At 40.3% G+C, this 115,343-nt stretch carries 119 protein-coding genes, 1 other RNA gene, 3 pseudogenes, 1 riboswitch and 1 other annotated feature (1 of these 125 running past the window's edge); of the genes and pseudogenes, 21 read left to right on the forward strand and 102 right to left on the reverse strand.

Annotated features, from left to right (window positions below):
- Positions 1-249: 249 nt before the first annotated feature.
- A complete protein-coding gene (locus HCJ55_RS00005) occupies positions 250-855 on the reverse strand; it encodes an HD domain-containing protein (RefSeq protein ID WP_185516553.1) in 606 nt (201 codons plus the stop codon).
- Positions 856-920: 65 nt separating this feature from the next.
- On the opposite strand from HCJ55_RS00005, the gene HCJ55_RS00010 reads away from it, so the two are divergent.
- Both HCJ55_RS00010 and HCJ55_RS00015 read left to right on the forward strand, forming a co-directional pair.
- Positions 921-1,694, forward strand: coding sequence for an ABC transporter ATP-binding protein (locus HCJ55_RS00010; protein ID WP_185516555.1), 774 nt, complete (start codon positions 921-923; stop codon positions 1,692-1,694).
- Between the two features lie 49 nt (positions 1,695-1,743).
- The gene (locus HCJ55_RS00015) at positions 1,744-2,106 is read left to right on the forward strand and encodes a hypothetical protein (RefSeq protein ID WP_008948125.1); all 363 of its coding nucleotides are present in this window, start codon (positions 1,744-1,746) and stop codon (positions 2,104-2,106) included.
- A gap of 19 nt (positions 2,107-2,125) precedes the next feature.
- On the opposite strand, the gene pepT is transcribed toward HCJ55_RS00015, so the two are convergent.
- Both pepT and HCJ55_RS00025 read right to left on the reverse strand, forming a co-directional pair.
- Positions 2,126-3,358 (reverse strand): peptidase T, encoded by a 1,233-nt coding sequence (gene pepT / locus HCJ55_RS00020; RefSeq protein WP_185516557.1) that lies wholly within the window; start codon positions 3,356-3,358, stop codon positions 2,126-2,128.
- A gap of 57 nt (positions 3,359-3,415) precedes the next feature.
- Complete coding sequence (locus tag HCJ55_RS00025) at positions 3,416-3,946, reverse strand: DUF1697 domain-containing protein (protein ID WP_185516559.1); 531 nt, start codon at positions 3,944-3,946, stop codon at positions 3,416-3,418.
- A gap of 83 nt (positions 3,947-4,029) precedes the next feature.
- On the opposite strand from HCJ55_RS00025, the gene HCJ55_RS00030 reads away from it, so the two are divergent.
- Positions 4,030-4,785: an exodeoxyribonuclease III gene (locus tag HCJ55_RS00030; RefSeq protein WP_185502090.1), complete on the forward strand. Its 756-nt coding sequence runs from the start codon at positions 4,030-4,032 to the stop codon at positions 4,783-4,785.
- A 41-nt stretch (positions 4,786-4,826) separates the two neighbouring features.
- Here the strand turns inward: HCJ55_RS00030 and rplT are convergent, their stop codons facing one another.
- From rplT to HCJ55_RS00050, 4 genes are all read right to left on the reverse strand, one after another.
- Positions 4,827-5,186 (reverse strand): 50S ribosomal protein L20, encoded by a 360-nt coding sequence (gene rplT, locus HCJ55_RS00035; RefSeq protein WP_003720097.1) that lies wholly within the window; start codon positions 5,184-5,186, stop codon positions 4,827-4,829.
- A gap of 39 nt (positions 5,187-5,225) precedes the next feature.
- Positions 5,226-5,426, reverse strand: coding sequence for a 50S ribosomal protein L35 (gene rpmI, locus HCJ55_RS00040; RefSeq protein ID WP_003720098.1), 201 nt, complete (start codon positions 5,424-5,426; stop codon positions 5,226-5,228).
- A 21-nt stretch (positions 5,427-5,447) separates the two neighbouring features.
- Positions 5,448-5,963, reverse strand: coding sequence for a translation initiation factor IF-3 (gene infC, locus HCJ55_RS00045; RefSeq protein WP_010958948.1), 516 nt, complete (start codon positions 5,961-5,963; stop codon positions 5,448-5,450).
- An 82-nt stretch (positions 5,964-6,045) separates the two neighbouring features.
- Positions 6,046-6,184 (reverse strand) — a sequence feature (ribosomal protein L20 leader region).
- A gap of 64 nt (positions 6,185-6,248) precedes the next feature.
- A complete protein-coding gene (locus HCJ55_RS00050; protein WP_185516561.1) occupies positions 6,249-6,779 on the reverse strand; it encodes an NAD(P)H-dependent oxidoreductase in 531 nt (176 codons plus the stop codon).
- 149 nt (positions 6,780-6,928) lie between these two features.
- Here HCJ55_RS00050 and HCJ55_RS00055 point away from each other — a divergent pair, with 149 nt between their 5' ends.
- Positions 6,929-7,297: a winged helix-turn-helix transcriptional regulator gene (locus HCJ55_RS00055; protein ID WP_008948133.1), complete on the forward strand. Its 369-nt coding sequence runs from the start codon at positions 6,929-6,931 to the stop codon at positions 7,295-7,297.
- A gap of 28 nt (positions 7,298-7,325) precedes the next feature.
- Here HCJ55_RS00055 and HCJ55_RS00060 read toward each other — a convergent pair.
- Positions 7,326-7,908 (reverse strand): annotated as a pseudogene (locus HCJ55_RS00060) (VanZ family protein).
- A gap of 591 nt (positions 7,909-8,499) precedes the next feature.
- On the reverse strand, positions 8,500-8,844 hold the full coding sequence (gene rplS, locus HCJ55_RS00065) for a 50S ribosomal protein L19 (protein WP_003728425.1): 345 nt from the start codon (positions 8,842-8,844) through the stop codon (positions 8,500-8,502).
- A 207-nt stretch (positions 8,845-9,051) separates the two neighbouring features.
- On the opposite strand from rplS, the gene HCJ55_RS00070 reads away from it, so the two are divergent.
- Genes HCJ55_RS00070 through HCJ55_RS00080 form a run of 3 tightly spaced genes read left to right on the forward strand, consistent with a single transcriptional unit; the run spans position 9,052 to position 10,810 of the window.
- Positions 9,052-9,486 carry a MerR family transcriptional regulator gene (locus HCJ55_RS00070; RefSeq protein WP_185502088.1) on the forward strand — a complete coding sequence of 145 codons (435 nt, stop codon included), beginning with the start codon at positions 9,052-9,054 and terminating at the stop codon, positions 9,484-9,486.
- A complete protein-coding gene (locus HCJ55_RS00075) occupies positions 9,486-10,073 on the forward strand; it encodes an NAD(P)H-dependent oxidoreductase (protein ID WP_185516563.1) in 588 nt (195 codons plus the stop codon). The genes HCJ55_RS00070 and HCJ55_RS00075 overlap by 1 nt, the downstream gene beginning before the upstream one ends.
- A 20-nt stretch (positions 10,074-10,093) precedes the next feature.
- Positions 10,094-10,810 (forward strand): MBL fold metallo-hydrolase, encoded by a 717-nt coding sequence (locus HCJ55_RS00080; RefSeq protein WP_185516565.1) that lies wholly within the window; start codon positions 10,094-10,096, stop codon positions 10,808-10,810.
- Between the two features lie 30 nt (positions 10,811-10,840).
- Here the strand turns inward: HCJ55_RS00080 and HCJ55_RS00085 are convergent, their stop codons facing one another.
- The 26 genes and pseudogenes from HCJ55_RS00085 to HCJ55_RS00205 form a co-directional block, all read right to left on the reverse strand.
- The gene (locus HCJ55_RS00085) at positions 10,841-11,230 is read right to left on the reverse strand and encodes a hypothetical protein (RefSeq protein ID WP_008948137.1); all 390 of its coding nucleotides are present in this window, start codon (positions 11,228-11,230) and stop codon (positions 10,841-10,843) included.
- 19 nt (positions 11,231-11,249) lie between these two features.
- Complete coding sequence (gene trmD / locus HCJ55_RS00090) at positions 11,250-11,987, reverse strand: tRNA (guanosine(37)-N1)-methyltransferase TrmD (protein ID WP_185503902.1); 738 nt, start codon at positions 11,985-11,987, stop codon at positions 11,250-11,252.
- The gene (gene rimM / locus HCJ55_RS00095) at positions 11,987-12,505 is read right to left on the reverse strand and encodes a ribosome maturation factor RimM (protein ID WP_008948138.1); all 519 of its coding nucleotides are present in this window, start codon (positions 12,503-12,505) and stop codon (positions 11,987-11,989) included. The genes trmD and rimM overlap by 1 nt, the downstream gene beginning before the upstream one ends.
- A gap of 9 nt (positions 12,506-12,514) precedes the next feature.
- The gene (locus HCJ55_RS00100; RefSeq protein ID WP_008948139.1) at positions 12,515-12,901 is read right to left on the reverse strand and encodes a YlqD family protein; all 387 of its coding nucleotides are present in this window, start codon (positions 12,899-12,901) and stop codon (positions 12,515-12,517) included.
- A gap of 27 nt (positions 12,902-12,928) precedes the next feature.
- Positions 12,929-13,663, reverse strand: a complete 735-nt coding sequence (locus HCJ55_RS00105) for a gamma-glutamyl-gamma-aminobutyrate hydrolase family protein (RefSeq protein WP_008948140.1) — start codon at positions 13,661-13,663, stop codon at positions 12,929-12,931.
- Between the two features lie 109 nt (positions 13,664-13,772).
- On the reverse strand, positions 13,773-14,003 hold the full coding sequence (locus HCJ55_RS00110; RefSeq protein ID WP_003728421.1) for a KH domain-containing protein: 231 nt from the start codon (positions 14,001-14,003) through the stop codon (positions 13,773-13,775).
- A gap of 16 nt (positions 14,004-14,019) precedes the next feature.
- Positions 14,020-14,292: a 30S ribosomal protein S16 gene (rpsP, locus tag HCJ55_RS00115; RefSeq protein WP_003720111.1), complete on the reverse strand. Its 273-nt coding sequence runs from the start codon at positions 14,290-14,292 to the stop codon at positions 14,020-14,022.
- A 102-nt stretch (positions 14,293-14,394) separates the two neighbouring features.
- The gene (locus HCJ55_RS00120; protein WP_185516567.1) at positions 14,395-16,053 is read right to left on the reverse strand and encodes a glycoside hydrolase family protein; all 1,659 of its coding nucleotides are present in this window, start codon (positions 16,051-16,053) and stop codon (positions 14,395-14,397) included.
- A 73-nt stretch (positions 16,054-16,126) separates the two neighbouring features.
- Positions 16,127-16,303, reverse strand: coding sequence for an LPXTG cell wall anchor domain-containing protein (locus HCJ55_RS14000; protein ID WP_376700416.1), 177 nt, complete (start codon positions 16,301-16,303; stop codon positions 16,127-16,129).
- 159 nt (positions 16,304-16,462) lie between these two features.
- Positions 16,463-17,653, reverse strand: a pseudogene (locus tag HCJ55_RS00125) (Lmo1799 family Asp-Ala repeat surface protein); the annotation flags it as partial.
- Between the two features lie 479 nt (positions 17,654-18,132).
- A complete protein-coding gene (gene lipA, locus HCJ55_RS00130) occupies positions 18,133-19,032 on the reverse strand; it encodes a tyrosine/lipid phosphatase LipA (protein ID WP_185516569.1) in 900 nt (299 codons plus the stop codon).
- A gap of 142 nt (positions 19,033-19,174) precedes the next feature.
- On the reverse strand, positions 19,175-20,527 hold the full coding sequence (gene ffh / locus HCJ55_RS00135) for a signal recognition particle protein (RefSeq protein WP_008948145.1): 1,353 nt from the start codon (positions 20,525-20,527) through the stop codon (positions 19,175-19,177).
- 12 nt (positions 20,528-20,539) lie between these two features.
- Positions 20,540-20,872 carry a putative DNA-binding protein gene (locus HCJ55_RS00140; RefSeq protein WP_008948146.1) on the reverse strand — a complete coding sequence of 111 codons (333 nt, stop codon included), beginning with the start codon at positions 20,870-20,872 and terminating at the stop codon, positions 20,540-20,542.
- A gap of 112 nt (positions 20,873-20,984) precedes the next feature.
- Positions 20,985-21,971 (reverse strand): signal recognition particle-docking protein FtsY, encoded by a 987-nt coding sequence (gene ftsY, locus HCJ55_RS00145; protein WP_185516571.1) that lies wholly within the window; start codon positions 21,969-21,971, stop codon positions 20,985-20,987.
- Positions 21,972-21,985: 14 nt separating this feature from the next.
- Positions 21,986-25,546 (reverse strand): chromosome segregation protein SMC, encoded by a 3,561-nt coding sequence (gene smc, locus HCJ55_RS00150; RefSeq protein WP_185516573.1) that lies wholly within the window; start codon positions 25,544-25,546, stop codon positions 21,986-21,988.
- Positions 25,547-25,568: 22 nt separating this feature from the next.
- A complete protein-coding gene (gene rnc / locus HCJ55_RS00155) occupies positions 25,569-26,258 on the reverse strand; it encodes a ribonuclease III (protein WP_008948149.1) in 690 nt (229 codons plus the stop codon).
- Between the two features lie 198 nt (positions 26,259-26,456).
- Positions 26,457-26,690, reverse strand: a complete 234-nt coding sequence (locus tag HCJ55_RS00160; RefSeq protein WP_003723866.1) for an acyl carrier protein — start codon at positions 26,688-26,690, stop codon at positions 26,457-26,459.
- Between the two features lie 106 nt (positions 26,691-26,796).
- On the reverse strand, positions 26,797-27,540 hold the full coding sequence (gene fabG, locus HCJ55_RS00165) for a 3-oxoacyl-[acyl-carrier-protein] reductase (RefSeq protein ID WP_008948151.1): 744 nt from the start codon (positions 27,538-27,540) through the stop codon (positions 26,797-26,799).
- Between the two features lie 3 nt (positions 27,541-27,543).
- Entirely contained in the window at positions 27,544-28,485 is a 942-nt protein-coding gene (gene fabD / locus HCJ55_RS00170; protein WP_008948152.1) for an ACP S-malonyltransferase, read from the reverse strand.
- Positions 28,478-29,491 carry a phosphate acyltransferase PlsX gene (gene plsX, locus HCJ55_RS00175; protein WP_008948153.1) on the reverse strand — a complete coding sequence of 338 codons (1,014 nt, stop codon included), beginning with the start codon at positions 29,489-29,491 and terminating at the stop codon, positions 28,478-28,480. The genes fabD and plsX overlap by 8 nt, the downstream gene beginning before the upstream one ends.
- Positions 29,492-29,511: 20 nt before the next feature.
- Complete coding sequence (gene fapR / locus HCJ55_RS00180; protein ID WP_185516575.1) at positions 29,512-30,081, reverse strand: transcription factor FapR; 570 nt, start codon at positions 30,079-30,081, stop codon at positions 29,512-29,514.
- A 179-nt stretch (positions 30,082-30,260) separates the two neighbouring features.
- Positions 30,261-32,309 (reverse strand): ATP-dependent DNA helicase RecG, encoded by a 2,049-nt coding sequence (gene recG, locus HCJ55_RS00185; protein ID WP_185516577.1) that lies wholly within the window; start codon positions 32,307-32,309, stop codon positions 30,261-30,263.
- Positions 32,302-33,192 (reverse strand): L-serine ammonia-lyase, iron-sulfur-dependent, subunit alpha, encoded by an 891-nt coding sequence (sdaAA, locus tag HCJ55_RS00190; protein ID WP_070759300.1) that lies wholly within the window; start codon positions 33,190-33,192, stop codon positions 32,302-32,304. The genes recG and sdaAA overlap by 8 nt, the downstream gene beginning before the upstream one ends.
- Before the next feature lie 147 nt (positions 33,193-33,339).
- Entirely contained in the window at positions 33,340-34,002 is a 663-nt protein-coding gene (gene sdaAB, locus HCJ55_RS00195; protein WP_008948156.1) for an L-serine ammonia-lyase, iron-sulfur-dependent subunit beta, read from the reverse strand.
- Positions 34,003-34,040: 38 nt separating this feature from the next.
- Positions 34,041-35,699: a fatty acid kinase ATP-binding subunit FakA gene (locus HCJ55_RS00200; RefSeq protein WP_185516579.1), complete on the reverse strand. Its 1,659-nt coding sequence runs from the start codon at positions 35,697-35,699 to the stop codon at positions 34,041-34,043.
- Positions 35,700-35,713: 14 nt separating this feature from the next.
- Entirely contained in the window at positions 35,714-36,079 is a 366-nt protein-coding gene (locus tag HCJ55_RS00205; protein ID WP_008948158.1) for an Asp23/Gls24 family envelope stress response protein, read from the reverse strand.
- Positions 36,080-36,375: 296 nt separating this feature from the next.
- On the opposite strand from HCJ55_RS00205, the gene rpmB reads away from it, so the two are divergent.
- Positions 36,376-36,564 carry a 50S ribosomal protein L28 gene (rpmB, locus tag HCJ55_RS00210; RefSeq protein WP_003720131.1) on the forward strand — a complete coding sequence of 63 codons (189 nt, stop codon included), beginning with the start codon at positions 36,376-36,378 and terminating at the stop codon, positions 36,562-36,564.
- A gap of 96 nt (positions 36,565-36,660) precedes the next feature.
- Here the strand turns inward: rpmB and HCJ55_RS00215 are convergent, their stop codons facing one another.
- From HCJ55_RS00215 to HCJ55_RS00270, 12 genes are all read right to left on the reverse strand, one after another.
- Positions 36,661-37,305, reverse strand: coding sequence for a thiamine diphosphokinase (locus HCJ55_RS00215; RefSeq protein WP_008948159.1), 645 nt, complete (start codon positions 37,303-37,305; stop codon positions 36,661-36,663).
- Between the two features lie 65 nt (positions 37,306-37,370).
- On the reverse strand, positions 37,371-38,027 hold the full coding sequence (rpe, locus tag HCJ55_RS00220) for a ribulose-phosphate 3-epimerase (protein ID WP_008948160.1): 657 nt from the start codon (positions 38,025-38,027) through the stop codon (positions 37,371-37,373).
- A gap of 2 nt (positions 38,028-38,029) precedes the next feature.
- Positions 38,030-38,905 carry a ribosome small subunit-dependent GTPase A gene (gene rsgA, locus HCJ55_RS00225; protein ID WP_185502078.1) on the reverse strand — a complete coding sequence of 292 codons (876 nt, stop codon included), beginning with the start codon at positions 38,903-38,905 and terminating at the stop codon, positions 38,030-38,032.
- 18 nt (positions 38,906-38,923) lie between these two features.
- Positions 38,924-40,891: a Stk1 family PASTA domain-containing Ser/Thr kinase gene (pknB, locus tag HCJ55_RS00230; protein ID WP_185516580.1), complete on the reverse strand. Its 1,968-nt coding sequence runs from the start codon at positions 40,889-40,891 to the stop codon at positions 38,924-38,926.
- Entirely contained in the window at positions 40,888-41,646 is a 759-nt protein-coding gene (locus tag HCJ55_RS00235; protein WP_008948163.1) for a Stp1/IreP family PP2C-type Ser/Thr phosphatase, read from the reverse strand. Before HCJ55_RS00235 ends, pknB begins: the two co-directional genes overlap by 4 nt.
- Positions 41,647-41,668: 22 nt before the next feature.
- Positions 41,669-43,003 carry a 16S rRNA (cytosine(967)-C(5))-methyltransferase RsmB gene (gene rsmB / locus HCJ55_RS00240; RefSeq protein ID WP_185505960.1) on the reverse strand — a complete coding sequence of 445 codons (1,335 nt, stop codon included), beginning with the start codon at positions 43,001-43,003 and terminating at the stop codon, positions 41,669-41,671.
- A complete protein-coding gene (gene fmt, locus HCJ55_RS00245) occupies positions 43,004-43,942 on the reverse strand; it encodes a methionyl-tRNA formyltransferase (protein ID WP_185516582.1) in 939 nt (312 codons plus the stop codon).
- Between the two features lie 13 nt (positions 43,943-43,955).
- Positions 43,956-46,349: a primosomal protein N' gene (gene priA / locus HCJ55_RS00250; protein WP_185516584.1), complete on the reverse strand. Its 2,394-nt coding sequence runs from the start codon at positions 46,347-46,349 to the stop codon at positions 43,956-43,958.
- 4 nt (positions 46,350-46,353) lie between these two features.
- A complete protein-coding gene (gene coaBC, locus HCJ55_RS00255; RefSeq protein WP_185516586.1) occupies positions 46,354-47,553 on the reverse strand; it encodes a bifunctional phosphopantothenoylcysteine decarboxylase/phosphopantothenate--cysteine ligase CoaBC in 1,200 nt (399 codons plus the stop codon).
- Between the two features lie 152 nt (positions 47,554-47,705).
- A complete protein-coding gene (rpoZ, locus tag HCJ55_RS00260) occupies positions 47,706-47,909 on the reverse strand; it encodes a DNA-directed RNA polymerase subunit omega (RefSeq protein WP_003762944.1) in 204 nt (67 codons plus the stop codon).
- Positions 47,909-48,526 (reverse strand): guanylate kinase, encoded by a 618-nt coding sequence (gene gmk, locus HCJ55_RS00265; protein ID WP_185516912.1) that lies wholly within the window; start codon positions 48,524-48,526, stop codon positions 47,909-47,911. Before gmk ends, rpoZ begins: the two co-directional genes overlap by 1 nt.
- Before the next feature lie 18 nt (positions 48,527-48,544).
- On the reverse strand, positions 48,545-49,420 hold the full coding sequence (locus tag HCJ55_RS00270) for a YicC/YloC family endoribonuclease (protein WP_185503917.1): 876 nt from the start codon (positions 49,418-49,420) through the stop codon (positions 48,545-48,547).
- Between the two features lie 156 nt (positions 49,421-49,576).
- Here HCJ55_RS00270 and fbpA point away from each other — a divergent pair, with 156 nt between their 5' ends.
- Together fbpA and HCJ55_RS00280 are read left to right on the forward strand one after the other, a co-directional pair.
- A complete protein-coding gene (gene fbpA, locus HCJ55_RS00275) occupies positions 49,577-51,289 on the forward strand; it encodes an Rqc2 family fibronectin-binding protein FbpA (RefSeq protein WP_185516588.1) in 1,713 nt (570 codons plus the stop codon).
- Between the two features lie 87 nt (positions 51,290-51,376).
- On the forward strand, positions 51,377-51,976 hold the full coding sequence (locus tag HCJ55_RS00280) for a short chain dehydrogenase (protein ID WP_185516590.1): 600 nt from the start codon (positions 51,377-51,379) through the stop codon (positions 51,974-51,976).
- A 39-nt stretch (positions 51,977-52,015) separates the two neighbouring features.
- On the opposite strand, the gene pyrE is transcribed toward HCJ55_RS00280, so the two are convergent.
- The 10 genes and pseudogenes from pyrE to pyrR form a co-directional block, all read right to left on the reverse strand.
- The gene (gene pyrE / locus HCJ55_RS00285) at positions 52,016-52,645 is read right to left on the reverse strand and encodes an orotate phosphoribosyltransferase (protein WP_185516592.1); all 630 of its coding nucleotides are present in this window, start codon (positions 52,643-52,645) and stop codon (positions 52,016-52,018) included.
- Entirely contained in the window at positions 52,642-53,343 is a 702-nt protein-coding gene (gene pyrF / locus HCJ55_RS00290; protein ID WP_185516594.1) for an orotidine-5'-phosphate decarboxylase, read from the reverse strand. Before pyrF ends, pyrE begins: the two co-directional genes overlap by 4 nt.
- Positions 53,340-54,254, reverse strand: a complete 915-nt coding sequence (locus tag HCJ55_RS00295; protein WP_008948173.1) for a dihydroorotate dehydrogenase — start codon at positions 54,252-54,254, stop codon at positions 53,340-53,342. Before HCJ55_RS00295 ends, pyrF begins: the two co-directional genes overlap by 4 nt.
- Positions 54,251-55,018, reverse strand: a pseudogene (locus HCJ55_RS00300) (dihydroorotate dehydrogenase electron transfer subunit); the annotation flags it as partial. The gene HCJ55_RS00295 and the pseudogene HCJ55_RS00300, both read right to left, overlap by 4 nt.
- A 19-nt stretch (positions 55,019-55,037) precedes the next feature.
- Entirely contained in the window at positions 55,038-58,250 is a 3,213-nt protein-coding gene (gene carB / locus HCJ55_RS00305) for a carbamoyl-phosphate synthase large subunit (RefSeq protein WP_185516598.1), read from the reverse strand.
- Positions 58,243-59,334, reverse strand: a complete 1,092-nt coding sequence (locus tag HCJ55_RS00310) for a carbamoyl phosphate synthase small subunit (protein WP_008948176.1) — start codon at positions 59,332-59,334, stop codon at positions 58,243-58,245. Before HCJ55_RS00310 ends, carB begins: the two co-directional genes overlap by 8 nt.
- The gene (gene pyrC, locus HCJ55_RS00315) at positions 59,331-60,611 is read right to left on the reverse strand and encodes a dihydroorotase (RefSeq protein ID WP_185503924.1); all 1,281 of its coding nucleotides are present in this window, start codon (positions 60,609-60,611) and stop codon (positions 59,331-59,333) included. The genes HCJ55_RS00310 and pyrC overlap by 4 nt, the downstream gene beginning before the upstream one ends.
- Positions 60,599-61,510 carry an aspartate carbamoyltransferase catalytic subunit gene (locus HCJ55_RS00320; RefSeq protein WP_185516600.1) on the reverse strand — a complete coding sequence of 304 codons (912 nt, stop codon included), beginning with the start codon at positions 61,508-61,510 and terminating at the stop codon, positions 60,599-60,601. Before HCJ55_RS00320 ends, pyrC begins: the two co-directional genes overlap by 13 nt.
- Positions 61,511-61,594: 84 nt before the next feature.
- Positions 61,595-62,881, reverse strand: a complete 1,287-nt coding sequence (locus tag HCJ55_RS00325; RefSeq protein WP_185516602.1) for a solute carrier family 23 protein — start codon at positions 62,879-62,881, stop codon at positions 61,595-61,597.
- Between the two features lie 129 nt (positions 62,882-63,010).
- Positions 63,011-63,562, reverse strand: a complete 552-nt coding sequence (gene pyrR / locus HCJ55_RS00330; protein ID WP_008948180.1) for a bifunctional pyr operon transcriptional regulator/uracil phosphoribosyltransferase PyrR — start codon at positions 63,560-63,562, stop codon at positions 63,011-63,013.
- Positions 63,563-63,793: 231 nt separating this feature from the next.
- Between pyrR and brfA the strand changes: the two genes are divergently transcribed.
- Entirely contained in the window at positions 63,794-64,024 is a 231-nt protein-coding gene (gene brfA, locus HCJ55_RS00335; protein WP_008948181.1) for a ribosome rescue factor BrfA, read from the forward strand.
- 88 nt (positions 64,025-64,112) lie between these two features.
- Positions 64,113-64,937 carry an STAS domain-containing protein gene (locus HCJ55_RS00340; RefSeq protein WP_008948182.1) on the forward strand — a complete coding sequence of 275 codons (825 nt, stop codon included), beginning with the start codon at positions 64,113-64,115 and terminating at the stop codon, positions 64,935-64,937.
- 17 nt (positions 64,938-64,954) lie between these two features.
- Here HCJ55_RS00340 and HCJ55_RS00345 read toward each other — a convergent pair whose 3' ends face one another.
- From HCJ55_RS00345 to HCJ55_RS00355, 3 genes are all read right to left on the reverse strand, one after another.
- Positions 64,955-65,863, reverse strand: a complete 909-nt coding sequence (locus HCJ55_RS00345; protein WP_185399128.1) for an RluA family pseudouridine synthase — start codon at positions 65,861-65,863, stop codon at positions 64,955-64,957.
- Positions 65,863-66,327: a signal peptidase II gene (gene lspA, locus HCJ55_RS00350; RefSeq protein ID WP_008948184.1), complete on the reverse strand. Its 465-nt coding sequence runs from the start codon at positions 66,325-66,327 to the stop codon at positions 65,863-65,865. Before lspA ends, HCJ55_RS00345 begins: the two co-directional genes overlap by 1 nt.
- 81 nt (positions 66,328-66,408) lie before the next feature.
- On the reverse strand, positions 66,409-67,692 hold the full coding sequence (locus tag HCJ55_RS00355; RefSeq protein WP_008948185.1) for an NCS2 family permease: 1,284 nt from the start codon (positions 67,690-67,692) through the stop codon (positions 66,409-66,411).
- A 173-nt stretch (positions 67,693-67,865) separates the two neighbouring features.
- Here HCJ55_RS00355 and HCJ55_RS00360 point away from each other — a divergent pair, with 173 nt between their 5' ends.
- Entirely contained in the window at positions 67,866-69,236 is a 1,371-nt protein-coding gene (locus HCJ55_RS00360) for an MATE family efflux transporter (RefSeq protein ID WP_185516605.1), read from the forward strand.
- A gap of 14 nt (positions 69,237-69,250) precedes the next feature.
- Here the strand turns inward: HCJ55_RS00360 and HCJ55_RS00365 are convergent, their stop codons facing one another.
- The 17 genes from HCJ55_RS00365 to HCJ55_RS00445 all read right to left on the reverse strand — a co-directional run bounded on the left by HCJ55_RS00365 (position 69,251) and on the right by HCJ55_RS00445 (position 83,022).
- Positions 69,251-70,183, reverse strand: coding sequence for a metal ABC transporter substrate-binding protein (locus HCJ55_RS00365; protein WP_185516606.1), 933 nt, complete (start codon positions 70,181-70,183; stop codon positions 69,251-69,253).
- Positions 70,180-71,022: a metal ABC transporter permease gene (locus HCJ55_RS00370; protein WP_185502063.1), complete on the reverse strand. Its 843-nt coding sequence runs from the start codon at positions 71,020-71,022 to the stop codon at positions 70,180-70,182. Before HCJ55_RS00370 ends, HCJ55_RS00365 begins: the two co-directional genes overlap by 4 nt.
- A gap of 3 nt (positions 71,023-71,025) precedes the next feature.
- Complete coding sequence (locus HCJ55_RS00375) at positions 71,026-71,748, reverse strand: metal ABC transporter ATP-binding protein (protein WP_185516608.1); 723 nt, start codon at positions 71,746-71,748, stop codon at positions 71,026-71,028.
- A 159-nt stretch (positions 71,749-71,907) separates the two neighbouring features.
- On the reverse strand, positions 71,908-72,324 hold the full coding sequence (locus HCJ55_RS00380) for a MarR family winged helix-turn-helix transcriptional regulator (RefSeq protein ID WP_008948190.1): 417 nt from the start codon (positions 72,322-72,324) through the stop codon (positions 71,908-71,910).
- A gap of 38 nt (positions 72,325-72,362) precedes the next feature.
- Positions 72,363-73,853, reverse strand: coding sequence for a lmo1851 family serine protease (locus HCJ55_RS00385; RefSeq protein ID WP_185480852.1), 1,491 nt, complete (start codon positions 73,851-73,853; stop codon positions 72,363-72,365).
- A 153-nt stretch (positions 73,854-74,006) separates the two neighbouring features.
- Positions 74,007-74,213: a heavy-metal-associated domain-containing protein gene (locus HCJ55_RS00390; protein WP_008948192.1), complete on the reverse strand. Its 207-nt coding sequence runs from the start codon at positions 74,211-74,213 to the stop codon at positions 74,007-74,009.
- Between the two features lie 12 nt (positions 74,214-74,225).
- The gene (locus tag HCJ55_RS00395; protein ID WP_185516610.1) at positions 74,226-76,439 is read right to left on the reverse strand and encodes a heavy metal translocating P-type ATPase; all 2,214 of its coding nucleotides are present in this window, start codon (positions 76,437-76,439) and stop codon (positions 74,226-74,228) included.
- 14 nt (positions 76,440-76,453) lie between these two features.
- Positions 76,454-76,747 carry a copper-sensing transcriptional repressor CsoR gene (csoR, locus tag HCJ55_RS00400; RefSeq protein ID WP_003723408.1) on the reverse strand — a complete coding sequence of 98 codons (294 nt, stop codon included), beginning with the start codon at positions 76,745-76,747 and terminating at the stop codon, positions 76,454-76,456.
- A gap of 125 nt (positions 76,748-76,872) precedes the next feature.
- Complete coding sequence (locus HCJ55_RS00405; RefSeq protein WP_185516612.1) at positions 76,873-77,685, reverse strand: M15 family metallopeptidase; 813 nt, start codon at positions 77,683-77,685, stop codon at positions 76,873-76,875.
- 57 nt (positions 77,686-77,742) lie between these two features.
- Positions 77,743-78,444, reverse strand: coding sequence for a purine-nucleoside phosphorylase (gene deoD, locus HCJ55_RS00410; RefSeq protein WP_003723411.1), 702 nt, complete (start codon positions 78,442-78,444; stop codon positions 77,743-77,745).
- Between the two features lie 11 nt (positions 78,445-78,455).
- Positions 78,456-78,689: a YozE family protein gene (locus HCJ55_RS00415; protein ID WP_003720177.1), complete on the reverse strand. Its 234-nt coding sequence runs from the start codon at positions 78,687-78,689 to the stop codon at positions 78,456-78,458.
- A 62-nt stretch (positions 78,690-78,751) separates the two neighbouring features.
- The gene (locus HCJ55_RS00420) at positions 78,752-79,657 is read right to left on the reverse strand and encodes a Gfo/Idh/MocA family protein (protein ID WP_185502058.1); all 906 of its coding nucleotides are present in this window, start codon (positions 79,655-79,657) and stop codon (positions 78,752-78,754) included.
- A gap of 82 nt (positions 79,658-79,739) precedes the next feature.
- On the reverse strand, positions 79,740-80,177 hold the full coding sequence (msrB, locus tag HCJ55_RS00425; protein WP_008948196.1) for a peptide-methionine (R)-S-oxide reductase MsrB: 438 nt from the start codon (positions 80,175-80,177) through the stop codon (positions 79,740-79,742).
- A gap of 6 nt (positions 80,178-80,183) precedes the next feature.
- A complete protein-coding gene (gene msrA, locus HCJ55_RS00430; protein WP_185516614.1) occupies positions 80,184-80,717 on the reverse strand; it encodes a peptide-methionine (S)-S-oxide reductase MsrA in 534 nt (177 codons plus the stop codon).
- A gap of 35 nt (positions 80,718-80,752) precedes the next feature.
- Entirely contained in the window at positions 80,753-81,367 is a 615-nt protein-coding gene (locus HCJ55_RS00435) for a YpmS family protein (RefSeq protein WP_185502057.1), read from the reverse strand.
- A gap of 15 nt (positions 81,368-81,382) precedes the next feature.
- Positions 81,383-82,168: an SGNH/GDSL hydrolase family protein gene (locus HCJ55_RS00440; RefSeq protein WP_185516617.1), complete on the reverse strand. Its 786-nt coding sequence runs from the start codon at positions 82,166-82,168 to the stop codon at positions 81,383-81,385.
- Between the two features lie 14 nt (positions 82,169-82,182).
- Complete coding sequence (locus HCJ55_RS00445) at positions 82,183-83,022, reverse strand: fatty acid kinase binding subunit FakB (protein ID WP_185502055.1); 840 nt, start codon at positions 83,020-83,022, stop codon at positions 82,183-82,185.
- Positions 83,023-83,201: 179 nt separating this feature from the next.
- Here HCJ55_RS00445 and trhA point away from each other — a divergent pair, with 179 nt between their 5' ends.
- The 4 genes from trhA to ppdK all read left to right on the forward strand — a co-directional run bounded on the left by trhA (position 83,202) and on the right by ppdK (position 88,054).
- Positions 83,202-83,834, forward strand: coding sequence for a PAQR family membrane homeostasis protein TrhA (gene trhA, locus HCJ55_RS00450; protein ID WP_185392039.1), 633 nt, complete (start codon positions 83,202-83,204; stop codon positions 83,832-83,834).
- Positions 83,835-83,953: 119 nt separating this feature from the next.
- Positions 83,954-84,571, forward strand: coding sequence for a transcriptional regulator CcpN (gene ccpN, locus HCJ55_RS00455; protein ID WP_185516619.1), 618 nt, complete (start codon positions 83,954-83,956; stop codon positions 84,569-84,571).
- Positions 84,572-84,583: 12 nt separating this feature from the next.
- Positions 84,584-85,396 (forward strand): pyruvate, water dikinase regulatory protein, encoded by an 813-nt coding sequence (locus tag HCJ55_RS00460; RefSeq protein WP_008948205.1) that lies wholly within the window; start codon positions 84,584-84,586, stop codon positions 85,394-85,396.
- 18 nt (positions 85,397-85,414) lie between these two features.
- Complete coding sequence (ppdK, locus tag HCJ55_RS00465; protein WP_185516621.1) at positions 85,415-88,054, forward strand: pyruvate, phosphate dikinase; 2,640 nt, start codon at positions 85,415-85,417, stop codon at positions 88,052-88,054.
- Between the two features lie 42 nt (positions 88,055-88,096).
- Here the strand turns inward: ppdK and HCJ55_RS00470 are convergent, their stop codons facing one another.
- The 10 genes from HCJ55_RS00470 to mntR all read right to left on the reverse strand — a co-directional run bounded on the left by HCJ55_RS00470 (position 88,097) and on the right by mntR (position 98,559).
- Complete coding sequence (locus HCJ55_RS00470) at positions 88,097-88,474, reverse strand: VOC family protein (protein ID WP_185516623.1); 378 nt, start codon at positions 88,472-88,474, stop codon at positions 88,097-88,099.
- Between the two features lie 3 nt (positions 88,475-88,477).
- A complete protein-coding gene (locus HCJ55_RS00475) occupies positions 88,478-89,461 on the reverse strand; it encodes an aromatic acid exporter family protein (RefSeq protein WP_008948208.1) in 984 nt (327 codons plus the stop codon).
- 93 nt (positions 89,462-89,554) lie between these two features.
- Positions 89,555-90,178 carry a DedA family protein gene (locus HCJ55_RS00480; RefSeq protein ID WP_185502051.1) on the reverse strand — a complete coding sequence of 208 codons (624 nt, stop codon included), beginning with the start codon at positions 90,176-90,178 and terminating at the stop codon, positions 89,555-89,557.
- A 137-nt stretch (positions 90,179-90,315) separates the two neighbouring features.
- Entirely contained in the window at positions 90,316-91,827 is a 1,512-nt protein-coding gene (locus tag HCJ55_RS00485) for a phosphohexomutase domain-containing protein (protein WP_185516625.1), read from the reverse strand.
- Between the two features lie 68 nt (positions 91,828-91,895).
- Positions 91,896-92,771 (reverse strand): putative RNA methyltransferase, encoded by an 876-nt coding sequence (locus tag HCJ55_RS00490; RefSeq protein WP_185502049.1) that lies wholly within the window; start codon positions 92,769-92,771, stop codon positions 91,896-91,898.
- Positions 92,772-92,823: 52 nt separating this feature from the next.
- Positions 92,824-93,306 carry a dihydrofolate reductase gene (locus HCJ55_RS00495; protein WP_185502048.1) on the reverse strand — a complete coding sequence of 161 codons (483 nt, stop codon included), beginning with the start codon at positions 93,304-93,306 and terminating at the stop codon, positions 92,824-92,826.
- 15 nt (positions 93,307-93,321) lie between these two features.
- On the reverse strand, positions 93,322-94,266 hold the full coding sequence (locus HCJ55_RS00500) for a thymidylate synthase (RefSeq protein WP_008948213.1): 945 nt from the start codon (positions 94,264-94,266) through the stop codon (positions 93,322-93,324).
- 12 nt (positions 94,267-94,278) lie between these two features.
- Positions 94,279-96,171, reverse strand: coding sequence for an ABC-F family ATP-binding cassette domain-containing protein (locus tag HCJ55_RS00505; RefSeq protein ID WP_185516626.1), 1,893 nt, complete (start codon positions 96,169-96,171; stop codon positions 94,279-94,281).
- A gap of 119 nt (positions 96,172-96,290) precedes the next feature.
- Entirely contained in the window at positions 96,291-97,973 is a 1,683-nt protein-coding gene (locus HCJ55_RS00510; RefSeq protein WP_185516627.1) for a formate--tetrahydrofolate ligase, read from the reverse strand.
- A 157-nt stretch (positions 97,974-98,130) separates the two neighbouring features.
- A complete protein-coding gene (gene mntR, locus HCJ55_RS00515; protein WP_008948216.1) occupies positions 98,131-98,559 on the reverse strand; it encodes a transcriptional regulator MntR in 429 nt (142 codons plus the stop codon).
- Between the two features lie 355 nt (positions 98,560-98,914).
- On the opposite strand from mntR, the gene cspD reads away from it, so the two are divergent.
- Positions 98,915-99,115, forward strand: coding sequence for a cold-shock protein CspD (cspD, locus tag HCJ55_RS00520; protein WP_003728273.1), 201 nt, complete (start codon positions 98,915-98,917; stop codon positions 99,113-99,115).
- A 123-nt stretch (positions 99,116-99,238) separates the two neighbouring features.
- Positions 99,239-99,640 (forward strand): ribonuclease HI family protein, encoded by a 402-nt coding sequence (locus HCJ55_RS00525; RefSeq protein WP_185503943.1) that lies wholly within the window; start codon positions 99,239-99,241, stop codon positions 99,638-99,640.
- A gap of 17 nt (positions 99,641-99,657) precedes the next feature.
- On the opposite strand, the gene HCJ55_RS00530 is transcribed toward HCJ55_RS00525, so the two are convergent.
- From HCJ55_RS00530 to HCJ55_RS00580, 11 genes are all read right to left on the reverse strand, one after another.
- Complete coding sequence (locus HCJ55_RS00530; protein ID WP_185505981.1) at positions 99,658-100,530, reverse strand: 5'-3' exonuclease; 873 nt, start codon at positions 100,528-100,530, stop codon at positions 99,658-99,660.
- A 77-nt stretch (positions 100,531-100,607) separates the two neighbouring features.
- Entirely contained in the window at positions 100,608-100,877 is a 270-nt protein-coding gene (rpsN, locus tag HCJ55_RS00535) for a 30S ribosomal protein S14 (RefSeq protein WP_120012768.1), read from the reverse strand.
- Positions 100,878-100,999: 122 nt separating this feature from the next.
- Complete coding sequence (chiA, locus tag HCJ55_RS00540) at positions 101,000-102,058, reverse strand: chitinase ChiA (RefSeq protein ID WP_120012766.1); 1,059 nt, start codon at positions 102,056-102,058, stop codon at positions 101,000-101,002.
- 192 nt (positions 102,059-102,250) lie between these two features.
- A complete protein-coding gene (locus HCJ55_RS00545) occupies positions 102,251-103,558 on the reverse strand; it encodes a nucleobase:cation symporter-2 family protein (protein WP_185503947.1) in 1,308 nt (435 codons plus the stop codon).
- 6 nt (positions 103,559-103,564) lie between these two features.
- Positions 103,565-104,143, reverse strand: a complete 579-nt coding sequence (locus HCJ55_RS00550) for a xanthine phosphoribosyltransferase (protein ID WP_185505982.1) — start codon at positions 104,141-104,143, stop codon at positions 103,565-103,567.
- Positions 104,144-104,224: 81 nt separating this feature from the next.
- Positions 104,225-104,325: riboswitch (purine riboswitch) on the reverse strand.
- 45 nt (positions 104,326-104,370) lie between these two features.
- Complete coding sequence (locus tag HCJ55_RS00555) at positions 104,371-105,879, reverse strand: carboxypeptidase M32 (RefSeq protein ID WP_120012762.1); 1,509 nt, start codon at positions 105,877-105,879, stop codon at positions 104,371-104,373.
- 19 nt (positions 105,880-105,898) lie between these two features.
- Positions 105,899-107,047 carry a THUMP domain-containing class I SAM-dependent RNA methyltransferase gene (locus HCJ55_RS00560; protein ID WP_003732062.1) on the reverse strand — a complete coding sequence of 383 codons (1,149 nt, stop codon included), beginning with the start codon at positions 107,045-107,047 and terminating at the stop codon, positions 105,899-105,901.
- A gap of 161 nt (positions 107,048-107,208) precedes the next feature.
- An RNA gene (rnpB, locus tag HCJ55_RS00565) (RNase P RNA component class B) lies at positions 107,209-107,590 on the reverse strand.
- A gap of 36 nt (positions 107,591-107,626) precedes the next feature.
- Positions 107,627-107,968 carry a cell division regulator GpsB gene (gene gpsB / locus HCJ55_RS00570; protein WP_185502044.1) on the reverse strand — a complete coding sequence of 114 codons (342 nt, stop codon included), beginning with the start codon at positions 107,966-107,968 and terminating at the stop codon, positions 107,627-107,629.
- A 131-nt stretch (positions 107,969-108,099) separates the two neighbouring features.
- Positions 108,100-108,645 carry an SLOG family protein gene (locus tag HCJ55_RS00575; RefSeq protein ID WP_008948224.1) on the reverse strand — a complete coding sequence of 182 codons (546 nt, stop codon included), beginning with the start codon at positions 108,643-108,645 and terminating at the stop codon, positions 108,100-108,102.
- Entirely contained in the window at positions 108,642-109,007 is a 366-nt protein-coding gene (locus tag HCJ55_RS00580) for a YppE family protein (RefSeq protein ID WP_185505984.1), read from the reverse strand. Before HCJ55_RS00580 ends, HCJ55_RS00575 begins: the two co-directional genes overlap by 4 nt.
- Positions 109,008-109,253: 246 nt before the next feature.
- Between HCJ55_RS00580 and recU the strand changes: the two genes are divergently transcribed.
- Together recU and HCJ55_RS00590 are read left to right on the forward strand one after the other, a co-directional pair.
- Positions 109,254-109,859 (forward strand): Holliday junction resolvase RecU, encoded by a 606-nt coding sequence (gene recU, locus HCJ55_RS00585; protein WP_185392061.1) that lies wholly within the window; start codon positions 109,254-109,256, stop codon positions 109,857-109,859.
- Between the two features lie 31 nt (positions 109,860-109,890).
- Complete coding sequence (locus tag HCJ55_RS00590; protein WP_185502042.1) at positions 109,891-112,362, forward strand: penicillin-binding protein 1A; 2,472 nt, start codon at positions 109,891-109,893, stop codon at positions 112,360-112,362.
- 44 nt (positions 112,363-112,406) lie between these two features.
- Here HCJ55_RS00590 and HCJ55_RS00595 read toward each other — a convergent pair whose 3' ends face one another.
- The 4 genes from HCJ55_RS00595 to asnS form a co-directional block, all read right to left on the reverse strand.
- A complete protein-coding gene (locus HCJ55_RS00595; protein ID WP_008948228.1) occupies positions 112,407-112,895 on the reverse strand; it encodes a YpoC family protein in 489 nt (162 codons plus the stop codon).
- A complete protein-coding gene (gene nth, locus HCJ55_RS00600; RefSeq protein WP_008948229.1) occupies positions 112,888-113,547 on the reverse strand; it encodes an endonuclease III in 660 nt (219 codons plus the stop codon). The genes HCJ55_RS00595 and nth overlap by 8 nt, the downstream gene beginning before the upstream one ends.
- Positions 113,548-113,557: 10 nt before the next feature.
- Positions 113,558-114,277 (reverse strand): DnaD domain-containing protein, encoded by a 720-nt coding sequence (locus HCJ55_RS00605; RefSeq protein WP_185516629.1) that lies wholly within the window; start codon positions 114,275-114,277, stop codon positions 113,558-113,560.
- A gap of 149 nt (positions 114,278-114,426) precedes the next feature.
- Positions 114,427-115,343, reverse strand: partial view of an asparagine--tRNA ligase gene (asnS, locus tag HCJ55_RS00610; RefSeq protein ID WP_008948231.1) — the 3' portion only. Its footprint extends 376 nt past the window's final position; 917 of the gene's 1,293 nt are visible here — the last part of the coding sequence; its start codon lies beyond the right edge, outside the window — the gene reads right to left on this strand; the stop codon is at positions 114,427-114,429.

A 115,343-nucleotide genomic window follows, 5' to 3' on the forward strand; every position in this document is an offset into this window, starting at 1 on the left:
TTTGTTGAAAACAGCTTTCTGTTTTCTGCCCTGCGATTACCAGTGAGACTTTACGTCTCATTGCTTTTCGTCTTCTTCTTTGTTCAGTTTTCAAAGGTCAGTTGCTTTGTTAACGCAACTTTTAAATCTTACCATAAAGTTGAAACCGCGTCAACAACTATTTTTAAAATGTTTTTTTGATGAATTAACTTGTATCAATTCAGCTTTATCATTATATAACAGGTTTTTAGGAAATACAAGCGTTTTAGATTATATTTTTAATTCTTTTTCTAAAGCTTGTATAAAATCCTGCATAATTTCTTGCTTTTCTATGGCTAGTTCTTGCGCTGTCTTTGTTTTCAGCTGATCTTGAATGAGTAATAATTTATCGTAAAAATGTTGCAATGTGGTTTCTTCTGGGTGGTTTTGATTCGCTATTTCTCTATTATGCGCGCCTCCATAGGTGAATGTTCGCGCTATGCCGATTGCGCCAATTGCATCTAAACGATCAGCATCTTGAACTATTTTTTCTTCTATTGTTAATGCTTGGATTGGATTTGCTCCATTTTTAAATGAAACGGATTGGATAATGCGAATGACTTTATTGATTGACTCTTGTGGTACTTCTTTTTCTTTCATCCAGGCGACTATTGTTTTTGTAGCTTGTAATGGGTCTTTTGTTAGTTTGCTATCGTTATAGTCGTGAAACAGTGCGGATAGTTCGATAGCGAATAAGTCGCCACCTTCTTTTGCTTGGATTTGTTTACTTAATTGCCATACGCGTTGGATGTGCGCCCAGTCATGTCCGGTAGTTTCCTTTTCAAAATGGCACTGCATCCATTTTTCGGCGGATTCGATAATTTCTTCTTGCTTCATTGTGTTTAGCTCCTTTTTTTCATTATTTTCATGTACAATAGTAGAAAATGGAAATGGGGTATTCGATGTTTGAATTTGAACATGTTTATTTAAAACGGGATAATAAGACCATTTTGTCGGATATTAATTGGGTAGTGAACGAAAAGGAAAACTGGGCGATACTTGGGCTTAATGGTTCTGGTAAAACTACTTTGTTGCAACTTTTAAATGGGTATCTTTGGCCTAGTAGTGGGAAGCTTCAAGTACTTGGGCATGTTTTTGGTCAGACTTCTTTACCTGAGTTGCGTAAATCGATTGGCTGGGTTAGTAATGCGCTTGATCATCAGCTCAAAGATTATGAGTTAAGCGAGCAAATTGTACTTAGTGGCAAGTTTGCAAGTATTGGTATTTATACGAAAATCACTACTATGGAGATTGATCAAGCGAAAAAGTTGCTCACTGATTGTGGTGGTGCCTCGCTTATTGGGAAGCCTTATAAAATTTTATCACAGGGCGAACGTCAAATCGTCTTAATTGCCCGTGCTCTGATGGCGAGTCCTCAATTGTTGATTTTGGATGAGCCTTGTAATGGACTTGATTTATTTGCGAAAGATCATTTACTCGAACGGATTAAGAAGATTGCTGAACTTCCTGATTCGCCAACGATGCTTTTTGTTACGCATCATACGGAAGAAATTCTCCCTTGCTTCGATAATATCATTTTACTGCGCGACGGGGAAATAACTCACCATGGGAAAACAGAAAAACTTTTAAATGAGGAAGTTCTTATGGATTTTTATCAAAAGCCGGTGGAATTAATTCGGATAAAAGATGGCTCCATTGCAGTATATCCAAAGTAAGTGGTATAGTTAGAGTACGAAAATTGCGTATGTAGAGGAGCGATATATTTTGTATGAAACGATGATTGCAAAAGCTAGCGTTCGTGAGCTTCTTGGGATGGATACTAGTCTGATTTATGGTTCGTTTACTTATAAAATGGACGGCGAGCTGCTAGATTTAACCGGGCTGTGGATTTCGAATGACGATGCGCTGATTTTTTACTTAGAAAATGAAGAGGTTTACTTACTTAGAAAATTTGCTTATGAAGATATCGAGGATTTAGAACAAAAAGTGAGTTTCCTTGCGATGACGAAAAAGTTGATTTTACATCTTAAAAATAAAGAAAGCTACACTTTACTCGTAGCAAATGGCGAAGCGAAAGTGTTTGCTGCCAAAGTAAAAGAACGCATAGAAAAAGTGAGTCTAGGATAAACTAGGCTCACTTTTTTAGTTACTCTTTTTCTTCAAATAAGCGTGCTACTTCGATGATTACTTCTGTTGCTTTTACCATACTTTCTAATGCCACATATTCAAACTTACCGTGGAAGTTTTCTCCCCCACCGAAAATATTTGGTGTTGGTAGTCCTTTGTACGAAAGTTGCGCGCCATCTGTTCCGCCGCGAATTGGGCTGATTTTTGGTTCGATATCTAGGTTGCGCATTGCGGCACTCACGATATCCACAATTTCTTTTACTGGTTCGATTTTTTCGCGCATATTGTAGTATTGGTCATTAAGATTTAGTTCTACTGATCCTGCGCCATACTTTTCTTCTAGTTCTTTAGCGATTGTTGCGATATGTGTTTTTCTTTCCACGAATTTCAAATGATCGAAGTCGCGAATGATATAGTAGGATTTGGCTTGTTCTACGTCACCGTTTAAGGAAATTAAATGATAGAAACCTTCGTATCCTTCTGTATATTCTGGGGCTTCTTCTTTTGGAATGCGTGCATCGAATTCCATCGCCATTTTGGTAGCATTAACCATTTTATTTTTGGCTGTTCCTGGGTGAACACTATTACCATTAAAAGTGATTTTGGCTCCAGCAGCGTTGAAACTTTCGTATTCTAATTCGCCAAGTGGGCCACCGTCCATCGTGTAAGCATATTTTGCGCCAAATGCCTCTACGTCAAAACGTTCCGGGCCTCGGCCGATTTCTTCATCCGGTGTGAATGCAACACGAATTTTGCCGTGTTTGATTTCGGGATGGTTGATTAAATAGTTCATTGCTACCATGATTTCGGTGATGCCTGCTTTATCATCTGCGCCGAGTAGTGTTGTTCCATCAGTTGTGATTAGCGTTTTTCCTTTGTAATCAGCTAGTTCTGGAAATTGTTTTGGTGAAAGCACGACATTTAAATCTTTATTTAAGACAATGTCTTTCCCATCGTAGTTTTCGTGAACTTGTGGTTGAACGTTTTTGCCTGTTAGGTCAGTAGCTGTATCTAAATGGGCTAAAAATCCGATTACTGGGACTTCTTTCGTTGTATTAGAAGGAAGTGTTGCCATTACATAACCGAATTCGTCGACTGTTACTTCTTGCAAGCCGATTTCTTTTAGTTCTGTAACGAGAATGTTCGCCAGTTCCATTTGACCTGGAGTTGTTGGGCAAACTGTGCTTTCTTCATTTGACTGTGTATCTACTTTTACATATTTTGTAAATCGTTTTAATAGTTCTTCTTTCATTCCGATCACTCCCTTAGATTGATTCTTCTTCATTATAAACTTGATTTTTGAAAATTTCTATTCCTGGCTGTCGAGTAGTGTTTGTAATTGGAGTGTTGTTCGCCAATTTCGTGTTGTTGTTAAGGTTTTTTTATGAACTCCGAGGAAAACTGGTAATTTTAAGGTATGTATTTGATTGGAAAATACGTGAATATATAACACGCGTCCAATTGCGATGACTTTGGCTTGGTCGTTTTTTTGTCTCGGAATATCGATATTTTCATTATAGAAAGCAGCCATCCAGCGTTCTTCTTCGCCAATTGTTTCTGGTGGAAAAGGATTGTTTGCGATGATTTGGTTATAATTTTGTTCTGAAAATACGAATACATCAATAGTTAGTTCAAATGTCGCTTTGATTACTTCGGTTATCTTCGCCGCTACTTCGGTTTCTGTTTGTAAAATGGAACTTAGTACGAGGTTTCCACTTTGGATATAGGTTACTACGTTTTGGAATCCCTCTTCTTCTAAGGCCGCTTTTAAGTTTTTCATGTTCACTTTATTTTTCCCAGCGACGTTTACTGCTCTTAGTAAAGCGATGTATTTCTGCATCTATTTCCCTCCCAATCGTTTAACTACATTATAGCACGCGAATTACGTTATAATAGGACTATTAGTGATGGGAGGTTTTTTAGGTGAAATTAATTTCTTGGAATGTAAACGGGCTTCGGGCAGCCGTGAAAAAAGGCTTCTTAGAGTATTTTGAAGAAGTAGATGCAGATATTTTTTGTTTGCAAGAAACGAAATTACAAGAAGGCCAAATCGAACTGGATTTGCCGGCGTATAAAGATTACTGGAATTACGCGGTGAAAAAAGGTTATTCAGGTACTGCGATTTTTACAAAAGTGGAGCCGTTATCGGTTCAATATGGTTTAGGCATTCCAGAGCATGATACGGAAGGCCGGGTTATTACACTTGAATTTGAGGAATTCTTTATGGTGACGGTTTATACACCCAATTCACAAGCGGAGTTGAAACGCTTAGATTATCGGATGACATTTGAAGATGCGATTTTGGAATATCTGAAAAACTTGGATAAAACAAAACCGGTTGTGCTTTGTGGCGACTTGAATGTTGCGCATGCGGAAATTGATTTGAAAAATCCGAAGACCAATCGCAAAAATGCGGGATTCTCGGATGAGGAACGTGCGAAATTTTCTGCGTTTTTAGATGCTGGATTTATTGATAGTTTCCGTTATTTTTATCCGGATTTGACTGATGCTTATTCGTGGTGGTCTTACCGAATGAATGCGCGTGCTAGGAATACTGGTTGGCGGATTGATTATTTCGTTGTTTCGGAGCGTTTGAAAGATAAATTAGTGGATGCCAAAATTCATGCTGATGTGCTTGGTTCGGATCATTGTCCAGTCGAGTTAGAACTTAATTTATAACATAAAAAAAATCCCCACTCAAAAGAGTGAGGGTTTTTTAATTATTTAGCTAATGCTTTTTTCGCTGAATCAGCAAGCGTGTTGAATGATGCGATATCATTAACTGCTAAGTCTGCAAGCATTTTACGGTTAATATCAATACCAGCTAATTTTAAGCCGTGCATTAATTTGCTGTAAGAAAGATCTTGCATACGAGCTGCCGCATTGATACGTGCGATCCATAATCTACGGAAATCACGTTTCTTTTGACGACGATCTCTATAAGCATATTGGTAAGATTTCATTACCGCTTGGTTAGCTACTTTGAATAATAAATGTTTAGAGCCATAATACCCTTTGGCTAATTTAACTATCTTTTTACGACGTTTGCGTGTTACTGTTCCGCCTTTTACGCGTGGCATATTGTCTACCTCCTAGAATTTACAAAAATGTTGTTTCTCTTATTTCATTTTAGCGACCATTTGACGAATACGTTTGAAGTCGCCAGCTGATACCATTGCTGATTTACGCAGTTTACGTTTTTGTTTTTGGGATTTGTTAGCGAACATATGGCTAGTGAAGCCGTGTCTGCGTTTTAATTTTCCAGATCCTGTTCTCTTGAAACGTTTAGCGGAACCGCGGTGGGTTTTCATTTTTGGCATGAATATTTCCTCCTCAAAACTTTACTTTTCATGAAGTGGTGCTAGGACTAAGAACATCGAACGTCCGTCCATTTTTGGTCTTTGCTCAATTGTACAAAGGTCTTCGCACGCTTTTGCAAAACGGTCAAGCACCTTCTGACCGATTTCTTTGTGTGTAATGGCACGGCCTTTAAAACGGATAGAGCATTTTACTTTATCACCTTTTTCAAGGAATTTACGTGCATTACGTAGCTTCGTATCGAAGTCATGTTCGTCAATCGTTGGACTTAAACGAACTTCTTTCATTACGATGACTTTTTGGTTCTTACGGGCTTCTTTATCTTTCTTCTGTTGTTCAAAACGGAATTTACCGTAGTCCATAATACGAGCTACTGGCGGTTTCGCTGTTGGAGCAACAAGCACTAGATCAAGATTAGCCTTTTCAGCAATTTGAAGCGCATCGATTTTACTCTTCACGCCTAATTGTTCACCGTCTTGGTCGATCAATCTTACTTCGCGTGCACGAATCCCATCGTTTACCAACATGTCTTTGCTAATGGTGAGCCACCTCCACTTAAATTTGTTACAACAAGATAGAAAATAGCTGTTCAAATCTGCGGCCTGCTAACTCGTTCGTTCAGAGGCCATAAAAAAACGGGCTGCTTTTCAGCAATCCCGCACATTCAAAATCGCGTAAGTAACGCGACGAAAGTTTGAATTTTTTGCCTGAAAACGTTCGTGTTAACGAGGCGAGAAGCGGGTTGCTCCTTCTTTCTTGTTTAATAACCTTACTTACTATATCATATGGGATTTTTGGTGTCAAGGTGAATTGTAAATAAAAAGTTAGAAGGTATTCATAAACTCACGCGCATACACTTTCGCATTCTCCGCGATTTCTTCATCTGTCACTTCAAAGGAACTACCGAATATGGTGTGCGCCCCTCTGTAGTCTGCTTTTATATGGTTGATTGTTGCTCGGAATGGAGTCAGTAGCGTTTCGAGTGAATATCCGATTGGCGCGTTTTCTTGATAATTATATTGTTTATCACCAATCGAGATTGCTAGGGCTAACTTTTTACACGCCATCTTGTCCCCTTTTGAGCCATATGCCCAGCCGTGCGAAAAAACATCATCGAACCATTTTTTAAGTAGTGGTGGATAACTGTACCAATAAAATGGAAATTGGATAATTACTTTGTCGTAGTTTTGCAATTGTTGTTGTTCAAAGGCTACGTCAATATCCCAGTTCGGGTATGCTTGGTATAATTCGTGAATTTGCACATCTGCTGTATTTTTTAAAAGGGCTTCTTTCCATACTTTATTGACTCTTGAATTTTCGATATTTGGGTGGGCGATGATTACTAATGTTTTCATTCAATTACTCCTTTTTTTCTATTGTTATTATTTATCGTAATGGAGTTTTTGGAGAAAGTAAATACACACTCGAAAGTGGCTTAGTTACTTGTAAGTAAGTGTCTAGTAGTGTTATTATTTGCAAGTAATGGAATGGAGGATGGGAACAGATGAAGGTATATAATTTAGGTGTAGAAGCCACGCTAGATATTATGGGCGGGAAATGGAAGCCTTTAATTATTTGTTTTCTTGCTCAAGGAACTAAGAGAACTGGAGAACTACAACGATGTATTCCGAAAATATCGCAGAAGGTTCTGATTCAGCAATTAAGGGAGTTAGAGCAGGATGGGATTGTTGATCGTACGGTGTTTAATGAGCTCCCGCCTAAAGTGGAGTATAGTATAACGGCGTATGGGCTTACTTTAAATGCGGTGATTGATACAATGTGCCAGTGGGGTAAGGAGAATATTTTGGTTAGGCAGCGTGACGGAGAAGCTGTGGAATTGATTGAGAAAGAGTATGAGCTTGGCGCTAAATGATAAACATTTTTTTGCAAAACAAAGACGTCTAAAATATTTTAGGCGTCTTTTTATAATAATATAAGCCTACTTTCTTTAACAATGGTCGGCATAATAGAAATACGAGGAATCCAGCTACGCCTCCAGAAAAGTTCAATATTACATCGTCAATATCTACAAATTTAAATGGCGCTTGGTAGATGAGGTCTTGTATTAATTGTGCGCTTTCGATTCCCAGCAGTTGCGAATATACTTATAGCGAAAACACTTTTCCACGTCATTTTTGGGTAACATAATGGTAAAAGCATTCCAAGCGGAACAAATAAGATGAAATTGGCTACTATTTGGAACGTAGCGTAACCTCCCCCAGGCATGAACATTTCTCTTATTGAATTGAATGGTATTAGATTCATATAAGAGCCCGTTACATATATTTTTGTATCTTCTATTAATGAAGCATCTAACATAAGAGGAAAAATCGTAAATTTGATGACTCCGCAAACATATACATAAAAGCATGTTTTGAAGATAATCATTTCTAATTTTTCTCGTCTTTTCAGCCATCGTAGTAAGAAAAAGACGATATATACAAGTAAAGCGATTGTCATTACTAACCCTGAAAATCTAAGCATGCTTATTCTCCTAATTCTTAGTTGTTCATAGTTCATAGCTCTATTATGAATGTTTTTTTGCACGGTGCTCAAATACAATAAGTAATAGGACCAAGCACAGAATACTAGCCATCCACCATACACTTGAAATAATACTAAGAGCAAACAATGTACTTGCTGTTATTACTAAGATAGTAAACGTAGTAAAAAAAAGTCCTTTTTTCAACTTTTCTCCCTCCCCTATAATCTAGTTTCATCGTAACATGATAAGTTAATGTATAACCAAAATTTATCACGAATGGCTAAAAATAAATTGATTTCGATTTTTTCTTACATAAAATATTCGTTAATTGTTACTTCTGCCATAAAAAACAACACAATTTCAGTAATTATTTATTATATTATGCATCCCTATTTTTTATTGTCACAGAATATATTTATTCATTCTATTTAAAATAGCATTTATACAATTAAATCCGATTTTTTGTTTGATTTTTTAACATTTATTTAAAACAGCTTGTGTATAAGATAGTATTATTATTCAAAAACACCTGATTAAATTACCCCAAAACAAAAACCCTTGATTTCTCAAGGGTTTCAGCCGTTAAATGATTAACGAATTTCTTTAATACGAGCCGCTTTACCACGTAGGTTACGTAGGTAGTAAAGTTTCGCACGACGTACTTTACCACGACGGATAACTTCTAATTTTGCGATACGTGGAGTATGTACTGGGAAAGTACGTTCCACGCCAACACTGTTAGAAATTTTACGAACAGTGAAAGTTTCGCTGATTCCAGCTCCGCGACGTTTGATTACAACGCCTTCGAATAATTGGATACGTTCGCGAGTACCTTCGACTACTTTCGCATGTACACGTACAGTATCACCCGGACGGAAATTTGGAACATCTGGGTTTAGTTGACTTTTTGTGATTTCATCAATCAGTTTGTTCATGTTATTCTCTCCTTCCAACAAACATTCATTCATATTAATAATGAAGCGGAATATCGTTATCAGACTGGTTTCTCCAGTCACCTTATTCAGGTTACCATAAACTAGTTTCGCTGTAAAGTTTTTTTCTTACTTTTTCTTTGATAAAAAAGCTTGACCTTGGAGTATGGTTCAATGTTACCTTTAGTATATCAAATGGAGGTGTCGGATATGGAACAATGGACGGTGAAAGAAATGGCTGCCTATGTGGGGATTTCAGCGGATACATTACGATATTATGAAAAAAACAAAATAATTGTACCTAATCGCTTGGAAAACGGGTATCGTGTTTATAACGCAGAACACTTATTAGAAATAAAGTTTATTCTGGTGATGAAATACGCTCGCTTTTCCCTTTCTGAAATAAAGCTGATGATGGAATGGTTAAGGAGTGAGCCTTCTGTTGCTTGTAATACGGCGTCGAAGGAGTTACTTGCGCTTAAAGCGGCGGAAATTAAACAGACGATTGCACATTATACGAAAATCGCTGCTCTTTTAGAAGAATTGCCGCAAATTGATGAGGTTCAAGATTACAGCACTGTCCAAAAAGACGTTAATATCTTTGTTGAACATATTTTCACTGACATCAGGAAGGATGGGTTTTAATGGCTAAAATTGTGGCAATCATTGGCGATCCGCGTGAAAAAGGAACGTCTAGAGATATGTTTCAGAAATATTTAGCTTTATTTGAAGGGCATCCAACTATCGAAGTAAAGACATATGATGTGCGCGAGTTAGCGTTTGACCCTAATTTGCCTGAAGGTTATCGCACGGAGCAAACTGCTGAAATGATTGCGCTCAAACAAGACGTTCTTTCAGCTGATTTATTGTTGTTTTCTTATCCAGTTTGGTGGTTTAATGTTCCCGCTGTGCTGAAAGGTGTGATTGACCATTTGTTTTGGCGCGGTGAGAGTTATAGTTTTAAAGATAAAAAGTATTTCTTTACGGGACCTTGGCGAAAAAAACGGGCGCGGCTAATTTATACGATTGGCGGCATGGAGTTACAACATCGGCTGTTTGCTCGCCCTGCCTTGACTGCCTTGCGCTATCCGCTATGGATGAGTGGCGTTCTTTCTGTAAAAGCGACTGCGATTGATCGGCTAGACCTTACTATCCGAAAATCGGATGACTACTATACTAATAAAATTACTCGCGCGGCTAAAAAAGATGTTCGTTTCTTATTAAAAAAGTGATTTAGAAAGAAGGTTTTTTGATGAAAATTACTGCCAAACATCAATATTGGCAAATAACGACATTACCGCACCTTTTTCCGGTAAATTGTTATTTAGTTTTGGAAAATGATGGTTTAACCTTGATAGATACAGGGATTTTAGCACATGCAAGAGGAATTATTTCACTCATCCACAAATTAAATTTACCTTTAAAACGAATTTTACTAACACACGCGCATGGTGATCATATTGGTGGTTTGGCCGCGGTGAAGGCGGCTTTTCCTGAAGCACTTGTGATGATTGGAAGTAGGGAAAAGTTGCTTGTCGAAACAAAAGAGATTTATGCTTTTGAAACGCAGAAACCGTTAAAAGGTAGTTATCCGGATGCGCTGCCAGTGAAAATAGATCACATTTTAAAAGACGGTGATATGGTTGGATCTTTGTTAATTATTGATACGCCCGGTCATACGCCTGGTTCGATTTCCTTTTTTGATGAGCGGAATGGGCATTTGTTTGTTGGAGATTTATTTCAAACGCGTGGTGGAGCGGCTATTTGCGGGGAGAAACGGTTATTGTTTCCTTTTCCAGCGATGGGGTCTTGGGATCTTTCGACGAGTATTCTGTCAGCGGAAAATTTGCAGCTGTTTGATGTGACGGAATTTGCTTGTGGGCATGGACCAATTAAATCAATGGCTGATTTTGACTTAGCAAGTGTGCTGCATCGCGCAAATAAACAAGTTGAAACTCAAAAAGACTAGAAAACCAATTGCTGGCTTTCTAGTCTTTTTTTAGAATCTCGTAATTTTAATGTTGACGGCTGTTCCGTATGCTAGTTGATATACGAGACCATCGACGAATTGCTCAGTGAACGAACAATGAATTAAACCATTTCCACCGGCATCTAAAGCTTTCTTTTGTAATTCTTGGAGTAGATTTTCAAAACCTACTGTTTCTAAGTATGCTTCTGGGTCGCTTTTGATTCTTGGGCGGACACTTTTGGCGAATACAACGGTTAGGATGTCATGATTTACATTAATTGGTCCGGTAGAGACCTGAACATCTTGCCATTTTTGGCCAATTCGTTTTTGGTCGTTTTCTTCTTGCACATAGGCTTCTCGTTCTTTTTGACGTTCGGATTTTTTGGATTCTTTTTCATCTGGAGTTCCGAAAATTGCCATTTAAAATCACGTCCTTTTTTTATTTACTGTCGGACCATTCTTTGAGCCAAGTTTTTTGCTTGTCTGTTAAGGGATAGTTTTTTAGTAAATCTGGGCGGCGTTCGTAGGTTCTTTTGAGCGATTCTTTGTCGCGCCATTCTTCTATCCAAGCGTGATTACCGCTGAGTAAAATATCGGGCACTTTCATTCCGCGAAAATCGGCTGGTCGCGTGTAGTGCGGATGTTCAAGGAGACCCGTCGAAAAGGAATCTGTTACAGCGGAGTCTTTATTACCAAGTACACCCGGCAAAAGACGGATAACGCTGTCCATTACGATCATTGCACCAATTTCGCCACCAGTTAAAATGTAATCGCCAATCGAAACTTCATCGGTAACAAGGTGTTCGCGAATTCGTTCATCGTAACCTTCATAATGGCCACAAATGAAGACAAGATGCTCTTCTTCGGCAAATTCTTCTGCCATTTTTTGGTTAAAGCGTTTACCGGCTGGGTCCATTAAAATAATTCTTGGCTTTGTTTCTGGCTGTTTTTCTTTGACAGCTTGAACAGCATCGAATATCGGCTGGGCTTTAAGCAACATACCCGCGCCACCGCCGTAAGGATAGTCATCGACAATATGATGCTTTCCTTCTGCATATTCCCTGAAATCCGTCACTTCAACCGCGACACGCTCGTTTTCGATGGCTTTTTTAATAATTGAATTCCCGGTCACTCCCGAAAACATATCTGGGAAAATGGATAGAATGTCAATTTTCATTAATCTAGCAGCCCTTCCATTACTTCGATGGTAATTTTTTTGTCGTTAGTATTGATTTCTTTGACTACATCAGCAATGTAGGGAATTAGTTTTTCTTTTTTGTCTGCGCCTTTTACGACCCAGACATCGTTTGCGCCTGGTGTTAGAATTTCTGTAATTTCGCCAAGTTCTTCGCCGTCTGTCGTTACAACGGTACAACCGATGATTTCGTGGAAGTAAAATTCGTTTTCTTCTAAATCGGTTAGTTGCGCTTCTTTGATTTTAAGTACGCCTTCTTTCATACGTTCCACTTGATGAATTCCTGTGAATCCTTCAAACATAAGTAAATCAAAGTTTTTATGTTTGCGGTGCGAACGAATGATTAGTTTTTCTGGTTTCTTGCTATTTTTTTCGAATAAGTACACGGTATTCCCTACTTGGAACCGTTCTTCTGGAAAATCAGTCGTCGCGATAACACGAATCTCACCGATTAAGCCATGGGTATTAACAATTTTTCCTACATTATACATTTTCTCCATAAGTCACCTCTAGCGTATTTCTACTATGATTCCATCTTTGACCACAATAGTTTTATCAAAAATGGATTTATCCCACTTGTCTCCTACTTGCACATCGATAATTGTTTCCATTTCTCGTTCGCGAATTTCACTGCCAAGTTCGAGGACTTCTAATTGTTCCATTTGAAACTGAATTAGTTTTTTCTTTTCTCGGCGGATGTCGAGTTCGTGGGTAAAGTAATCTGCCACTCGCTCTGGTTGAAATTTGCTTTTTCGTTCCATTTTCTTTTGTTCGAAATGTAACTGATCGCATTCTTGCTCAATTTGTCGTTTTTGTTCGGTATAATACTCGATTAATTCTTGTTTACTTGCTTCGGTCAAAATTTGTTTGACGACAACTTTTTGGATGATTTCCACTGGACACCTCCACTAGCGATTATCTCCTTATTTTACCATAGTTTTTTTGGATTCATCTACTAATGCCTGGAATAATTGTTCACTTTCTGGATCTGTTTGGAACATTAATTCAGGATGCCACTGAACCCCTAAGTACCAACTTGGCAAATTGTCCCCTTCCACTGCTTCAATCATTCCATCGGCAGTGCGTGCTGTTACTTTGAAACTAGGTGCTAATTTTTTGATAAATTGGTGATGCAGCGAGTTGACTAATTTTTTATTTGGATGGTGTTTTGCGAGTTCGCTCGTTGGTTCGATATCAATTGTATGGGAGCCGAGTTGTTCATCGACACGTTGCAAATGTTGAAGTGCTTTCGTTTCGACTTGGCTAATATCTTGATACAACGAGCCACCTAGCGCCACGTTGACTAGCTGCATCCCACGGCAGATTGCGAAAATAGGTTTTCCAGCGTCTAGGGCTGCTCGAACTAAGGCGATTTCATAGCTGTCCCGCGGTGGAAAATAAGCGCCGATTTCTTGGGATGGTTCTTCTAAATAAAATTGTGGCGTAATGTCTTGTCCACCGGTTAAAAGTAAGCCATCTACAAGAGAAATTGCTTGAACGGCAACAGATGGATCATCTATTGGTAAAGCGATAGGAAATCCGCCAACTTTTTGAATTGCATCTACATATCGCTGTTGCGTATAGGTTACACGGTGTCCGTAAAATACGTCCACTCCTTTTACTAATCTGTTTCCTGTAATTCCAATAACTGGCTTCATCACAATTCCTCCATTTCTATTCTATTTTACAACATTTAGTGAGGTAATTGCTTCTCTGATGATTGTTAAAAAAAGTTATAAAAAAACTCGCCAAATTGACGAGTTTTTGTTATTCGATAATTTCAAGACGAATCTTCTTATCGTTTTTGGAGCCAACTGCGTAGACAAGAGTACGAATCGCTTTCGCAATACGACCTTGCTTACCAATCACGCGTCCCATGTCTTCTTTACTGACAGACAATTTGTAGGTTAACGATGTATCCGTTTCTTCCGGCGTGATAACAACGTCTTCCGGGTGGTCAACAAGGGGTTTCACGATTGAGAGAATGAGTTCTTCCATTCGCGCCGAGACCTCCTTATTTACCTAATTTTTGGTTATGGAATTTTTCCATGATACCTTCGCGGCTAAGAAGATTGCGAACTGTATCAGATGGTTTTGCACCATTATGCATCCATTTCAAAGTTGCTTCTTCGTCGATTTTCACTTCAACCGGATCAAGTAATGGATTATAAGTACCAATAGTTTCGATTGAACGGCCATCACGTGGGAAACGAGAATCAGCGACTACAATACGGTAGAAAGGTTTCTTTTTAGAACCAATACGTTTTAAACGAATTTTAACTGCCATAGTTTAATTACACCTCCATAAAGTCTTACACAAGTATATATATTACCAGTAAAGGATTTGTTTGTAAAGTGTTTTTTCTTTACAGAGGATATTTTTTTCTTTTTATTTTACGGTTTCGGCTTCATTGCTTAGTTTTCCTTGTTTTAGAAGGTGATAATAGCGCACATATCCGGAAATATTATGCTCTACATCATCAATTCTGACGCGGAAAGACTGGTGGCGAATGAAGAAACTGCCGTCTATTCGCGCTGGATTTTTATAGTACATCGCAAGCTCTGGATAAAAATAGCCATTTAATTGGTAAAGCGCGCGTTTGATAATTGTTTTTTCCAGCTCATCTAGCGGGTAATCTCGAAGTAATGCTCCTAGCCCTTCTCCTTCCATCCGTAGTGACATCTCTTTTGTAGCGACCGTCAGCTCTAAAAAGGTTGGAAAAGTGGTTTCGCGCTCGTAAATAAATGGCAGGTTGTCGAAAGCATTTTTCAGTCCGAATTCGTAGTATGCCTCATCTGGAATATATTTCGTAATTTCATTGGCGCAGTAACTCAACCAGTGATCATGATTTTGCCAGTAGTTATCGCGAATAAAATGGTCAAAGGATTTTGCTGCTGCGTCTAACCATTTGGAATCGTGGTCAATTTCATATAAGCGAAGCAAGCCAAATACCGCCTCGCCGTCGTAGTAAATAATCCGGAAAACATCCTTTACTTCTAAGGAAGGATATTCTAAAACATGCGTAAACTTCCCATCATCTTCTTGCAAGGAAAGAATCGCATTCGCAATTTTCCGAGATAATGGCAAATAGGTTTTAGTTCCAGTGATTTTCATGTATTTGGTTAAAGCAAGCAATGTTGCCGCTGAACCACCTAATTTAACTTCACGCAACTCTGGTTCAATAAGAAAGGCTAAATCGTCTTTTTCATAAATAAAGTTTTGTTCCAGATAAGTTAAAGCGTTCGTTGCTGCTTCTAAAATAGCTTGGTCCCCCGTTAATTCGTATGCTTCTAACATCGAATAAGTCGTACTTGCGTGGCGCAAACTATTATAGTGTTTAATTTTTTTATCAAAACAGGCAAACCAGCCGTAGTTGAATTCGCCCGTTTGATTTACTTGGCTCGCTAAATAATTCCCAGCGTTTCTAACTAGTTCAAAAACTGCATCTGGGGTTAATTGTTCCGTATTTCTGCGACCGTGTTCCAATTCGCTTGTTTCTAACTCATGAATTTTCTTACCGTCGAAAAACCATCCTACTGTATTGAAAGTAACAATAGTGGAATCCACGGTTAAGTTTAATTGAGCTTGGTTCTTACCTGTTTGAATTAAATATCTATTCATATTTTCAACGTTGATAGCCAACCCTTCATCTGCTGGTAAAAGGATAGCATTCGCATTAATTTCCTGTTCCATTAAAGCCATTTTAAAATTTTCATTTAAGGCAATGCCTCGTCTATAATAATTTTTCTTTGTTTTTAATGCTTTTTTATTCCATTCGCCTAAATTTTCCAGTTGGTAATTCACTGCAACATCAATTTTAAAGGAAATTGCTTCTTCGGTTTGATTTTTCAGTGCACTTTTTTTCATTTCATTGATTAAATTTGCTAGGCAAAGATAGCTAAAGTTTATGACTGTAGCTCGTTTATCTTTATAACCGATTGTTAGAAAACCATGCCATTTTCCGTTGTAAGTGGCGTGCTCTTCGGCTTCTGTTAATTGATCGATAATTTTATTTTCAAGTTCATCTAATACACCTCTCCAAGGCATATGTACCACTCCTTTTTATAATTTCCCTGCCGCTAAAATTTACTTAGCAGCAGGGAATAGATGTTTTGTGGCTCTATTTACGGAAAAGACGTAGTAAAAACGCACCGGCTAGTGAGAAGAGTCCAAGCCCAACCCAAGGAAGACTACTATTCGTATCTCCAGTTGATGGGAGATCGCTTGCTGAGATGGAAGTTGTTCCATCAGCACTATAGCCAGAGGAAAGCATTGTTCCTGAACCGGTCGAATTCATACTCGAAACGGTTACGCTAGTTCCCCCGTTAGAAGTCCCAGTAGTTCCGCCTCCATTGGTGGAAGGATTTGTTCCTCCGTCAGCATCGGCATCGGCATCCGCATCCGCATCAGCGTCGGCATCCGCATCCGCGTCGGCATCCGCATCGGCATCCGCATCAGCATCCGCATCCGCATCCGCATCCGCATCAGCATCAGCATCAGCATCTGAGTCTACTAAAGGTAGAACTGTTACGGATACGTCATCACTTGTTTTTACTTCATCTCCGTATTTAGCTGTTACTTGAAGATGAATTACATCTCCAGCTTTCAAATTATAATTAGGGATATTGATTGTATAGGTTCCATCTGCATGGATTAACACATTTCCAATTACAGTACCGTCTGGAAGAGTCAAGTTAATATAGAAAACTGTTCCAGCTGGAGCATCAGATTGCAATGATTTAAGAAGGGCATTGATGTTCATGTTTTTATAAATGGAAGTACCTGAAATGGTTTTAGTTCCTTCGTATATTGGATTTACAGTTGGTTTTTCAACTAGGAAATCTCTCCAGTCAATGTCTACGTCGGCGTCCGCATCGGCATCAGCATCAGCGTCGGCGTCAGCATCAGCGTCGGCATCGGCGTCGGCGTCGGCATCGGCATCCGCATCGGCGTCAGCATCCGCATCCCCAACATCCGTAGTAATAAACCCACGAGCCGCATTACTATTCAACAAATCAATATCCAAAAGTCCATCGCCAGTTCTAGCAGCGAAATCCAATTTCCCATCATTTGCACTAGGAAGTGCCGAAACACCAAGAGCTAATAAATCAATCGTCAAAGTAAAAGTAGATACACTACTAACCCCAACACCAAGTAAATGATTTACTTTGGCGCCAATCGCATTTCTGCTAGGATCAATAAAGAAATTAGTAGAATTACTACCATTAATAGTTCCTTGGTTAAATAACCCGATATTTCCAATTCCTAGATAAGCAATTTTGTAATCAATTTTTGTATTTGCTCTTATATTTGGATTACTCAAAATAGAAGAAAGTTCACTCGGTAATTCAAAATATGGATAGTACGTAGATACCGCACTTGCACTAACTAATTGATTCCCAGAAAGAGTAATCACTAATTTCCCATTCGAATACTGTGTATTCAAATTAGAGTTACCTAACAAATCAATTGTTGCTGCATCTGCTTGAATACCACTCAGGGCAAATTTGTGATTAAAAGAATCATAATTCACAGTGACAGGCGCTACCATCATTGTCGTTGTCGTAATAAGAGCTGCAATTAACTTTGCTTTTTGCGCTCGCTTTTGGTCTAATCTCCGTCTGTAATCTACACGCTGTTTTTTCATCATTTTTCCCCCTTAAAAATCAATCGTTCTTGATTTTGAAAAATAACTGAAAACAGAATAAAGGTATTTAATTATGTTTTATTAATAAGCTAACTATTAAGTATCCCCAGAACCTTTATCCAATATCAGATTCAAATCATCTCCTCAAAATGCCCTCCTTTCTTTTCGAACCTACCACCAGTTGTTATAACCCGTTAGATAACTTTACTATATAGTATATTTTTAAAAATTAAAGTAAAAAGTACTAGAACCGAAAAATACTTCAATTCAAACCCATTAGTCTAAAAGTTACACAAATATGCGTATTTATAGCTTATATTTAAACTTTAGCACTGTTCGTAACAAGGTATTAAGACCTATAATAGTTCACATTACATGAATTGTCGTTCAATTGTATACAAATCTTTTTAAAATGGTTCTTCACTTCTATTCCTATTTGTACGCAAAAAAAATAGCCCTTTTTCAAGGGCTTCATTTTTTTAATAAAGATATGCTTTTTTCAGTTGTTCTTTTTTATCATCTGTCAGTCCGAGTTTTTCTTTTAAGAAGTTATCCATCGAGCCATATTTAGTATCAATTTCATCGAAGGCAGCATTGATATAAGATTCACGCACTTCCATTACTGCAGTCATTCCGGCAATGACTTTTTTATTATCGGTTTTTGCTGCAACGGCTTCAATTGCTTTTTTATTGTCCGCGGCACGATATTTATTGGATAACATATAATCGTCAATGACGGTATTTTTGTCCACACCTAGTGCTGAGAGAACTAAAGCCGTACCAAAGCCAGCCCGGTCTTTTCCAGCTGTACAGTGCCACAGAACGGAGCCATCTTGGTTTGCTAATAGTATATCGAAAAATTCTTTATAGGCTTGGATGGATGTTTCATCGGTAATAAAACTTTTATTGGCATTGATGAGAAAGGTTTCTGGATTATCCATTTTGGCTAGGCTTGCAGTTAAATCTTGCGCGCTTGTGGATGCACCGTTATCTTTCATGACAGAATCGTGTGTGTAAGTAACGTCTGTGAGTTTTGGATCTGGTTTGGCCGTTACTTCTGAATTCGTTCGAAAATCAACTATTTGTGAAAGATCGTATGTATTTACGAGTTTCTTTTTATCGGAATCACTTAAATTAGCGAGTTCGGCACTTCGAATGAGTTTATGGGGTTTAATGGTTAGCCCATCAGTTGTTTTATAACCACCTAAGTCACGGACATTCACGGCGCCTTCTAATTTGATTTGACTACCTGGTTTTAAGGTTGTTTTTTCGGTTTTCACATTTGCTTCTGCTTTTTCATCTGACTGCGCCCCGCATCCCCCTAGTAATAATGTTGCGCTTAATACCCCTGCTCCTGTTACTTTTACCCAATTTTTCATTCTTTCTCCTCCTTTTGTAAGCTTAATTGTCATTATAGCAATGCAATTTATTGGTTGAATGAAGGGTTTGTAAAGAAATGATTTTTAGGGTGTTAAGGTATAAAAAAAGCCAAAACCTGGAATGGGTTTTGGCTTTTTTGAATTAAAATGGCATTTTGAAATTGCCGAATGGATTTTTTCCTTTTTTGCCTTTTCCTCCACCAGTCATTTGCTTCATCATTTTTTTCATTTCAGCAAATTGTTTTAGAAGGCGATTGATTTCTTGAACTGGACGTCCGCTACCACGAGCAATCCGTTTTCTTCTGCTAGCATTGATGATATCGGGATTGTCTTTTTCGTTTTTAGTCATTGATTTGATAATCGCTTCAATGTGACCAAGTTGTTTATCATCTACATTCATGTTGTCGAGGCCTTTCATTTTGTTTGCCCCGGGCATCATTTTCAGTAGCTCATCTAGTGGTCCCATTTGTTTTACTTGTTGTAGTTGGTCCAAAAAGTCATCTAGCGTCATGCTATTGTCTTTCATTTTTTGTTCCATGGCTTTCATTTTTTCTGTGTCTACATCGGTTTGTGCTTTTTCAATAAGTGAAAGCACGTCGCCCATGCCGAGAATTCTAGAAGCCATGCGGTCCGGGTGGAAGGTTTCGAGAGCTTCCATTTTTTCACCGGTTGCGATAAATTTAATTGGTTTTCCAGTGACAGAACGAATCGAAAGTGCGGCCCCACCACGTGTATCGCCATCTAGTTTCGTTAATACGACTCCAGTAATTTCTAATTGTTCGTTGAAGCTTTGCGCCACGTTGACTGCGTCTTGCCCGGTCATCGAATCGACTACAAGCAAAATTTCGGTTGGTTTGGCGATTTCTTTGACTTGTTTTAGCTCGTCCATTAACGTTTCATCGATGTGCAAACGGCCGGCTGTATCGATAATGACATAATCTAAATGTTCTTCTTTGGCTTTTTCGATTGCTTGTTTGGCAATTTCTACTGGGCTTACTTGATCACCTAGCGAAAATACCGGCATATCTAGTTGCTTGCCAAGCGTTTCTAATTGTTTTATTGCGGCTGGACGATAAATATCCGCTGCAACTAGTAAAGGTTTACGGTTATATTTTTTGCGTAATAAATTAGCAAGTTTTCCGGAAGTGGTTGTTTTACCAGCCCCTTGTAAACCTACCATCATGATAACGGTTGGCGGACGGTCTGCTGTTCCGATTTTGCTTTCTTCGCCGCCCATTAGGCTTGTTAATTCTTCTTGAACGATTTTGATGACTTGTTGGCCGGGTGTTAAGCTTTTCATAACGTCCGCGCCGACAGCACGTTCGCTTACTGTTTTAATAAATTGTTTAACGACTTTAAAGTTAACATCGGCTTCTAATAGAGCAAGGCGAACTTCACGCATCATTTCTTTTACGTCAGCTTCGTTTACTTTCCCTTTGCCGCGAATTTTGTTCATTGTTTCTTGGAGTCTTCCAGCTAGTCCTTCAAATGCCATGATTCTGGCCTCCTAATCGATATTTTTAAGCTGTTCGAGCGTATCTTTCACTTGCTCGTCCAGAAAATTCTTCTTGGTTAATTGTGCTTCTAATTGACTAAAGAGTTTTTCTCGCTGTTGATATTTTCTAAGCATCCCTAGCTTTTCTTCGTATTTTTCTAGGCTTTCTTCGGTCCTTTTAATATTATCATAAATGGCTTGTCTGCTCACTTCAAATTCTTCGGCAATTTCGCCAAGTGAGTAATCATCCAAGTAATAAAAAGAAACATAGGCTTTTTGTTTTGTTGTTAATAATTCTTGGTAAAAATCAAATAATAAATTCATCCGGTTTGTCTTCTCAAACAAGGCGTTTCACCTCTCTCCTTTTAAAGGATACGGGGAAATCGCGGGAATGTCAAGGAAGGTTAGACAAAAGAGAAAAAAGCCAGAATGACGAGTATCATTCGGCTTTCTCTGATTATTTTTCGTTATCAACCATATCAGCAAATAAGCCATACACATATTCATTTGCATCAAAGGCTTGCAGGTCGTCCATTTGTTCCCCAAGACCCACGAATTTTACTGGAATATCCAGTTCGTTGCGGATGGCAATGACAATACCACCTTTAGCAGTTCCGTCTAGTTTTGTTAAGATAATGCCTGTTACGTCAGTTGTTTCTTTAAATTGTTTCGCTTGAACGAAGGCATTTTGACCAGTTGTTGCGTCAAGTACTAGTAAAACTTCGTGCGGCGCATTTGGAATTTCGCGCGTAATGACACGTTTTACTTTTTCTAGTTCGTTCATTAGATTGACTTTATTTTGTAAACGGCCAGCTGTGTCGCAAAGTAAAATGTCTGCTTTGCGTGCTTTTGCGGCTTGAACGGCATCAAACATAACAGCGGCAGGGTCACTTCCCTCAGCTTGCTTAATGACATCCACGCCGGTGCGCTCGCCCCAGACTTCAAGTTGATCAATCGCGCCAGCTCGGAACGTATCTCCGGCTGCTAACATAACTTTTTTTCCTTCTTGTTTAAAGCGATGGGCCATTTTTCCGATGGAGGTTGTTTTACCAACCCCGTTCACGCCAACAAATAAGATAACAGTAAGTCCATCTTCTTCAATATGCAGCGCTTCATCTTCTTTTTCGTCGCCTTGGTAAATCTCGACTAATTTTTCGACAATCACTTCTTGGACATCTTTTGGATCACTGATATTTCTAAGCTGTACTTCATGGCGCAGTGTATCAACTAGCTCCATTACTGTTTCAAAGCCAACGTCTGCTCCGATAAGAATTTCTTCTAGTTCTTCAAAGAAATCTTCATCTACTTTACGATAACGAGCAACCATTTCGTTGATTTTCCCGGAAAAGTTGCCACGTGTTTTGGATAAGCCATCTTTAAATTTTCCAGAAACGGAATCAGTTTGCTGGGTAATTTTATCTTTTAATTTTTTAAAAAAGGTCATTTTGTCTACTCCTTTTATTTAATGAGTTCGGCTGTTTCTTCTAAGCGAACCGATACTAGTTTGGAGACGCCGGACTCTTGCATGGTGACGCCGTATAGCACGTCAGCTTCTTCCATAGTTCCTTTACGGTGCGTGATTACGATAAACTGGGTGCCAGACTCGAATTGCTTCAAGTAACGGCTGAATCGTGTAACGTTTGCTTCGTCTAGGGCTGCCTCTACTTCATCCAAAATACAGAATGGCACTGGACGAACGCGGATGATAGCGAATAGTAAAGCAATCGCAGTTAAGGCACGCTCCCCGCCGGAACGAAGCGATAAGTTTTGCAGTTTTTTACCTGGAGGTTGAACGACGATATCAATCCCGGTTGTTAAGAGATTTTCTGGATCAAGTAGAACCAGTTCCGCGCTTCCGCCCCCAAATAGCTCTGGGAAAACAATCGCAAATTCGGTTTTAATGGCTTCAAAACTTTCGCTGAAACGAATTTTCATTTCTTCGTCCATTTCGTCCATGACTTTAAAGAGGGTTTCTTTTGCGGCAAGTAGATCCGCTTGTTGCCCGTTTAGGAAGTCAAAACGTTCTTGAATACGGTCGAATTCTTCGATAGCGCCAATATTAACAATGCCTAGTTCGTCGATAGAACGTTTTAATAAGCGAACTTTGGAACGTGCTTGCTCGGTATCTACTTCTGGCAAGATTTTTTCTTCGGCTTGCTCTGGAGTTAGTAAATAAGCTTCTTGTAGACGATCAATTCGGTTCGTAATGTCTACTTCTAAACGACCGATGCTGATTTCGGCATTATTTTTTTGCTCTACGTAAAAACTAATTTGGTTATTTTTTTGCGTTAATTCAGCTTCCAATAGTTCTAGTTTTTCTTGTAGTTCTGCGCGAGCTTGTCTTGTTTGTGTTAGTTTTCCGCTTGTTTCCGCTTTATCCTTGCGCAATTCTTCGATGGATTTTCTGGCTGTTTCTTCGCTTGTATGAACGCTTGTTAGGTTTGTTTTTAAGGAAGCAAGTTTTAGTTCGGCTGCTTCTTTTTGTTCATAATTTTCATGCAGTGTCGTTGTTACACGTTCGACTGCTTCTGTGGCTGATTGAAGTTGCTCCCGTTTGGCGGCGATTTGCGCTTTTAAGGAAGAAAGACTTTCTAAATCAGCCGCGCGTTTGCTTTCTAATGCTTTACTTGAGCTTGTCATCGCTTTGATTTCTTCATCAGTTACTTCGATTTGTTTCGCGATTTCGATTTGCTCTTGTAGCAATGTTTCTTTTCGTTCCAGTAGTTTATTTAATTCTTCGCTACCGTCTGCTTTTTCAATATCGTATAGTTGCAATTGCTTGTTAAAGCGCTCTAAATTCTCGGTTTCTCGGTCTAGTTTTCCAAGTAATTCTTTTTCTTGTAAACGTAAATTTTCACCGATGCCGCGTGTTTCTTCGAGTTCTTCGCGTTTTTTCGCCATGCTATCTTTAGCAAGTTGAACCGCGGATTCCATTTCACGCGTGGATTCGTTTAGTTCAGCGATTTTCTCTGCTAATTGACCTAGTTCATGTTTTCTTGTCAGGATGGATGATTTGCCACCTTTTGTAGCTCCACCGGTCATGGAACCGCCGGCATTAACCACGTCCCCTTCCAGTGTTACAATGCGATACCTGAAATTAACTAACCGAGCAAGTGTATTTGCCCCTTTTAAATCCTTCGCTAAAATCGTTGTACCTAATGCATTTAAAATGACTGGCGATACTTTTTGGTCAAATGAAATAACTTCACTAGCAAGCGCGATAAAAGCAGGTTGATTGCTTAAAGCGTTTTTCGTTGCTGCTGGTAATTCGCGTGGTTGAATGGTCGAAAGTGGTAAGAAAGTTGCGCGGCCGCTTTTCGTTTTCTTCAAAAAACTGATGGCTTCACGAGCAACTCGGTCATCTTCTACAACAACATTCTGCGCACTGGCTCCAAGCGCTGTTTCCATTGCTTGTTGGTATTTCGCTGGAATTTCAACGAGTTCAACTAGCGCACCGAGAATGCCTGGAATTTCTTTTTTCGCTTTTAAGACTTCGCGAACACCTTGGAAAAATCCGGCATAATCATCCGCCAATTCTTCTAGGGTTTCTTTTCGCGATTTCATTTGTTGCACTGTTTCATAATGTTTATAAAGCGCGCGTTCTTGTGTTCCAAAAATGCCTTCTTGTTTAGCCAATGTTTGCTGCACTTCACGGTAAATTTCCATTTGTTCCGTGAGCTCGCTCTGGATTTTTGTTAAATGTGTTTTCGTTGTTTCGATTTGCGATAGCATATCTTTTCTATCATCGACATGGTGACTATTTTCTAAATCTAATTTGTCAATTCGGCTAGTAATCTGGCCAATTTGGCGTTCGATATAACCTAAGTCATTATTGATTGTCGTTTGCGTGTGGCGCAGATCAATATAATCACTTTTCCGGTTTTCGATTGCTTCTTCGGATAAATCATCGTATTTGGCAAGTGTCGCTTCTAGCTCTTTTTTCGCTTTCACGGCAATTTCGAGTGCTGTTTCTTTTTCGAGTTTCGAACTACTTAGAACTTCTTTTTGCTCTTCTAAAGCAGTAATTTTTTCGGTGATTGCTGCTAAAGTTTCCGCGTATACTTGTTCATTTTCGCTACTATGTTTTTTACGTTCTAATTGAAGATTACGTTCTCCTTCTAGTTGTTCGAGTTTTTCTGTTTCCACTAAAAGGCGTTCTTGTAAACTATCTAGCGCAATATCAGTCTCATTCAGCGCTTGTTTTTCACGTGAAATAACCGCTTCTTCGGCATGTAATTCTTCGCGCAACTTAATTAAAACAGTTTGATTTTCGCCAAATTCTTTGCGTACTTCGGCTAGTTTGGTTGTTAGAGAGCTGATTTCGCTCGCTAGTAAAGTCACTTCGTATTTTTCCAGTTCTTCTTGTTGGAATAAGTAATCCTTGGCAATAGAAGCTTGCATTTCAAGTGGCTCTAGTTGCCCTTCTAACTCATACAAAATATCTTGAACGCGGTTTAAATTTTCTTCGGTTTCAAATAATTTATTTTCTGCTTGTTTTTTACGATGCTTATATTTTAATACGCCGGCTGCTTCTTCAAAAATTGAGCGACGTTCTTCTGGCTTACTATTCAGGATTTCATCAATTTTCCCTTGCGAAATAATCGAAAAAGATTCCCGTCCAAGTCCAGAATCCATAAATAAATCGACAATATCTTTCAGTCGACAATTCTCTTTATTAATTAAAAATTCACTATCACCATTACGGTAAATCCGCCTTGTAACAGCTACTTCGCTATAATCAAGTGGTAAAAAATGGTCTTCATTTTCGAGAATAAGCGATACTTCTGCAAAATTAATTGGCTTACGCGTATCACTTCCAGCAAAAATAACGTCGCCCATTCGGCCACCACGGAGCGATTTAGCGGACTGCTCACCAAGTACCCAGCGGATTGCTTCTGTAATATTACTTTTCCCGCTGCCATTTGGTCCTACAACTGCAGTCATGCCGGGCACGAAATCTATCGCAACTTTGTCAGCAAAGGATTTAAAGCCATTCATTTCTAATCGTTTTAATAACATGTCCGGACACCTCCATTTTTGTTTATCTGTGTGTTAGTTGGTTTATTGCAAATTGTGCCGCACTTTGTTCTGCTTGTTTTTTTGTTCTGCCGCTACCTTTTCCAAGTACTTGTCCATTAACAATTACTTGGGCGTCGAATGCTTTATTATGCGCTGGTCCTGTTTCACCAAGGATATCATATTCGATCAAGACATCGCGGTCCCGTTGAACAATTTCTTGCAGTTGCGTTTTATAATCAACTGTTTGTAGATATGCCCCTGCATCAATCTTCGGAAAAATCACGCGTTCTAAAAATGTCACGACTTTATCGATGCCATTATCTAAATAAAGCGCACCGATAAACGATTCAAATACATCTGCAAGAAGCGCTGGACGAGTTCTCCCGCCTGCTTTTTCTTCTCCTTTACCAAGTCGAACATACTTGGAAAAGTGGACTGCTTCTGCAAACTCGACTAAAGAAGGCTCACAAACAATTGCTGCGCGCATTTTTGTCATGTGTCCTTCTGCCATTTCTGGATATTTATTAAAAAGATAGTCTGATACCGTTAATTCAAGTACCGCATCCCCCAAAAATTCTAGGCGTTCATTATCTTTCACATTTTCCCGGCGGTGTTCATTCACGTACGAGGAATGTGTAAATGCTTGTTTTAATAGTTCTACATCTTTAAAATCAAAGCCAACACTTTCTTGTAATTCTTCCCATTGATTCATCTCACTTGCCCCTCTCATAACTAATAAGCAAGTTCATTTTCTAAACAGCCACGAGCAAAAAGCTGCTTAGAAAATGAACCAACAAATCTTCCACGACCTTGAAAAAGAGGCTACCTGTACTACTTATCTCGCGTGCGGAAGTTACCACAGCAAAGATAAGTAACACGGGCACCCTCATTTATCCGGTCACATAAAGTTTTATGCGTTTGCCTCTATGTACTTCACTGCATCACCAACTGTGTTAATGTTTTCAGCGTCGCCATCAGAGATTTCAACTCCGAACTCGTCTTCAAGTTCCATTACTAATTCAACAACATCTAGGGAATCAGCACCTAGATCTTCTTTGAAGGAAGCTTCTAAAGTTACTTTGGATTCCTCGACACCTAAACGGTCTACGATGATTTTTGTAACTTTTTCTAATACTTCTGCCATTTTTCACTTCACCTCCCTCCAAGTATTATATAGGATTATTTCTCCTACGTAAACAAAAATATTTAAAGTAATGCGACCCAAGTTAATTCGCATTCATTAACCCATTTTACATCACCATTCCGCCATCAACGGATAGCGTTTGACCAGTAATATACTTCGATGCATCACTTGCTAAGAAAAGAACTGCATTTGCAATATCTTCGGTAGTTCCATAAGCACCAAGCGGAATTTGTGCTAACATCGCTTCTTTTGTTTTCTCGTCTAATTTGTCGGTCATTTCAGTTGTAATAAAACCTGGAGCGACAGCATTCACATTAATTCCACGTGGAGCTAATTCACGAGCAGTTGTTTTTGTAAGACCGATCACACCAGCTTTACTTGCTACATAGTTCGCTTGTCCAGCGTTACCAATTAAACCAACAACAGATGCCATATTAATAATTTTACCAGCGCGTTGTTTCATCATTGTACGTGTCACTGCTTTAGTACATAGGAAAGTTCCTTTTAGGTTGATATTAATCACATCGTCCCACTCTTCTTCTTTCATACGCATTAACAGATTATCACGAGTAACTCCCGCATTATTTACTAAAATGTCGACACGACCAAAACGCTCAATTGCTTGTTTGAAAAACGCATCCACATCTTCTGCAATGGCTACATTTGCTTTCATCGCTTCTACTTCCACGCCATGTTCGGCAACCAGTTTGGCTGTTTCTTCTGCAGCTTCTGGGCTACCATTGTAATTAAAGAAAATATTCGCGCCTTCTTTGGCTAAATGGATGGCGATGTCACGACCGATTCCGCGCGAGCCACCTGTTACTACTGCTACTTTGCCTTGTAAAGTCATTGATTATTCTCCTTTCAAAGTCGCCGCAACGCTTTTCACTGATTCCACATCACCTGCGGACAGTACAGTCACATCACGATTGATTTTTTTAATTAAACCAGCTAAAACTTTTCCAGAACCAATTTCAACAAATGTATCTACGCCGTTTTTAACTAGTTCTTCGACGATATCTTCCCATAATACTGGGGAATAGATTTGTTTGATTAGTTTATCGCTAATTTCAGCTTTGTCTGTTGTTTGCTTAGCATCAACATTGTTAACAACCGGAATGTTACCATCGGAAATGGTTACTTCTGCTAAAATATCACGGAAAGCAAGTGCGGCTGGTTCCATTAAGCTAGAGTGGAAAGGTCCGCTAACTGCAAGTGGTAATACGCGTTTTGCGCCACTAGCTTTGGCTTTTTCGCCAGCTTTTTCAACGCCAGCAGTTGTTCCTGAGATAACGATTTGTCCTGGGCAGTTAAGGTTAGCAAGTTGTACTGCATCGCCTTCTCTAGTTACTTCTTCAGTGATAGTTTTTAATGTCGCACGGTCTACGCCGAGAACGGCAGCCATTGCGCCGGCACCATTTGGTACAGCTGCTTCCATTAATTCGCCGCGTTTACGTACAAGGTAAATCGCATCACTTGCTTCTAAAAAACCACCTGCTACAAGAGCGCTATATTCACCAAGGCTATGGCCTGCCACGTAATCCGCTTTGACGCCGTATGTTTCTAATGCACGTAAAATCGCTACACTTGTGGAAACAAGCGCTGGTTGTGCATTTTCAGATTTTGTTAATAGTTCGATTGGTCCTTCTGTAATTACATCTGTGATTGAAAAACCTAATCTTTCGTCGGCATCATCATAGATTTTTTTTGCTGCAGGATATTCTGCTGCTACATCTTGCCCCATGCCAATTTTTTGTGCGCCTTGACCGGGAAATACGAATGCGATTTTAGTCATTTGCTTCTGTTCCTCCTACTTTCACTTTATCTACTTCTGCGATAATTGTTTCTACTACTTGTTTTTCAACCATTTCACGTACTTGACGGATAGTGGTGAAAATTCCATTTGCATTGGATGAACCGTGCGCTTTTACGACAGGAGCTTGAACGCCGAACAAACAAGCGCCACCGTATTCGCTGTAGTCCATTTTGGCTTTTAGTGCCATCAAATCTTTTTTCAGGAAGCTTGCTGCGACTTTATTTTTAAAGCCGTTTAGTAAACTCATTTTGAGCATACTTAGGAAAGCAGCGCCTGTTCCTTCGATGGATTTCAGCACCATATTACCAGTAAAACCGTCTGTAACAACGACATCTGCTACGTCCATTAATAAATCACGTGCTTCAATGTTGCCGATAAATTCATAAGCATCTTGATTTTTCATTAGCTCGAATGCTTTTTTCGTTAAGTCGTTACCTTTTGTTTCTTCTGTTCCGATATTTAAAAGTGCCACACGCGGACGATCGATTTTGCGTACTTTTTCCGCGTAAACTGAGCCCATTAAACCAAATTGCAATAAATGTTCTGGTTTTGCTTCTGCGTTTGCGCCTAAATCAAGCATCACGAAGCCTTTCCCAGTAACGGTTGGTAGCGTTGGAGCAAGCGCTGGACGGTCGATACCTTTAATACGGCCGATAACGAAAAGTCCAGTAGACATTAATGCTCCCGTGTTCCCCGCGGAGATACATGCATCCGCTTCTCCGTCTTTTACCGCTTGGGCAGCAAGGACCATAGAAGCTTTTTTCTTCCGTTTTACAGCGCGAACTGGTTCATCATCACTCTCAATTTTTTCATCGGTATGTATGATTTTTACGCGTGTTTTATCTGTTAAATATTCATTGATTTTCGTTTCGTCTCCAAAAAGAAGAATTTCGATATCTTTATATTGGGCAACAGCTTGCATCACACCTAAAACAATTTCTTTTGGTGCGTGATCTCCACCCATCGCATCTACAGCAATTTTCATTATACGTCAGTCCTTTATTTTCATTTTTGCGTTGCGTGATACATTTCAAACTTACCTTTAAGTACTATTTCATCTCCAACATAGCTTTTGACATCTACTATCGTAATCGCTCTGTTGTCTGTTGCCGGACGTACTTTTGCTTTTGCGATGATGCGTTCTCCTTCGTTTACAGAACGAACAAAGCGAACAGTTGCTTGTGTAGTTAAAGCTAGTTCATTTGGGATGACTGCGGTTGCTAAGGAATTAGCTTGGGCAAACAAATGGTGCCCACGAGCGATTTTATTTCGTTTAAAAACATGCTCACTTCGCACATCAAAAATCGAAATAGCGCTCTTGCTAAGTTGAATATCAATAATTTCACCAATCACTTCATCAATGGGAAGGCTTTTTACTGCATCGGCATAATTGACACTCGCAACATGTTTGATTCGCTCTCTCAGTTCGGGGATAGAAAGTGCTACTCTATCTAAACGGATAGTTTGCACACTGACCCCAAATTTCTCTGCAAGCTGCTCATCTATTATGAAAGGATTTTCTTCAATAGCTACTTGAAGTTTCATTTGACGATCCTTTTTAGAATATTTTTTCATGCACGTATCCTCATCTCTTTTTTGTGAAAGGTATTAATACCAGCTACTAAACACTAGGTAAAAAAAGGAAGTTACCTCTGTAGGATAACATTCAGAACTTCCCTGTATTTTGTTGGTACTTTAATATGTTATTAAAAATCAAGCAAAGTTGCAAGTTTTTTAAAGATTGTTACATAGGTTTAATCTAGTTTTTGTTCTGTAAAGACGCCTTCTTCTTCTAGAAGTGCTACTAATTTTTCGTAGGTTTGGTTCTCTAGCATGTTTTCTTCAAAGATCATATGAACGGCATCTTGGCGAGCAATTTCGAGTACGCGGTAATCGTGAACCATGTCCGCTACTTTAAATTCTGGAACACCACTTTGTTTTCGACCGAAGAAATCCCCCGGTCCGCGTAGTTCCAGGTCGCGCTCGCTGACAACGAAGCCATCATTGGTTTCTGACATAATCATCATACGTTCTTTACCAACCTCGGTTTTTGGGTCAGCAATCAAAATACAATACGATTGATCAGCCCCACGTCCAACCCGACCTCTTAATTGGTGCAACTGCGCTAAACCAAAACGGTCGGCATCGTAAATGACCATCATCGTAGCATTCGGCACGTTTACACCAACTTCGACTACCGTTGTTGAGACAAGGCAATCGATTTTTTTATCATTAAAGTCGCGCATGATTTGCTCTTTATCTGCGGGTAGAAGTTTACCGTGCATCAGTCCTGGGGTATATTTTGTCCCCCATTTGTTTTGTAAAATATTGAAAACGTCTATCGCATTTTGCACATCGAGTTTTTCGGATTCTTCAATCAGCGGGCAAATAATGTAAACTTGATGGCCTTTCTCGATTTCTTTTTCCATAAAGCCGATGACGCGATCAAGCATTTGATGTTTGACCCAGTAGGTTTCAATTTCTTTTCGACCAGCAGGAAGTTCATCGATAATCGATACGTCCATTTCGCCAAACGCTGTAATCGCAAGCGTTCTAGGGATTGGAGTAGCTGTCATAAACAATACATCCGGATATTCGCCCTTTTCGCGAAGAACCCGGCGCTGCGCTACGCCAAATCGGTGCTGTTCATCGGTAATAACTAAACCTAGACGATGATAAATTACTTCGTCTTGAATTAAGGCATGCGTACCAATTAAAACATCTATCGAGCCATTTTCAAGCATTGCGAGTAGCTCTCTGCGTTGCTTTCCTTTTACGCTACTAGTAAGTAAGCCAACCGTGATATCAAATGGCTGCAATAACTCTACTAGTGAATTAGCGTGTTGTTCGGCTAAAATTTCCGTTGGTACCATTAAGGCACTTTGGAAGCCACTTTTGGCGGCGGCATACATTGCAATCGAGGCTACGACTGTTTTCCCTGAACCAACATCACCTTGTAGCAAACGGTTCATATGGAAATGCGATAACATATCCCCGCAAATCTCATTAACCACGCGCTTTTGTGCTTTGGTCAGCGGGAATGGCAGCGACTCGATATAATGGCGCAAATCTTCCACATCATAATTAATCGAAATCCCGCCTGATTTTTCGCGTTCAATTTTACGGAAAAACTGCATTTTCAATTGGAACAATAGAAATTCTTCGTAGACCATTCGGCGCCTAGCTTGTTTTAATTCCTCATTATTTTTGGGGAAATGGAGAATGCGCACTGCTTCCAGACGGTCCATTAATTGATATTTCTCGAGTAAATTAGCTGGAATCACTTCTTCTATGTCACTGCTATAGGCATCAAAAGCGAGCCGAGTGTATTTTTGCATCGTTTTATTGCGTAGCGTTCCTTTTAGACGGTAAACGCCTTCTAGTTCTTCTTCATTTTCGACAGCGCCGATTTTAATTTTACTAGCTGTAACTTGGGCGCGACTCTTATCCCATTTACCTGAAATCGTCACGGTTTCGCCAACGCTAATTTTACTTTTTAAATAGGGCTGGTTGAAAAAATCGATTTTGATGACTTGACCTTCTGTTGACACACGGAAAGAAAGCTTGGATTTTTTGCGGCCGTAAAAGGCAACAGTTGCTTCTGTGAGCACTTCACCTTGGATGGTAATCCGTTCCTCATGCGCTACTTCGGATAAATCCCGCAATCGATAATCTTCATAACGATACGGAAAGTTCCAAAGTAAATCATGCACGGTTGATAAACCTAGCTCTTTTAACGTTTTAGCTGTTTCTTCACCAATTCCTTTGATTTCGGTTGTCGGGATTCGTTTAAGTTCACTCACGCTTGTCTTCTGGCGACAGTCCAAAAATCTTCCGCTGAATTGCACGTCCAGTCGGTGTAGCCGCCAATCCTCCTTCTGCCGTTTCTCGTAATGAGCTTGGCATTTGTAAGCCTACGCGGTGCATTGCTTCAATGACTTCATCACATGGGATGCGGCTCTTAATACCCGCTAACGCCATATCAGCTGAAATAATTGCTTGCGAAGAACCAAGTGCATTACGTTTGACGCATGGTACTTCTACAAGTCCCGCTACAGGATCACAAACAAGCCCAAGCATATTCTTCATCGTCATTGCCATCGCATGTGCGGATTGTTCGGGTGTTCCACCGGCTGCTGCTACAATCGCTGCTGAAGCCATCGCACTTGCTGATCCGATTTCCGCCTGACAACCACCCGCTGCCCCGCTTATAAAAGCATTATTCGCAACAACATACCCAAAGGCACCAGCTGTGAATAAAAAGTTCACCATATCCTCACGTGTCATTTCCAGACGATCTTTTAAAGAAAAAAGTACGCCAGGAACAACGCCCGCGCTTCCTGCAGTTGGTGTTGCGCAAATCACGCCCATCGAAGCATTGACTTCATTTGTCGCGATTGCTTTTGCTACTGAATCGAGCAAAACTTCGCCGGATAGGAAGTTTCCTTTTTTGATATAGTCTTGCATTAGGACGGCATCTCCGCCTGTTAAACCGGTTGTAGAAGTAACGCCAGCCTCGCCTTCGCGAATGGCTTCTTCCATAATATCTAAATTCCGTTCCATCGCAGCAGTTATTTCCTCCCGCGGTAAACCAGAAATATTCATTTCACGCTTAATCATAATTTCAGCAATAGTTAGGTTGTCGCGTTCAGCGATATCTACTAATTCTGCTACAGTTCTAAACATTATCCACACTCACTTTCTTTACTCTTTACCAACATACCTGATTTATAACTCAAAATAAAGCCAAATGCACGTTTTATTTACGCACATTTGGCTTTACACAAATCGAGCGAAAGCCACCGATTTACTAGCGATTAAGTACCAAACCTATTAAATCATGACACTTGCTACTTGATAAATCCCTGGTAATTCAGCAATTTTGCTAATTAAAGCTTGTTCAACTTGTTGATCCACTTCGATTACCATTAACGCTTCGTCGCCTTTTACTTTGCGGGATACTTTCATTTGACCGATATTAATTTTATGGTCAGCAATTACGGAAGAAACTGCAGCAATCGCGCCAAATTTGTCTTGATGTAAAATAAGGATAGCTGGAGCAGTTCCAGTGAATTCTAGTTCAAATTCGTTCAAGCGAATAATTTCTACTTTTCCGCCACCAATCGATGCGCCAATTAAGGTCATTTGTTGCATACCATGCTTGAGCACTAATTTTACGGTGTTCGGATGAGGTGGCTCTTCCACTTCTTCAATAAACTGGATGCGCATGCCCCATTCTTCGGCCAGTTGCGGTGATTCTTTCATCCGTGGATCATCTGGCTCAAAACCAAGCAATCCACCGATAAGCGCCACATCTGTTCCATGACCTTTGTATGTTTTAGCAAAAGAACCATATAAATGAATATCTACTTGGGATGGTTGTTCATTAAAAACAGCTCGCGCAATGGCACCAATACGACTAGCACCGGCAGTATGAGAACTTGATGGACCAATCATTACGGGACCAATAATATCAAACACGCTATTAAATTTCACTAAAATCATCCTTTCTTCTATTCATTTAAAACAAGCCCTTATTCTACAGCAAAAATATACGGATAAACGGGTTGGTCACCTTCGTGAATTTCTACTTCTACATCCGGGAATGCTTCAGTTACTTTATCAGCTAATTCTTCTGCTTTTGCAACATCAGAATCTTCACCAACAATGATTGTAACGATTTCACTATCGTCGTCTAGTAGTTTTTCTAACGTTTCGTAAGCTGCTTCTGCTAATGTAGCACAGCTGACTTTGATTTTACCTTCGACCATACCGATGAAGTTGTCTTTTTTAATTTCGACACCCTCTACTGTTGTATCACGCACGGCTGTTGTTACTTGACCGCTCGCAACATCTTCAATGGCCGCTCTCATCGCTTCTGCATTCGTCAAGAAGTCTTGATCTGCTTGGAATGAAAGAACAGCAGTAAGTCCTTGTGGAATCGTTTTTGTAGGAATGATTTGTACTTTATCATCACCTAAAAGTTGTGCCGCTTGTTCCGCAGCCATTTGGATATTTTTATTATTTGGAAGAACAAATACTTGTTCTGCGTTTGCCGATTCAATTGCTTTTACGATATCTTCTGTGCTTGGATTCATTGTTTGACCACCAGAAAGAACTACGGATACGCCCATGCTTTCAAATAGTTTCTTCAATCCTTCTCCAGCTGAGACTGTAACGATACCATATGGAGCTTTTTCTTTCGCTAGCGCTTTATCATCGCCAACAATTTCATTATGCTGTTCACGCATATTTTCCACTTTCATTTTAAGGAGGCTACCGTATTGTTGACCGTAATTTAGTACTTCGCCCGGATGTTCAACGTGAACGTGTACTTTAACTACTTCATCATCAGCAGCTACAAGTAAAGAATCACCCAGTTTGCTTAAATCTTGACGGAATTGTTCTTCATCAAAAGGTTTTAGGCCTGGTTTGTTTTCGTTAATTTTAACGATAATTTCGGTACAGTAACCAAAATGAATATCTTCTGTCGACATAAAGTCTTGCACATGGCGATGGTGTTCCGCATTGATCAATTCACCCATAGATGCCATATAGTCAGGTGCTTCTGCCATTTTGCCAGTTAGTACGCCATAAAATCCTTCATAAATAATGATAAGGCCTTGGCCGCCACTATCGACAACGCCAACTTCTTTTAACACTGGAAGTAAATCAGGTGTTTTTTCTAAAGCTACTTTCCCTTGTTTCAAAATGGCTTCCATCACTAATTCGATTTCTTTGTGTTCATTTGCTGCTGCAACGCCCGCTTTCGCAGCTTCACGAGCAACAGTAAGAATTGTTCCTTCAACTGGTTTCATAACTGCTTTATAAGCCGTTTCAACGCCTTTTACAAAAGCAGCGGCAAATTCTTCGGCATTTAAGGTTTCTTTGTTTTCAATGGATTTCGAAAAACCACGGAAAAGTTGGGATAAAATAACGCCGGAATTCCCGCGGGCACCCATTAGCAGGCCTTTCGCTAAGTTTGCTCCAACGGCACTAATTGTTTCTTTATCATTTTTCGCAACTTCTTCTGCTCCACTTGTCATTGATAGATTCATGTTTGTTCCCGTGTCACCATCTGGAACCGGGAAGACATTTAATGAATCTACAAAATCAGCATTTTTTGCTAAATTTTCTGCTCCAAGTGCTATCATTGCTGCAAATTTCTCTGAGTCTAACTGATATATACTCACTTACATAATCCTCCTTATGATTCCTTGATTACTCGGACACCTTGAACATAAATATTCACTGATTCCACTGTAATACCGAGTGTTTTTTCTAGTGTGTATTTTACGCGCTCTTGTACATTATGCGCTACTTCGGAGATTTTTGTTCCAAAGCTAACAATGATATACATGTCGATATGTATACCCTCGTCTTCTTGTCTTACGATAACACCTTTTGTATAATTTTCTCTTCTAAGAATATCTGTTAAACCATCACGAATTTGATGTCTACTTGCCATTCCAACGATACCAAAGTTTTCTTCGGCAGCTCCGCCAGCGATTGTTGCAATCACATCACTAGTAATATCGATTTTGCCAAGCTTTGTGTCGATTTCAATTGCCATTCTATATTCCTCCTTGTGGATTATATTCTCGTTCGATTATTTTTATTATTGATTTTATTTGATTATAAAGTCGTCCTTACCTATTTTACTATAATCACGGCCCTTTGGAAAGCATATCCTCAATTTGCTTGATTAAAGCTACTTTTATGCTGTCAAGTAAAAATTCTTTGCACTATTTTCGCTTATCCTCTTGCAAAGTATACTTGTTTATGATAAATTATTCTAGTGTATGAAAAACAAATGGATAGGTTATTTTAAATAAGTTATCCGAAGAGCTCTGTAAGGAGGGGTAAACTATGGCTAAAGAATGTGTTATTACAGGCCGCAAATCACGTTCCGGTAACAAACGTTCCCACGCAATGAACTCCAGCAAACGTACTTGGAAAGCTAACTTGCAAAAAGTACGGATTCTGGTTAACGGCAAACCTAAAAAAGTTTGGGTATCTGCTCGTGCGCTTAAATCTGGTAAAGTGGAACGCGTTTAATTGAAGGAGAAATCAAGTGCAGCGACAATTATGTCGGTGCATTTTTTCTTTGTCTAAAAATAAAAAAACACAGGCCACGTGCGCCTGCATTTCTTATTAATCATTACTTTGCGTTAATAAAATCATTCCACTTGTAAAAGAAAATTCTCCTACTTGCTCGACAAATTCATTGCTAGAAAGCGCCGAACCGACTGGATACGTAGCGTTATCAAGTGGATAGGCAAACCCTTTTAATGTAAGGCCTGTCACATCTTTCATCGTTGTAAAGGCGACGTATTTTTTGTCTGGTAATTTTTCAATCGTGTAGCTTCCTGGTGTGTACATTTTGATGTAGTTATAGCGGTCAATCAATTCTACGACTGGCACAGCTGCTAGAAAACGTGGTTTGGTTAACATCATTAGGTTCGCGAGTAAATGGTCTAAGCGTCCTCCTGTAGCTCCAAAAATACGTATTACATCTGGATGTTGTTCCATCGCCCAACTTAAGCCGATTTCCGTATCTGTTTCATCTTTTTCAGCGGGAAATTCAAGTACTTCGTCTACTTTTGTTTTTAAATCTGCTAATTCTTCTGTTGTCAGTGAGTCAAAATCACCCATCGCAATCGCTGGGACAATGCCTCTATCTAATAACCGTTTGGCTCCGCGGTCCACGCCAACCCAACTAATATCTGCATTCGTATATTGCTTTAAATCAGGAATTTCTGACGCGGGTCCACCAACCATAATATGAATTATCTTCATTTTTGTGTCCCCTTCTTTCCTAACAAATAAGGCTGGAACGGTTGATGGTCCCAGCCTAAGTCGACTTACTCTCCTACAATGGCACGTAATTTATCAATTGGTGTTTGACGGTTTTTATTGCCGTAAATGTAACTACCTGCTACAAATACATTGGCACCAGCGTCGCGACATAATTTTGCTGTGTCGTGATCCACGCCGCCATCCACTTCAATTTCGATGTCTAAACCTTTTTCGTCCACGATTTTTTTGAAAGCACTAATTTTCTCCAACACTTCTGGAATAAATTTTTGACCGCCAAAACCGGGATTTACTGTCATAAATAAAACCATATCAAGTTCATTTAAAACGTGTTGTAAAACGTCAATCGGTGTTGCTGGATTAAGTACTGCTCCTGCTTTTACACCATAAGAACGGATTAGTTGTAACGTGCGGTGAAGATGCGTGCAAGCTTCGACATGTACAGTAATATAGTCCGCGCCTGCTTTTGCAAATTCTGGAATATACGTATCCGGGTTTTCAATCATTAAATGAACATCAAGTGGTAGTTTGGTTTCCGGACGAATTGCCTTAACAACAGCAGGACCAAATGTAATATTTGGAACGAAATGTCCGTCCATAACGTCAATATGGATGTAGTCTGCGCCGCAATTTTCTACTTCTTTAATATCTCTCGCAAGATTTGCAAAGTCTGCACTTAAAATCGAAGGAGCTATTTTTCCCATTCTTAATACCTCGGCTTTCTGTTTTTTAATTCTTGTAAAATTTGGATATAGTGTTTATAACGAAATTCTGCTATTTCATTAGCTTCAACAGCTGTTTTAACTGCGCAGTTAGGCTCGTTTTCGTGCATACAACCGCGGAATTTACAACCACTACGACGGTCTTCTATTTCTGGAAAACAAAATTGTAGTGTTTCTGGTTGTAAATCATCCCATTCAATCGAACTAAAGCCAGGTGTATCGGCGACAAAACCATCACCAATTGGCATCAGTTCAACATGTCTCGTCGTATGTTTCCCACGACCAAGTGAATTCGAAATTTCTGCTGTTTTTAAAGTTAAATCGCTATTTAAACTATTTAACAAAGTAGATTTCCCAACACCTGATTGTCCAGCGATTACTGCGATTTTGCCGCTGATGTAGTCTTTAATCGCTTCTTTATCTGGCTCATCATTTGTTACGAACACATCATAACCAATATTTTCATAAATATCTTTATAGACCGCAATCTGTTCTTTTTCCGTGTCTGACGCTAAGTCCATTTTGCTAATACAAATAACGGGCTTGATGTCTTCTTTTTCAATCGCCACTAAAAAACGGTCCGCTAGATTCGTGGAAAAATCGGGTTCTACTGCTGAAAATACTAAAATTGCGATATCGATGTTTGCCACAGGAGGACGCACAAGGGCATTCTCCCGGGACATCACATCTAAAATATAACCATCCGTTTTATTTTCGATTTGAAATTCTACATCGTCGCCAACAAGCGGGGAAATATTTCGCTTTCTAAAATTCCCCCGTGCTCGACATTGGTAGACATTTCCTTCTGAAAATACATAGTAAAATCCGCTCAACGCTTTGATAATTTGTCCTTCCAGCACATTTCCTCCGTTCTATTTTTATTTTGGATAAGGGACTGTGCCTTCATCGATTACTTTACCATCACTCATGATTTTATAACCTGCACTAGAACCTTCTTCAATTTGGAACGTGATTTCTACCGAAGTGTTTTGTGTAATCGTCAATTCTCGGTAAGAACTTGTCATGCTGTGGTTTTTATCTTGAATATAAATTTGGATTTTCTGTGGTTGTGGATTTTCTTCATCGCTCGGTGTATAGGCGATGTTAAATGTTTTTGTTACTTCTTTGACTTGTTTTTCTTTCGGCCCAGCAGAAATGACGATTTCAATCGTATCTCCCGCAGAAACGTTTGATCCAGCTGATGGGGACTGCGAAATCACTTGTCCTTTTTCAACAGAATCAGAGTTTTCTTCTTTACTGGAAACTTTTAATCCAAGAGATGATGCATAATCTTCTACAGCAGTTTTCGTGTAACCTCGTAAGTCTTTTAGCGTAATTGGCTCTGCGCCTTTACTTACAACAAACTTCACATTAGTCGACTTAGCTACTACTTCGGTTCCTTGCGTCGGTGTTTGGCTAATGATCATGCCTTTGCCAACTTCGGAGCTATAAGCTTCCTCGGACGAAATATTTTTAAAACCTTGTTGCTCAAGTAACGCTTTTGTATCGGTATAGCTTCTACCAGTGTAGTTTTCCATTGTTATTTTTTTCGAACCATTACTTACAAATAAATTGATTTTTGTTCCTTTTTCTTTCATTTCGCCTGCTGCTGGGTCGGTATTAATGACTTTTCCTTCCGCAACTTCATCGCTATTTTTCTCGGCGGTTTTCCCGATGACAAAGCCTTCTTTTTGAAGAAGTGCAACTGCTTGGTCTTCTGTTTTACCAGAAACATCCGGTACAGCTACTTCGTCTGGACTTTTACCAAGAAGCCAAAGTAGTAAAATCGCAATGGCAAAAATGGCGATAACCGACGAAACGATGATAGCAATTTTCTTTTTCTTGCTCATTTTTTTCTTTTTCTTGCCTTTTTTCTCATCTGGTGTCGTTTCAGCTGCTGCTACTTTTCCTTCTGGGACAATGGTTTTGTCGAGATTTTTCATCGTTTCTTTCGTCGCGATGATTGGAATAGCTTTCGTATCACCATCATCTGTTGGGAAAACGTATTTAGGCTCGTTTAGTCTGTCTGGATTTAGGCATGTTTGCAAGTCTTTTTCCATTTCTTCTGCGTTTTGGTAACGTAAAAATGGATCTTTTGCCGTTGCTTTAATAATAATATTTTCTAGGCTTTGTGGTATTTCTGGATTTTGTGCTCTTGCGGACGGGATGTCTGCTTGCAAATGCTTAATCGCAATTGAAACTGCTGATTCGCCGTCAAAAGGTACTTTTCCAGTTAATAATTCGTATAAAACGATTCCTAGCGAATAAATATCTGATTTTTGAGTCGCCATCCCGCCGCGTGCTTGTTCTGGAGATAAATAATGAACAGAGCCGAGTAAGGAATTGGTTTGCGTAATTGATGTTTCAGAAAGTGCCATTGCAATCCCAAAATCGGTAATTTTCACAACGCCATCATGATCAATTAAAATATTTTGCGGTTTTAAATCGCGGTGAATAATATGATGTTGATGGGCAATGGCAACAGCAGAAACGATTTGTAACATAATATCGACTGCTTTGTCATAGCTGATTGGGTGATTTTCGTGAATGTACTGTTTCAAGTCCATTCCGTCCACATGCTCCATAACAATATAATGTAAATCATTTTCTTCACCAACGTCGTACACACTAACAATATTAGGGTGAACTAAACTCGTTGCCGATTGAGCTTCTCGTTGGAATCGACGAATAAGGTTGCTCTCATCTGCTAAATCAATGCGTAAAATCTTCACTGCAACGTCTCTATCAAGAATAATATCATGCGCCAAATACACATTGGCCATTCCGCCGCCGCCTATTGCATGTAAAATCTTATATCGATCACTTAATCGCTTACCAATCATCATGAAGCGTCCCTCCCTTTCTGCGTCAGATCTCGTTCGACTAACAGCACGGTAATATTATCTTCTCCTCCATATGAATTCGCTTTTGTAATAAATACATCTGCTTTTTCGGAAAGAGTTCGTTTACTTTTTAAAATTTCTTCCATTTCCACTTCAGGAACCATATTGGTTAAGCCGTCGGAACAAAGCAGTAACGTATCGCTCGTTTGAAAAGGTACGACAAACGTATCAACTTCTACTTTTCCTTCTACTCCAAGTGCGCGTAAAAGAATATTTTTCCGTGGGTGATTCATGGCATCTTCTTTGCTGATTTCACCTGTTCTAAGAAGTTCATGTACGAGCGAATGATCTTCGGTTAGTTGGCGCAGTACGTTATTTTGAAGTAAATAACCACGACTATCTCCAACATTAGCGATAACGACTTGCGACTGAGCCATAATTGCGGCTACAAGCGTTGTCCCCATACCATTTAGGTCCATTTCACTTTCCGCATAAAGGACAATTTGTTTGTTGACTTCTTGAATTGTTTTTTGAAGCCACGTTTCAATTTCTTCCGCGGTCAAAAGTGCGGTCGTTTCTTTCCATGCGTCGCTTAGTAAACGAACAGCCATTTCGCTCGCCACGTCTCCTGCGCGGTGACCACCCATGCCGTCTGCAACAATGACAATTGGCTGGTTGTCTTTATTTTCAAAAACGCCACCATTGTCTTCATTATGATGTCTTATTCTGCCTCTATCTGTTCTAAATTCTGCATGCATTTAAAAGCACCTCACTAATTTTTCAGGACTTCACTTTTCTAAGGCTAGAAACGAAGAAACCATCGCTTCCAATATCTGTCGGTAAAAGTTGAATATAATCGTCCTTCTTGATTTGCGCCAATTTTTCAGGAAGTACAACAGGTTCTATTTTAAATTCCGGATGCTTTTCTAGGAAAGCACGGAGAACTGTTTCATTTTCTTCCTTATCAATGGTACATGTACTATAAACTAATATACCATTTTCTTTTACCAATTGGCTAACATCATCTAAAATTGCTAATTGAATTTCTGCTAATTTGTGAATATCTTTTTCCGTTTTTGCGTATTTAATGTCTGGTTTTCTGCGTAAAACACCAAAGCCAGAGCACGGCGCATCGACTAAAATCCGGTCAAAAGTTTCAGGTTCAAACATCGTACTCGCAGTTCTTGCATCTAAATGGGCTGTACGAATATTAAGTAATTGCAATCGTTTTGCAGCTTGATCAATTAATTTGGTTTTCTTTTCGTGGATATCCAGCGCATGAACCATACCCGTACCGTGCATTTTCTCTGCGATATGGGTTGTTTTCCCGCCTGGTGCAGCACAAGCATCTAATACGGTTAAATTGTCTTCCAGTTGAAGTGCATAAGCTGCGAGCATTGAGCTTTCGTCTTGGATGCTACATTTGCCGTCTTTGTAGGCTTTTGTTTCTGCTACAGAACCCTTTTCAACAAGTAAAGCTTCGTCGATAAATTCATTACGGGTCACAGAGATTCCTTGGTCGTTTAGTTCTTTGATTAATTGTTCGGTAGGAATTTCTGTTTGATTAACGCGTATGCTTTGGTGCGGCGCCACTAGGAATGCTAGGCCGATTTCGCGCAGTTTTTCGAGACCATATTGATCTGCCCATCGTTTCGCTAACCATTCTGGCAAGCTTGTTTCGACGGCAATTTTTTGCACGGGATCTTTAATTGCATCGATACTTGGAACGCCTTTACGAATAACATTGCGAAGCACACCATTGACGAATTTTGTTACGCCTTGATGCCCAAGGTCTTTTGCAATATCGCCTGCTTCATTTAAAATCGCATGTTCAGGAACTTTATCTAAGAAAGTTAATTGGTAAACGGACATTCTTAGTAAATTTTTCACCCAGTTATCTGGTTCTTTATTTAGAAACGGCGCTAAATAGTAATCTAGCGTGATTTTGCGCTGTGTTGTTCCGTATACTAATTCAGTCAGTAAACCTTTATCAAGCGGGTTTAACTTCTGTTTTTTGAGCGCATCATTAATTAATAAATGGCTGTATGATTGATTATTTTCGATTTTAATGATGAGTTCGAGTGCAATTGCACGAACTGTTTTTTGTTTTTTCATTTATTCACCAAACCTTGTCGTCTTGCTTAGATTTCTGCCAGCACCGGACATGAATGAATGAATATCCATCTTCGGTTTTCCTGCTGGTTGGATTACTGTTGGTACGATAAGTGTGCCGTCGCCTGTAACGATTTTAAGCGTGGTTTTATCCGTTAAAATTGTCCCTGGTTCACCGGTTGTTATTGTCGCTTCATACGTTGCTTCCCAGATTTTAAACGGTTTTTCTTCGAGAGTTGTATAAGCAACTGGCCAAGGAGACAGTCCGCGAATTTGATTGAAAATACTACGTCCCGGTTTTGTCCAGTCGATTTTTTCTTGTTCTCTGGAAATATTGCGCGCGAACGTTACTTTTTCTGGGTCTTGTGGGATAGCGGTGATTTTCCCGGCTAAAAAGTCTGGGAGTGTATCCATTAATAATTCCGCGCCTAGTTCGCTTAATTTATCGAACATCGTGCCAGTATTATCTTCGTCTGTAATTGGAATTTTGCGCTGGCTAATCATATCGCCAGCATCCAGTTTTTCTACCATATACATGATAGTCACGCCTGTTTCCGTTTTCCCGTCAAGCAGTGCATAATGAACCGGAGCACCACCACGATATTCTGGTAAAAGTGACGCGTGGACATTGATGGCGCCGTGTTTAGGCGATTCTAGTAAACTATTCGGCAAAATTTGGCCATATGCGGCTGTTACAAGCAAGTCCGCTTCAAGCGCAATAAGTTCCTCTAGTTCGCTAGATGTGCGTAATTTTTCTGGTTGATAAACTGGGATATTTAATTCTAAAGCGGCTTTTTTGACAGGCGGAGGTGTTAGCACTCGTTTGCGCCCCACTGGTCGGTCTGGTTGGGTAACCACTGCAATAACATCATACGCGCCGGCTAATTGTTCTAAAACCGGGACGGAAAATGCTGGTGTTCCCATAAAAATAATTTTTGTCATTGGTTTACTCCTTTTACATTAATACGTAAGGTTGTACGTCAATCGTTATCGTTAAGCCTTTTTGTTGGTCTTTTTGATAATGGGTGATTAAGGTTTTTAGTTCTTTTTTTAAGTTGGGTTCGATTTTATATTTTATGATGCATTGATAGCGATATTTGTTTTTGATTCGGGTGATGGTGCTCGGTACAGGGCCAAGAATAACAGCGTCAGGACCTAACTTCCCTCGTAAAAATTGGGCCATTTCTTGAATAGTGCGAATGGCTTTCATTTCATTTTCATCGCTAACATTAATCATTGTTAAGTAATAAAATGGCGGGTAAGAGCCCATTTTTCGTAGTTGCATTTCGTGATTATAAAAGCCGATAAAATCGTGTTTTTTGGCGAATTCAATACTGTAATGCTCTGGATTGTAGCTTTGCACGACTACTTCACCGGTTCGTTCGTGGCGCCCTGCTCGTCCGCTTACTTGTGTGAGTAATTGGAAAGTTCGTTCTGAGGCGCGGAAGTCTGGTAAATGGAGCATCGTATCAGCATTTAATACGCCGACTAAAGTAATATCTGGAAAATCCAGCCCTTTGGCAATCATTTGTGTTCCGAGCAAAATATCCGCTTCGTGATTGCGAAAGCTATTGAGTAGCTTTTCATGGGCGCCTTTTGTTCGAGTTGTATCAACATCCATTCGAATAACGCGGGCTTCTGGAATTAATTTTGTTAGGCTTTCTTCTACTTTTTGTGTGCCTGTTCCAAAATAGCGAATATGTTCGCCTTCGCAACTTGGGCATTTTTGCGGGACACGTTCTTCATGACCACAGTAATGACACTTCATTTGGTTGCTCGATTGATGATAAGTGAGTGAAATATCACAGTTCGGGCATTCCAAGACATAACCGCAATCCCGGCACATTACAAAGGAAGAATAACCACGGCGATTCAGCATTAAAACCGTTTGTTCTTTTTTGACGATTCGGTCTTTGATTTTTTCTAGCAATTCCGTGGAAAATTCGGTGCGGTTTTCTTTGCGTAATTCTTCGCGCATATCCACCACATTCACTTCAGGCATTGCGCGATCATTGACCCGGCTCGGCAATTCAATTAACGTATAAACACCCTTTTTCGCCCTTGCAAAAGATTCAAGTGACGGGGTGGCGCTTCCGAGAACGACTGGACATTGGTATTTTGTTGCCCGCCAAATCGCTACGTCTCTTGCATGATAGCGCGGATTATCTTCTTGTTTATAGCTCGCTTCATGTTCTTCATCGATAATGATAATACCGAGATTTTCAAATGGGGCAAACACGGCGGAACGAGCGCCTACAACCACACGCGCTTCTTTTCGTTCGATTTTGCGCCATTCGTCGTACTTTTCTCCAGAAGAAAGTGCGCTATGTAAGACGGCAACTTCACTCCCAAAGCGACTTTTGAACCGTTCGACCATTTGCGGGGTAAGAGAAATTTCTGGTACTAGGACGATGGCTTCTTTGCCTTCTTTTAATTTGGCTTCGATTGTTTGCAAGTAGATTTCGGTTTTCCCACTTCCGGTAACCCCGTGAATTAAGAAAGTTTCTTGCTCTTTTGCGGCGTTAATTTTCTCGCAAGCTGTTTGTTGATCTGGTAGTAACTCAAGCGATTCACTTTTTTCAAATTGGTGGTTTTCGTATGGGTCGCGCGAAATGATTTTTTCTTGGATAGTGAGTAAACCTAGGTCTGCTAGTTTTTTGATGGTTGTATCGGTTGTTTCGGCTTGTTTTTTCAGGTCAACAGCGGTAATTTCTGTGCCTTCAAATGCTTGGAAAAATGCGAGTACGCGCGATTGTGCTTTGGCATTTTTCGGCATATCTTCTATTATTTCAGCTAGTTGGTGTGGTGCTTTTAGGCAGCTCACAACGCGCACTTTTTTGTTGGTGATTTTATTTTTCACTTGGTAGACAACTTCGACGCCGCCTTCTCGCACCCATTTGCCAATTTGTTTGAGCAAACCGCGTGCTTCTGCTACTTTCCAGTCAAGCGTTTCATAACCTTCAAATAGCTGTTCTAGTTCTTCGTTTTCCTCGTCTAACCGCAAAAAATATTTTTCATATTTCGCCCGGAGAGCAGCTGGCAACATGGCTTGGTAAGCAGAGACGCGAAAACTAAGCGTATCTTCCGCTAACCAGTCGCCAAGTTCCATCAATTCTTCGTTTAAAACTGGGGCTAAATCCATCACCCCGTCAATTCCTTTTAATTTCGGATTTTCTTCTGTTTCACCAAGGGCAATGACAAATCCTTGTATTTTACGATTTCCAAAGGGGACACTTACACGCATACCAGAGCGAATAAGTTCTTCTAAATCTTCTGGAATAAAGTAATCAAATGGACGATCCACTTGCATGGCTGGAACGTCCACAATCACTTTCGCAATATTAATCATTCGTTCACTTCCTTAAAAAGTTAGCAGTTTCTTCGATGATATGTTCAGCAACTTCTTTTTTGTCTAGTATCGGTAACGCTACGCTAGAACCATCTTTACGATAAAAGGTCACGATATTCGTATCTCCAGAAAAACCTGCGCCAGCTTCGCTAATATTATTTGCGACAATCATATCGGCGTTTTTCGATGTTAGTTTTTTGAGGGCATTTGCTTCTAAATTTTCTGTTTCAGCGGCAAAGCCTATCACGACTTGCTCGGCTGTTTTATGTTGCCCGATTTCGAGTAAAATGTCTTTTGTTCGTTTCATTTCAATCGTAAAATCGCCTGGTTGTTTTTTGATTTTTTGGTCTGAAACGTTTGCCGGCGTGTAATCGGCAACTGCTGCGGTCATCACAAAGACATCTTGCGCGACTTTGCGTTCATCCACAGCTTGATACATTTCTTCTGCGGATTCAACATAAATTGCTTCTACGCCAGGCGGTACGGGAAGTGCCTTGCTTGTCGTAACGAGTGTAACGTTTGCGCCATGACGAGCTGCGGATTCTGCAATACTAAAGCCCATTTTTCCCGTGGAATGGTTGGTGAAATAGCGTACTGGATCTAGTTTTTCGCGAGTCGCGCCGGCTGTGACTAGCACGTTTTTATCGCGTAACAAGTCTTTATCTTCTTGAAAAAATTCAGCAATACGGAGAACGATTTTTTCTGGTTCTTCGAGGCGACCGCGGCCAACGTAGCCACATGCTAAGTAACCTTCTTCTGGCTCGATAAAACGGACTCCATCTGCGTATAATTGGTTAATATTTCGAATGACTGCTGGGTGCTGGATCATATGGACATTCATTGCAGGTGCGACCCAAACTGGGGCTTCGGTTGCAAGAATAGTCGTTGTTACCATATCGTCCGCGATGCCATTAGCCATTTTGCCAATCACGTTTGCAGTTGCTGGTGCGACAATAACTAAATCAGCCCAGTCGGCTAAATCGATATGCGCGACTACGCTAGATTTTTTTTCGTCAAAGGTATCGGTATATACGTCATTTTTGGATAATACTTGGAACGAAAGCGGCGGAACAAATTCCTGTGCGTGCTCGGTCATCATGACTTTGACGTTTGCGCCTGCTTGCGTTAATTTGCTTGTAAGTGCGACTGCTTTATAAACAGCAATGCCACCAGACACTGCGAGTAAGATATTTTTCCCTTGCATCGATAAGTCACCTCATTTTAATATAAAAATCATTACTTCCATTATACCTTAAATTAAGACAGGACAAAACCATGAAGAAACGACATTTCCGCTTATTTTTTTGATGCGTCTAACTAACAAAAAAGCCCCGCAATGAAGCGGAGCAGTTTGGCTTATTTTTCGTCGTTTTGTAAAACTAATTTTCCAGCGTGAATTTCTTCTAACGCTTTACCAACAAATTTGTCTGATTGGTAGCTTGGCAATACGCCTTTATCATTTTCTAATTGCATGTAGCGCGCACGTTTGGCGGCCACTGTAACTAGCGAATATTTTGAGTCGATTTTTAACAATAAATTATCAATTGATGGATATAACATCATTGTAATCCCTCCAACATTTTTTTGTAGCGATGAATTACTCGCTCAGTTTTTAAGTGTTCTGTTTCGACGATGCCTTTGATTTTTTGTACGGCGTTTGCTACAACATCATTCACCACAGCATAATCATAAGACGCCATCATTTCGATTTCTTTTTTCGCTGTTTCCATGCGTTCCTCAACAACTTCCATCGACTCTGTGCCGCGACCGATAATCCGGTTTTTTAGTTCGGATAAATCTGGTGGCGTTAAGAAAATGAAAATTCCTTCTGGCATCGCTTTTCGAACTTGCATTGCTCCTTGTACTTCAATTTCGAGAAAAATGTCCACTCCTGCGGCTAGTTTTTCCTCGACATATTCAAGCGGAGTGCCGTAATAATTACCGACGTACTCTGCATATTCTAACATTTTTCCGTCTTCAATAGCTTGTTCAAAAACTTCTCGCGAACGAAAATAATAATCGACCCCGTCTTGTTCGCCTTCACGAGGAAGACGCGTTGTCATGGAAATAGAATAATCAAAACTTGTTTCTGGATCTTTAAAAACAGCTTCCCGAACAGTTCCTTTACCTACTCCAGATGGACCTGAAAGTACGATTAACAGTCCTCTTTCTGTCATCATTTCCCCTCCTGCATATCATTCCACATTTTGCACTTGCTCTCGAATTTTTTCTAGCGTCGTTTTCATTTCCACCACTTGTTCGGTGATTTTCAGCGAACTAGCTTTGGATCCAATCGTGTTGATTTCGCGGTTCATCTCTTGAATAAGAAAATCCAGCTTCCGACCAATTGGTTCTTCGAGTAAAATAATACCATAAAATTGTTTTAAATGGCTCTTTGTTCGTTCGACTTCTTCGTTAATATCTGCCTTTTCAAGCAGCAATGCGACTTCCGTAAGAACGATACTAGGATCAAATTGTTCGCCTACAACGTTCTGTAAACGGGTTTCAATTTTTTCTTGATAATGTTTTTCTGTGTTTGGAATTTCGGCTTGAATGATTTCCAAGCTGTTCTCGAGTGCAGTAAGATGTTGTTTGAAATAAAGCAGTAATTCTGCGCCTTCGATACTTCTCATCTCGTCTAATCGCTCGGTTGCGCGGGCAAGTGTTTCTAAAACCAATCGTTCTAATTCGCTGCTTGCTTCCGCGTCTTCCTCAATAGAAAGATACGCTTGGTCTTGTAGTAAATCGCTCATAGTCGGTAATTCTTGTAATTCATATCTAGCGCTTGCTTGTTTGATAAAACGGTAATAGCTGTCTGCGAGGTCCCAATCAATATGTAGTTCACGTTTTGAAATTTGCTCTCCTGTGATGGAAAAGAAACATTCAATTCTACCACGTTTGATTTGCTTACTTACGGTCTTTTTTAATTTCCCTTCTAAATAAGCGAGCTGCTTTGGCATCCGAAAAAGGAATTCGGAGTAGCGGTGGTTGACTGCTTTTAATTCAATGGTTACTTTGAACGCTTCAAATTCTTTCGTAGCACGCCCAAATCCCGTCATGCTTTTCACCATTTGGCAAGACACCTTTCATAACTTAAAGTTCCCTCTAAGATTACTTGAAATTTGTTCTGACTTCTTATTATACCAAAGCTACTCCTTGCATACAATACATTTTCGGAATGTATGTTAAAATAGAAAGTAACTAACTCACAAAGGAATGAATAACTAATGGCGTTTGATGCAATGTTTTTAAAATCCATGACCGAAGAACTTGCCGAACACGGAGAAAGTGGCCGCATTATGAAAATCCACCAACCGTTTTCGCATGAACTTGTTTTATATATTCGAAAAAACCGTGAAAATAAACGTCTACTTATCTCCTCGCATCCTAGCTATGCGCGCATTCAGTGGACGGATGATATTCCTGAAAACCCAGCAACGCCGCCAATGTTTTGTATGTTGCTCCGGAAATATTTAGAAGGCGCGATTATTGAGTCAATTACGCAACTTCCAAATGAACGGATTTTACAATTTAGTATTCGCGGCAAAGATGATATTGGCGAAAATCGTTTTTGTGATTTATTCGTAGAAATCATGGGGCGTCATAGTAATATCACCCTTGTTGACCGCGCGAAAAATGTCATTGTTGACTGTATTAAACACGTTTCTCCAGCACAAAATAGCTACAGAACACTTTTACCGGGAGCGACGTATGTTTTACCACCAGCAACGGATAAACTGAATCCATTCGAGGTTACTTCGGAGCAAATTCTGGATAGACTTGATTTTCCAGCGGGTCGAATTGATAAACAGCTCGTCCAAAACTTTGCGGGATTCAGCCCTTTGCTTGCTCGGGAAATTGTGTTTCGCGCTGGAAACTTAACGGCAGATTCGCTTGTCGCTGCCTTTTTTGAAGTAATGGGACTTGTGAACGACCATCTAGGAAGTGCAGCTGTTCCAAACGAGTGGCGCATCCAAAATAAAGAAGATTACTATTTCTTCCCGCTCCGTCATGTCGATGCGGAGCTTACGGAATTCGCCAACTTGAGTACTCTTCTAGACCATTTTTATATCGGCAAAGCGCGTCGTGATCGCGTCCACCAATTCGCGCATGATTTGGAAAAACTATTATCCAATGAACTGGCTCGTAGTAGACTGAAAATCGAAAAACTTGAAAATACTTTACTCGAAACAGAAAAAGCAGATGTTTACCGCATCCAAGGCGAACTGCTTACTGCCAACTTACATTTAATGGAACGCGGCATGGAAGAAATCACCGTCGAAAATTTTTACGATGATATGAAAAAAATGACGATTCCACTTGATACTCGAAAAACACCATCTGCCAATGCGCAAAGTTACTTTAGCCGTTACCAAAAACTGCGTAATGCCGTCGAAGTGGTGAAAGAGCAAATCGAACTGACAAAAGAAGAAATTACTTATTTAGAGTCTGTTGAGTCTCAACTAGAAACGTCCGGTCCGCAAGATGTGGAAGAAATCCGCCAAGAACTCGCTGAACAAGGTTACTTGCGTTATAAACAGAAAAAAGGTAGCCGTAAAAAAGCCACTTTACCTACTCCGGAAAAATATACCTCTTCGACTGGCTTAACGATTTTAGTCGGGAAAAACAATAAACAAAATGACTATTTAACGAATAAACTGGCTCGAAATAATGAATATTGGTTCCACGTGAAAGATTTGCCTGGTTCCCATGTAGTGATTCAGTCGAGTACCCCCGATGACACGTCGATTACAGAAGCTGCGATGATTGCCGCTTACTACTCAAAAGCGCGTCTATCTGCCACCGTTCCCGTTGATGGCACGCTCGTAAAACACGTTAAAAAACCAAATGGCGCCAAGCCCGGTTATGTCATTTACGATAATCAAACGACTTATTTTGTTACGCCAGATGAAAAGCTTGTGTTAGCCTTAAAAAATTAACGGTTCCTTCTCGGAGCCGTTTTTTCTTTTCACTTTTAGGGTAGATGTTAACTGACTTTACTTTTTTATTGGAAGGATGATAGAGGAATGAAAATTTTATTAATCGGTGCATCTGGTACGCTTGGTTCTGCGGTGAAAGACCGTTTGGAGAAGAAAGCCGATGTGATTACTGCGGGTAGACATAGCGGCGATATTACGGTGGATATTACGAGTATCGATAGTATTAAAAAAATGTATGCCCAAGTTGGCAAAGTCGATGCGATAGTTTCAGCAACAGGCAGTGCCACTTTTTCACCTTTAACGGAATTAACGCCTGAGAAAAATGCGGTGACAATTAGCAGTAAATTAGGCGGTCAGATTAATCTCGTTTTACTTGGTATTAATTCATTGAATGATCATGGCAGTTTCACGCTTACTACTGGAATTATGATGGAAGATCCAATTGTTCAAGGGGCTTCTGCTGCAATGGCAAATGGCGCGGTGACTGCTTTTGCTAAATCTGCTGCGATTGAAATGCCGCGCGGAATTCGGATTAATACGGTGAGCCCGAACGTTTTAGAAGAATCTTGGGATAAATTAGAGCCTTTTTTCCAAGGATTCATACCAGTTCCAGCTGCAAAAGCCGCTCGTGCGTTCGAGAAAAGTGTTTTTGGTGCGCAAACTGGCGAAAGTTATAAAGTATATTAATAGAAAAAGAAGCTCACCTATATTATGGTGAGCTTCTTTTTATTTCCCCCAGTTTTCCGGGCTTTTCTTCCATTCTTTTAGCGTGGCCATATCTTCGGCTGTCACGTAATTTTCACTTAAAGCTACTTCAATTAACTCGTCGTAGTTCGTCAGTGTTACTAGTTTTGTACCCGCTTCTTCCAGCAACTTTTTCCCTTTATCTAATCCGTATGTAAAAATGGCCGCGATCCCAACGACTTCTGCTCCCGCTTCTTCTAGTGCTTCCACTGCTTTAAGTGAGCTTCCACCTGTCGAAATCAAGTCTTCAATTACGACTACTTTTTGGCCTTTAGCGATTGGTCCTTCGATTTGGTTCCCTTTGCCATGTTCTTTTGCTTTTGAACGAACGTAGACCATTGGTAAATCTAGTAAGTCGCTCACCCAAGCAGCATGTGGAATTCCAGCTGTCGCGGTTCCTGCAACAACATCAACTTCGCCAAAAGTTTCCTTGATTTTTTCCACAAGTGCTTTGGCGATAAACTGGCGAACTTTTGGAAAGCCTAATGTGAGGCGATTGTCACAATATATTGGTGACTTAATTCCTGACGCCCACGTAAATGGATCATTTGGTTTTAAAAATACGGCTTTGATTTCTAGTAATTGTTCAGCTACTTGTTTTTCGATACTCATGCATTCCACTCCTTTAAAACTTGATTATATGCTGCTACTGGGTCATTTGCGCGGGTGATGGAGCGACCAACGACAATGTTTGAAGATCCAATCAAACGCGCTTTTTCCGGTGTTACGACACGGATTTGATCGTCTGCTGCATCACTTGCTAGGCGAATACCTGGTGTTACGCGTAAAAAATCAGCGCCATTTTGTTGTTTGATGGCTTCTGCTTCGAGCGCGGAACAAACGACGCCATCTAGCCCTGCTTGTTTCGTTAAATCGCTATAATGTAACACGGACTCAAGCAGGCTCGTTTTTATTAATTGTTCACTTTTCATGTCTGATTCGCTTGTACTTGTTAGTTGCGTCACTGCGATAATTTTTGGACGTTTACCGCTCCTGGAACCTATTTCAAGGCCTTCTCGAGCTGCTTCCATCATATTCTTTCCGCCAGCTGCATGCACATTGACCATATCAACGCCTAATTTTGCCAAGCCAATCATCGCGCTTTTGACAGTGTTCGGGATATCGTGGAGTTTTAAATCTAGGAAAATGGCATGATTTTGTTGTTTTATTTTTTCAACTATGGCTGGACCGTTGCTATAAAAAAGTTCCATGCCGACTTTGACAGATAAACTTTCTCCGGAAAATTGGGCTAAAAAACTCTCTACTTCTTCATAAGTTTGGAAATCTAGCGCGATAATGGGTTTATTCATTGAGTTGCTCGCTCCTTTTTCAGTTCTTGTAGGGAAGAAATGCCGAGTTCATCCATTCGTTTTGGCAGTTCAGTGATTAATTTCGGGCAAATAAATGGGTCGGTGAAATTCATTGTGCCTACTGCTACTGCATCTGCTCCGGCGATTAAAAATTCTAGCACATCATCCACTGTTTGCACGCCCCCCATGCCGATGATTGGGATATTACTTACGGCGCGGACTTGGTGAATCATTCGGATTGCGACTGGTTTAATCGCGGGGCCAGAAAGTCCACCGGTACCATTTGCGATAACTGGTTTTCTTGTTTTTAAATCAATGCGCATGCCGAGTAAGGTGTTTATCATCGTCAGCCCATCTGCCCCGGCCGCTTCGATAGCTTGGGCGATGGAAACTATATCTGCCACATTGGGTGATAGCTTCACGTAAACTGGCACACTGGCGACACTTTTCACAGCTTTGGTTAAACGGTGCGCTACTTCTGGATCTGTTCCGAATGCGATACCGCCGTGCTTCACATTTGGACAGGAAATATTAAGTTCGATGGCTTTCACTGCTTTGGATTCGCCGATTCGGGCGCACACTTGAACATAATCGTCTTCTGTTGCACCCGCCACATTGGCGATAATCGGTGTTTCAAATTGTTCTAAAAATGGAAGTTCGTGGGCTAAAACATGTTCCAAACCTGGATTTTGCAAACCGATGGCATTAAGCATTCCACTCGCGGTTTCGGCTACTCGCGGGGTAGGATTTCCTAGTCTAGGTTCTGGTGTTACAGCTTTGGCCATAATCGCGCCAAGTTCATTTAAATCGTAGTATTTGCTATATTCTTGTCCGAAGCCAAAACATCCTGATGCTGGCATAATCGGATTTTTCAGCGATAATCCGGGAATTTCTACAGCTAATCGGTTCATAACTTCACCTCATCCGCACGAAAAACTGGACCATCTTCGCACACTTTAAATTGCTTGTTCGTATCATCCGCTTTTGGACAAACACAGGCGTAACAAGCCCCGATGCCACAAGCCATTCGTTCTTCTAATGAAAGATACGTTTTCGTTTCTGGAAAACTAGCTTTCACTGCTTGGAGCATCGCTTTTGGTCCGCAACTGTAGATGACATCTGGTTCTTCTGGGAAATTTTTCGTAATATCTGTGACGAAACCTTGTGTTCCAAGCGATCCATCCACTGTCGCAATATGCACCGTGCCATATGCTGTCATTTCTTTTGCATAAAAACTATCTTTCGCAGATTGGAACCCATTTACAAACGTGACTTCTACGCCTTTTTCAGCTAACTCTTTGCCGAGTTGGTACATAGGAGGGACACCAATTCCACCCCCGATTAAAAGAGCGGTTTTTGGCGCGGGAGTCGTATCAATATCGAAGCCCTTTCCAAGCGGACCTAACACATCGATAGTATCCCCTCCCGAAAGCAGGCTAAAATCTTTCGTCCCATCTCCTTCTACCCGGTAGAGCAAAATGCATGTCTGCGCCGTTTTATCGTAAGAACAAATGCTTATCGGTCGTCTCATGAGCAAATCAGAACGACTCGGTTTCAGCATTAAAAACTGTCCTGGTGACATATCGGCTACACATTCCCCTGTTAAAATTAATTCGTATACTTTATCTGCAATTTCGGTTTGCTGAATGACTTTCATTTCCGTCTGTAACACGGTTCCACCCCGTTTCTTCTATTTATACACGTGCTTTCGGTTGTTTTACTTCACTAGTATTCATTGATTCGAGTTCAAAAGAGCGTGATTCCAGTACTCGTAAAATGGCTTCTGCCGTATCAAGCGATGTACAAACTGGAATGCCATTTTCGACGGATTCACGACGGATTTGGAAGCCGTCACGTTCTGGGCGTTTACCAGTCGTTAATGTGTTTACTACGAGCGTTACTTGACCGTTTCGGATGTAATCAATTAGCGTTCCTTGATTTTCACCGATTTTCTTCACTTGCGAAACTGGAATTCCGGCTTCTTCTAGCGTGCTCGCTGTTCCTTTTGTCGCCATGATAGTGAAGCCGATGCGGTTGAATCTTGCAGCTAGCTCGACAGCTTCTTCTTTATCGCGGTCAGCTACTGTTAGAAGTACTGTTCCGTAATCATGCATCGTTGTTCCGCTTGCTACAAAACCTTTGTATAACGCTTTTTCTAAGGTTACATCTTTCCCCATGACTTCTCCAGTCGATTTCATTTCAGGGCCAAGCGATGTATCGACACTACGCAATTTCGCGAAAGAGAACACCGGCACTTTGACAAAAATTTCTTGTTTTTCTGGCGCAAGTCCTGGTGTGTAACCAAGGTCAATCAAGTTCTCGCCTAGAATCACTCTAGTTGCCACATTTGCCATCGGAATTTCGGTGATTTTACTTAAAAATGGCGCTGTCCGGCTGGAACGCGGATTTACTTCGATAACGAAAACTTCCTCGCCATCCACGACATATTGGATGTTTAGCATACCGATGATGTTTAAGCCAGTTGCCAGTCTAGTCGTATAATCGACAATCGTATTTTTCACCTGTTCGCTTAAACGTTGAGCTGGATAAACCGCAATCGAGTCACCAGAATGGACACCGGCACGTTCGATATGTTCCATGATTCCCGGGATTAAGACGTTTTCGCCGTCGCTGATTGCGTCCACTTCGACTTCTTGCCCGCTCACATAACGGTCAACTAAAACTGGGTGTTTCGGATTTACTTTTACGGCGTTGGTCATATAATGTTTTAATGCTTCTTCTGATTCCACAATTTCCATTGCCCGGCCGCCAAGCACGTAAGATGGACGCACCAGTACAGGATAGCCGATAGCAGTTGCTACATTGATTGCTTCGTCTACCGAAGTAGCAGTTTTCCCAGCTGGTTGCGGGATTTCTAAGATTTCTAATGCTTTTTCAAAGGCATCACGGTTTTCCGCGCGGTCGGTATCTTCTAGACTTGTACCGAGAATTTTCACGCCGCGTTTTGCTAAACCATCCGCTAAGTTAATCGCTGTTTGTCCGCCGAATTGTACGACAACCCCCAGCGGCTGCTCGATTTCAATAACATGCATTACATCTTCCAGCGTCAAAGGTTCAAAGTACAGTTTGTCTGAAATACTAAAGTCGGTCGAAACTGTTTCTGGGTTATTATTGATGATAATCGCTTCATACCCCGCTTGCTGAATTGCCCACACCGAGTGCACTGTCGCATAGTCGAATTCCACCCCTTGGCCAATCCGAATCGGACCAGATCCAAGCACAATCACGCTTTCTTTCGCTGACCGAGTTGACTCATTTTCCTCTTCATAAGTGCTATAGAAATATGGCGTTGTCGATTCAAATTCAGCTGCACAAGTATCAACCATTTTGTAAACTGGGAAAAGATTTTGTGCTTTTCGTAAGTCGTAAATGGCTTGTTCGTCGATATTCCAGCATGTTGCAAGGAATGCATCGGAAAAACCAGCCCGTTTTGCTTCTGCCAAAATGTCGTGGTTTTGCGAGTTTTCTTTAACACGATTTTCAAGTTCGATTGTTTTGTTTAATTTATATAAGAAGAATAAATCTATTTTTGTTTTCTCGTGGAGTTGTTCGATTGTTTGGCCGCGACGCAAGGCTGCTGCTAGGAAGAATAAGCGATCATCTTCAGGGAAGCAAATTTTGCGTTCTAATGTTTCTTCGTCGGCATTTTCTGCTTCTTCAAGTAATAAGTGGTCGGCACCGATTTCTAGTGAGCGCACCGCTTTTAAAAGGGCCTCTTCCCAAGAACGACCGATTGCCATGACTTCGCCGGTTGCTTTCATTTGCGTTCCAAGACGGCGATCTGCTTGTTCAAACTTGTCAAAAGCAAAGCGCGGAATTTTAGCAACCACATAATCTAGCGTTGGTTCAAAATGGGCATATGTTGTTCCAGTTACTGGATTTCTAACTTCATCTAGTGTTAAGCCAACCGCGATTTTCGCTGCTAGTTTGGCAATCGGATAGCCAGTTGCTTTAGAAGCTAGCGCCGAAGAACGGCTGACACGTGGGTTTACTTCGATAACGTAATAGTTGTAGCTATCTGGATCAAGTGCCAGCTGAACGTTACAGCCACCTTCGATTTCAAGCGCACGGATAATTTTTAACGACACATCGCGCAATAGTTGATATTCGCGGTCGGATAATGTTTGGCTCGGTGCAACAACAATCGAATCGCCCGTATGTATGCCAACTGGGTCAATATTTTCCATGTTACAAACGACCATCGCATTATTATTCGCGTCACGCATTACTTCATATTCGACTTCTTTAAAACCAGCGATACTTTTTTCTAACAAACATTGCGTTACTGGACTTAGTTTTAAACCACTCGTTACGGTTTCAATCAATTCTTGTTCATTATGGCAAATCCCGCCACCAGAGCCACCAAGCGTATAAGCCGGGCGGACGATTACTGGATAGCCGATGCGTTCAACAAAAGTATAAGCTTCATCCAAATTATGGATAATATCACTATCTGGCACCGGTTCGCCAAGTTCATTCATCAAGTCGCGGAAAGCTTCACGGTCTTCCGCTTTTTTAATTGCCGTTAAATCCGTCCCAAGCACTTCCACGTTACACTCATCCAAGATTCCCGCCGCAGAAAGTTCCATCGCCATATTCAACCCCGTTTGTCCCCCAAGCGTTGGTAAAATAGCATCCGGGCGCTCTTTGCGAATGATGCGCGATACAAAATCAAGTGTAATTGGCTCAATGTAAACTTTGTCAGCCATTTCTGCATCGGTCATAATCGTCGCTGGATTCGAGTTCACTAAAACGACCCGATACCCTTCTTCTTTCAAACTAAGGCAGGCTTGCGTACCAGCATAATCAAACTCCGCTGCTTGTCCAATAACTATCGGGCCAGAGCCGATTACAAGAATTGTTTTTATATCGTCACGTTTAGGCATGTAATTCACCCTCCTCTTTCACATTCATCATTTCCATAAATTCATCAAATAAGTAGTTCACATCACTCGGTCCTGGATTTGCTTCTGGATGATATTGTACTGTATATGCTTGGAATTCTTTATGCGCCAGCCCTTCCACCGTTTCATCATTTAATTCAATATGTGTTACTTTTAAATCTGTACCAATAAGAGATTCTTTTTCTACCGCATAACCATGATTTTGCGCGGTGAAATCGACGCGCCCTGTTGCCAGCTCTTTCACCGGATGATTCGCACCACGATGGCCAAATTTTAGTTTAAAAGTATCCGCCCCATTCGCAAGCGCAAACAGTTGGTGCCCCAAGCAAATTCCGAATAGTGGCAGTTTGCCTTGAATCCCGCGAATCATTTCTAACGCCTCTGGAACATCTTTCGGATCCCCAGGCCCATTTGATAACATCACGCCGTCTGGATGCATCGCTAGAATTTCTTCGGCTGTTGTATTGTAAGGAACGACCGTCACATAACAATTACGTTTATTCAGTTCCCGCAAAATCGAGCTTTTCACGCCGTAATCTACCAGCACCACTCGTTTCCCGTCACCCGGGCTTGCAAATGCTTTAGCCGAGGAAACTTCATGCACTTGGTCAACCGGCAAGCGAACGGAGCGCAAATGGTGTAGCAATTCTTCTTTATCTGCCGTTTCAGCTGCCAAAATTCCTTTTAACGTGCCTTCTTTACGGATTAATTTTGTTAATTTCCGTGTATCAATTCCCGCAATTCCCGGAATCCCTTTTTCTTTTAAAAATTCATTTAATGTCATTTGGTTGCGCCAGTTGGAAGGATACTCTGCGGCTTCGCGTACAACAACCCCTTTGACAGCCGGGTTAATTGATTCAAAATCGTCGCGGTTCACGCCGTAATTTCCAACAAGTGGATACGTAAAAGTGATAATTTGACCGTAGTAGGAAGGGTCTGTGATCGTTTCTTGGTAGCCCGTCATTCCCGTATTGAACACTACTTCGCCAATAGTTTCCTTTTCACTACCAATTGCATCACCGATAAAATAATTGCCATCTTCTAGCATTAAAATTCGCTTTGTCATTTGATTTCCCCCTCATTGTATACAAGTGTTCCTTCTGCAAACGTTGCTACCGGCCAACCGATACACGTTTCTCCAACAAATGGTGTGTTTTTTCCTTTTGAGTAAAAAGTAGCTGGGTCGATATTCGCTTCTTTTTCTAAATCAAGTACGACGATATCCGCCACTGCGCCTACTTCTAGTTTGCCGTACGGTAGTTTAAAGCATTCCGCCGGCTTCACAGTCATCCAGTCAATTAGTTGTTTTAATGTCCATTCGTTCGTTTTAACAAAATGTGTATAAAGTAGTGGGAAAGCTGTTTCTAGCCCTACTATTCCAAATGCGGCTTGCTCCATCGGTACATTTTTTTCTTCGGCTGCATGTGGCGCATGATCCGTTGCGATAAAATCAATCGTGCCATCCAGCAATCCTTCTAAAAGCGCCGCCCGATCTGCTTTGCTGCGAAGTGGTGGATTCATTTTCCAGTTACCGTCATTTCCCGGAATATCCTCTTCATCTAAAATTAAGTGGTGTGGCGAAACTTCTGCAGTAACGCGAATTCCCGCCCGTTTTGCATCACGCACAACCCGAACTGATTCTTTGGTCGAAATATGGCAGACATGATAGTGACAGCCTGCCGCTTCTGCTAACAAAACATCCCGCGCGATTTGGACAGACTCGGCAATATTTGGAATTCCTTTGAGTCCTTCTTTTTCTGCAAAGATACCGTCATGGACCACACCGCCGTAGATAAGCGAGTTATCTTCACAGTGTGCCACAATCGCCATGTCTAGCGCCGCCGCTCGTTTCATCGCTTCATACATCGTTCCAGCTAGCTGCACGCCCACCCCGTCATCCGTAAAAGCAAATGCGCCCGCTTCTTTTAACGCTTCAAAATCTACCAACTCGTCAGTGCCAAGGCTTGTCGTAATCGACGCGTAAGGCAACACTCGAACTTCCGCTGTTTCTTTAATTTTCGCTTGTAAACTTGCCATTACTTCTTTGGAATCTGGAACAGGTTTTGTATTCGGCATCGAGCAAATCGTCGTATAACCACCCCGCGCGGCTGCTTGAGTTCCTGTTAAAATGGTTTCTTTATGTTCCCCGCCTGGCTCGCGAAGGTGTACATGGACATCGATAAATCCGGGAGCAATCAGTTTTCCAGTTGCATCAAACTCTTTGCCGCTTGTGACTTCAATCGAATCCGCAATCAAATTCACTTTGCCATTTTGGATGAGTACATCTTTATTCTCAAGCTCACCTGATTCGTTTAACACTTGCCCATTTTTTAATACGTACATAATTTCGCCCTCATTTCCTGTTCTTTTAAAATTGATTCCAAAATTGCCATTCGTATAAAAACACCATTTGTCATTTGCGTAACAATCCGTGATTTTTCGCTTTCGACTAAGCTATCAGCGATTTCCACGTCGCGGTTCACTGGGCTTGGGTGCATAATAATCGCATCCTTCTTTAAGTTCGCTGCCCGCTCGACCGTCAAACCGAATTTTTCATGATAGCTTTCTTTAGTAAATTGTTCTGTTCCACTGTGGCGCTCATGTTGTACACGTAAAAGCATCATCACATCGACCTGTTCAACCATCTCATCGACCGGTAAATACGTACCATATGCTAAGTAACTTTCATCAAACCATTCGCTCGGTCCGGAGAAAAACAGCTCTGCCCCAAGCCTTTTTAACACTTTCATATTGGAATTTGCTACCCGACTATGCCGAATATCGCCAGCAATCGCTACTTTCAACCCTTGAAAAGTACCAAACTGTTCTTTTATCGTAAATAAGTCGAGCAGTGATTGACTTGGATGCTCCCCGCAGCCGTCCCCGCCGTTTACAATCGCAATATCTAAGTTTTCAAGTCCCGCGTAGTAGTTTTCTTCAGAATGCCTGATTACCGCAACATTCACTCCGACCGCTTGCATCGTGAGTAGTGTATCGTAAAGCGTTTCGCCTTTAGTCATGCTAGAGCTCGCTGCATCAAAGGAAACTACCTCGACACCTAACTTTTTCTCCGCTACTTCAAAACTCGTATGCGTTCTCGTACTCGGTTCAAAAAACATATTGACCGCAAAAGCCTGTTCGTTAAAAGTGGCTTTTTTCCCGCGTTTAAACTGTGCCGCCTGCTCTAATAAATGCTCGATTTCATGGACGGTTAATGCTTCCATTGACAACAAATTTTTCATTTAAAGCGCCACCTTTTCTAATTCAATTTATAGAAAAACCTCTGGAGTATTATATCTGCAGAGGTTTTTTTGTCGTGTAGGATGTCAGGCTGATCTATGCTCGGCTGGTAAGACTAAGTTTAAAATAATCCCAATAACTGCTGCGAGCGCCATGCCAGACAGTTGGAATGATCCTGCTTGAATGAACAAGCCGCCAATTCCGACCACTAGTACAACGGAAGCAATAATCATATTACGATTAACACTTAGGTCAATTTTATTTTCAATCATCATTCGAAGTCCGCTTGTCGCAATAACCCCAAAGAGTAGCAGGGAAATTCCGCCTAGAACTGCTGTAGGAACCGAGGTGATAACTGCATTAATGTAACCGATAAATCCGAAGAGAATGGCGAAAACTGCCGCTCCTCCGATAACAAACACGCTATATACTTTTGTAATTGCTAGAACGCCAATGTTTTCACCATAAGTTGTTACAGGTGGTCCGCCGATTAACGATGCGATAATCGAAGCCGTACCATCTGCAAGCAAGGAACGATGAAGTCCTGGGTCTTTAAAGAAGTTTTTATTTGTAATTCGATTAAGTAGTAATTGATGTCCCATATGTTCCGCCATCGTAACAAACGCAAGTGGCGCCATACTGAGAACAACTGTAACCGTGATAACTGGGTCAATATTAACAAATGGAATGCTGAAATCTGGAATTTGGAAGAAAGACGCATTTTTGATTAACGTATAATCTACCATTCCAAATGCCATACTGGTTAAGTAACCGACTGTGAAGCCGAATAAAATGGGAATCAAGCCCATAAAGCCTTTGAAAAACATCATTGCGATAATGGTTGCTAACAGTGTTATAATTGCCACGCCTAATGTTTTCAAGTCATAGTTACCATTGTTCGTTCCCATCGCCATCGCGGCTGCACTTGGCGCTAGCGATAAACCGATAACCATAATTACTGGCCCAACAACAATTGGCGGTAAAACCTTTTGAATCCAATCAACACCCGCGTAGTAAACAATCAAGGAAACAATCGCGTATACAACCCCGACTGAGAACGTTCCGACCATAACAGCGCCCGGCCCTCCGCCAGATTTCGCTGCAAGTAATGCGGTGATTGGTGCAATAAAAGTAAAGGAAGATCCTAGATATGCGGGGATTTTCCCGCGAGTAATTCCTAGATAAGCTAGTGTCCCGAGCCCGCTAGATACAAGCGCTACTCCCGGACTTAACCCTGTCACACTTGGCACAAAGATAGTCGAGCCAAACATGGTGAAAAGGTGCTGGATGCTAAGAATGATCCATTTATTGAAGCTTGGTCTTTCGTGTATATCTAGTACTGGTTTTGTCACTGTTTCTGTCGTTTCTGTCATTTTCTTCCCTCTTTCTTCATAAAAAATACCCCTTGTCTGTGTCGACAAAGAGTATAGAATAATCCCCTATAAGAAATTAATCACTCTTTGTCAGCCTCACAGGACTGCTTTTAAAAAAGTGTTACATTGTTATTCATTTTTGTTAATAATAACCGCATCTTCTGCATGATCCACATCAGTCAGGCGAACTTCTACTCGCTCGTTACCTGATGTTGGAATGTTTTTCCCTACGTAATCTGCTCTAATCGGTAGCTCTCTATGGCCCCGGTCAGCAAGTACTGCAAGGTGAATTTGCGCTGGTCGGCCTACATCCATTAATGCGTCCATTGCGGCACGCACGGTGCGACCAGTGTAGAGCACATCATCTACAAGGACGATCTTTTTCCCACTAATATCAAATGGAATGTTCGTACCATGTACAGCTGGCTCACGAGATTCATCATCTTTGAAAGATAAGTCGTCTCGGTAAAGCGTGATATCAATATCCCCAACCGGAATATCAATGCCTTCAATTTCAAGTATCCGTGTATGCAAACGCTCTGCAAGATAGATACCACGTGTCTTAATACCGACAAGCGCTAAATTCTTCGTGCCTTTGTTTCGCTCGATAATTTCGTAACTAACTCGAGTGAGCGCACGTTTAATTGCCGCCTCGTCCATGACAACTACTTGTTTTTGCATCCGAAATCTCTCCTTTTGTGCAAAAAAATAACCCTCTGCCAGTGTAAGCAAGGGAACGCGTACGAGTATACAAATAACCCGTCAAATTATCGTCACCTTCTTAGCCTCTCTGGACTATGTTAAAGGACTTTATTTCATTAGACTTATCTTAACCGATAGAACGCCCCCTGTCAATCAAAAAATCGGAAAACATGTTATACTAGTGATAATAAAATAAAGGAGGCCACATCTATGGCTACATCTAAAGCAAAAAAACAGCGCCAAAAGCTAGTACGCGAGGGTCACTTAAACCCTGAAATCAAACGCAGCCCCTTCGCTCTAATCGATTTAAGTTCGAAACAAACGAAAACAAAAAAAGGATATCTTTATAGTAAGAAACAGCAGAATCACCAAAGAGATGATTCTTTTTTTGTGGCTTTTTTTAAGTTTTCACAATTTGTACATATTAACAGCTTGAAATAATTGTCACTATCTGTAAATCAGTCCATTTCCAGAGCGCTTTGTGCTATGCTGTAATAGCTAAAAACATGTACTTATAGAGGTGAACAAAATGAGCATTATGAAAAGCTTATTACAACAGAAAGAAACCGTTGTGAATGGCTGGCTTACGTATTATGTATCGGTAGATGATCCGTACATTTTTACACTAAAAGACGATGATCGTTTAATGGATGAAACGGGCTTTGTTTTAGAAAATTTATTTATTGGAATGACAGAAGATTTAGGGCAAATGAATACTTTCGCTCATGAGTTAGGGAAGGCACAATTTATTACCTCACTCGGCATTTCGCACATTTTATTCCATATTCGCTTGCTGGAAGAATTCCTGCTTGATTATGCCTCCGAAAATAATGTCGAACCTACGAACTTCCGCGAATTATATTTATTTAGCATTAAGCTACACCAAGTATTTAGTAGCTTTACCCAACACTTAATCGAAGGCTATACCTACGCAACAGAGCAAATGATGCATCAAAAAGAAAACCAAATTATTAAAGAGTCCACGAAACTCATTTGGATTGCCGAAAAAGTATTTCTTTTACCATTGATTGGAAAAATCACCGACGAGCGCGCAAAACAAATTACCGAGACGGCGCTTTATGAAGCTTGTGAACAGCCAGTAAACTATTTAATTATCGATTTATCTGGTGTGCAATTGGAGTCACCACGTATCGGCGAGTACATTGAGCATTTCTTCTCCTCGCTGAAATTAGTTGGCGTCACACCAATTATTACCGGCATGCAACCACAAATGGCCAAAATAATGGTACAAGCTAGTCTCACGGAACAACAAGGTATCAAAACCTATCCTACTTTGCGCCAGGCAACAAAAGCGCTTATGAAAGAAAAAGAAGCAAGAAACGCCCGTAAATAGGTGTTCTTGCTTCTTTTTTAATCTTCTTGTCGTAACGTTTTCAAGGCTTTTTCAAATGAACTTGGTAGTGGCGCTTCAAACGTCATTCGTTCATTCGTTGTCGGATGGTCAAATCCTAGTTTTGCAGCATGAAGAAATTGGCCATTGCCTTTAATCGTATTTTTTGGTCCGTATTTTGGATCGCCCGCTAACGGATGTCCGATATATTTCAAGTGGACACGGATTTGGTGCGTACGGCCTGTGTCTAGTTTGCAGTTAATTAATGTGAAACCTGGTAAGCGCTCCAGCACTTCAAAATGTGTTCTTGCTTCTTTACCATCGCGTACGACTGCCATTTTTTGACGGTCTTCTTTTGCTCGGCCAATCGGTGCTTCAATCGTTCCTTTTTGGTGGACGATGTCGCCGTGGACAAGTGCGATATATTCTCTATCAGAAGTTTTATCTTTTAATTGCTTGGCTAGTGATTCATGAGCGTGATCATTTTTGGCAACCATGAGTAAACCAGATGTATCTTTATCAATCCGGTGGACAATGCCTGGACGAATTTTACCGTTAATACCAGATAAATCGTCACAGTGGAACAGTAAAGCATTTACAAGTGTACCACTCGCATGGCCCGCTGATGGGTGAACAACCATTCCTTCTGGTTTATTAACAACGAGCATATCTTTATCCTCAAAGTAAATATCTAGTGGAATATCTTCCGCTAGTACTTCAAGCTCTTCAGGTTCACGAGCTTCATAATGAATTTCGTCGCCTACTTGTACTTTGTAATTTGGTTTGGCAAGTTCACCATTTACTGTGATATCGCCATTTTTTAGCATTAGTTGAATCGCTGAACGACTTTTTCCCATCATTTCAGCAATCACTTTGTCCACACGTTCGCGCGCGTGGCTTTCTTCTATAATCAATGTTTCATTCTGCATTATTTAATTCCTTTCGTTTTGCGGTCGTCTACAAAAACATACACGAGCATTAGTACGACACCAACTGAAAGCGAGGCATCTGCCACATTAAAGATTGGGAAGTAATAATTTCCCCATACTGTTTGTACAAAATCTACTACTTCTTGATGCAAGACCCGGTCGATAAAATTACCAATCGCACCACCTAGAATAAACGCTAAACTAATGGAAAATAGTCGTTTTCCTTTGGCATATTTTTGCATAATATAAATTATAATTCCAATAACAACAACAGTAATAAGATAGAAAAACCACATATGCCCTTCTAAAATACTCCAAGCCGCTCCATCATTACGGTAGCTTGTCCAGTATAAGAAACCAGGAATAACTTCTATTTTCTGTCCAATTTCCATATTTTGAACAACAATCCATTTAGTCAATTGATCTAGCGCAACTACAGCTAGGGTGATTAGATAATAATACATTTTCCGAACCCTCTTTTCACATCAGTTAGATAAAAAGTACGCGCTCTCCTGTAAAAATAAGAAGAGCGCATTCCTTCTTTGTTATTGTATGATAAATTGAAGCAAAAATAAAGCTGCAATTACATACATGACTGGTGAAGTACGTTCCTCGTTTTTCGTGAAAGCACGAAGAATAGGATACGCGATGAAACCAGCCGCAATTCCGTCTGCAATACTGTACGTCAGCGGGATTAACACAATAATCAGTAGTGCTGAAAAAGTTTCTGCCGCATTCGATAAATCCATTTCTTTAAATTCTTGCAGCATCGACATACCGATAATAATTAAAATCGGTGCAATCGCACTGTTTGGAATAAAAGATAATACCGGCATTAAGAAAAGGGATGCGATGAAGAAAATACCTGTCGTAATTGTTGCTAGACCAGTTTTTGCTCCACTCGCAAACATTGAGCCACTTTCAAGTGCAGAGATTGTTGGGCTTGTACCAAATAGGCCAGATAAAAAGGCTGTCAGGGAGCTAGCTTTTAAAATCCGTGGTAATTTTTCCGTTTGCTTGAGTTGTCTTACTTGTCCATTTGTAAGTCCAACCGTTTCAAACACAATTACCATCGTCATCGTAAAGACGGCACTCCAAAAACCAACACTCGCCATTCCGGAAAAATCAGCTTTAAAGAGCACATCGCTCCACGGCGCAACGCTTATCGAAGCACCTCCAGCTTTCCCGGCAACACCAAACATAACACCAACGATTGTTCCGATTATTAAACTCCATAAGAAAGCGCCTGGAATTTTTCGAATAACTAAAATCATCGTTAATAGTAGCGTCACAAGTGTTGCTAAAACGAATGGATCGCCTAAATCTCCAACGGCAATAATGGCATGTTTTCCGCGCGTTACGATTCCACCTTTTTCAAGCCCTAGGAAGATTAAGAATAAACCTAACCCAACCGTAATCGCTTGTTTTAAAATTAGCGGAATAGCTTCATTTAGTTTTCCTGCAAGTGGTGTAAACGCAAGAATCATAAATAATAAACCACTCATCGTAACAGCAGCAAGTGCAACCTGCCAACTTAGTCCCATTCCTTGAACAAGGGTATACGCAAAGAGCGCATTAATCCCCATCCCAGGCATTAGAATAAGCGGTGCATTTGCCCAAAATCCCATAATCAAACAACCAAACGCCGAAATGAAAATCGTCGCAAGGACTGCTCCTTGATAAGGAACTCCAGCCTCCGCTAAAATCGAGCTATTGACGACAATAATATATGCCACCGTAAAAAAGCCAATCATACCAGCCAAAAATTCGGTCCGGATATTGGTTTTATGCTCGTTCAGCCGAAATACTTTGTTGAAAAATTTCTGCATACTTTTTCCTCATTATGAAATTGTCCCTCTCCCAACCCGCAGAGTATTGCCCCTGCCACAGAACTTTATTATAACAAAGATAGCACATATACGAAAGGAAAAGTTTTTTGTTACGCCGCCACTTCGCCGGATTTGTGCTATAATCTGAATGGATGCAAAAAGGAGATGATTACTTGCAACAAACAGTCACATATGGGGCAAAATGGAAACAATTTCTAACGATTTTCACACCGATAGTCATTACGCAACTCACGCTTTTCTCGATGACATTTTTTGATACGACGATGAGTGGAAATTATTCGAATCAGGCGCTAGCTGGTGTAGCGATTGGTAGCTCGTTTTGGGCTCCGGTGAATGCTGCTTTTTCTGGGTTATTAATGGCTATCACGCCAATCATCGCCCAATTAATCGGGGCGAAGAAAGAAAAACAAGTCAAAAACACGGTGCATAACGGTCTATATATTGCTTTATTTTTAGCATTTATTTTAATTCTTATTAATTTTTTGGTCGTTCCAATGATTTTGACACACATGCCAGTTACGGCAGAAGTCGCGGATATCGCCCGTCATTTCTTGAACGGCATTTGTATCGGTATTCCCGCGTTCTTTATTTCCGCGATTCTGCGTTCTTTTATTGATTCGCTTGGTCTAACTCGGGTGACGATGCTGATTACGCTTTGTACGGTGCCATTTAATATCTTTTTAAATTACTGCTTTATTTTTGGGAACTTCGGCTTTCCGGAAATGGGTGGTGCTGGTAGTGGTTACGCGACTGGGATTACGTATTGGCTCGTTGTTTTAGTTAGTGTGATTTTGATTCAAACACAAACTAGATTGCATAAGTTCGGTATTTTTAAAAGCCTTACCGCGCTTCGTTTTTCGAAGGTAAAAGAGATTATCGGGATTGGTGTGCCAAATGGGTTAACGATTTTATTTGAAACGAGTATTTTCTCGGCGGTGACAATTTTAATGGGTGCTTTTGGGACGGAAACGATTGCGGCGCATCAGTCGGCAAATAGTGTTTGTACGCTGCTTTACGCCTTCCCGCTTAGTGTCGCTTCTACGTTAACTATTCTTGGTGGTTACGAAACCGGTGCGAAACGCTTAAAAGACGCCAAACAGTATCGCCATATCGGCATGACCGCTGCGATTTTGATTGGTTGTGTGAACGGCGCCATCCTATTTTTCTTCCGCGATACAATTGCCGGATTTTACACGAATGATCCCGCGCTTATAGATTTAATTATGCATTTCTTAGTTTACGCGATTCTGTTCCAATTCGCGGATGCTGTCTTATCGCCAGTTCTTGGGGCACTCCGAGGGTATAAAGATGTTACAGTCACCTCGATTGTTGCCTTTATCTCTTATTGGTTGATTGGCCTTCCAGTAGGTTACGGTTTATCCTTTACGAATTTAGGACCATTTGGTTACTGGATTGGTCTAAGTACCGGCCTATTTGTCGCCGCATTTATTTTATCGCTTCGAGTTCGGAAAACGGAGCAAAAACTTTCCTTAAACGCAAAAAACGCAGAGATTTCAAGTTAATCTCTGCGCTTTTTTTATTTAGCTAAACCATCATGAATTTTATCTAAATTGTATCGCATCATTTCTAAATACGTGTCGCCCACTTCGCCTTTTTTCGCTGTCGAATCCGTGAAAATTTTCGCGAAAATTGGTACGCCGGTTTCTTTAGAGACACTTTCCATACTACGTGGATCTACGCTTGTTTCGACAAATAAATTCGGTACTTTTTCTTTCTCCACAATGCCGACAATTTGTTTCATTTGATCTGGTGTGCCTTGGCTTTCTGTGTTGATTTCCCAAATATAGGCTGCTTTCAAACCGTAGCGAGCTGCAAAATATTTAAATGCACCTTCGCTCGTTACTAACGTTTTTTGATTTTCTGGTAAATCAGCATATTTTTGTTTGGCTTCTTTATCTAATGCGTCCAGCTTCGCAATATATTTTGCCGCATTATCTTTGTAAAATGCCGCATTGTCTGGGTCTGCTTTTACAAGTGCATCGCGCACATTTTCTGTGTAGATAATTCCGTTATGAAGGTCGAGCCAAGCATGTGGATCGATTTCGGATGTTTTCCCTTTTTCAGTTAAATATTTGGGTTGCACGCCTTTACTTAATTCCACCACTTGATCTTTGTCGTCTCGTGATTTATCTGCGGTTTCAAGCATCCGGTCAAACCAACCGTTCCCCGTTTCCAAATTCAATCCATTGTAAAAAATTAAATCTGCATCTGCTGCACTTTGAATATTGGCTGGCAGCGGATCGTATTCGTGTGGATCCACGCCAACTGGCACAATACTATGAAGCTCAATTTTGTCCCCACCAACATTTTTAACAATATCTGCTAAGATCGAATAAGTCGCCACTACATTTAACTTGCCATCTGTTTTTTTCGAAGTACTATTTTGACTGGAACACCCCGCAAGTACAACTACTAATGCGAAAAGTGCCACAACGAGCATTTTTTTCATTCGATGACCTCCCTCTTTTTAGAAAATAATAAGCCTTGTTTTGGTGCGAATAAAAAGGCGATAAAGAAAATAATTGTCGCAACTAAAACCATTGCCGCACCAGATGCTAGGTTGAAAATATAGCTAAAGTAAAGTCCGATAATCGCACTCACTGCCCCAAATGTAGAAGCAAGAACAATCATTTTCGATAATTTATTCGTAAGCAGATAAGCCGTCGCTGCTGGCGTAATTAACATCGCCACCACTAAAATAATTCCAACCGTTTGCAAAGCCGAAACCGTTACAAGCGTTAAAAGTAGCATCAAGAAGTAATGCAAGAATTTTACATTTAGGCCGTAAGCTTCTGCCATCACTGGATCAAACGAACTAACCAAAAATTCCTTATAAAAAAGTGCCACAAGCGAAATCACCAGTATTGCAATAATAATCGTCATCCACATATCCGAACTCCGCACCGCGAGCACATTCCCAAATAAAATATGATACAAATCCGTACTACTTTTCGCAAAAGAAATTAAAATAATCCCGAGTGCGAAAAATGCGCTAAAAACAATCCCAATTGCTGTATCATTTTTGATTCGACTTTTTTGATTAACGAAACCGATGCCAAGCGCCGCCGCAATACCAAACGTTGCAGCCCCTATAAAGAAGTTCATCCCCATCATGTAAGAAATCGCCACACCAGGCAACACCGCATGAGAAATCGCATCTCCCATGAGTGACATCCCTCTTAAAATAATAAAACTACCAATCACACCCGACACAATCCCAACTGTCACAGAAGTAATCAGTGCCTTTTGTAAAAAACTATATTGCATCAAGCCTTCTAAAAACAACATCGTCTACACCCCCGCCGCAAATGCTACCGGCGCGTCACCGTAAGCAAATTTAATTTTTTCTTCCGTAAATGTTTGTTCTACTGGACCGTGTGCTACTAATTTTTTATTGAGTAAAATGATATCGTCGAAGTAAGCCGCCACTTTATGGAAATCATGGTGCACAACGACAATCGTTTTCCCATTGTCTCTTAGTTTTTTTAATAGCCGCATAATCAGCGCTTCACTCGTCATATCAATGCCAGCAAACGGTTCATCCAAAAAGAAAATCTCAGCGTGTTGCGCAAGTGCGCGTGCGATAAATATCCGTTGTAATTGGCCACCTGATAGTTCGCCGATTTGTCTTTTCATAAAGCCTGTCATTTCCACTTGTTCGAGCGCGTCTAATGCCAGTTGTTTCTCTTTCTTTCCAGGGCGTTTAATTAATCCAAGCGCCGGATATGTGCCCAGTAATACCATATCGAAAACGGTAATTGGGAAAGTCAAATCTACTTCACTCCGCTGCGGAACATAAGCGATTTTCTTTCTCCAATAGGAAAGTGGCTTATCGGCTAAAGTCACTTGACCTTGTTCGCGCGGAATTAGCCCCATCATTCCTTTTAATAAAGTTGATTTGCCAGCCCCATTCGGACCGACGATGCCAGTTAATTTTCCAGCTGCTATTTGAAGTGTGACGTTATCAATTGCCACTTTTTGCTTATATGCGATTGTTAAACCTTGGATTTCCATGTATACCACCCTTTTCCTTCAAGACTAAATTTTACACATAACTAAAAATGTTTCCTTAGAGCAACTTTCATCCAAAGTATAACGAAGAATCTTTTTGTTGTAAAGTAAAATGTTCATAAAAAAATCCCGCAGTCGATTAGACTACGGGATTTTTACTATTTATTTAATGGAACCGTCTGCTAATTTTTTGAGTAGTTTACGGAATTCCGCTTGTTCATACTCGGAAAAAACAGCAAAGCGTTTGACGATCATTTCTTTTTTCTTTTTATCAATTTCTTTGACAAATTCCTCGGCGTTTGCGGTTAGTCTTAGTTCAATAATGCGGCGGTCTACTTCAGAACGATGACGTGTAATAAACTGTTCTTCGACTAAAGTATCTGTAATGGCTGTAATGTGACTGGCTGAAACATCAAGTGTTTTAGCTAATTCTGATGTTTTCGTAAGTCCGCTCGAAATCAAACTCAAGACGCGGTATTCGCTACCACTTAATCTTTTATCGAGTACAGCTTCGACTTCATGACGAAAACTATTAAAAATTCGCTTAATCAACGTTTCAATTTCTAAGTATGTTTCCATTTTTTTGCTACCTCCAGTTTTTCAAAAAAGTTGTACGTTTACTTCACCAAGGCTTTTGCTTTTTGTAGTTGTGGATCTATTTCTTTTAGATGTTTTTGCGTTAATTCGACTAATTTATCGGTTGTTACACCTGTCATAATTCCCGTCACATCTATTTTGTTTGCTGCTTGGAATCTCTGAACAGCATATTTTGTATCTATATCGTATAAGCCGTCTACTTTTCCAACGTTATAGTCTAGTGCTTTGAGCATGGTTTCGATGGTTCTTACATCATCACCGAAATCGCCATTTTGGTAGACTTTTGTGGAGGAAGGAATAGTCATGGTTGCGTAATTTGGCATGTTCACAACCACGTCTGGCGTAATACCTTTTTCATGAATCCATTCGCTATTTGGCGTTAACCATTTTGCGACTGTTAATTTCAGTGTGGAGTCATCGGATAAGGTTGTCGCTGTTTGGACGGTCCCTTTACCAAATGATTTTGCTCCAACAAGTTTAATGCCGCCAGATTCTTTCGCTGCTGCTGCAAGAATTTCTGAGGCACTTGCGCTCCCACCATCAATAAGCATGGTAGTTGGTACTTTTACTTTATAATCGCCATGTGAGCTACTATCGGCTTTAATGGCTGATTTACTGCCATCTTTCCCTTGTTCTTGTACGACAACTTTGCCATCAGGAACAAACAGGCTAGAAATTGAAACAGCTTGGTCGAGTAACCCACCAGGATTTCCTCGCAAGTCAATCACAAGTCCTTTCATGCCATCTTTTTCAAGGGCTTTGAGTGCTTTTTCAAGCTCATCATAGGTTGTTTCAGAAAATGTGCTGATTGTGACGTGCGCAATTTTATCGCTGCCCATTTCTTTATAAACGGTTTCGATTGGAATTTCATCACGTGTAATCGTAACATCAAATGGTTTATCTTCATTGGAACGTTGAATCGTAAGGGTTACCTTGGTTCCTTTTTCACCGCGGATTTTTTGGGTTGCTTCTGTAGCTGTATCGCCTTTAACAGACTTCCCGTCTACTTGTGTAATAATATCTTGCGGGCGCAATCCAGCTTTTTCGGCTGGGGAATTTTTGATTGGAGAAACGACCACGATGGCGCCATCTTTTTCTTGAATTTCTGCGCCAATTCCTTCAAAACTAGCAGAAATCGTATCGTTAAAAGCCGATGATTCTTTTTTCGACATAAAAGTGGAATAAGGATCATCGAGCGAATTCACCATACCGGTAATGGCTCCGTCGATCATGTTACTGGATTTGGTATCTTTATAATATTTACTCGTAATTTCATCATATACGTCATATAGCTTGGTAAATTCTTTACGTTCTGGAATACTCACTTTGACTTGCTTGTCATCCCCTAAAGACATCACGATGGTTGTCACTAATGCCGTAACAAAGACAAAAGCGAATAATAGCATGATAAATGGGAATAACTTCATTTTTATATAACCATTGCCAGGTTTTGATTTTTGTTCTTCCTTTTTCTCCACTTTGTCTGGTTCGTTTTGTGGGGATTGTTCCATCTTTCTTCACCACTTTCTATGTAAAATGTGGCTACTACTAGCACATTTTATTTAACTCATTTATTTTACCAGTTTTCGAACCATTTTGGTATCTTTTTTTCATGACATATAAAAAAGGAGAATTCCGCTAAGAATCCTCCTTTTGCTTTTAAATTAAGCTACTTCATATCCTGCTTCTTCAACAGCATCAATAAGCGCATCTTCTGTTACTTGTCCTTTTTCGAATTCAACTGTCGCTGTTCCTTCATCTAAGGAAACTACCGCATTTTTCACGCCACTTACTTCCGATAAAGCTTTTGTTACGCGAGCCTCGCAGTGTCCACAAGTCATACCTTCTACATTTAAAATCAGTTTTTCCATGTCATTTTCCTCCTAAGATTTAAATTTATATCTTTTTAAGCGTAGTGCGTTTGTTACAACAGAAACGGAACTAAATGCCATCGCAAGTCCTGCTACCCAAGGCGCAAGTAGGCCTAATGCTGCAATTGGAATCCCCGCACAGTTGTAGGCAAGTGCCCAGAAAAAGTTTTGGCGGATATTGCGCATCGTCGCTTTAGACAGTTCAATTGTTTCCGGAATTAATGTCAAACGGTGACTTACAAGTGTTACGTCGCCTGTTTCAATCGCGATGTCTGTTCCTGTTCCGATACTAATCCCAATATCGCTTGCTGCAAGAGCTGGTGCATCATTAATACCATCGCCAACGAATGCAACGATATGACCTTCTTGTTGTAATTTTTCCACTAAAGCACTTTTATCATTGGGTAATTGTTCGGCAAAAAACATATCGGTTCCTAAATCTTTCGCCATATTTTCTACAACTACGGATTGGTCACCAGAACAAATCGCGGTTTTGATGCCTTGAGCTTGTAGTTTTTGGATGGCTTCTTTTGCTTCTGGTCGCGGTGTATCGGATAAAGCAAGTGCGCCGGCATATACACCATCAATCGCCATCGCTACCACAGTTTTTCCAGCGTGCATCCAGCTTCCGATTAACTCATCAGCATCTTTTGGAATCGTTGTAAGGGAGGAAATATAGCGATAAGCGCCAAGTTCCACCTTACTTTCATCAAGTGTACCTGTCATCCCATGGCCAGCTTTTGCGCGAATTTTTCCTTGTTTGATTGTGGAAACATCGAGATTCTCAGACGCTAACATCTTAATAATCGCTTTCGCAATCGGATGCTCTGATTGTTGTTCCATTAAGAATAAATAAGGGAAAAATTGGTCATGTGTTGCTTCTTTATCGCTTACTTCTAGTTTACCTTCTGTTAAAGTACCAGTTTTATCAAAAATGATTGTGTCGACTTTTGATGTACGTTCTAAATGTTCGCCACCTTTAAATAATATCCCACTTTCGGCACCTTTACCAGTTCCAGCCATGATTGCGGTTGGTGTTGCGAGTCCGAGCGCACAGGGACAGGCAATGACTAACACAGCGATGGCAGCTTCGAGCGAGCCATCCACAGTACCAGTCACAAGGTACCAAATAATAAATGTCACAGCAGCAATTCCAAGTACAATAGGAACAAAAATACCAGAGATTTTATCTGCTAAACGTTGAATTGGCGCTTTAATGCCTTGTGCTTCCTCCACCAAACGGATAATAGATTCTAAAACTGTTTCTTCCATCCGTTTCGTGATTTTTGCTTGGAAAGCCCCGTCAAAGTTAATCGTAGCACCAATCACAGAGTCGCCTGGCTTTTTCTCTACTGGCACAGGTTCACCAGTAATCATCGCTTCATCAATACTTGTTTCCCCAGAAATAATTTCGGCATCCATCGGTACTTTTTCACCCGGACGTACTAAGATAACATCGCCAATTTTCAAGGAGTCTACAGGCACTAGCCATTCTTTTCCTTCCCGAATAACGGTCGCTTCTTTTGCTTGTAGTTCAAGTAGTCCAGCAATTGATTCGGTTGTTCTGGAAGTTGCGTATGATTCTAGCAATTTACCTAATAAAATTAACGTAATCAGAACCGCACTTGTTTCAAAATAGTAATGTGGCATCACGCTTGGATCAATCATGTGACGAATATATTCCACCACACTATAGAAATAAGCAGCAGATGTACCGAGCGCAACTAATACGTCCATGTTCGCGCTTTTACCCCGTAGTGCTTTATAAGCCCCATCATAAAAGCGCCAACCAATATAAAATTGCACAATTGTTGCGAGTACTAGTTGGATTGTTGGATTAATCCAGTTGCCAATCGTTTCTGCAAAGGCCATTTCATGGATGTAAGGAATATGCGTCACCATCGTAAGCAGTAAAGGAAGTGAAAGTACGGCCGAAAGAATAAAGCGTCGCACTTCTTTTTTGAAATTCTTTTCTAAAACAGCATCTTTTTCTTCTTTGGTCATTTTTTCTGCTGCATCGTAACCCGCATGTTTGACGACTTTAATTAAATCTTCTGTCGATGTTACTTCTGGATCGTAATAAACGGCCGCATTTTCTGTTACTAGGTTAACATTGGCTTTTTCTACGCCTTCTGCTTTATTTAGTGATTTTTCAATTCTTGTGGAACAAGCCGCACAAGTCATTCCAAAAACATTTAAATCTTGTCTTACATATTTATCGTTCATCTTATATACCCCCCTCAGGTTTTAGAAAATTGACGTATTGCTTTAAGTAAGTCCTCCATTACGTCATCTTCCCCATTTTTCGCCGCATCGACAACACAGTGTGCCGTATGATGTTCAAGTACTTGCAAGCCAACATTTTTGAGCGCTTTATTGGCTGCTGAAATTTGAACTAAAATGTCTGTACAATATCTATCATCCTCGACCATTTGAGCAATACCGCGGATTTGGCCTTCGATACGTCGCAAACGATTTTGAAGTAATTTCGTTTCGTCTTCTTTGCGTGGAACAATTGGTTGGTCGTGTTTCATTTTTTCTCCTCCTTTGTTTCTACAATTAACAGTATACCCCCTATAGGTATTTTGTGCAACTATTTAATTTCTACGCGCAATAAAAAAAGCCATAAACAAATGATTGTTTATGGCTCAAAAGCTTGTTATTTAGCGGCATCTACTTTCTTTTGAAGTGCCTCAACTTGCTCAAAAAATTCTTCTAAAGTCCAGTTGTTTTTGTAAATAATCGTTGCGGCATCTTTGCCTACATAACGATAATGCCACGATTCGTATTGATATTTCGTAATGTCTTCGCGGCCTTTCATATAACGCAGGATAAAGCCATAATTATGGGCATTTTCCTGTAACCATTTGCCTTCAGGGGTATTTCCGAAAGCTTCTGTTAGTTCATATGATTGGCTTTCTGACGAGATATCCATCGCTAAACCGGTTTGGTGCTCACTTGTGCCGGGGTACGCCACTGCTTCTCTAGCTTTTTGATCCCCTTTAGCATTTACTTCGGCTTGGAATACTTCTTGTTGGCGCTTGTACGAACGATAGCCAGAAACGGCAAATAGTTTCTTTCCATCTTTATTCGCAGCTGCAAACATCTCTTCCAACCCTTTTGCTGCATCTTTTCGAAGTTGTGCTTTTTCGACTTGCTGCTCGCCAAACGAGAACGTTACATTAGGGCGAACTAAGTCTGGGGGGGTATATGTTGGTTGCAAGGAGAAATCTTTGTTGGCCAGAACCAGCATGTTTTCCTCGTTTTCGATATACTTAATCCCATTTTTCTCCGTTAATTTATTTTGCTTATCGATATACGGATAAAGTGGATCTTTTTCTAGTTCTGCAAGTGTTTGGTTGCTAGTCGCTGTTTGTTCCACTTTAGCATTTGTGCCGTCGAAATATTGATCTTCCACCGTGTGCACACAACTAATACTGATAGCTAAAGCGATTGTTAATAAAGAACTCATTGTGTTTATCAACCTTCCTGTATACATTAAGTCTGATTCTAAGTTAGTAATTTAAATTTATTTAATTGCTGCTTCTAATGCTACAACAATCATATCATTAAAAGTAGTTTGGCGCTCTTCCGCAGATGTTTCTTCTCCAGTAAAAATGTGGTCACTTACTGTTAAAATGGCTAATGCTCGACGACCATATTTTTGTGCCAGTGTATAAAGTGCGGCTGCTTCCATTTCGATACCAAGTACCCCGTAATCAGCTAATTGTTGTTTGTCTAGTTGATCATTATAAAAACGATCTGCTGAGAAAACATTACCGACTTTAAGGGATAATCCTTTTTCGATACCTGCATCATAGGCTTTTTTAAGAAGAGAGAAATCAGCTACAGGTGCAAAGTCAACTCCTGCAAAAGTATTGCGGTTGATTTGTGAATCTGTCGAAGCCGCTTGCGCAATAACAACATCACGAACTTTTACGTCTGCTTGAATTCCGCCCATTGTACCAACGCGAATCAAGTTTTTCACATCATAGCTTTGAATTAATTCATTTACATAAATCGAAATAGATGGAATACCCATCCCTGTTCCCATAACAGAAACTTTTTCGCCTTTATATGTACCAGTAAATCCTAGCATGCCTCGCACTTGGTTGAATAAAACGACATCTTCCAAAAATGTTTCCGCAATGTATTTCGCTCTTAGCGGATCTCCTGGTAATAAAATAGTTTCTGCAATTTCCCCTTGTTTTGCTTCGATATGTACGCTCATCTTTTTTCCTCCTAGTGTTTGTTTTTCTCTTCATCTAGCAAATAAGCATCCCAAAGTTCATCGAAAATAGACATTCCCGGCAAATATGGCGCGTTAAACTCCAGATAATCACAAAGAATATGGTAATTTCTCGTTTGCTTTGGAAAACTATGATCTCGGTATGCATTGTTGGCAAATTCCGTTTTCTGATCTGTTAGTTTCGGGTCCCGATATGTCATTAAAAAATGATAAAATGATCTTCCCAACGTACAACACACTCCGCTCTTTTTATGCTTTAACTATAGTTGATTTCCTGAAAAAAATAAAGTTAATTTTCTAGTTTGCGTAGAATTTCTTCTGCAAGTCGATGCGTTTCTAGTGCATCTTCCTTAGAAATTGGTGCTTTCTCGCCATTTCGAACAGCTGTTAAAAAGGCTTGGATAATTGATACAAATCCTCTTTTATACAAGGTTGTCTCCCAATCTCCAAAACGCTCAAAACGTTCGGTTGTGCCTTCATAAATATGTGTCTCTGTGACATTTTCCACTTCATATTTGGCACTAGGCGTCATCACTGCTAAGCGTTCCTCATTCACGCCACTATCGCGGTTCATGATGGCAGTCGCCACTTTATCTCCCGCAGTAATTTGCACGGTTACGCTTGCTAGAAGCTCGTCTTGCCATACCGGAAAGACGTTTAATTGTTCAATTTCGGTATCTAGTAAGAATCGCACGGTATCAATGACATGAATAAAATCGTCATAAATAAATGTGCGTGGCTCACCTGGTTGCGATGCGCGATTTTTTTGCATAATAATCATGTTGGTCTCTGTTAATGCTTTTAATTCTTGATATTTTGGCGCATAACGACGGTTAAAGCCAGTCATTAACAGCGTGTCTTGTTCTTTTGCTAGGCGCGTTAATTCTTCTACTTCTGCTAAATTGTCGGCAATCGGTTTATCGACATATACCGGAATATGATGCGCTAAAAAAGTCCGGATAACTTCTGGATGGCTTGCTGTAGAGGAATGTACAAATGCAGCATTCACACCCGACTCAATCATCGAATGAATACTTTGATGATAGTGATCAAAACGATATTTCTCACTTAAATGTTTCAACTTCTGCGCATCCCTCGTATAAAGATGTACCTCGATGTTTTCCATTTCTGCAAAAACTGGCAAATAGGCTTTTTGCGCGATGCCGCCAAGACCTACTACTGCTACTTTTAACATGTATATCGCTCCTTTTCATAACAATGCCAGAGAATGATTTCGCGATATTATTCTACGCATTTCATTTTCTGGCATCATTTGTTTATTCAAAGATTTTCTTATATGCTTGGTAGCCTTCTTCTTCCAACTTATCCACAGGAATGAATCTAAGCGCTGCAGAATTTATACAGTAGCGAAGTCCACCTTTGTCTTGTGGTCCATCCGGAAAAACATGCCCTAAATGGGAATCAGCATCGACGGACTTTACTTCTGTCCGAATCATGCCGTGAGTCAAATCTCGATGTTCGATAACTTCTGTTTCATCGATTGGTTTAGTGAAACTCGGCCAACCACAGCCAGCATCGTACTGATCATTGGATGAAAATAACGGCTTTCCTGAAACAATATCTACATAAATCCCTTGCGCCGCATTATCATAAAATTCATTTTGAAATGGGCGTTCGGTACCCGCTTTTTGGGTCACATTATATTGTATATCTGTAAGTTGTTTAAGACGCTCGTTCTTTTTACTTTCATCCATTTGACTTCACCCTTTCCAGTTGGCATCTATGAATGCAGCACGACCGGAAGCAACTTGATAACCTTCATAGTGCGCTTTTTCTTTTTTGTAGAAATCTTGGTGATATTCTTCTGCTGGATAAAATGTTTCTGCTTTGGCAATTTCTGTGACAATTGGCTTTTTGAATCTGCCACTTGCATCAAGTGCCGCTTTCGATTTTTCAGCGATTTCTTTTTGCGCTTCATTGTGGTAGAAAATAACTGGTCGATACGAATCGCCGCGGTCAACAAATTGGCCTGCCGCATCGGTTGGATCTGTTTGTTGCCAATATACTTCGACTAATTTCTCATAAGGAAAAATTGTCGGATCAAAAGTGATTTGAATTGCTTCTGTATGTCCTGTTGTCCCGCTGCAAACTTCTTTATAGGTTGGATTAACCGTATGACCGCCTGTGTAACCTGAAACGACTTTCTCGATTCCCGGTTGCGTATCAAAAGGTTTTACCATACACCAAAAGCACCCTCCAGCAAATGTTGCTATTTCAAGTGATTCTTTTGTCATAAAAATGCCCCCTAACTAGGATTCAGCCAGCCAAATTACTTAACTGGTACTAAAAGTGTAAACGAAATATCGTCTTTCTTCAAATTTAGCGTATCGGCGCGTACTTTTGTATCACCTTGAAGCTTTAATTTATCTAAAGATAGATAGATTTTTTCTTTTTTAGGGATAATTGTAACCCAATCAGGGAATTTGTAGTTTTTGTTCACATAGTTCATTACGTATGATACAGGCAGTGGCAAAGCACCGGCCGACATATCTTTGAGTGTTAATTCTACGTTGCCATTGTCGACTACTTTTGGTGAGAATTTTAGATGCAACTCTACAGGTTCACCGAAAATTTTCGCTTCTGCAGTAAAGTTGACGTTATCTGCTACGAAAACTTTATAGCCGATTTCCTGATCCTTACTAAAATCTTCTATATAGGAGCTGATTAATTGGTTTAAATCTGCTTTTGTTGTACTCGTTTGAAATTCAACTGTCGATTTATTGCTAATAAGCGTTGGCGTTGGTTCTTCTTGCGGACTGAGTTTAAAAACTGCTACATAAACCCAACCGGCGGAAAGAAGTAACACCGCGATTAATGTAATACAAATCCATTTCCAGTAATTGCGTTTTGGTTTTTTGGGAGCCGATCGTGTTTCTCTCTGCACGATTTTAACACCTTTCTATTTGGGAATATTGCCATCGTTTAATTGTTTTACAATGGCTTTGTCTAATTCCGCTGTCATTTTTTCATACCCTTTATGATTGGGGTGGAAATAGTCATCTGACAGTAGCGGATTAGGTTGATCTTTACTTGCTTCATTACGATCTTCTATCACATTCGCAATTGGTACAAAGTAAGCATTACTGTCTTTGGCGATAGTCTTTTTAGACGCATCGTTCCAGTCGGTAATCACCTCATCAAATTGTTTAATGTGTCCGAAGTAAGTCGTATAAGGATTATAAATGCCCATTAAGAAAATTGCTGCATCATCGTTGTAAGAGCGAATATCTTTAAGAAGTGTTTCTAATTCTTGTTGGAATTCTTTATTGGCTTCTGTAAAATCATCCACGTCTACCTTTAAAAGTCGCGATTGTAAAATAGCCATGACATCATTGCCGCCAATGGTAATTGTTATAACATTCGCCTTTTTGACGTCTTCTTGAAATTTCTCGTTGGTTTTTAAGCGTTTTTCTAATTGGCCGATTTTATTTCCGGATACGCCGTAATTGCTCGTTTTCACGCTTGGAACATTGGGTTCTTCTTCTAGTTTTTCTGGAATAATACCGACATATCCACCTGCTTTGTTTTCATCACCAACACCTTCTGTTAATGAATCACCCATGGCAACTAGGTTAATCGGCGTTTCTTTGGATGCTTTATAATACTTGATACCAAAAACTGCGCCAACTAGAAGCGCGATAACGAGCACGCTTCCTGTTAGCCACAGCCATTTTTTCTTTGTCATATGCAATCACTCACTTAGTCAGTATAGTACATAAATGCAAACGCGCCTGTTCCAGCATGTGTGGAAATGACTGGGTCTGCAAAAAATAGTGGAATTTCTGTTAAACCGGTTATTTCTTTTGATTCTGCGATAAAATCATCCGCCAGATTCAGTCCATTCGCATGAACAACGTCTAGCTGTTGAATTTTTTTCGGCTCATCTTTAATTAAATTCAAGCAATATTGTAGCACTTTTTTGTTGCTGCGGACTTTCGTTTCTTCTTCCAGTTGTCCGTCTGTTAGTTTGGCAATTAATTTGATATTTAAAAGGCTGCCTAGGAATCCTTGCATCCGGCCAACACGACCACCTTTAATTAAATTATCGAGTGTTACGACAACGATATATAGTTTTGTTTTGTCGCGGATATCATTAATTTTGGCGTGGATTTCTTCAACGGAATAGTCACCAGATTGTGCCATTTCTGCTGCTTTTAACACTTGGAAAGCTTGGCCGCGCGCTGTGTAATCGCAGTCTACTACAGTGATGTTCCCTTCCACCATGTCAGCAGCTTGGCGAGCCGCATTAACGGTACCACTCAGTTTTTCAGTTAAGTGGATAGAAAGGATTTCATAGCCTTCTGCCGTATATTTTTCATAGGCTTCCACAAAAGAGCCGATTGCTGGCTGAGACGATTTTGGTAATTCTTTCGTTTCTGCCATGCGTACCATGAATTCTTCTGGGGTAATGTCTGTTTTCGGGTTATAAATTTTTCCATCAATTTCTACAGTTAAGTATAAAACATCAATATTCCATTTTGCTGCTTCTTCTAATGTTAGTCCAGCAGTTGAGTCTGTGATAATTTTTATTTTCTTCATATAGCCACATCCATTTTTGCTTATTTTAATCTTATTATAACATTCCCGGCGGTATACACAACCTATAAACTAGTTTTAAGAAAAGAGAAAGAAATGGTATTTATCTTTCTATTCTTATTTTTTTAGCGTATGATAGACCTATATTAATCACAAAATTTATAGAAAAGTATGGTGATAAAATGAATGTCACTTCTTACAATTGGAAAGAAGAACTAGCGAATGCGATTACGCACGGGATTGGATTTATCCTTAGTATTCCCGCGCTCGTCTTACTTATAATATTCGCCGCTGGGAAAGATAATCCTCTTTATTTAACAAGTTTTTTAATTTATGGTATTTCACTGATGTTGCTTTATATTTGTTCCACTTTGCTTCATAGCTTTAAACCTTGCAAGGCGAGAACTGTTTTTAATATTATGGATCATGCGGCAATTTATGTGTTGATTGCTGGTAGTTACACGCCATTTGTGTTGATTACGATTCAAGGTACACTCGGCTGGACACTGTTTGGTGTTATCTGGGGGCTCGCGATTGCTGGGATTATTTATAAAATATTTATGACTGGTAAATTAAAATTGTTGTCGACGATTGTCTACTTACTGATGGGCTGGATGGTGATGTTTGCGATTAAGCCGCTTTATGCTGGATTAACGCCAACTGGCTTTTGGCTCCTCGCAACTGGTGGAATCATGTTTACCGTAGGCGCGATTTTTTACAGTATTCCACGCGTTCCTTATATGCACGCAATTTGGCATGTGTTTGTCATTGCGGGGACAGCTTTTATGTATTTCTGTATTTTATTTTATGTCTAAATAATGCTTTTAAAACCTTCTCGACTGCGAGGAGGTTTTTTTATATAGTGTGACACAATTAAGGCTTGTTTTTAATTATGTCATACTATATAATGATTAGCATAACATAATAAAAGGATGTGATTCCCATCGAACTTTCTTCTAGACAACATCAGATTGTTGCCTATGTTCGCGCGAATGAGCCCGCCACTGGTGACTCTATCGCTGCCCATTTAAAGTTAACACGAGCCACGATTCGAGCCGACTTATCAATTTTAACGATGACTGGAATTTTAGATGCTCGTCCAAAAGTTGGCTATTTCTACTCTGGCTTAGAAAATAATCCGATTCATTTTGATGAGATTCGCCAGTTAAAAGTAGCAGATATTATGACCCAACCATTTTTCGCAAAAAAAGAAACTAGTGTTTATGACGCGATTGTCATGCTGTTTATGGAAGATATCGGTAGTTTATACGTTGTTGATGAGGACCGATTAGTTGGGCTTGTCTCGAGAAAAGACTTGCTTAAAGGTGCACTTGCTGATGCAGATACGAAAGCAACACCGATTGCGACCATTATGACGCGCATGCCAAATCTGGTTACGGTTTCTAAAGATGACACCGTCTTGCACGCTGCAGAACAACTCGTTTTCCACCAAATCGATTCGCTTCCCGTTCTGGAAAATGCAAAAGTCGTTGGGAAAATTTCAAAAACACGTATCACAGCGCTTTTTGTCGATACGATAAAAAAGGTTTAATAGGAGGAAAATATGGAAAATCCGGTTATTATATACGTTATTTCAGATGCTATCGGTGAAACTGCTCAACACATTATTCGCGCGGTGACAGCGCAGTTTTCACTTAATAAGCCTGCCGACATTCGCCGTCATGCTTTTATTCGAGATGAAAGCGCTTTACTCGAAACATTGCAAGAAGCAAAGGCCGCTGATGGCATTGTTGTTCAAACGCTCGTTCAATCCACTTTAGCCGCATATGCAACTGACTTTTGCGTGAAAAATCACATTCCTAACATAGATTTATTACATACGCTAACTGCGGCTGTAGAAGCAAAAACTGGCTTAAAATCCAAACAAGATCCCGGCAACATGCGCCGACTTGATAGTAATTATTTTGATCGCATCGCCGCGATTGAATTCGCTGTAAAATATGATGATTGTAAAGATCCCCGTGGTCTACTAGATGCGGATATCGTTCTCGTTGGAGTTTCCCGAACAAGTAAAACCCCACTAAGTAGCTTTCTTGCCAATCAAAACTGGAAAGTCGCTAACGTCCCGCTTGTTCCAGAGATTCCAATACCCGCTGAACTTTTTCAAATCCCTAGCGACCGAATTATTGGCCTAACAACGACACCCGAAAAACTGGCACAAATTCGCAAAGTTCGTTTAAAATCGATTGGTTTGGATGAGGCAAGTAGCTATTCCAGCGAAAAACGTATTTTAGAAGAATTGGAATACGGTTATGCTACGTTTAAAAAGCTTGGCTGCCAAGTAATTCATGTAGAAGACAAAGCCATTGAGGAAACCGCCGCACTAATCACGGAAATTATCACGAGTTACCATTAATTAGAAGAGGTGAATAATGTGAGAAAATTTGTCTATCAGTTCAGTGAAGGTTCTAAAGAAATGAAAAATCTTTTAGGAGGAAAAGGAGCAAATTTGGCAGAAATGACGAACATTGGCTTGCCCGTCCCTCCCGGTTTTATTATCTCGACCGATGCTTGTAATGATTATACGGCTAACAATAAACACCTATCCGAAGCGATTTTTGAAGAAGTCAACATTCACTTGGCGCAACTCGAAAAACAGACGGGGAAAATTTTCGGATTCGCGGAAAATCCACTGCTCGTTTCGGTTCGCTCTGGTGCCCCATTTTCGATGCCAGGGATGATGGATACGGTATTAAACCTTGGCTTAAATGATCATGCCGCGAAAGGATTAGCTGCTCTAACTGGGGATGCTCGTTCGGCGTTTGATTCCTATCGCCGCTTTATTCAAATGTTTGGCGATGTTGTTTTTGAAATTCCAAGCTACCAATTTGAACAGGCGCTTACTCGAATGAAAAAAGTAAAGGATTATCGCCTAGATACAGAACTAACTGCAGACGATTTAAGTGAACTGATAGATACTTATAAACTGATTTTCCGACAAGCTACGGGGAAAGATTTTCCGCAAGAGCCACTCGAACAACTACGACTTGCGATTGTCGCTGTCTTTGATTCATGGATGAACCCGCGGGCCGTTATTTACCGTCGATTGCATGAGATTGACGCAAGTTTTGGCACAGCGGTGAACATTCAAGCGATGGTTTTTGGTAACACTGGCGAAACAAGTGGCACTGGGATTACGTTCACGCGCAATCCATCAACTGGTGAAAAAGAAGTGTTTGGTGAATTTTTACTTAATGCTCAAGGAGAAGATGTCGTTGCTGGCATTCGCACTCCTGAACCGATAAGCGCGCTAGAAGAGAGCATGCCAGCCGTTTATAAAGAGTTGATTCACACATGTGAACTTCTCGAAAACCATTATTTAGATATGCAAGATATTGAGTTTACAATTGAAAAAGGCAATCTCTATGTCCTACAAACAAGAAGCGGCAAGCGCACGGCCAAAGCTGCTATTCAAACAGCGGTCGATTTTGTTCATGAAGGAAAAATTACTCGTGAAGAAGCTATTATGCGTGTGGAAACTAAGCAACTGCATCAATTACTTCATCCAGCTTTTCATGAAAGCGCTCTTAAAACAGGTCAAGTCATCGCAACCGGTTTACCTGCAAGTCCTGGTGCGGCAACCGGTCAAATTTTCTTTGAAGCAAAAGAAGCAGTTCAAGCAGCTGAGCATGGCATGTCAGTCATTTTAGTTCGTAATGAGACTTCTCCTGAAGATATTGAAGGCATGGCACGAAGCAACGCCATTTTAACCGCTCATGGTGGTATGACTTCCCACGCAGCTGTTGTGGCGCGAGGTATGGGAAAATGTTGTATTGCTGGATGTGCTGAACTAACTATTAATGAAAAAGAAAAAACAATCACCCTTGCAACTGGTGAAACGCTTCATGAAGGCGACTTTCTTTCGCTTGATGGCAGTTCTGGTAAAGTCTACCTCGGTGAAATCGCACTTACAGAAGCTTCGATTGGCGGGCATTTTGACGAGTTAATGGCGTGGGCTGATGCGGAGAAAAGGTTGATGATTCGCGTCAATGCTGATACGCCGACTGATTTTAAAAAGGCGCTTTCGTTTGGTGCAGAAGGTATTGGCCTGTGTCGCACTGAGCATATGTTTTTTGATGAAAAACGGATTCCTTATATGCGACAAATGATTTTAGCAGAATCATTAGAAGAGCGCGAGTCCGTTTTAGCCACTTTAAAAGAAATGCAAAAAACGGATTTCAGTGAATTATTCCGCATAGCAGATGGACGCGCGGTGAATATTCGCCTGCTTGATCCGCCACTACATGAATTTTTACCGAAAACAAACCGTGAAATCGAGCAATTAGCGAGCGCGATGAATCGAACGGTACCGCAAATAACGAAGCGTATTCAAGCACTTGCTGAGTCCAATCCAATGCTTGGTCACCGCGGTTGTCGGCTTGCTATCACCTTCCCAGAAATTTACCGGATGCAAGCAGAAGCAATTATGGAAAGTGCTGTTATCGTTCATGATGAAGGAATGGATGTTCACCCGGAAATTATGATCCCGCTAATCGCGACAAAAAGCGAACTCAGCTATATTAAAACAGAATTGAAACAAGCGATTCATGCCATTTTTGATAAAGAGCGCGTGGTACTTCCGTATGATATTGGCACGATGATTGAAATTCCGCGTGCTTGTGTGACTGCTGATGAAATCGCCGAAGAAGCGCAGTTTTTCAGCTTTGGAACAAATGATTTAACGCAGCTAACATATGGTTTTTCGCGTGATGACGCTACTAAATTCCTTGCCGATTATTACGAAAAAGATATTTTGCCAAAAGATCCGTTTGTCACGATTGACAAGGCTGGTGTTGGCGCGCTCGTTGAAATGGCGGTGACTCGCGGTCGGATGACTTCGGAGCATTTAAAAATGGGTGTTTGCGGCGAACATGGCGGCGACCCAGAGTCCATCCATTTCTTCCATCAATTAGGATTAACATACGTATCCTGTTCCCCGTACCGCGTCCCAATTGCACGACTAGCAGCAGCTCAAGCAGCATTATCCGAAAGACAATTAGTTCCTACTATATAAAAAATCAAGATGGCAGCCGCATTGACTGTCATCTTGATTTTTTTATTTTTCGCAAATCGCAAAATAATTGCCTTCGTTATCCGCAAAATTGAAGACACGGCCCATCGGCAAGTCCACTAAGTCGCCAACCGTAATCCCTCTCTTTTTATAAATTTCATACAGTTCCGCAACATTCGTTCCAAATAGTAAAATCGATGGCGTTCCAAGGTTCATATCTGGATTCATTTCCGCGACTTTCTTTTTATTTTGCAGGACAAAGCTAGTCTCTAATCCTCTTGTTGGCGCAATTTCAATCCACTGAATTTCACCATTTACATCCTCTTCTGACACGACCACAAAATCCAATTTTTCTACCCAAAAATCTCGCACAGCAGCTTGATCTTCCACGTATAACATTACTTGGCCAATTTTTTCAATCATCGCTCATCGTCCCCTCGTTAATTCTTTTTCCTTCAAACCAAACTCCGCATAAAAGTCACGTTTCATTTCTAATAGATAGCGCAGATCATTCATAAATTGGAATAAAATCGCTCTATTTTCAAATTCTGCCCGTGTTTCTGGGAGTTTGCTGCTTCGGAATTCATGTACCATCGTTGTAATTTCCGCTACTAAATCCTCTGCCGTATTATGCTCATCTAGTGTTTGCGCCGTTTTTTCCGTAATTTCCGCCAGTGCCATGCTTTGCTCCGAAGAATGATCAAACGCGACTAAATGTCGTTTCATTTGCGTCAAAATCCGGTACTGCACGAGCCGCATGTCTACGTACTGCGAATAATAATGCGACGAAGCAAAAAACTGGTTGTCCAAATTTCGCGCGGCTTTTTCTTGCGCATAGTCTAGTGTACCCTTTAATTGGTGTAATAAGCCAAATTCATCATGATATTCCGATTGATTCCGAAGACCTTGCGTCATCTCCGTTAAAATTTGGCGCATAATCGCTTCGATTTTTTGTTGACTTCGTTTTATTTCGTCTTCCATTTTCGGCATGTATAAATTTAAAATAATTGCAATACCAGCGCCGACCGCCATGAGTAATAGTTCATTTTTAAACCAAAAGAATGATAATGATTGTTCTAATAAAATGTGCGATACAAGTACCGAGCTAACGACAATCCCGTCCGCCACGTGTAATTTAACAGCGAGGGGAATAAAAATAAGTAAATAAAGTCCAAAACTCACTGCATTATAGCCGATTAGCATGAAAAATACTGCTGCAATCGAAAGCGCCAAAACGGTCGAATAAACCCGCTGAATGGCTAATTGTAAAGACCCCTTTTTCGTATTTTGTACACTTAAAATCGCGATAATCCCCGCCGAAACTGCATACTCCAAATGTAGCCATTCCGCTAAAATAATCGCTAGTGTCGCTGCAATCGCGGTTTTCACCGTTCGCATTCCAATCCGCATATGTCCCGTCCCCTTTCTATGTCCAACTTATCATAGCACGAAAGCGAAAATCGCAAAAGAAAAACCTTGAAGATTGCTCTTCAAGGTTACACATTATTCTTCATCTAGTGTTTTTTTGAAACGTGCCCGGAAAAAGAATCCTAGCCCGATAACAACAAGTATCGCAATGATGCTATAAATAATGGTCGAAAAACTATCCATAAAAACAACAATTTCACTCCATGACTCACCGAGCAAAGCGCCAAGTCCAATTAAAACCGTGTTCCAAAGCAAGCTTCCCGCAGTCGTTAGGATTAAAAATCGCGACATTTTCATCTTCGTCATCCCAGCTGGAATCGAAATCAAGCTTCGTATTAGCGGAATCATCCGACATAAAAATACCGCCCAACTGCCATATTTCAAAAAGAAACTTTCTGCGCGTTCAATATCCGATTCCTTCAACCGCAAAATCCGGCCGTACTTTAATACAATTTTCGTCAGTCGTTCCTTACCAAAATACGAAGCCACTTTATAAAGTAAAATAGCGCCAACGACCGACCCAAGTGTTGCTACAATAATCACCATCACCACATTCAGCGATGAAACGGTCGTCATAAATCCACCAAAAGTTAAGATAATCTCAGAGGGAATCGGCGGAAACAAGTTCTCAACCATAATCAATAAAAAAATACCAATATAGCCAAAATCAGCCATAATACTTGTAATCCAAGTTTCCAAAAAACACACTCCTGTACTTTATTTCCCTTTTAAAGTAAGTGCTTGCTTTTTAAGTCTACTATACTCACTTGATTTTTTCAATTGATTTGATAGAAAAAAAGAACTTGGCAGCTAAAAGATACCAAGTTCTCCAGTAATTACATTTTCAACTCTGCTTTATTCGCGAAAAATTCGGCTAAGCGATTCTTCACTTTTTGGATACCACCAGCTTCATCACTCTCTAAATTCATCGGCATCACTGGTTCATGAAGGCTCATTCGCAGCAAGAACCATCCTTCGCCAAGCTCACCGCTCGTATTCACGCGAATGCCTTCTTGGTTAACAGGCTCCATTTCCATATCTGCATCTGCTTCCACAAACGCCTGAAAATCTGCCAATACCTCTTTTCCATAAGCTTTAAAATCTGGTGCTGTAATGCTTAAACGAATTTCTTCGCTTTCTGCTGGTTCTTTTAAGTCGGCAATTAAGTCCGGCAAATCTTGGCCATTTTTACGTAAAGTCGCATACGTCATTAAAATTTTGGCAATTAAGTAGGCACCATCATCTAAGAAATAGTTTTCTTTTAATGCCGCATGTCCACTTACTTCAATCGCGATTTCAGACGCTGTTCCGCTCGCATTAAGTCGCAGCGCTTCATTGATAACGTTACGATAACCACGTTTAAAACGATGCTGCTTGCCACCTTTTGCTTCAATAAACGCTTGTAAATGACCCGATGTTGTCGAGTCAGTCACAATCGTCGTCCCAGGTTTTTCTTCTAAAATAATACTCGAGATAACAGCAATAAGTGGATTGCGGTTTAAGCTTTCGCCATTTTTATCCATAATCGCCGCACGATCCACATCCGTATCAAAAATCACGCCTAAATCCGCCCCGCTAGCCAGAACCGCTTTTTTCAAACTAGCCATCGCTTCCTCGTTGTCAGGATTCGGAATATGATTCGGGAAATTTCCATCCGGCTCTAAAAATTGACTACCTGAAATATCTGCGCCAAGCTCTGCCAATACTTTTTCAGCAAAGAATCCGCCCGCACCATTACCGGCATCTACAATAATATGGCTGCCTTGTAACGGTTTCATCTGATCAGCTGCATCCGTGATCCCCGCTCTAATTTTGTCTGTTAAATCTGCCGCATATGTAGAAAGTAAATCTTGTTTTGTCACTTTACCGGTGTTTCCGCCGTTTTCAATGAAGGATTTATCTGCGTGGGCCACAATGTAATCAATATCCTCGTGTTCCGCACCTCCAGATTTAGTAAATAATTTCAACCCATTATACATAAAAGGTAAGTGGCTCGCTGTAATCATAATGCCGGCATCGCAGTTGTAGTCATCATATTGAGTCGCCATAAACATCGCTGGCGTTGTTGCAAGCCCAACATCCACTACATCCAGCCCTGCAAAAGTAAGACCTTTTACGAGCGCCGCCTTTAATCGTTCAGCTGAAAGTCTGCTATCATGGCCAATTGCCACTTTTGCCTGACCTTCCACTTTTTTCTCCTCTTTTAGCCATTTCGCAAAGCCATAAGCAATCTTTTCTACACGTTCGTCTGTTAGCGTAATCTGATATTTTTCCGTAGCAATCGCTATTCCACGTATGTCTGATCCGTTTTGCAGTGCTTCTAACGCTTTCGTTTCTGATTGATTCATGTCATTCCTCCAGCTTCTGTATTTTTCCCCTTCATTATAGCTTATATTGCGCACAATTCACATGGTTTTTACAAAAGATGTGCTCTATTTGCAATAATGATTTGCAGGTCGATCGTTAATTCCTCTGGTGGGTTTCCCAGTAATTCGCTTTTTTTATCCGCTTCAATATGCCAACCAAGCGGCGTCATTTCTAGAAAATCAGCAAATAAATCTTTAGCAATTGGCGCTTTATACGTGATTCGCTCGACATGTTCCACCGTTAATTTTTCTGCCAACCGTGATGTAACCGATTCATTCGAATAACTGCTTTTCTCATCCACATAAATAAATTCGCGCAATTCTCGTAAATAATTCGCCTCAGGAACTACTTTCAGCAAAAAGCCGTTCGTTTTTAGCAGCCGTTTAAATTCTTCATAATTCGAAGGCGATAAAATATTTAAAATGACATCTGCTGTCTCTCTTTGATTTGGGCAATTGGCTAAATCCGCTACCGTCCAAACAATCCCCGGATAATCGCGCGCCGCCTGTTTGACGCCTTCTTTGGCAATATCAAGTCCCGCTGCTTGCACTTCACGGCCAGTTGCTTGAAGTTCCGATACTACTCGCGCCAAATGACTTCCCTCACCACAACCAGCATCGTAGATAACAACACTTTCTTTGTTCGCATCAGCAATGATTTCCGTAACCCGCTCCATTAACTTTCCAAAAAAGCCACTCGCAATCACTTTTTTACGTGATTCGAATAACGCCTGATCGTATTTTGTTTTATGCGCTTGCTTCAACAAATTCAAGTAACCGGGTTTGGCGATATCAAAAGCGTGACGTTCCGGACATACAAATGAATTTGGCTCTTGAAATGTAAATTCCCCACCACAAATCGGGCAAGCAAGAAGCGCAATATTCTCTTCCATCGCCCGTTTATTTATCTCCATTTTTGATAACAATTAATCTTCACTCCACTCGAAAAACGTTGCCCGCAATCAGGCAACGTTTCTACTAATTTCTTTCATACGTATAAAAAGTGTAATTGTACTTATTTTTTTCATCTTTTTCATGAGGTTCTTTCGCAACTTCCGAAAAATTCTCCCAGTCTACTTCAGGAAAGGCCGTATCTGCATCAAATTCCGCATCAATTTTTGTGACAATCAACTGATCCGCCACATCCATAAATAAACGATAAATTTCCGCACCACCTGCGATATAAATCGGTTCCCCCGTCTTAGCAAGCGCCAAAACCTCATCGCGCGAATGCAGGATTTCCGCATCGTCTAACTGCAATTCTTTATCCCGCGTTAATACGATCGTCTTTCGATTCGGCAATGCTTTTCCTAAAGATTCATAGGTTTTGCGTCCCATAACAAGCGTTTTCCCAGTCGTCGTTTTTTTGAAAAACTGCAAATCGCCCGGTAAGTGCCACGGCATTTTGTTATCTTTACCGATGTTGCCCGCGCGGTCTTGTGCCCAAACAAAAATTATCATCCAAGAAAACCTCCCTTATACTGAAATTGGTGCTTTAATCGCTGGATCTGGATTATAGCCATCAAGTGAAATATCCGCGACATCAAAATCAAAAATCGTTGCCGGTTTATCTGAAAGCACTAATTTTGGAAGTGCATGCGGTGTTCTCGATAACTGCTCTTTTACTTGCTCGATATGATTATTATAAAGATGCGCATCACCCATTGTATGGATAAACTCGCCAACATCAAGCCCCACTTCACGGGCAATAAGATGTGTCAGAAGTGCATAACTCGCAATATTAAACGGTACGCCCAAGAAAATATCCGCACTGCGTTGATACAGTTGGCACGATAATTTCCCATCCGCCACATAAAATTGGAATAATGAGTGACATGGAGGTAAAGCCATATTCGGAATATCTTCCGGGTTCCAAGCAGACACAATCAAACGACGCGAGTTCGGGTTCGTTTTAATCATTTCAATCAAATCAGCTAACTGATCAATCGTTTCCCCTTGCGAAGTTTTCCATTCGCGCCACTGTTTGCCATAAATATTACCTAGTTCACCGTATTTATTCGCAAATGCTTCATCTTCTAAAATACGCTTTTTAAATTGTGCCATTTCCGCTTGATATACTTCTTTGAAAGCCGGATCACTTTCTGCTCTCAGTCCAAAATCCGTCATATCTTCGCCTTTGTAATCATCGCTTTTCACAAAACGCTCAAAAGCCCATTCATTCCAAATGTTATTATTATGCTGTAAAAGGTAGCGAATATTCGTATCTCCATGTAAAAACCATAGCAGTTCACTTACTACAAGTTTAAATGGTACCCGTTTTGTTGTCATAATCGGAAAGCCCTCTTGTAAATCAAAACGCATTTGATAACCAAACGTGCTGATTGTTCCAGTCCCAGTGCGATCTCCTTTTTGTGTTCCATTCTCTAAAACGTACTTTTCTAAATCCAAATATTGTTTCATCGTTCGCACTCCTTATTCCGCATATTGTGATAAAAATTCCCAGCGTTCCATCATTTGTTCCAGCTCAGTTTCTTTTGCTGTAATAAGTCCGCTAATTTCTGCTGCTTTTGTAAAGTCTGCTCCGGTTTTTTCCAATGTTTCGTTGAGCGATTCAATCGTTTGTTCTAATTCGCTAATCGCATCTTCAATTCCGTCCCACTCCAGTTGTTCTTGGTAGGTTAGTTTGACTTTCTCCTTTTTCTCAGGTGCTGACTTTTCGACCGAAGTATTCGCCATTTTTTTCATTGATTTCGCTGGTTTTCCTTTGGCCTCTAGTTCTTTCAAATAATCACTATATTCTCCGTAGAAAATTTCTACTTCCCCAATCGCCCGGAAAACGAGCAATTTATTCACAACTTTATCAAGGAAATATCTATCATGGCTGACCGTAATGACCGTGCCGTTGAATGATTCTAAATAATCTTCTAAAACGGTTAATGTTTGCGTATCTAAGTCGTTGGTCGGCTCATCTAGTAGCAATACATTAGGGCGTTCCATCAAAATGCGCAGTAAGAATAAGCGGCGTTTTTCTCCGCCCGATAAGCTACCAATTTTCTTCCCGTGTGAATTAGGTGGGAATAAAAATCGTTCGAGCATCGCGCTCACGCTAATTACTTCGCCGCCGGATGTCGTTACTTGCTCGCCTGCTTCTTGCAAATAAGCAATCATCCGCATATCCGGGTCCATTTCTTCATTTTGTTGCGTATAATAACCGATTTGTACCGTTTGACCAGTAAGCACTTCGCCGGCATCAGGTGCTAGTTTTCCAGCTAACATGTTCAGTAAAGTTGATTTACCAGTTCCGTTATTACCTGTAATACCAAGGCGTTCTCCCGGTTGGATAATCAAACTAAAATCTTGTAATACTTGTTTTTCATCAAAGCGTTTTTCTAAGTTTTTCAGTTCGAAAACATCTTTTCCGAGACGGCTAGTGACAAAATCAATCGCCAGTTCCGAATCATCCACTTTTGTTTTCACTTTTTTCTCTAAATCATGGAAACGGTCTTGTCTGGCATTTTGTTTCGTTGCCCGACCTTGGGGACCGCGGCGCATCCATGCCAGTTCTTTTCGATACAAGTTTTTATTTTTCTCGGATTCGCGTACTTCATTTTCCATCCGAATTGCCTTAGATTCCATGAATTTCTCGTAGTTCCCAACATAGCGATAAGCCGCACCACGGTCTAGTTCCACCATATGGTTCGTTACGCGGTCAAGGAAATAACGATCATGGGTAACGAGCAAGACAGCGCCTTTAAAGCGATTTAAGTATTCTTCTAACCAACGAATCGACTGAAAATCCAAATGGTTGGTAGGCTCGTCCAAAATAAGCAAATCAGGCGTTTCAATTAAAACTTGCGCCAAACCAACCCGTTTTCGTTGTCCACCAGAAAGCGCACTTATTTTTGCTGTTAAATCCGTAATGCCAAGTCTTTCTAAAATTGTTTTCGCTTCTGTGTTCATATCCCAAGCCGCACTAGCATCCATTTCCTGGCTAGCCGCCGTATAAGCATCGTGTAATTTGGTGTTTTCCGCGTCAAGCGACATCGCCAGCAAGACTTCCTCATACTTACGCATAGCTCGAAGCGCCGCAGTATCCCCGTCAAAAACAGCCGCGAGAACTGTATCTTCTTCATTAAACTCAGGATCTTGCGCCAAATAACCAATCGTATAATCTTTTGCTTTCGTAACTGTACCTTTATCCCCAGATTCACTTCCAGAAATAATTTGCAATAACGTCGATTTCCCGGTGCCATTTACACCGATTAAACCAATACGTTCGCCCTCTGTTATCGTTAGCGAGATATTTTCAAACAGGCTTTTTTCACCATATGTTTTTGTTAAATTTTCCACTTTTAATTGTTTCATTTAGTCCCATCCATTTCCTGTTCGTCCTTATCTATTCTAGCTGAAAACATAGAACATATCAATTGCTTAAATTGAAAAAAGTTCCAAAAGCGACGAATCCACTTTTGGAACTTCTAGTTTTAAAATAAACCTTGCGCGTTACCATTTTCATCGACATCCATATTTAATGCCGCTGGTTTTTTTGGTAAGCCCGGCATCGTCATCACGTCGCCTGTTAAAGCAACGACAAATCCAGCACCAAGTTTTGGAATAAATTCGCGAATATGAATCACGAAATCAGTTGGACGACCAAGCAATGCCGGATCATCCGATAACGAATATTGTGTTTTCGCCATACAAATTGGATAGCGATCCCAACCATATTTTTTAAATTCCACAATTTGTTTTTGCGCCTTGCTAGAAAGCTCCACGCCAATACCACCGTAAACCTTCGTCACAATCGCTTCTAATTTTTCTTCAATCGACCAAGCGTCATCATAAATGCGTTTGTAGTCCGCTGCTCCACTTTCCACAGCTGCAATTACTTTATCCGCAAGCTCAAGACCACCGTCGCCGCCTTTTTCCCAAACTTCTGTTAAGGAGAACGGAATGCCATGTTCTTCGCAAAGCGCTTCTAATTTCGCCACTTCTGCGTCAGAATCAGTGATAAATTTATTAATCGCTACCACGTACGGAATACCAAATGTTTGGATAGACTCCGTATGTTTTTGCAAGTTAGTAAAACCATTAGCTAGCGCATCGACGTTTTCTTCGCTTAGTTCGGTTTTCAAAGCGCCACCGTGCATTTTCAGCGCGCGAATCGTTGCAACAATAACCACACAATCCGGTGCTTTTCCAAGCGCAGGAACTTTAATATCTAAAAATTTCTCCGCGCCAAGATCTGCGCCAAATCCAGCTTCTGTCACAACATATTCGCCAAGTCTAAGTGCTGTGCTTGTCGCAGAAACACTATTACAACCATGAGCAATATTGGCAAAAGGTCCGCCGTGCACAATTGCAGGTGTATGTTCTAACGTTTGCACTAAATTCGGTTTCAAAGCATCTTTTAATAGTAACGTTAATGCGCCTTCATAACCCATTTCGCCAACCGTAATCGGTTCTTTTTTATAGTTATAGCCAATCACAATTTCGCTTAAACGTTTCTTTAAATCTTTTAAATCGCTTGCTAAACAAATGATTGCCATGATCTCAGAAGCAACGGTAATATCAAAACCATCTTCGCGTGGAACTCCTTGAATCGGGCCACCAAGACCAACGACTACTTTACGAAGTGCCCGGTCGTTTAAATCAACGACACGTTTCCAAACGATTCTGCGTCCGTCAATATCTAGATCATTTCCTTGTTGCATATGGTTATCGATAAATGCCGATAAAGCATTATTTGCAGCTGTAATCGCATGAAAATCGCCTGTAAAATGTAAATTAATATCTTCCATTGGAATAACTTGTGCATATCCGCCACCAGTTGCCCCACCCTTAATCCCCATAGTAGGCCCAAGCGATGGTTCGCGCAGTGCGATAACGGTTTTTTTATCTTTTTTAGAGAGTGCGTCACCAAGACCAACTGTCACTGTCGATTTACCTTCGCCAGCCGGTGTTGGGTTAATCGCTGTTACAAGGACAAGTTTTCCTGGTTCTTTGTCTTTTAACGAGTGAATCGTATCATAGGATAACTTTGCTTTATACTTTCCGTAAAGTTCGAGTGCATCTGCATCTAGTCCTAAATGTTCGGCAATAGTCGTAACTGGTAGAATTTCTGCTTTTGATGCAATTTCAATATCTGATTTCACTTTATTTGACATGATATCCCCTCCGAATATGTATATTGTAACAAAGAATTAAGATATTTTGGCCACTTCAGTGCATCAAAAAAGCGCGACACCAAGCGATGTAACACCATTTTGATTCTAAAGTAAAACCTGATTGCGCAAAAATCAACATCTCAACCTTGGATTACCGTTATTCCTTTGTTTCTGGTTTCGTCGACTCCATTGCCTTCAGCGTCTTAAGCGCATCTGGATGATTTTCAAAAAACTGCACAACATCCCCAATTCGGTCAATCGAATTCCAACTCAAATGGTGTTCAATACCTTCCACATCATGATAAATATGGGATGGATCTACGCCAATAATGCTTAAAAAACTTTCTAGTAATGCGTGTCTTTCTAGGAGCTTTTTCCCCATTTGTGTTCCTTTAGGCGTCAAAATTAATCCACGGTACTTTTCGTAGATTAAATACTCGTCTTTATCCAGCTTCTGCACCATTTTTGTTACAGAGGATGGATGGACAAATAACTCATCAGCAATATCCGAAACCCTGGCATAACCTTTCGTCTCAATAAGGGAATAGATTTTTTCAATATAATCTTCCATACTAGGTGTTGGCATAGCTATACCCTCCAACTTAAATTCTTTCACATAGCCAATTGTACTATAATATCCAGCTTTCTAAAAGTAATTACCCTTTCAAAAACGAAATTTCTCCTAGAATGTTTCCATGAAAAAAGCAGTATTTTAAGACATTCTAGTAAAAAGTATGCCCTTACAAGTCCAAAAATTTAAAAAACATTGAAAATCAGCTTGACGTTTATAGGTATTTTGATTTATAGTGTTAGTATCATATGCGGCAACGCTATGAACTGAAAAGGTAGTATTTGCGAGAAAAATTTTTTAAGATGAAATGAAAGCGTTTTAACAAATGATTCTCAGCAATTATTAGCCATACTTAGGAGGATTTATTTCAATGCAAAATGGGAAAGTAAAATGGTTTAACAATGAAAAAGGTTACGGTTTTATCGAATCAGACGGCGGCGAAGATATTTTCGTTCACTTCACAGCGATCCAAGGTGACGGCTACAAATCTTTAGAAGAAGGCCAAGCGGTAACATTTGAAGTAGTAGAAGGTAATCGCGGCGCTCAAGCAGCTAATGTAGAGAAAGCCTAATCCAGTTGCCAATTTGACACGGACGTAAAAACCGGTAGCGATTTACCGGTTTTTTTATTGCAAAAAAATAGCTTTCCTTCTATAATAAAGCCACATCTATTCATATATTAGGAGGCGCATAATATGGAAGTTTTCGTTGATGGAGCAAGTGCTGGAAACCCAGGCCCAAGTGGTGCTGGAATTGTTCTGAAAGCAGACGGCATCTATGAACAACTCGCGATTCCACTTGAAATAATGACCAACCACGAAGCAGAATTCATTGCAATTAAACTCGGGCTAGAAGAAGCCTTGAAAAAACAAGCAACTTTCATTCGTTTGTACTCCGATTCGAAAGTTGCCATTGAAGCAATTCATAAACGACATGCGAAAAACCCTTTATTTAAACCTCATTTAGAAGCTATTTTAGAAATGGCAGATTCATTAGAATTATTTTTTGCAGAATGGCGTAATGTCAGCCAAAATAAACAAGCCGACCAACTTGCGCGTCAGGCAATAAAAAAACAGAAGCAACCTGGCGTAAAATGACCAGATTGCTTCTATTTTTATTCGATATCACGTGTTAATGTTTTTAAGCCATATTTTTCCACTACTGCAAAAGCATCATCGTGGAAACCATCATATTTCAAGCTTGGTAAGTCAATTTCTAGTGGAACTTCGGTATGAATTCTAGCTAGTTTTTGACTTAGTTCTAGCATTGCTAAGTCTTCTTGAATTTTGGTTTGTTGGGCTGGTTTGAGTTTATCGAGATTGTTTAAGACACCTTCAATGGACTCGAATTCTTGGATGAGCTTAATCGCTGTCTTTTCACCGATTCCACGTACACCAGGATACCCATCAGACGTGTCCCCCATCAAAGCTTTCACATCAACAAACTGTCCTGGGGTAATGCCCATTTCTTCAAAAAATGTTGCTTCATCGTATCGTTTATAATTGCCATAACCTTTTTGCATAATCCAGACGTCATTCGTTGGTGCGATCAGTTGAAGTAAATCTTTATCGCCACTTAAAACGGTAGTCGCAATTGTATTACTCGCTTGCACCGTAATCGTACCAATACAATCATCCGCTTCAAAACCAGGCACGCCTAAATTAACAAAGCCAAATCCCGCAGCAACTTCTTTCGCTAAATCGAATTGCGGAATCATTTCTTCTGGTGGTGCCGTTCTGCCAGCTTTATAGCCATCGTATAATTCATTTCGAAATGTTTGTGATCCCATATCCCAACAAATCAGCGTATGCGTTGGGTTACTTTGACGGATTGCCGCAAACATATGGCGCATAAAACCTTGCACCCCATTCGTTGGTATCCCGTTTTGATTAAACATAAATTGCTTGGAAACGGCTGTTGCATAAAATGCTCGGAAAAGTAGTGCCATTCCATCAACAACGAGCAAATTTTCTCGATTTTCAGTCATATATAATCCTCCAATTTCCTTCTACTGCCATCTATTGTAGCATAATTATATCTGGCTCGCAGGAAAAAAGGAGCTTTTTACCAGCTTGCTTTTTTCACGCCGGGTAATTGTCCTTGATGTGCTAGTTCACGAAAACGAATCCGCGACATCCCAAATTTACGCATGTAGGCATGTGGACGTCCTGTTAGCTCGCAGCGATTGTGTAGCCTCGACGGCACGGAATCACGTGGTAATTTGCGCAACTCGTCATAACGACCTTCTGCTTTTAGTGTCCGGCGTAGTTCGGCATATTGTTCTACAAGCGCTTGTTGGCGTTCATGTTTAGCAACTTTTGATTTTTTAGCCATAGTTTCTCCTTCCTTAAATAATAATCATTCCGATTTATATCATACGCCGATTTTAAAACGAACGCAAGTCTTCTGTTTCAAAAAACCGATACCCACTTTAAATGTGGATATCGGCTATTAGCTTATTTAGTTCCGACAATTGGGCCATATGCGTTAGAGAAACCATTATTATAAGGTACTCCCGCTTTATTCGTACCACCATCCCAGTTCACAGACCAAGTCATGATCCCTTTCACTGGTGTCCCTTTTGCTTGTAAACGGGTGAAAACATTTTTGACGATTTGCGGATCTGTTACGTATCCCGTTGCCGCTGCATCCACATTGGCCGGTAATCCGAACACAAATTTATTAGCTGGGATTTTCAGGTAACCGCGCGTCCCATTAATAAACGAGTCGGCCATATAGTATAAGAAAGATTCTTTTAGTGTATCGTTATTTTGCGCAATCCATTGGTTCGTTTCATCAACCCAAACACCATCGCCACCTTGGTTGTATAGTTGTGGGGCAATATAGTCATAGTAATTAGCAAGCGAAGTTAAGTAGCTTTCGTAAGCACTGCCGGGTTTTAAATAAGGAAATTCTGGTGCCATTGTGATTAAGAAATTTTTGCCTTCTGCTTTATAATGATCTTTGACGATTTTTAGTGCCGCTGGAATGACTGTTTTATTGTCTCCCGCAGTAATCGCACTTTGTTCTAAGTCAATGTCTAATCCGTCAAAACCATATGTTTCCACTTGGCGGATAATTTCATTTGCGAACGCTTGCTCATCCCCTGCTTTAAGTTCGACGTGGCCATCCGCACCACCAAGCGCTAACAGAACGGCGCGACCTTCTTTATTTAATGCGCCCACTTGTGCTCTGAAATCGCTATCATTTATTCCCACAGGTTTAAATGTCGGAATGCGATTTACCCCGTCCCCTTTCATAAACGAAACATCTACCACGTTATAAGCTTTCGGTGTATCTTTTAATGCGATATCAGCCGAAGTCCCTTGTTGATAGCCATCTTTCCCGGAAGATTTCCAACTATGCCAGTACCCAACTAGCACTTGTTTGTTAGAAATATCTGGCATTACAGAAGCATCATCCGTCGCCGCTTGTGCTGTACTACCAAATGCTCCCAGTCCCGTGCCAACTAAAAGTAAAGACAAACCACCAACCATTACTTGTTTTCCATTCATCTACTTTTCCCCCTTACTTTATCTACCCCAAACTTACTTTTTTGGAGCTACTAGAAAATACCCAACATACTGAAAATAAAACTAGAAAAACAGCAAAAAAGCGAAATTGATATAGACCAATTTCGCTTTCAAATAAAGGAATGTGTATAAGTATATGAGAAAAAATAGCCCAATTAAAACTGTTTTATTTTTTTACTCGGCATGTTGAGGTTCTGGATTTGTCGCTTTTTTATCTTTACGATGTGGAATCATATTGAAGATAATGTTCAGCGCAATAGCTGTCACGCTACCAGCAACAATCCCGTTACTCGTAAATAGACGAACAAACGCTGGGAAAGCATTAAATAAATCTGGTACAACCGTTACGCCTAAGCCAACGCCAACCGCACAAGCAATAATTAGCAAGTTCTCTTGGGAAGTAAAATTAACTTTTCCAAGCATCTTAATGCCTTGCGCGACAACCATGCCAAACATCGCAACCATCGCACCACCAAGAACTGGCGTTGGAATAATCGTGGTCACTGCTCCAATTTTAGGAATTAAACCAAGGATGATAAGAAAACCAGCTGCCGCATAAATCACTTTACGTGTCTTAATGCCAGAAAGCTGAACCAGTCCAACGTTTTGCGAATAGGCCGTATACGGGAATGTATTAAAGACGCCGCCAAGCATAATCGCAAGCCCTTCCGCCCGGTAACCGCGAGTTAAGTCTTTTTGCGATAATTTGCGTTCAGTAATATCAGATAAAGCGAAATATACTCCAGTCGATTCTACCATACTGACAAGCGCAATTAAAATCATCGTAATAATCGCCGGCCACTCGAACGTCGGTGTGCCAAAATAAAATGGTTTCGGCATATGGAACCAACTCGCTTCACTCACTGGTCCGAGCGAAATCCCTTTATAAAGCGCCGCAAAAAGCGAACCGCCAACAAGGCCAATTAGGACAGCAATCGCCTTCGAAAAACCTTGCCCAAAACGATACACTAAAATAATTAACAGTAACGTCCCAAAGCCAAGACCAAGATTATACATCGAACCGAAATCTTTAGCCCCTGCCCCGCCAGCAAGATTATTAATCGCCACTGGAATAAGTGTTAAACCAATCACTGTCACAACCGAACCAGTTACAACAGGAGGGAAAAATCGAACAACTTTGGAGAAAAATGGTGCTATTAATAATACAAAAAGTCCTGAAACAATAATCGATCCGTAAATCGCGCCAATCCCCATGTCTTGCCCAATCAAAATAATTGGTGCAATGGCTTGAACTGCACATCCAAGTACAACAGGCAAACCAATCCCAAAGAAGCGGTTAACCGTCAATTGCAGCAATGTCGCAATCCCACACATAAAAATATCAATCGAAACTAAATACGTCATTTCTTCTCCGTTAAAACCAAGTGCCCCACCAATTAACAGTGGCACGATAACTGCTCCAGCATACATCGCTAAAACATGTTGAAATCCTAAAGCTGCAATTTTCCCTTTACCTAACATTTATTCCTATTCCTCCTCTAAAAATAAGATTTCTTCGTTTTCAAGTGAGGCAATTCGTGCTAGTGAATAAACTGGAATCCCTGTTTTATTTAATAATTCGCGCCCTTGTTGGAACGATTTTTCAATCACAATTCCAATACCTGCGACTTTCGCTCCGGCAAGCTCAGTAATTTCAAGTAAACCTAAAGCCGCTTGACCATTTGCAAGAAAATCATCAATCACTAAAATCGTGTCATCCGCCGTTAAAAATTGTTTCGATACGGAAATATCATTCGATTCTTTTTTTGTGTACGAATAAACCGTGCTCGTATACAAATTATCCGTTAACGTCACCGATTTTTTCTTCCGTGCGAAAACAACTGGTACGGAAAGCGCAAGTCCCGCAAACACAGCCGGTGCGATACCCGATGATTCAATCGTTACGATTTTGGTAATCCCTAAATCTTGGAACCGTTTAGCAAATTCATTTCCCATCGCTTGCATTAAAATCGGATCAATTTGATGATTTAAAAATGCATCTACTTTTAAAACATTGCCGGGTAAAACCGTTCCTTTTTCTTGAATAAACTCTTCCAGTAATTTCAAAGCTATTCTCCTTTCAAAATAAAAAAACTGCTCCTCTAAATTTAGAGAAGCAGTATAGAAGCCACCAATTTTCGGGGTGACTTCTTTATACAAACTACTCATAGTCCGGTTATTTACGGTAACCAGGTAGAAACTCGTCGCCCAATCGCAACTATTATACAAGTATTTCGGTTTTAAGTTATGTTGTTTATTATAGCTTTCTAAAGGAGCACGGTCAAGCTAATTTTTTACTTATTAAACTGGTACACATAAGCGTATCTTTTTTCTAGTAGATCTAGTAAATACGTAGGATTTAAGCCTTCTCCTGTTGTATCTGTTAAAATTTCTAGTGGTTTTTTCGTTTTACCAAATTTATGGACGTGTTCAGTTAACCATGTTTTTAACTCCGTATAATCATCACTTGCGATAATCGCATCGATATTCGGAATTTCTTTTTGCATTTGATGATAGAACTGCGCCGCGTACATTAAACCAAGTGCATATGATGGGAAATAACCGAAATCGCCACCAGCCCAGTGGATATCTTGGAGTACACCATTTGTATCATTATCCGGACGAATGCCTAAGTACTCTTCGTATTTATCGCCCCACGCTTTTGGCAAATCTTTTACTTCAAGCTCGCCATTAATAAGCGCTTTTTCTAGTTCATAACGAATCATAATATGCAGTGGGTAAGTTAATGTATCAGCTTCAATTCGAATCAGCGAACTTTCGGAAATATTCACCGCACGATAAAAATCTTCCAACTTCACATTATCAAAAGCCGGTTTAGTTATCGCCTGAAAATCAGCATAATTACTTTTCCAAAACGCCAAACTAGAACCAATAATGATTTCATAAAATAAGGATTGAGATTCGTGAATTCCCATTGAAGCCCCGTTTGCAAGTGGTGTTCCTACAAGAGACGCATCAAAGTTTTGTTCATAAATCGCGTGACCACCTTCGTGAATCGTACCAAAAACAGCCATTTTAAAATCATTTTCATTATAACGTGTCGTAATCCGAACATCGCCAGTATTTAAGCCAGTCGCAAATGGATGAACGGTTTCATCTAAACGACCCGCTTCAAAATCAAAGCCCATTTTATTCAAAATGCGAATGCTAAATTCTTTTTGTTTTGCTTCGGAAATTTTTGTGTTTAAAATCGATGCATCTGGCTTTACGCCTTCGTTCGCGATTTTTTCGCGAATCGCCATAATGCCATCACGTACTTTTTCAAAGACAGAATCAAGTACAGAAACCGTCACGCCTGGCTCATATTGATCAAGTAATGTGTCATATTTATTTTCTTCATAGCCCCAATACTCCACAAATTTGCGCTTCATTTCTAGAATTCTTGTTAGGAATGGCTCGAATGCCGCAAAATCATTTTGTTCACGGGCAGTTGTCCAAGCTGTTTCGGCTTGTGCAACCAGTTTCGTATATTCCGCGTATTCTTTGCTTGGGATTTTTTTATTTAAATCATATGTTTTTTGAGATTCTTCTAAAGTTTTACGAGTGATTTCGGATAGATTTTCTTTATCTTGGTTAAGTCCGGCAATAAAAGCAGCCATTTCTTCAGATGTTTGCATATTGAAAATCTCTTCGGAAAGAACGCCAATGACGTCTGAGCGGCCTTCCATTCCTTTTGATGGTGCGCCTGTACGAAGATCCCAGTAAACTAAAGCGAGTGCTTCTTCCAGTGCTTCCATCTTTTTAATATACGCTAAAAATTCCTCTTCTAATGTTCCTACCAAACTTAACTCCTCCATTCAATCAATCTTCTTTTTTAGGACGTGGTTTTCTTGGACCCCAGTATTGATATAAATCTGTGCGCAAGTAACCATTATATAATTTCCGTTTTTTCGTCGCTTTTTTGCCATAAACTTCTTCAAACAATTCATACGAAGTCAGCACATAAACAGACCATGTTGGCATCCGTTTGTAAACAATACCCATTTCGCGGTATAGTTGGCGCACTGCTTCCTCGTCTTCCAAACGTTCCCCGTACGGTGGATTTGCAACAACAACCCCGTACTCATCTTCTGTTTGGAAATCAGCTACTTGCAGTTGTCTAAAGGTAATTAAGTCCCCAAGACCCGCTTCAACCGCATTTTGTTTCGCGATTTCGATTAAGCGCGCATCAATGTCGCCACCGATAATATTTAGCGGTTGATCATAGTTAGCTAAATCTTCGGCTTCTTGTCTCGCATCTGCCCAAATTTGCTTCGGCATCCAGTCCCATGTTTCCGATACGAATTCACGGTTGAATCCCGGCGCGATATTTTGCCCAATAAGAGCTGCCTCAATAGGAATCGTCCCCGAACCACATACAGGATCATAAAATGGTCTATCCGGGTGCCAGCTAGTAAGTAACACAAGTGCCGCCGCCATTGTTTCTTTGATTGGCGCGCTACCTTGCGCTAAACGATAACCACGTTTATGTAATCCCGCACCACTCGTATCAATCGTTAGCGTCACTTCATCTTTTAAAATAGAAACTTCTAGCTTAAATAACGCGCCTGTTTCCATCAAACGACCAGAACGACGATATTTTTCACTGACACGATTAACGATCGCTTTTTTCACAATCGCTTGGCAGTCAGGCACACTATAAAGCGTTGACTTAACTGATTTTCCGGCCACAGGAAACTGTGCATCTAGCGGCAGGTAATCTTCCCAAGGTAAAGCTTTCGTCTTTTCAAACAGTTCATCAAATGTTGTTGCTTTAAAAACGCCGACAACAATCTTCACACGATCCGCAACACGTAGCCAAAGATTCGCTCTAGCAATTGCGGATAAATCTCCTTCAAAATATACCTTACCGTTTTCTACTTTTGGGTCATAGCCTAAACGTGCTACTTCTTTCCCAACAATCGCTTCTAAACCAGAAGCAGCCGTCGCCACCAACTGAAATGTTTTCATTGTGTCCCATCCTTTAATTAAATTTCTAATGAAAAAAAGCTGTTTTAAGAGGAGGAGTTTTGTTTTAAATAGGCATTCAACCAGGTCGAACACCCACCTTAAAACTTGCGCTCCGGCCTTCTAAAACAGCCTTCAATGTTAAATTAATCCTGAAAATAACGCTCTGTAAGCCATGTTCTGTTCTTTACTACATACAGGGTAATAGTAAAGAGATAACCATCTATCTGCGCGAAAATTAATTCGCACCTCGTCCCTTGTTCTTGATTCCTCGGGAAAAGTGCCCCTACCATAAGTTTGAGTTTCTCGCTCGTGGGGTTTACCTCGTTCCACTTCCGAGCATTTCTGCCGGAACTTCGTCACTGTGGCACCTTCAAGGTTATAAGACCATATCCGAAGACTTAGGTCATTCACCTGCCGTCAAACCGGAAATCCGGAATGCCCTGGCTTATTGTTTGACCAGGCACGATCACTACGGGCATCACAGCACCGTGCGAGCATGGACTTTCCTCTGCTTTCAAAAGAAAACAGCGATTATCCGAACGTTATTCATAAATTCTTAACTTACTTATACTAGCACACCTATTCGTTATCGTCCAGCTTATTTCCAAAAACATGTTTTTCTAAATTAGAAAGACGTTTTAGAATGTCAAAGTTGGTCGTTCCAGCAGGTTGTGCCGCTGCTTGGAAAGTTGGTGCAGGTTGTGTTGATGTTCTTAGTGGCGCGCTATCAAGTTCTTGTACAAGTCGAATATTTTCAGCTTGAAGAGCCTCGATTTCTTGCGTGAAAGTACTGTAGTCTTTAATTACCATGTCTAAAAACTCATCAACATCTTCTGGACTATAGCCACGAAGCCCAGTTTTAAATTCTTTTTCCAAAATTTCTTTACCTGTTAAGTGATACTCAAATTGTTCCGAAGTCATATAACTCCACCTCTATCTCTATTCTTACGTATTTTTGTTCTAATAAGATACTTACCCTTATTTTTTCAAATCTCACACCATTTGTCAATCTATTCGAGTATTTTTTATGAAAATAACTATTTGCTTCTATATTAAAAGGTTTGATTCATATCCTCTACAACCTCTTGAAGTGCATAAAAATCAATGCATTCTAAAAAATAACTAGCTTGTTCTTTCGCTTGAACAGCACGGTCATAAAAAAATTTCGGTGAGCCTTCTTTTTCTAAATCATACACAAGTAATGCCCCGTCCGTATTGTCGATAATAAAACCATCTCTTGCCGCAAATTGCGCCGGACTTTCATAAGGACGCTTCGTAATAAACGCATGATAGTCGGCTTTTTCTCGTACTTCGGTTGCCCATAACTGGTTTGCTTCGTTCCAATTAGCACTTTGTTTTTCAAATGGTTCGAGAATAGCTAGCTTAATCGGATATTCTGCTTTTAAATCGGCCACCACTTCCCCTGCCCAAAGTTCAATCCCTAACTGTCCAGAAATAATCACCCATTCTAAGCCATCCTCCACAAGTGGGACTAAATGACGCTTCATTGCTTCCTTAATAAAAACCGCTTCATCCGCATCCTTTTTAAAAATCCCTAGTTCAAAATTTTTGTATCCCGTCACTGCGATGGATTTCACATCAATTCCTCTTTTCTTTTTAAGAAATCTCTCACTCTTGTTAGTGTATACTTGGTAGACTGGTAGTGATCAAGGAAATGTTTGTAAAAAGACTTTCCATTAAATGCACTTACTGCCGTCATTTGAACATTATCACAAGCTTGCCTTAATTGCAGTTCTCCTAAATAAGGAGGACGCTCTTTGTTTACCCATGGAATCGCTAATTCTAAAAACGCATCCGCGCTATCCTTTGCTTCATCCACGAATGGTTTCATATCTTTATAAAAATCAAACGGCTTTGCTTCTTCACGATTACTAAGATATAGTTCCCAGTTTTTTTCGTTCTGAAGAAGTAATTTTTCCGTGCGGTTTAAAAGTTCCATTCTATCACTCTTTTCTTCACATTTTCAATTACTTCAAGCATAGCATAGGACAGAAAATCTTGCCTAAAATTAGATTATTAGTTAAAATATGGTAAAATAGACGAAGGTACGTTCTATTTATGAGGTAGTTTCTTGCCGAAAAGAGCTATTCTGCATTTAATTCGTACTATCATTTTCATTTTTATTTGTTATAATAGATGATAGTCTAAATTTCAGAATAGAATTTTTCTGATAGAGGTGAAAAAAATGGCTATTGGTTATCCTAACGGCAAAAAGTATGCAGCGAGTCCTGAGGGTCTTCCTCAAAAAAAACGGAAAGCTCCTGTAACTTATGGTAAGCGAGGTATGTCCTTGGAAGATGACTTGAATGATACAATTGCGTATTATTTAACCCACGAAATTGCAGTCATCCACAAAAAACCTACCCCTGTCCAAATTGTCAGCGTGGACTATCCAAAAAGAAGTAGTGCCAAAATTAAGGAAGCCTACTTCAAAACACCATCCACAACAGATTATAATGGTGTCTATAAAGGAAAATATGTTGATTTTGAAGCAAAAGAAACTCAAAATACAACTTCTTTTCCGTTGAGTAATTTTCACGATCACCAAATGACACACATGATCAACGTCTTAAAACAAGATGGTATCGTTTTTGTCATTATTGCTTTCCAAAAACTCGGAGAAACTCATTTCATTCCCTTTGAGAAATTTTACCCGTTTTGGGAACGCATGCAGAGTGGTGGTAGAAAATCAGTCACTATAGCAGAAATACAAGATGTATCAGACCAAATTCCTTATGGTCTAAATCCAAGGCTTGACTTCTTGCAATCAATAGATAAATTATACTTCTAGTCAAACCTTTTTTAAAGGAGAGAGATTTTTAATGGCAGATAAACCGCAGACAAGATCTCAGTATCGCAAAAAACCAAGTGGCAATTCTAAAAAGAAACCGCAAAAACGCGGAAAACGTGTAGCGGCGAATATTTTCAAAACTATTTTCTTTGCAGGATTATTTTTCGCTTTCTTTGGTATTGCGGCTGGTGCAACTGTTTTTTACGGCTATGCAAAAGATGCACCTAAACTGACCGACTCCAAGCTACGAGATCCACTATCATCCAAGTTACTTGATAAGGATGGAAAAGTTTTCGCAGAAGTTGGAACCGAACGGCGGGAATATATTGAATACAAAGATATACCGGAAACACTAAAAAATGCAATTCTAACAACGGAAGATGCGCGTTTTTACGAACATGATGGTATTGACCCTATCCGACTTGGTGGGGCAGTTGTAGCTAACGTGACAGATGGCTTTGGGGCAGAAGGAGCAAGTACCCTTTCCCAACAAATCATCAAAATGTCCTACTTAGACTACACAAACAAAACACTAGCTAGAAAAGCACAAGAAGCATGGTTAGCACTTCAATTAGAAGAAAAATATAGCAAAAATGACATCTTAGAAATTTATGTTAATAAAGTCTATATGTCTGACCGTGTCCATGGTATGCAAACAGCTGCCGAACATTATTTCGGTAAAAATGTGAAAGATCTTACGTTAGCTGAAACAGCGCTACTTGCTGGTATGCCACAAAGTCCAAACAACTACAACCCTTACGACCATCCAGAAGCAGCCAAAAAACGTCGTGATCAAGTATTAACAAACATGTATACACACGACAAAATCACCAAAGAACAAATGACGGAAGCTCAAAAAACACCAATTACTACTGGACTTCGCTCGAAAAAAGATCGTGCAGATAAAATTTACAAATACGATTCTTATGTAACACAAGTTTTAAGCGAAATTCCAAAAGAATATGATGTGTATCGTGATGGTTTAACTATTTACACAGCACTTGACCGTGATGCCCAAGAGTACACGGAAAAAATGCTTAATACAAACGAAATTGTGAACTTCACCGATGATGAAATGCAAGCTGGTATTGTGTTGCAAGATACAAAAACTGGCCGCGTTCAAGCAATCGGAGGCGGACGTAATCAGAAAGTTACGCGTGGTTACAACTACGCCACACAAGTAAAACGTTCGGTTGGTTCAACAATGAAACCTATCGCCGATTATGGCCCTGCTTTTGAATATTTAGACTGGTCAACTGCCCATATTTTAGAAGATGAACCGTATACTTATACTGGTGGCACTCCTATTAATAACTGGGACTTCGGTTATAAAGGACCAATTTCCGTAAGACAAGCCCTTTATCAATCGCGTAATATTCCAGCTCTAAAAACACTTCAAGCTGTTGGCTTAGATAAATCTGAGCAATTTGTTAATAAACTTGGCATCACGTATGATAAAGGTCAAAACGTAGAATCCAATGCAATCGGTGCAAATAGTTCCAACCCAATGCAAATGGCTGGTGCTTATGCCGCATTCGGTAACAAAGGAATTTACAACACACCACATACGGTTACTAAAATTGTTTTATCTGATGGACAAACCGAAATTGATACAGAACCGAAAAGCACCGTTGCGATGAAAGAATCCACTGCTTATATGGTCTCTGATGTTCTTAAAGACGTTCTTACTATCGGAACAGGTACCTCAGCAGCCGTACCAGGCGTTCCTGCTGCTGGTAAAACAGGTACAACGAATATCCCACCTGAATTCACTTCGAAGTACTACTACCCTAGTGGTGCTGCTCGTGACTCATGGTTTGCCGGATATACAACCAATTATTCTATCGCCGTATGGACCGGCTATGATGATAAGCAAAAATATGTTTCTGCGAGTGAACAAAAAATTGCTCAGCGCATGTTTAGTAAGTTGATGGCACATGCCTCTTCTGGCAAAACCACGTCAGACTTCAAAATGCCAAGTAATGTTGTTTCCGTTCCTATTCTGAAAGGTAGTAACCCAATCGCCCGTGCCGCAGAAGGTACAGCAAGCGATAAAGTAAGCTACGAATTGTTCTTATCAGGAACTGCACCAACAAAAACAGCTTCTACTCCAGAAGATGAGAAGAAAAAAGAAGAAGAAGCTAAGAAAAAAGCGGAAGAAGAAGCGAAGAAGAAAACTGAGGAAGAGAAGAAAAAAGAAGAAGAGGCTAAGAAAAAAGCAGAGGAAGAGAAAAAGGCTGAAGAAGCCAAAAATCTTACTGCCCCTGCCGGCTTAAGAGCAAGCTATAATGCCAGCTCTAAGCAAATAAATGTTTCTTGGTCTGCAGTAGATGGCGCAACCTATGAAGTAACTGTCAATGGCTCCACAACTACTGTATCTTCTACCTCCGTTTCGGTAAGTGGCGGCAATCCGGGTGACACAGTTTCCATTAATGTCGTCGCCGTCAAAGATGGTAAGAAAAGCCCAGCCTCCTCTACCACCGTTAAAATTCCAGATAGTTAATAAAAAAGAGCGGAAGATGATTAAATCATCTTCCGCTCTTTTTCTTATCGTTTTGCAATCAATTTACGTTGCTCTAACATTAATTCATTTAATTGTCGGAAACCTAAAAAAGTATTTCCTCGTTTTAAGACATATTCTAACCGCTCCTCTAAATTGAGTGGCTTCGTCTCCAATGTTTTAATTTGCTCCATTAAATTATCAAGTTGTACCGGCCGATGGTTACTCCAGAATAAAATAGATAAAAAAATACCGAGCGCATCTCTCACAGTAACAGGAGAAGGTTTTTTATGCACTTTTAAGTCTGCTTCCATACTTTCTGCCAGATTGGTCATATGTTTTGCCAATTTGCGACAAGCACGTGCTGTTTCATTTTTCCAAGGGATAACTCCCCCGCCTTTTGTAAAAAACTGTTGTTCCTGCCAAAATGGTAAGCCGCTTACGTAAATCGATTCTGGATCGTATTCTTCCAAAATCACATCTGGTGCAGGGAAATCCGGATGCGTTAATTCTACTGCATATTTAAATTCAGCCATCAAATCCCCTCACTTTCGCTTGTTTTTTTCCTTCTCTACACAAATAAAGTAAAGGGCATGTCGGACAATCAGGATTTCTCGCTTTGCAATGATATCTGCCAAAGAAAATCATGTAGTGATGCGCGTCTGACCAAAGTTCTTCTGGCAATTTTCTTTTCAGCGTTTCTTCTACTTCAACGACAGAGTCTTTCCATCTACAAATCCCTAGCCGTTTACTAATTCGTTCCACATGCGTATCTACTGCAATTGCCGGGATGCCAAAACCAACCGATAAAACAACATTGGCTGTTTTTCTACCAACGCCAGGTAGGCTTTCTAGTTCGGCATGTGTCCGTGGCACTTCACCATTAAATTCGGTTAAAATTTTCTCTGATAGTCCTTGGATATTTTTAGCTTTGTTGCGATATAAACCAATCGAACGAATATCGTCCATCAGTTCTTCTAGAGGAACAGCTAAATAGTCTTCTGGAGAATGATATTTTTCAAAAAGAGAGGCAGTTACACGATTTACTAAAACATCTGTGCACTGCGCAGATAACACAACAGCCACCAGCAATTCAAACGTATTTTTATGAATGAGCTCACAGTGTGCTGCTGGAAACATTTTTGCCATTTCTTCTATGCATAATACGGTTTGTTTATTTGATAACAATTTGGTTAAGTCACCCTTTTCTTTTTTCAAGCCAGTCGTATAATGGAATCGAACCTGCGCTTTTTTTCACTTCACTTTGATTAATTGTTTGACTCGTGCGACCATTTTGGTGAAACTCTTCTGCTACTCGTTTGGCGTCTTCAATGGTTTTAACCCCTTGTTTCGACCAGTTCAGAAGAATTCTATCAATATAGCGGAAATTTAATTTTTGGGAAATAACCGCTTCTTTTAAAGCTTCTTTAATTAAATCTGGGCTAGTTCGATCTTGCTCTACCCATGCCGATAACATTTCTGCTTCCATTGGCGAAAGCGGTCTTCCGAACTCGGCTTCGAACAGGCTATATAAATTGGTTTGTTGCTCTACTTGTTTTTCTTGTCTACTATCTGCTGCTTGATTTTCATATAAAGCGACTAATTTACCCCAAAGTGGCGCTAAATTATATTGCTCAGAAATCATTCGTGAATTATCTTGGCTTTGTTCGATGGCAATCATTCCTTTTTTCAGAATTGAATCCATCGTTTTAATTGTTTCTTCGAGCGAAAGTGTTGTTCTATTTGCTAACATTTCCATCGAAGGGAAGAATTCTGCTTCTGCTGCAAAAGATTGTATTTGAAGTAAAAGTACTAGTTCTATTTCGTTTAAGCCGATGACTGCATAGTTTTTTACTAGCACTTGCGGCAAAGTTACTTGCCCTTCAGCCATCCATTGTTCAAGAATTTTTGGATTCATTTTAAACACCTCACTACAAAATTATAACATGGTTTTCGAGGGAAAAATATAAAAGTACGGAGAAAATCACGAAATCAACTGGAAAAGATGATTTTCATTTACAGTCTGCACAAAAAAAGTGAAGCCAGTTAGTGGCCTCACTTTTTTACTTATGGATATAAACGGTTTAGTAAACGTGGGAACGGGATTGTTTCGCGAACATGTTCTGTTCCTGAAATCCATGCCACCGTACGTTCTAAGCCAAGTCCAAAACCGGAATGTGGTACGGAACCGTAACGAGCTAAATCAAGGTACCAGCTATACGCTTCTTGGTCTAGGTCGAAATCTTCCATTCTAGCTTGAAGTGTTTCTAAGTCATGAATACGTTCCGATCCGCCGATAATTTCTCCGTAACCTTCTGGAGCAATCATATCAGCACATAAAACAACTTGATCGTTTTCTGGATCTTCCGGCATATAAAATGGTTTAATCGCTTTTGGATAATGTGTAATGAAAACTGGTTTTTCGAAGCTGTCTGCAATCGCTGTTTCATGCGGCGCCCCGAAATCGTCTCCCCAAACAATATCGTCAAAGCCTAATTCGTGTAAACGCTCGATTGCTTCTGTATAAGTAATACGTGGGAACGGCGCAACCATTTTTTCTAAATGACTAACATCACGACCAAGGCGATCTAGTTCTAAGCGACAGTTATCAAGCACTGCTTTTACTAGAAAAGCCACGTAGTTTTCTTGTACTTGTAAGCTATCTTCTAATTTGTAAAACGCCATTTCTGGTTCAATCATCCAGAACTCAATTAAGTGACGGCGTGTTTTTGATTTTTCAGCACGGAAAGTTGGCCCGAATGAGAATACTTTCCCGAAAGCCATTGCTGCAGCTTCCATGTATAATTGACCACTTTGAGAAAGGAACGCATCTTCTTCAAAATATTTCGTATGGAAAAGTTCAGTTGTTCCTTCTGGTGCACTACCAGTCAAAATTGGTGGATCGATTTTTAGGAATCCTTCTTGATTGAAAAATTCATAACTAGCGCGGATAATTTCGTTACGGATTTTCATAATCGCGTGTT

Source organism: Listeria marthii (assembly GCF_014227425.1).
In the GTDB taxonomy this organism is placed as follows: Bacteria; Bacillota; Bacilli; order Lactobacillales; family Listeriaceae; genus Listeria; species Listeria marthii.

Excerpts from the sequence above, each read along its gene's own strand:
- HCJ55_RS00005 (WP_185516553.1), bottom strand. The coding sequence starts at position 855 with ATGAAGCAAGAAGAAATTATCGAATCCGCCGAAAAATGGATGCAGTGC.
- HCJ55_RS00010 (WP_185516555.1), top strand. The coding sequence starts at position 921 with ATGTTTGAATTTGAACATGTTTATTTAAAACGGGATAATAAGACCATT.
- pepT (WP_185516557.1), bottom strand. The coding sequence starts at position 3,358 with ATGAAAGAAGAACTATTAAAACGATTTACAAAATATGTAAAAGTAGAT.
- HCJ55_RS00025 (WP_185516559.1), bottom strand. The coding sequence starts at position 3,946 with ATGCAGAAATACATCGCTTTACTAAGAGCAGTAAACGTCGCTGGGAAA.
- rplT (WP_003720097.1), bottom strand. The coding sequence starts at position 5,186 with ATGCCACGCGTAAAAGGCGGAACAGTAACACGCAAACGTCGTAAAAAG.
- rpmI (WP_003720098.1), bottom strand. The coding sequence starts at position 5,426 with ATGCCAAAAATGAAAACCCACCGCGGTTCCGCTAAACGTTTCAAGAGA.
- HCJ55_RS00050 (WP_185516561.1), bottom strand. The coding sequence starts at position 6,779 with ATGAAAACATTAGTAATCATCGCCCACCCAAATATCGAAAATTCAAGA.
- HCJ55_RS00055 (WP_008948133.1), top strand. The coding sequence starts at position 6,929 with ATGAAGGTATATAATTTAGGTGTAGAAGCCACGCTAGATATTATGGGC.
- rplS (WP_003728425.1), bottom strand. The coding sequence starts at position 8,844 with ATGAACAAACTGATTGATGAAATCACAAAAAGTCAACTAAACCCAGAT.
- HCJ55_RS00070 (WP_185502088.1), top strand. The coding sequence starts at position 9,052 with ATGGAACAATGGACGGTGAAAGAAATGGCTGCCTATGTGGGGATTTCA.
- HCJ55_RS00075 (WP_185516563.1), top strand. The coding sequence starts at position 9,486 with ATGGCTAAAATTGTGGCAATCATTGGCGATCCGCGTGAAAAAGGAACG.
- HCJ55_RS00080 (WP_185516565.1), top strand. The coding sequence starts at position 10,094 with ATGAAAATTACTGCCAAACATCAATATTGGCAAATAACGACATTACCG.
- HCJ55_RS00085 (WP_008948137.1), bottom strand. The coding sequence starts at position 11,230 with ATGGCAATTTTCGGAACTCCAGATGAAAAAGAATCCAAAAAATCCGAA.
- trmD (WP_185503902.1), bottom strand. The coding sequence starts at position 11,987 with ATGAAAATTGACATTCTATCCATTTTCCCAGATATGTTTTCGGGAGTG.
- rimM (WP_008948138.1), bottom strand. The coding sequence starts at position 12,505 with ATGGAGAAAATGTATAATGTAGGAAAAATTGTTAATACCCATGGCTTA.
- HCJ55_RS00105 (WP_008948140.1), bottom strand. The coding sequence starts at position 13,663 with ATGAAGCCAGTTATTGGAATTACAGGAAACAGATTAGTAAAAGGAGTG.
- HCJ55_RS00110 (WP_003728421.1), bottom strand. The coding sequence starts at position 14,003 with ATGGAAGAACTCATTCTCTCAATCGTGAAACCCCTTGTTGACCACCCG.
- rpsP (WP_003720111.1), bottom strand. The coding sequence starts at position 14,292 with ATGGCAGTTAAAATTCGTTTAAAACGTATTGGTTCTAAAAAGAAACCT.
- HCJ55_RS00120 (WP_185516567.1), bottom strand. The coding sequence starts at position 16,053 with ATGCCTTGGAGAGGTGTATTAGATGAACTTGAAAATAAAATTATCGAT.
- HCJ55_RS14000 (WP_376700416.1), bottom strand. The coding sequence starts at position 16,303 with ATGAATTCGACCGGTTCAGGAACAATGCTTTCCTCTGGCTATAGTGCT.
- lipA (WP_185516569.1), bottom strand. The coding sequence starts at position 19,032 with ATGAAAAATTGGGTAAAAGTAACAGGAGCAGGGGTATTAAGCGCAACA.
- ffh (WP_008948145.1), bottom strand. The coding sequence starts at position 20,527 with ATGGCATTTGAAGGACTAGCTGGAAGACTCCAAGAAACAATGAACAAA.
- ftsY (WP_185516571.1), bottom strand. The coding sequence starts at position 21,971 with ATGACCTTTTTTAAAAAATTAAAAGATAAAATTACCCAGCAAACTGAT.
- smc (WP_185516573.1), bottom strand. The coding sequence starts at position 25,546 with ATGTTATTAAAACGATTAGAAATGAATGGCTTTAAATCCTTTGCTGAC.
- rnc (WP_008948149.1), bottom strand. The coding sequence starts at position 26,258 with ATGAATCAATGGGAAGAATTACAAGAAAGTGTTGGCTTTGATTTTAAA.
- HCJ55_RS00160 (WP_003723866.1), bottom strand. The coding sequence starts at position 26,690 with ATGGCAGAAGTATTAGAAAAAGTTACAAAAATCATCGTAGACCGTTTA.
- fabG (WP_008948151.1), bottom strand. The coding sequence starts at position 27,540 with ATGACTTTACAAGGCAAAGTAGCAGTAGTAACAGGTGGCTCGCGCGGA.
- fabD (WP_008948152.1), bottom strand. The coding sequence starts at position 28,485 with ATGACTAAAATCGCATTCGTATTTCCCGGTCAAGGCGCACAAAAAATT.
- plsX (WP_008948153.1), bottom strand. The coding sequence starts at position 29,491 with ATGAAAATTGCTGTAGATGCGATGGGTGGAGATCACGCACCAAAAGAA.
- fapR (WP_185516575.1), bottom strand. The coding sequence starts at position 30,081 with ATGAAAAAATATTCTAAAAAGGATCGTCAAATGAAACTTCAAGTAGCT.
- sdaAA (WP_070759300.1), bottom strand. The coding sequence starts at position 33,192 with ATGTTTAGAACTGTAGCAGAATTAGTAGATATCGCTGAACGCGACAAC.
- HCJ55_RS00205 (WP_008948158.1), bottom strand. The coding sequence starts at position 36,079 with ATGGCAATTGAAATCGACACAAAGCTTGGCAAAATCGATATTACTAGT.
- rpmB (WP_003720131.1), top strand. The coding sequence starts at position 36,376 with ATGGCTAAAGAATGTGTTATTACAGGCCGCAAATCACGTTCCGGTAAC.
- HCJ55_RS00215 (WP_008948159.1), bottom strand. The coding sequence starts at position 37,305 with ATGAAGATAATTCATATTATGGTTGGTGGACCCGCGTCAGAAATTCCT.
- rpe (WP_008948160.1), bottom strand. The coding sequence starts at position 38,027 with ATGGGAAAAATAGCTCCTTCGATTTTAAGTGCAGACTTTGCAAATCTT.
- pknB (WP_185516580.1), bottom strand. The coding sequence starts at position 40,891 with ATGATGATTGGTAAGCGATTAAGTGATCGATATAAGATTTTACATGCA.
- HCJ55_RS00235 (WP_008948163.1), bottom strand. The coding sequence starts at position 41,646 with ATGCATGCAGAATTTAGAACAGATAGAGGCAGAATAAGACATCATAAT.
- rsmB (WP_185505960.1), bottom strand. The coding sequence starts at position 43,003 with ATGAAAAAACAAAAAACAGTTCGTGCAATTGCACTCGAACTCATCATT.
- fmt (WP_185516582.1), bottom strand. The coding sequence starts at position 43,942 with ATGACAAAAATTATTTTTATGGGAACACCAGCATTTTCCGTCCCGGTT.
- priA (WP_185516584.1), bottom strand. The coding sequence starts at position 46,349 with ATGATTAATATTGCGAAAGTGATTGTGGACGTTCCAGCCATGCAAGTG.
- coaBC (WP_185516586.1), bottom strand. The coding sequence starts at position 47,553 with ATGCAAGGGAAAAATATCTTACTCGCAGTGTCTGGTGGCATTGCTGTT.
- rpoZ (WP_003762944.1), bottom strand. The coding sequence starts at position 47,909 with ATGTTATATCCATCAATTGATAATTTATTGTTAAAAATCGACTCAAAA.
- gmk (WP_185516912.1), bottom strand. The coding sequence starts at position 48,526 with ATGACAGAAAGAGGACTGTTAATCGTACTTTCAGGTCCATCTGGAGTA.
- HCJ55_RS00270 (WP_185503917.1), bottom strand. The coding sequence starts at position 49,420 with ATGGTGAAAAGCATGACGGGATTTGGGCGTGCTACGAAAGAATTTGAA.
- fbpA (WP_185516588.1), top strand. The coding sequence starts at position 49,577 with ATGGCGTTTGATGCAATGTTTTTAAAATCCATGACCGAAGAACTTGCC.
- HCJ55_RS00280 (WP_185516590.1), top strand. The coding sequence starts at position 51,377 with ATGAAAATTTTATTAATCGGTGCATCTGGTACGCTTGGTTCTGCGGTG.
- pyrE (WP_185516592.1), bottom strand. The coding sequence starts at position 52,645 with ATGAGTATCGAAAAACAAGTAGCTGAACAATTACTAGAAATCAAAGCC.
- pyrF (WP_185516594.1), bottom strand. The coding sequence starts at position 53,343 with ATGAATAAACCCATTATCGCGCTAGATTTCCAAACTTATGAAGAAGTA.
- HCJ55_RS00295 (WP_008948173.1), bottom strand. The coding sequence starts at position 54,254 with ATGAACCGATTAGCTGTAGAAATTCCCGGATTATCGCTGAAAAATCCG.
- carB (WP_185516598.1), bottom strand. The coding sequence starts at position 58,250 with ATGCCTAAACGTGACGATATAAAAACAATTCTTGTAATCGGCTCTGGC.
- HCJ55_RS00310 (WP_008948176.1), bottom strand. The coding sequence starts at position 59,334 with ATGACAAAGCGAATTTTAATGCTAGAAGATGGCAATTATTTTATCGGT.
- pyrC (WP_185503924.1), bottom strand. The coding sequence starts at position 60,611 with ATGTACGTATTAAAAAATGGGCAAGTGTTAAACGAATCAGGTGAGCTT.
- HCJ55_RS00320 (WP_185516600.1), bottom strand. The coding sequence starts at position 61,510 with ATGAAAAATTTGTTGTCAATGGAAGCATTAACCGTCCATGAAATCGAG.
- HCJ55_RS00325 (WP_185516602.1), bottom strand. The coding sequence starts at position 62,881 with ATGACAGAAACGACAGAAACAGTGACAAAACCAGTACTAGATATACAC.
- pyrR (WP_008948180.1), bottom strand. The coding sequence starts at position 63,562 with ATGCAAAAACAAGTAGTTGTCATGGACGAGGCGGCAATTAAACGTGCG.
- brfA (WP_008948181.1), top strand. The coding sequence starts at position 63,794 with ATGGCTACATCTAAAGCAAAAAAACAGCGCCAAAAGCTAGTACGCGAG.
- HCJ55_RS00340 (WP_008948182.1), top strand. The coding sequence starts at position 64,113 with ATGAGCATTATGAAAAGCTTATTACAACAGAAAGAAACCGTTGTGAAT.
- HCJ55_RS00345 (WP_185399128.1), bottom strand. The coding sequence starts at position 65,863 with ATGCAGAATGAAACATTGATTATAGAAGAAAGCCACGCGCGCGAACGT.
- lspA (WP_008948184.1), bottom strand. The coding sequence starts at position 66,327 with ATGTATTATTATCTAATCACCCTAGCTGTAGTTGCGCTAGATCAATTG.
- HCJ55_RS00355 (WP_008948185.1), bottom strand. The coding sequence starts at position 67,692 with ATGCAGAAATTTTTCAACAAAGTATTTCGGCTGAACGAGCATAAAACC.
- HCJ55_RS00365 (WP_185516606.1), bottom strand. The coding sequence starts at position 70,183 with ATGAAAAAAATGCTCGTTGTGGCACTTTTCGCATTAGTAGTTGTACTT.
- HCJ55_RS00370 (WP_185502063.1), bottom strand. The coding sequence starts at position 71,022 with ATGTTGTTTTTAGAAGGCTTGATGCAATATAGTTTTTTACAAAAGGCA.
- HCJ55_RS00375 (WP_185516608.1), bottom strand. The coding sequence starts at position 71,748 with ATGGAAATCCAAGGTTTAACAATCGCATATAAGCAAAAAGTGGCAATT.
- HCJ55_RS00380 (WP_008948190.1), bottom strand. The coding sequence starts at position 72,324 with ATGGAAACATACTTAGAAATTGAAACGTTGATTAAGCGAATTTTTAAT.
- HCJ55_RS00385 (WP_185480852.1), bottom strand. The coding sequence starts at position 73,853 with ATGGAACAATCCCCACAAAACGAACCAGACAAAGTGGAGAAAAAGGAA.
- HCJ55_RS00390 (WP_008948192.1), bottom strand. The coding sequence starts at position 74,213 with ATGGAAAAACTGATTTTAAATGTAGAAGGTATGACTTGTGGACACTGC.
- HCJ55_RS00395 (WP_185516610.1), bottom strand. The coding sequence starts at position 76,439 with ATGAACGATAAATATGTAAGACAAGATTTAAATGTTTTTGGAATGACT.
- csoR (WP_003723408.1), bottom strand. The coding sequence starts at position 76,747 with ATGAAACACGACCAACCAATTGTTCCACGCAAAGAAGACGAAACGAAA.
- HCJ55_RS00405 (WP_185516612.1), bottom strand. The coding sequence starts at position 77,685 with ATGAGTTCTTTATTAACAATCGCTTTAGCTATCAGTATTAGTTGTGTG.
- deoD (WP_003723411.1), bottom strand. The coding sequence starts at position 78,444 with ATGAGCGTACATATCGAAGCAAAACAAGGGGAAATTGCAGAAACTATT.
- HCJ55_RS00420 (WP_185502058.1), bottom strand. The coding sequence starts at position 79,657 with ATGTTAAAAGTAGCAGTAGTAGGTCTTGGCGGCATCGCGCAAAAAGCC.
- msrB (WP_008948196.1), bottom strand. The coding sequence starts at position 80,177 with ATGGATGAAAGTAAAAAGAACGAGCGTCTTAAACAACTTACAGATATA.
- msrA (WP_185516614.1), bottom strand. The coding sequence starts at position 80,717 with ATGACAAAAGAATCACTTGAAATAGCAACATTTGCTGGAGGGTGCTTT.
- HCJ55_RS00440 (WP_185516617.1), bottom strand. The coding sequence starts at position 82,168 with ATGACAAAGAAAAAATGGCTGTGGCTAACAGGAAGCGTGCTCGTTATC.
- HCJ55_RS00445 (WP_185502055.1), bottom strand. The coding sequence starts at position 83,022 with ATGAAGAAAATAAAAATTATCACAGACTCAACTGCTGGACTAACATTA.
- trhA (WP_185392039.1), top strand. The coding sequence starts at position 83,202 with ATGAATGTCACTTCTTACAATTGGAAAGAAGAACTAGCGAATGCGATT.
- HCJ55_RS00460 (WP_008948205.1), top strand. The coding sequence starts at position 84,584 with ATGGAAAATCCGGTTATTATATACGTTATTTCAGATGCTATCGGTGAA.
- HCJ55_RS00470 (WP_185516623.1), bottom strand. The coding sequence starts at position 88,474 with ATGATTGAAAAAATTGGCCAAGTAATGTTATACGTGGAAGATCAAGCT.
- HCJ55_RS00475 (WP_008948208.1), bottom strand. The coding sequence starts at position 89,461 with ATGCGGATTGGAATGCGAACGGTGAAAACCGCGATTGCAGCGACACTA.
- HCJ55_RS00485 (WP_185516625.1), bottom strand. The coding sequence starts at position 91,827 with ATGAATCAATCAGAAACGAAAGCGTTAGAAGCACTGCAAAACGGATCA.
- HCJ55_RS00495 (WP_185502048.1), bottom strand. The coding sequence starts at position 93,306 with ATGATAATTTTTGTTTGGGCACAAGACCGCGCGGGCAACATCGGTAAA.
- HCJ55_RS00500 (WP_008948213.1), bottom strand. The coding sequence starts at position 94,266 with ATGAAACAATATTTGGATTTAGAAAAGTACGTTTTAGAGAATGGAACA.
- HCJ55_RS00505 (WP_185516626.1), bottom strand. The coding sequence starts at position 96,171 with ATGAAACAATTAAAAGTGGAAAATTTAACAAAAACATATGGTGAAAAA.
- HCJ55_RS00510 (WP_185516627.1), bottom strand. The coding sequence starts at position 97,973 with ATGTCAAATAAAGTGAAATCAGATATTGAAATTGCATCAAAAGCAGAA.
- mntR (WP_008948216.1), bottom strand. The coding sequence starts at position 98,559 with ATGCCAACACCTAGTATGGAAGATTATATTGAAAAAATCTATTCCCTT.
- cspD (WP_003728273.1), top strand. The coding sequence starts at position 98,915 with ATGCAAAATGGGAAAGTAAAATGGTTTAACAATGAAAAAGGTTACGGT.
- HCJ55_RS00525 (WP_185503943.1), top strand. The coding sequence starts at position 99,239 with ATGGAAGTTTTCGTTGATGGAGCAAGTGCTGGAAACCCAGGCCCAAGT.
- HCJ55_RS00530 (WP_185505981.1), bottom strand. The coding sequence starts at position 100,530 with ATGACTGAAAATCGAGAAAATTTGCTCGTTGTTGATGGAATGGCACTA.
- rpsN (WP_120012768.1), bottom strand. The coding sequence starts at position 100,877 with ATGGCTAAAAAATCAAAAGTTGCTAAACATGAACGCCAACAAGCGCTT.
- chiA (WP_120012766.1), bottom strand. The coding sequence starts at position 102,058 with ATGAATGGAAAACAAGTAATGGTTGGTGGTTTGTCTTTACTTTTAGTT.
- HCJ55_RS00545 (WP_185503947.1), bottom strand. The coding sequence starts at position 103,558 with ATGTTAGGTAAAGGGAAAATTGCAGCTTTAGGATTTCAACATGTTTTA.
- HCJ55_RS00560 (WP_003732062.1), bottom strand. The coding sequence starts at position 107,047 with ATGAAAACATTTCAGTTGGTGGCGACGGCTGCTTCTGGTTTAGAAGCG.
- gpsB (WP_185502044.1), bottom strand. The coding sequence starts at position 107,968 with ATGACTTCGGAACAATTTGAGTATCACTTAACAGGTAAAGAAATTTTG.
- HCJ55_RS00580 (WP_185505984.1), bottom strand. The coding sequence starts at position 109,007 with ATGGAACTTTTAAACCGCACGGAAAAATTACTTCTTCAGAACGAAAAA.
- recU (WP_185392061.1), top strand. The coding sequence starts at position 109,254 with ATGGCTATTGGTTATCCTAACGGCAAAAAGTATGCAGCGAGTCCTGAG.
- HCJ55_RS00590 (WP_185502042.1), top strand. The coding sequence starts at position 109,891 with ATGGCAGATAAACCGCAGACAAGATCTCAGTATCGCAAAAAACCAAGT.
- HCJ55_RS00595 (WP_008948228.1), bottom strand. The coding sequence starts at position 112,895 with ATGGCTGAATTTAAATATGCAGTAGAATTAACGCATCCGGATTTCCCT.
- HCJ55_RS00605 (WP_185516629.1), bottom strand. The coding sequence starts at position 114,277 with ATGAATCCAAAAATTCTTGAACAATGGATGGCTGAAGGGCAAGTAACT.